Origin of the sequence: Brevibacillus antibioticus, assembly GCF_005217615.1 — a bacterium.
In the GTDB taxonomy this organism is placed as follows: Bacteria; Bacillota; Bacilli; order Brevibacillales; family Brevibacillaceae; genus Brevibacillus; species Brevibacillus antibioticus.
The window spans coordinates 3796327-3909190 of sequence record NZ_SZNK01000001.1; the positions used below are offsets into that span (position 1 = coordinate 3796327).

A 112864-nucleotide genomic window follows, 5' to 3' on the forward strand; every position below is an offset into this window, starting at 1 on the left:
CTCACTGAATACAGGCAATCCGACTGCACCGAGCAAAACGTAAATAACCAAAGCCAGTGTCCCGTATCGTTTTCCCAAAATGGTCGCCGTCAGCCCTACTGCTAACGTCTGCGCGGTAATCGGAATCAACGGCAAAGGAATAGTCACCTGCGACAATACCGCAGTCATTGCAGCAAAGATGGCAGAGAGCAATAGCCATCTCAAGCGTTCGTTTCTCATGCGTACTAGCCTCCGTTTTGTTAACTAAAGATGTTATAAGGTTAACAAAATAATAATACGCATCTGCCCTTTTGTAAATCCCCGTTCTGTCCGCCTATCTTTTTGCTTGTTGATCCATGTATAGCTGCAGCTTTTGAAGGGACTGAACCGTATAATCGATTAATTCGTTCAGGTCATCGATGTTGCCTTCATCAATTTTCCGATGAAAGTCCAGCGTCACCTGGTTGGTTATTTGCTTCGGTGGCCAATCGATTCGATGCTCTTCTAGCTTAGCCGATACTTTCTGTGTAATATACGGTCGCTGCCCCCAGATGTCATTGAGAATCGAAGTAATTTCTCTCGCTTCTGCGGGTACATCTCTGTAATTTTCCATCTGCAAGTAAAAATGGATGCAAATCGTACATCCGATATGATCTGTCAACGGCTGTTCTAGCTGCTCGGCTGCAATATCAGCTAACTGGGTACGAAGCTGCATCTCAGCACGGACAGCTGCAGTATGATCATGTTGATCAGCCAGCTTGAACTGGATCTGAAATTGTCGATGGAATGTAGCCATATCCATGACATCCGAACGGTTCGTAATCGTGATTGCCCCTTCGAAGTCCCGGTCGTATACTGCACCTTCCAACACAACCCTGATATTGTCAAAAACAAGCGGATGAAACATATCGAACCCTCCTTTTCCCAAGCAATCGGGCCCTTTCTATTTACAGTATATAGCATGCCTGCTTTCTCCTTGTTTTGCAAGCAGACCGACTTCCCCATAGCGGGGCCTCCAGGAGAGTGGTACCATGAGAGTGATCCAACCTTCGAGGTGACAGCCATGTTTTTAATCGGAATTCTAATCGTTGTTGCAATCCTTGGTGAAATTATTCATCGTTTGAATCCATGGAAAAAGCCAGAACCTGCCTATGATGATCTCCTCGCCCAAATCAAACAGACAGACTGGTACCAGGAGTTGTCTCGTGATCAGGCGTGTCGTTTCGTTCTGGACAACGATCCGCATGTCCAAGCCTACTATGCGAGTACGTACGAAGCCAAACGTCTCCTTACACAGGAAGGCTTTCAATTGGGACTGATTGATTACGTCAAGCAGGAAGCTGCAAAGCACGCCGAAAAATCACGCTGACAGGCGAAAAAGCCGTTGTTATGGAACAGCGGCTTTTTCTTTGAATCAAAAAAAAGGTATACCTGCCATGGCTCATGCCCTGTGGTACACCTGTTTTATCCAGTATTCATGTTCGAATTAGCGTTTTTGATGATAGTACTTGTAAGCGTCAAAGGATGCGTGCTCTTGGCATGGCGTGCATTCTGTTGCATACGATTCTGCTTGTTCGTGGATCATCTGGCCGCAAGCAGCACAGCATTTTGCTTCGAGATTGCGAAAGAAAGTAGTGATCGGCGTCATGATTAAAACCCCCCGTGTGTTATTATCTGTATTGTATTACAACAGCACCTGTTTTATAAAAGTTTGTTATAATACATTACGCCGATTTATCTTTCTCTCGCGCTCATTCTCTCTTTATTGCTCCTTTTTTCGCTGTATTCATACATTTTTGCAAATTCTGCATCTGTTGTAACACAAGGGCCTAAATCAGCAAATTAAATAAATACGGATCATGCGTAATCTCTACATAGCGGATACCGTGCTGCTTCATCCGACTGACTAGCGGCTGATAGTCGTCTTTGCATTTCATTTCAATCCCAACCAGCGCTGGGCCATTTTCTTTGTTGTTCTTTTTCGTATACTCAAAGCGTGTGATATCATCATGTGGTCCCAGTACTTTTTCCATAAACTCTCGCAAGGCTCCGGCACGCTGTGGGAAATTGATGACAAAATAGTGCTTCAAGCCCTCATGCAGCAGGGAGCGTTCCTTGATCTCTTGCATCCGGTCAATGTCGTTGTTTCCACCGCTGATGACACACACTACGTTTTTCCCGGCGATTTGATCCCGGTAGTAATCGAGAGCAGCAATCGACAGGGCACCTGCAGGTTCTACGACGATGGCATTGCTGTTATACAACTCCAGAATGGTTGTGCATACCTTGCCTTCCGGGACCAGCACGATGTCATCCAGCAGCTCCTGACAAATACTCATCGTTAGCTGCCCCACTTGCTTGACGGCTGCACCATCGACAAACTTGTCAATTTCATCTAAGGTGACAACATCATTTTGCTCCAGAGCGGCTTGCATCGAAGCTGCTCCTGCTGGCTCCACCCCAATGATCTGTGTGTTCGGGCTGATGCCTTTTACGTACGTTCCCACACCCGCTGCCAATCCACCTCCGCCGATACTCATAAAGACGAAATCAGCTGGTTCTTCCAAATCATTCATAATCTCCAATCCGACTGTTCCTTGTCCAGCTACCACCAATGGATCGTCAAATGGATGGACAAAGGTCCGATCTTCCTGAATGCAATACTTCATCGCCTCTGCGAAAGAATCATCGAAGGTGTCACCGATCAATACAACTTCTACATAGGAGCCGCCAAACAGCTTGACTTGCGATATTTTTTGACGTGGGGTCGTCGCTGGCATAAAGATCGTTCCCTTGATTTGCAAATGGTTACACGAGTAGGCTACACCCTGCGCATGATTGCCCGCACTTGCACAAACGACACCACGCTCCCGCTCCATTGTCGAAAGATTCCGCATGAAATGATAAGCACCGCGGATTTTGAAGGAACGAACGATCTGCAAGTCTTCCCTTTTCAAATACACGTTGCAGCCGTAGCGCTCAGACAGTCCTTTGTTTTTTTGCAATGGCGTCTTCTCCACCACGTCTTTCAATGCGTGATTGGCTACTACGATGTCTTCCACTCTGACCGTATGCATATATATGTTCCTCCTAAGTATCTTCTCTGTTGTTGTAAGGACCAGCCCAAATCAAAAAGCCCCCGCCCCAAACCAGCTACGCACAATTTGCGCACGGCTGGCTGAGGCGAGGGCATCGCGGTACCACTCAGCTTTTCTGTTTCCTCACGAAAAACAGACTTAGGAAGTTCACTATGAAACTCCCGTCCGATAACGAGGACGAATTCGTTGTCCTATACTCACTGGCTAGACAAGCTGATTTTCCAGGACAATGCTCCAAGGTGATTTTCAAAACAGGCTGGCGGCCATTCTTTCAGCACAGGGAACGGCTCTCTGCACGCTGCTTACTGTTTCTACTCTTCCTTTTCAACGCTCATACATACGAACTATTCGAATTAGTTAAACATTCTACGCCGAAACCCACAACTTGTCAATCTTCTTGTTATTTGGCAGGAAAGCAATGACAAAAAAACGGGTTCCTTTTCGAGCGTTTGCACTCAAAACGGTACCCGTTTTTCTATTCGCTACATCTTATACTGCTTCGTAAATCGCTTCGTAACGCTTGCCGATTTCTTCATCCGTCAAACCAGCTTCACGCAGACGGCCGATCAGTGCATTTGCCCAAATCTCAGTGCGCTGCGCCATTTTTGCGTATTTTTTCGCTTCCTTGATTTTGCGCTTGGAACGATCTTCACCGTTCGACTTGAGGTTGTCGAGGATGAACAGCATGAGCATAGTATCTTCCTCGTTCAACGTTTCCCAGCTATCGTTTAGAAACGCGGTTACCTTTTTGTAGTAGCCATCAAACTCGTCAAAAGAAATCTCAGTATCCATGTTGAGATATTCTTTCATTTTTTCAAATAGATCCTGCATGTAATGTCACAACTCCCTCATTATTCTCCGCACTATTATAACAAAAACAACGCTGGACAGGAAGTTTCCATTATCTGTGGGACTTTCAGAGACACCTGAGACCCTGTCGCAAGCATGCAACCTCTCTCGTAATACTCTATAATAGGGAAATACTGAATTGCTTGAGGAGAACGGAACAGATGACAACATATAAAAAAGAACAAGACGCCAGCATCCGTGTCGGCCAGCAAATGACGCTCACGATCAAGAGCTTGGGCATTAATGGCGAAGGGATCGGCTATTTTAAAAGAAAAATCGTTTTCGTAGAGGGTGCTCTCCCAGGCGAGGTCGTCCATGCGGAGGTGACTGAGGCAAGAGAAAAATACGCGACCGCGCGACTTTTACGAGTCGTTGAAAAATCAGCATCTCGCACGAATCCCCCCTGCCCGGTCTATGCGGAGTGTGGCGGATGCAGCTTGCAGCACATGGATTATGCCGCACAGCTCGCGAGTAAGCAGGAAATCGTCATCGAGTCACTGCGCAAGTATGCTCGACTGAATCAGCCACCAGTCTCCCCTACGATTGGTATGGATAATCCGTGGTCGTATCGCAATAAAGCACAGTTTCAGGTGGGTAAGGAAAATGGTAAGCTCATCGCTGGACTGTATCAAACAGGCAGCCACCAGCTCGTCAACTTGGAAGGCTGTCAGGTGCAGCATGAAGCGACAACGAAAATCGTCCAAACAGCGAAGCAAATTATCGAAGAGCTCGGGATTCCGGTCTACGACGAGAAAAAACGGACGGGCGTTATCCGCACGATCGTCGCTCGTGTCGCTTTTGCTACGGGTGAAACGCAATTAACACTTGTAACGGCTACCCCAGAAATTCCACGGGTGAAAGAACTGATTTTGGAGCTCCGTACGAAACTGCCCGAGCTGGTAGGAATCGCGCAAAACGTAAACAACCAAAAAACGTCACTCGTTTTTGGTGACAAGACCATATCCTTATGGGGCAAAGCTTCCATCGCTGAAAAGCTAGGTGAGCTGTCCTTCGACTTGTCGGCTCGTGCCTTCTTCCAATTGAATCCCGAGCAGACGCAAAAGCTGTACAATCAAGTGAAAACGGCTGCTGGACTGACCGGAAAAGAGCTCGTGCTCGATTTGTATTGTGGTACCGGAACGATTGGCTTGTGGCTCGCTCCTTATGCCCGCGAGGTTCGCGGGATCGAGCTGATTCCTGAGGCTGTCGAGGATGCCCATCGTAATGCACAGCGTAACCAAGCGTCGAATGCCAGCTTTCACGTGGGTCGTGCCGAGGTCTTGATGCCGAAATGGGCCAAGCAAGGGACTCGACCGGATGTCGTCGTAGTCGACCCGCCGCGGACTGGGCTGGATGATGCGCTGATTCGTTCTTTGTTGGATGTGCAGCCGAAGAAGATTGTGTATGTGTCTTGTAATCCTTCTACGCTGGCGAAGGATGTTGGGAAGCTGATGCAGCGGTATGAATTGAAGAGTGTGCAGCCGGTGGATATGTTTCCGCATACGGCGCATGTGGAGAGTGTGACGCTTTTAACGTTGAAATAGTTGAAAGAGAAAAGGCTAAAATCCCTTGGTAGAACGGGAGTTTAGCCTTCTTCATTTGACGTTAGATGATGATCTTTTTAGGAAGAAAACAGGCGCTGACCACATTTTGACCACATTCGATTCCAAAATGACCTTTTTTGCTCACGGACTTCGCTAATCATTTTCTCCCTTTGCTTCTTTCTTTTGCTTTTGGCATTGCCTTCTTTAGATCGTCTGACTTGTTCCAAGTAGTCTACTGTAAGAGTCAAACCGGGTACCTTCTGTAGTGCTAAATCGTATGATTGCTTGGCAGAAAGGTAACGTCTGAAATACATATAGTAATGAATGAAGCTTTGTTTTTGTGGATTAGCCATTCGAGGTCAGCCCCTTTGTAGATATAAAAAAATCTATATTAGCGTAATTAGTTCAACCCTCATAACACGATTCGTATCAAAAAATCGTATAGCTGCCCACATTGGATTTCCAATATTATCACGAATAAATTCTTCAATAGTTCCCTCTCTAAATTGACTCTCTGATTCCGCCCTTTTGCTTGTTTCCATTTTGCAAATCGTTCCCACTTTGAGTGTCACACTCTGCGTTTTTACCCCATGTTCGAATTTTTGGACTTCGCATTCTGTTATCTGTCCATTTCTTTCTTTAAAGTTCGTGTTATAAAAAATATCCATCTATTGTTCTTCCTTTCATTGGTTGATGTGGACAACATATGATTCTTAGCCTATAAACTCTATTCATCACTCTAATGCGTCCCTGCCGACGCCTAGGGCCTCGGCAGGGAACCCCATTAAGAAGCCTTTTAAAAAGTAATACGCGAGCTAGCATTCTCATTCACGGGATGAATAGATTTTATTACTCTACTCCAATACCTAAATGGGGATCATATTCTTTATCGAATACTGTTACTGGGCGAATATGTACAATTTCTTCCTTATTTACAATTGTAACTCTGTTCAATCGAGTTCTTAGAATAAACACTGCATCAAATGCACCCATCCTCATTTTTCTCTGAATTTCCAAGATTTCTTCTATCTGAGCATCCGTTGGTTGAGTAGATACCCCAATGAGCCTATGTCCTTCACTTGTTTCAAATAACATCTCTCTCATATAAAGACTCCCTTCTCTTCGTCTAAATCTAAATACTCCCATTCCGCATCATCTAAATCTAATTTCTCTAAAATTGCCCACCTGGTATCGTACAGGTCGACACCCTTTCCCAATGCTTCGTAATGCTTTATTAGATGCTTTGCCCTGCTATGTACGTCTTTGTCGCTATGTGAAGAAAAATCAAGACGTGAAAAATCATGGTAGGCTAAAATAAGCAGTTCAAGCTCAAAATCATAATTTAGATCCAACATTGTTTCGAAAAAAACTGCTTGCTCCCTCGATAAGTGAATAATAATTTTCAATCCTCCATTCTATTATGAGTGTTGTTCATCTCATGGAAAGTTTTGCAAACCACACACCAAATCAGATTGTGTTCCTCTTTCATATGCTTTTGGCGGATAGCTTCCAAAATTAGCGTTTCATCCGACCACCCTTTTGCAGTAGATGGATTAACATCAAATGGTATTCCATTTTTCGGAAAACCATTTGATTGTAAAAGATCACCGATTGCGTAATAGTCTAAGGCTGAATCAAAAGGAATATTAAGTACTCTAAGCAATCTGGTTTGTGATTGAGAGCGCGGGATATCTCTCTTTTTCTTAGCCATCTGTTCCCTCCAAATCACCACTATTGATTTTTAACGCTGTCTCAAATTTCCTTGCTGCCTCTTTTTGCATGTCACTTGTCACATGACTATACACATTCATCGTCATCGCTGCGTTTGAATGCCCCAAACGTTCTGAAACGATTTTGACATGCTCCCCGAGCTTCAAGAGAATCGTTGCGTGAGTATGCCTAGTATCATGGAAACGAATTTTTGGAACACTCGCCTTTTGTATCATTCGCCGAAAATGTCCTGTTAGACTTCGTGGATTAATTGGTTGACCAATTTCATTTGCAGCTATCAAGTCGTAATCTTCGTATGCACTCCCCATTTCTCTTTTGTGTATCTCCTGTTGTAAACGATAAGACTTTAATACCCCGACCACAGTGTCAGGTATGGACACCAGTCGATTTGAACGGCTCGTTTTAGGCTCTAAGAAATGAAATTGCTGGTTAGAGTAATACAGCGTGTGGCAAACGCTAATTTTCCCCTGATTCAGATCGCAATCCTTCCAACGTAGTGATAATATCTCTCCCCTTCTAAGCCCTGTATACAAAGCTAATAGATACACAATGTAGTAGGTCTGGTTATCCTCTTTAGCCACTTCTAAAAAACGGACGGCTTCTTTAATTGACCACGTCCTTTGTTCTTTACGTCCGATCCTCGGTGGAACAGCAAGTGCGACTGCATTTTTCGTAATGTTCTGTAATCTGACTTGATACGTAAAAAAACTCTTTAATATGGAATGCAGATACCGAATATATTCTGGAGACAGTCCTTCTTTCACCAACGTCAAATAGAAAGATTGAATATGATCAGCATGAACGTCTTTTAGTTTCAAATTTCCCAAAGCAGGGATTATTCGTTTCAATATTGCCTTAGAGTAATTCTCATAGGTTGAGATACGCAAAGTTGACTGTAATATAGTCTGTAGCCATGCTTCCATAGCTTCCTGTACCGTCTTTTTACTAGGTTCCAGATAATCTCCCTTAGTTAGCTGCGTGATCAATTCAGCACACGCTTGTTCAGCCTCTCTCTTGGTTTTGAAACCGCCTTTTGTCTTCTGGTATCTTGAACCATCCGGCTTTCTTCCAATGTCCACTGTAAACGACCAAAGACTACCGCGCTTACGAAAGTAACCTTTCATGTCCTTCTCCTTCTAGGTGTACTGCTCATTTAACCACTTGAACAATGCTTCTCTCGTAACACGCTTGCAACGTCCTATACGTATCAATGGAAAACCCGATTTCTCCATAACTTCATAAGCCACTCTTTTCGAAACACCGATAATTTCAGCAATATGATTTGCGGTTAACACCAATGGATATTCTTCTATGTTTGTCGCTTTATTGATCATTGATTTTTCCTCCAAATCTGTATAAGCTAATCATTGAATAAGTATTTTTTTCTTCTACGTTCTTTCTCTTCTTGGAAAGACGTATTTTTTTTGTTTAAACCGATCTCAGCCCAGGATTGAAATAACTTGGCTGTATCTTCAATTGAATCATGGTTCCCTACAGCAGCAATTGAAAGTAGTATACCTGCCCCCTGATCTAATAACTGCTTCATACTGCCTTGTTTAACTAGTTCTCTGGTTAATGGTGATGCCTCATACTCCATACCTGCTTTTTGAATAACAGCCCACTTCCGTTTTATTTTCCAACGGGAGACGTTGTCTCGTGTCGGTTGCCTAATTGTCAGCCATTCACGAGTCAGGTATGCCCACAAACCATTCTCCTTCTCCAACAAGTCATCTATCGTGTGAATAGAGAATTCCTTTAAGACCTCGCGGCGAAGTTGAAATTCAATTCGCCATACATCTTTATCTTCATCCCATCCATGCTCTCGCCAAATTTGTTTAAACCAGTCCTTCCCAGACTTTTGAATCTCCATCGTTTTATTATAGATTCGTGCTAGTAATGGACCACCTATACCAACTCGGAATCCGCTGAACCTTCTTCCGTTACTGTATTCCCCACTAACAAAACAATCTTCCTTTTTTCTCGCCCTTGTTATCACCCCCTTGGTATCGATTTGTTTAAATGTTACCAAATCACTATCAGTGCATATATCCGCACGTGAGACTTGATTTCGATAGTAGGAATCCGTAAAACATTTAAACCATTCAGTAAAATTTTGATAAGCACCAGCTAAGCCAAATGACCAAATGTATCCTGATAAAAAGTGTACAAAAACCGGAGGATTCGTTTTCAATTCCTTATCAGCGAAAAAAATGATAAAGTCATCACATGACAATCTGTAAGGATAGAATCGTTTACCAGTACGATGAACGGTTAATGAAACGTTGTTCAAAATTATAGTCCTTTCTACTCCTGTCTCTTGAGCCTCCTCCTTAGATTTTTTGAAGATGTCTAAATGCGGTCTGAGACTAGTTTCATATCTTTCAATGTTTAAACCAAATTCAAGAGTGTCAAAACCTTTTAAGATCAAGCCTTCTACCACCTTTGGGTTGTAATTTGAGGGGCGCATGTTATAGGGGCGGCGCCCTAGCGAGGGACTAACGCCTCAGTCTTGACAGGGAGCCTCTACGAGTGTGCAGGACAAGGCTTATCGGCCAAGCCAAGTTCGGGCTTGTCCGCTAAACCAGCCTGGCACATCTCGCCTCTCCCTATCAAGACCGAAGCCACCATTCCGCTTCGCTCCATGCTGGTATCGGCTGCGCTACTTCGTTGCTTGCCGGGCTAAAGCAATCTTTTCTATTAGCTTTTTTTCAATACCCATTTGTATTGCTCTTGTTTTAGCTTGCGTCTGTAAATACTTCTCAATATCCGTGAGTAACGAATTTAGTAATTTAATATCCAGTATGAACACCTCTATTTCCTTTTTAGTTAACGCCTATTAACTTAATTGTATATTTTAATACCAGATTAAGTCAATGTATATTTTGGTGTATTGTTTTATTTGACCGTTTTTTCTATCAAAATTAATATAAGAAATGGGAGGGCCGATGCAATGAGCTATAGTGAAACACTTGCTCTTATGGTGAAAAAAAGCGGACTAACATTAAAAGAGATTGTAGAAAAATGTGAAGAGCATGGTGTAAAAATCACACCAGCTTATATCAGTAGATTGCAAACAGGGAAGCAGGCTCCTGCCTCCGAAGAAGTTAATACAGCTCTGGCAAAAGTATGTGGAGGCGATGTGGAACGCCTTCTATATGAGGGATATTTAGAGAAAGCACCAGAATTCATTAAAGAACTAATAGGAACAAGTATTAAATATCTAAAAGATGTAGCTTTATCAATTGCTAGGAATCAATACACCGATTTTAGATTACAAATGCATGAGCAAATGCTTAATGGCTTATCAGATATAGAATTCTTAAAATCTCATTCAAATCTGTTTGAAAATTGGTCTGACATTAGCAGTTCACACATTATGCTAGACCCTTCGAATAAAGATGAACGCTTTTTTACAAATCCCTATTCAGGCATTAAAATGCAAGATAATTCAATGGAACCGACGATACCTGAAGGTGCAAATATCCACATTTCTGAGAATGATAAAATAAACAGCGGAGATATTGTTCTTATAGTATTTAAAGATAACTCATCTCTAGTAAGGAGGTATTTTCTCATTCGAGATGAAGACGGCCATGAAGTTACTAGCATAGTTTTTACATGTGATAACCCTGCATTCTCTCCAATTATCGAACACAATCCTGCTCAAATTAAAATGTTTAAAGCTACTTCGATTGATTTCCCCTAGATACCCTAAATTGAATAGTATTATTCGAATAAAGCTATACCAAAAAGGGTAACAGGCCGGGGCCTTAAAGCCCCAACCTGCTACCCTTTTTGGCGTTGTTCCACTCCGATTCACAAGGAAACCCTTTCTATGCCTGCTCGGCTTTTCTAACATCATCTATCTCAACATTTCTATAAGGAACGGAAACTTACGCAAGGTGCCAGCGACTTTTGATCTCGGAAAAACTATAACAAAAAATAAAAGCAGTATCCTATTTGTGAATTCATCACAAGAAGAATACTACTTTATTAGAACATCATTTAATCAATAGAGTCACGCTCTAATTACCAACCTTTTCCTTTTCTTTTTTAATTAGTTCAGTAATAGCCTCATGGTATAAATGTTCAAGAAACAGTTTTTCTTCAATTTCAACTGAAAAATCAGTAATTTTACTAAAAATTTGAATTAGTGATTGTGTGTTTTCTACAAAATCACGCTCATAATATTCTTTGACCTTAGTTCTTGTCCCCGATTGAAGTTTACTCTTTGCATTTATCACTTTCGTGTATAGTGGGTATAATTCAGCTTTTGATATTTTTTCTAATTTGCTAAATTGCTTGATGTAAGAGAGCATAACATCCTGCAATTCTCTCATTTTATAAATTTTCTCTACGTTCGTTTCCATTGTATGAATACTACTGGTATGTTTAATATTGAAAATTGCGTCTCGTAAGGTGGGAATTCCTGAAAAACTATCATTACCATTTACTACAGTGTATCTAAATTCTAATGAGAAGGTGCTATCTCTAATTTCATTATTTTTCAATACTGCACCAAAATAGACTTCTCCTACACCTTTTATTGTTATAGGTTTTAATTGTCTGAATAAAATTGATATTGCAGAATCGCTAAGATATGCTTTCTCGATATAAAATGATACGTCCATTTCAGCTGCAAATTTATGCAATGCTAAAAAGCCAATATAAATAGCTAGATTATTGTCGTAGTTTTTATATACAGTAGAGGTAATTCCTCTTAAGAAGTATTCCTCACCCAAATTGAGTAATCTATATTGCATTTCTTTTTCATTGAATTTTTCGAATAACCACTCGACATTTAATTTTGTTAAATCTAATAACATATTTTCTCTGCAAAATTTCGAGTATTTACCCATATCAAACAGGTCTTCAAAGAAATCGTAAGTGAAATCATAAACTGCTGTTGCAGTTATATCATCATCTTTGAAGTTAAGAACAATTTCACCATCATCAAATCCAAGGTGATCGATGTTTTTTATTTTATCTTTTATGTCTACTTTTTTTGCATCAATACTTTTAAAACATTCCATAACATCTTTAGAGCCCTCAATTAACAATGTATCTGAAGGTTTTCCAAAAAGTTCGATTGGGAATTTTTCACGGATTGCCTTGTCAATTTCAAATTCCTCTCGAATTAAAAATTTTAATTCATTCAGTGTCTCTGCTTCAACGCTTAAGTTTGATTCCTGGAGCGGTCGATAGAACATATGATTTCTCATTTTAATCTCGCACCTTCCATAAAAAGAGTACACTCTATATACATAGTAATACATTTTCCATATTTACACAAATTTTGACAAGTTTCTACCATCCATTCAAGCCAATAGTAATTGACCACATCCTGACCACACAATTAGATTTTATTAATACCATTAAAATGCAATAGAATAACTACATTGATTTGAAAACCGCAGTATTATGCACTTTTGATCACAGTTGTACGTTATAATAAGTACTTACTTGAAACGGCGCATGTGGAGAGTGTGACGCTTTTGACGTTGAAATAGGTGTTAAAGAAAAGGCTAAATTCCCTTGATGCAATGGGAGTTTAGCCTTTCTCATTTGAAATAGTAGGTTTCTTTTTTGTCGCTTTTCGGAGGTTTTGGAAATAATTTGGCGAAATAAGGTATTTTGAACTAATTGGATACAAAATAGTTTCGTTTTTCGGGAGGTAAAAATGGGTAATCAGAAATACATCTCTACAACTGCACTATCAAAATTGTTGCATGTTTCTACCAGTGATCTTTTTTCATACTTACAAGAAATTGGATGGATGGAAAGAGTTGAAAATGCTTGGACACTAACAAATATTGGTACGGATAAAGGTGGACAATATAAATCAGATTCATTACGGGGAACTTGGGTTGTATGGCCTGACACTATAATTCGAGAACTTGAATCGATGAGAAGCTCAAAAACTACAGATACTAAATATCTAAATGCAACTGTATTGAGTCAGATTCTTAAGGTATCAAAGTTGCGTATAAATCCAATCCTTTCCGAGCTAGGCTGGTTAAAGAGAGATAGAAAAGGGTGGATATTGACTAATTTAGGTGAAAGCATTGGTGGAAAACAATTAGAGTATGAAAAAACTGGTATTCCTTATGTAACTTGGCCTGAAAGCATTCTAAACAATAAAAGCCTTATCGAGACGTTTAAACAAATAAATGGAGAATTCCTCGATGAGAGAGACGAAACGACCAATGAGGTCGATACAAGTTTTCGAGATAAATTTCCAGCAAAGCATAGAGCCGCAGATGGGCATGTCGTAAGATCAAAAGCCGAAATGCTTATTGATAATTGGCTCTATATGTCGGAAATAGTCCATGCCTATGAGAGAAAGTTACCCATTGAAGAAGATGTTTATTGTGATTTTTATCTTCCTGTAGGAAAAGTCTACATTGAATACTGGGGACTTGAAAATGATTCAAAGTATATTGAGAGAAAAAAATCTAAACTAGAAATATACCAGAAATATGGATTTAACCTTATTGAGCTAACTGATATAGACATCCAAAACCTAGATGATGTACTTCCTAGAAAGTTGCTTAAATTTGGAATTCAGGCGTATTAGGTACAAGAAGATTTTTTAGGAGGATATAAATGCTGTATATTTTTATATTTTTAGTATTAATTATCTTGACCTTCATTATTTTATTACTGAAGAAAAAAGTAATATTCTCAAAGAACGTTCCATTAGATACTCAAGATTTCGATCCTTTAAGTATTGACATTCATCATATTGACAAAATGGAAGATGGGTCCGAATTTGAAATGTATCTCTATCGCCTGTTTTTAGCACTAGGCTATTCAGGTGTATACAAAACCGTTGGGAGTAGAGATTTCGGTGCCGATCTAGTTTTTAATGATCGTTCTGGAACAAGGACTGTCATCCAAGCTAAACGTTATAGTGAAAATAATCCAATTGGGATTAGTGCCATTCAAGAAGTTTATTCCTCCATGAGATTTTACAAAGCTAAAAAGTCTATCGTAATAGGGACTTCAAGCTTCACTACGTCTTGTGAGACTTTGGCAGGAATAAATCACGTTAAATTGCTAGATCGTCAAGATTTGATCGAAATAATAACTTCATTTATGGAAGGAAATATAAGTAAAGCTAAAGATATAATTGAAGCAGAGCCAAGAATAATCCTAGATTCTTGGTCAGAATACACTGATCAAAATCGTGAAGTTAAAAAAGATAAAAAGGCTGAAAAGTTAATCCTAAAATAATTTTCTTCCTTTACAAAATGAACAGAACTTTTTATATAACAAAAAGAAGTGGGGCTATCACCACTAAAAAAAGATGGTAATAGCCCACGTACTTGAATAAAAAAACGATCCAAATTATTTACCACGATGCTTAGCTTTCGCTTTTTGAAGTCTTAATTCTCTTTTTCGTTCCTTCATTTCGTCTCTTTGCTGACGAGTGTATACTTGTTTCTCTTTTTTTCTCTTCTCATTCTCCAATTTCAAAGCCTCTTGAGCATAAGAAGAGATTCCTTTCATGCTTAGTTCGCGAGCCACTTGTCTGGCTAAACGTTTTGGATTAATCCTTCGGTCACAAGAGGTATTCATATCCACCTCTTGTGATAATTTGTTTGTGACTTCATGAATATTTTTCTGGATGAACTCCAGAATTTCATTATCCTTCGGTTCAGAACCAAATATATATCTGCCTGCTTTTAACCTACCGTATTCATTTTCCTCTACAACACCTACCCAAAATTGACCATCAAAGTAGACAGTCAGTTTCATAAATATTCCCCCTTTAAAAGTATACGAGTAACGATGGACATCCCAAGGGGGGAAGGTTACTGACATGGACAAAATTATGACCATGCGTTCGGACTACCAACCGAACCGTGTTTTTTCGTTCCCGTTGCAATATTACTGGCTTATATTGTATCATTCTTTTCCTAAAATTCCCACGAAAACGCCGCCCTAATGCACGACTTATAATATCGGGCTTGCGTGCTTTCCTATCAGACCAAACTGTTAGGAGGGAAAGTAGCCCTTTTTAAACAATCCGTACCATTGATTCAATTCCTCGCCTTCAAAAACGCCCAACCTCTCCAAAATATGCTTTGAAAACTCCAATGCACCGCTTCCATTCGCAGTGATGAGATTCTCGTCACGGACAGACTGACCCTCTACATAATGTTGATCTCCTCTGTAGTTCGGAGCTCCTTCCTTCAAATAAGCTAACGTATTGCCCGTATGTCTATGATTGTCCAAAAATCCGTGATTCCCCAAAAAAGTCGTAGCATCACAGATGGCAGCGACAGGAATATCCTTGCTCACACAATACTCAACCACTACTTTTGCTTGCTGATTCTTTTCTTCTCTCCATCCCGTTCCACCAGGTATGATTAACATGGCGATATCCACATTTGGATTGAATTCGTTTACGCTATAATCTGGAAGGATCGTTAACCCCCCCATCGAAACTTTCGGTTCCGGATCAATGGCGATTGTCTTTACACGATATCCTGTTCCCGGCTTGTTCAGCTCGGAACTGACGTAACTTGCCTCCCAATCAGCAAAACCATCCGTAATAAAAATGAACACTTCTTTCAAAGTGATTCCCTCCCTGTAACGTCATGTACAAATGAATTGTAAAACAACTTCACTGACAGTTATGGTCAGGAAAGAAAGCGATCAAGATGAAAACAAAAAACGTAAAACCATCGAAGAAATAATGCCTACGAGTACAGATGCCAATAAACTACGTGTTATAATCGCAATGAGAAAGGTTGGTATGGCTGCTAAAAGTTCAACGTTATTAGTAGAAAAAGAAATCTCTTCACCATGTTTAAATATCTCTTGAGCTACTAGAGCAGCCATAACAGATATGGGGACATAGCTTAACCATCGTGTTGCCCACTCTGGTAATTGAAAACGACTCAGTACCATAAGAGGAAGGACTCTAGGGATGAATGTAACAATAGCTGTTCCTACAATGACCAAAAAAACATCCCATCTTACTTCCATTTCTCCATCACCATCCCTATCGTTGAAGCAAAAATTGTAGCAACAATAACTCCCATACTGCCAGACATCACTGAACTGGTTCCCACAGCAATAACAACTGCTATTATCGCAACAACCACATCACGTGCAATTTTCCTTCGACTTAACATCGAAAGTACCAGAAGGCCAATAAACATCGCCGTCAAGGCAAAATCCAAACCGAATTTTTCAGGATTTGAAATCCATTGTCCGAAGAATGCTCCCGCTATATTGGCTACGCACCAGTTTAGATAAGCCGTTATATTTAGACCGTGCATCCATTTTTCACTAATGTAATTCTTTTTGGCAGCTTCGTTCATAGCAACACCAAATGACTCATCGGTAAGTAGAGACCCTACCAGCATGTTCCTAAGCGGAGAAAGATGCCGAAAATAGGGTGCTAGGGCTGCACTAAGTAAAAGATGCCGAAGATTAACAAAGAAAATCGTAATAATAATGGTGGTAATCGAACTGCTTGCTACCATCATTCCAGCAGCGATAAATTGGGCGGAGCCAGCATAAAGAATTAAACTCATCAGGGCTATTTCAGCTATACTGAGACCCGCTGTCTTTTCGATAACACCAGCAGCAAATCCAATACTTAAATAACCCAGCAACGTAGGGACACAATCCTTTATACCTTGGCGAAAAGTATCCTTATCGCTTGAATCTGCTACCGTTTCGATTTGGTCATTTGCCAGACCCATTTTACCCCTCCTTCGTCTTATTCACATTCAGGGAGTTATTATCATAACTACTATGAAAAACTGAAAGAAAATACGGTTCAAATTACTTGAACCGTCTTCCTGTAACCACATGGAACAGGTCAGGATGGTTAATCCAGACAGCTTCGGCTTTCTCGGGACCAATTTCCTTAACTAATTGTGCAAACATAATGTCGTGCCTGATGTACTCCATTGCTACTAATACAAGTGCTGGGTCTTGTGTTTTTATAGCCCATGCAGCGGTATTCGGAGCGAAATTTGCTATTAATACTTCTTCATTGTCCCGGGAGACAATGGTTAAACGACCACTCATACGTTCCTCTGCTACTTTAGGAGACATGTAATCATGATGAGTGGTTGCACCTATCTCGGTATCGGGTGCTCCAAACAAAATGGAAAATACAGGGACACCCTCTTTTACCCGCTTATCTGCATCCTGTTTTATAAAAGCAACTTGTGGTTGCCAAATTGATAACCACAGTTCTTCTCGGGCTTTGTTTATCATGTCGACCATTTCTGTGATAACCAGTTCATCACTACTAATGCGTCGAACCACGTCTACTTGCTGTTCACTTTCTAATGCAGATAGATTTTTTTCAAGATAATCAAAAGACTGCTCGAAGGAATTACGTAATCGGGTGATTAATTCTTTAGCTGGCAAAGGAGAGTAGGTCAGAGGTTCAGAAGGTACCGTATAAACTGCTCCTTTATCTAACAATTTCCCTAATACTTCATAAATCATCGAACGAGGTACACCGGATCTCTTACTAATCTCATATCCAGTTATAGGAGACTGCTTCAAAAGTCCGATATATGCTTTGCATTCATATTGTGAGAATCCCAATTTCTGAAGTTCTTTATAAATTTCATCCAAAGAAAACCACCACCTTGAATACTTATCTTTCGTGATTATTGCAATAACCTCTAAATTCTATGGTGGTTATTATAATAATCACTAATAATATAGTCAATAGGTGCGGGCTATGGGTACCTTTTTGTATAGGAGAGAAAACAACGGAAGAATGACATGAGTCATGGATTGGATGGTTATAATCATAAGGAAAAACCCGCCAATGAAAGAAGTGATAGACGATGAATTTCGAAACGGTCATGCAAGAGCTCGAAGCTCTCGGTAAGGAACGAACCAAGAAGATTTATCTATCCAATGGCGCTCACGAACCACTTTTTGGCGTGGCTACAGGCGCTATGAAGCCCATGGCGAGAAAAATCAAGATCAATCAACCCTTAGCGAAACGCCGCCCTAATGCACGACTTATAATATCGGGCTTGCGTGCTTTCCTATCAAACCAAACTGTTAGGAGGGAAAGTACCCCTTTTTAAACAATCCGTACCATTGATTCAATTCCTCGCCTTCAAAAACGCCCAATCTCTCCAAAATATGTCTTGAAAATTCCAATGCACCGCTTCCATTCGCAGTGATGAGATTCTCGTCACGGACAGACTGACCCTCTACATAATGTTGATCTCCTCTGTAGTTCGGAGCTCCCTCTTTCAAATAAGCTAACGTATTACCCGTATGTCTATGATTGTCCAAAAATCCGTGATTCCCCAAAAAAGTCGTAGCATCACAGATGGCAGCGACAGGAATATCCTTGCTCACACAATACTCAACCACTACTTTTGCTTGCTGATTCTTTTCTTCTCTCCATCCCGTTCCGCCAGGTATGATTAACATGGCGATATCCACATTCGGATTGAATTCGTTTACACTATAATCTGGAAGGATCGTTAAACCACCCATCGAAACTTTCGGTTCCAGATCAATGGCGATTGTCTTTACACGATATCCTGTTCCCGGCTTGTTCAGCTCGGAACTGACGTAACTTGCCTCCCAATCAGCAAAACCATCCGTAATAAAAATGAACACTTCTTTCGAAGTGATTCCCTCCTTGTCATGTTTTGTATCAATGAAATGTAAAACAGCTTCACTGACAGTTATGGTCAGGGAAGAATCATTCTGTGACGTGTTTTTAATGACAGACCTTATCTCTTTACAGATGGTTTCGAGTTTTGAGTGCTTTGCGTTCCAATACTGTATTTCAGGATGGTGACACCGGAAACTTTAAAATTTCTTTTAGTACAAGGAGGAGACAAGGATATGCAGTATTTGGCAAATATCATTCTAATCTTTACTTTAACTTTCACGGTTGTGAATATTTTCAGAGCAGTAAACCAGTATAAGAAAGGAAATGTTTCTGAGAAGAAAAAACTAGTACAAACCGGGCTTATTTCTTTGGGAATAACCTTAATTGCAATTGTATTTGTAACGATGTTTATTGTTAGTTCCTCTTAGTGAGGAAGACGGCAAAGTGCGAATTTACACCAAAAATTTGCTTTCCAATATGTGGGACGTGGCGACAGTGATAACCGGGTCCCCCTATCCCGACACTAAAAAAAGGTGTCGGCTATGGGTACCTTTTTGTATAGGAGAGAAAACAACGAAAGAATGTCATGAGTCATGGATTTGATGGTTATAATCATAAGGAAAAACCCGCCACTGAAAGAAGTGATATACAATGGATTTAGAAACGATCATGCAAGAGCTCGAAGCTCTCGGCAAGGAACGAACCAAGAAAATATATCTATCCAATGGCGCTCACGAACCACTTTTTGGCGTAGCTACAGGCGCTATGAAGCCCATGGCGAGAAAAATCAAGATCAATCAACCCTTGGCTGAGCAGCTTTACGCTACCGGGAACTATGACGCCATGTACTTTGCCGGTGTGATCGCAGACCCAAAAGCAATGACCAAGGCCGATTTTGATAGGTGGATGGATTCAGCCTATTTTTATATGCTGTCGGATTATGTGGTTGCCGTAACCTTATCTGAAGCAGATATTGCCCAAGAAGTTGCCGATCAATGGATTACAAGCGGCGAAGAGCTCAGAATGTCTGCGGGCTGGAGTTGTTACTGCTGGCTTTTGGGTAATCGCCCAGATCGTGAATTTTCCGAAAGCAAAATTACCAATATGCTTGAAACTGTGAAAAATACGATTCACGATGCTCCCGAACGAACGAAATACGCTATGAATCAATTTATTTACACGGTGGGAACTTCCTATTTACCACTCCACGACAAGGCAGTCGAAATCGCAAAGGCAGTAGGGCCTGTAGAAGTCCAAAAAGACAAAGCAAAAAGCAAGTTCCTAAACGCTTTCGATCATATTCAAAAGGCAATGAGTAAAGGTCAGCTTGGCTTCAAACGAAAACATGTGAGGTGTTAATCACGGTGGTTTCTCGTGTGCGAAATCGTATGTTTCATGATTGAAACGGAGTAGTCCTGTAGAAGATGCTCCGTTTTTTTGCGAACAGGTCGAGGCCCTCCTATTTGTAATAGTAGGCAAGATTGAAGGCGATACTGGTCGTGTAGAGGATTTTTTCTGAAAAGCGAGAACAATCTCCTTCTCGAGACCGATGTCAAAATACATCGACTGCGGGATGTAACTACTTCCCGTTGGTATATGATGGTATCTAAGCTCTAAAATAAGCTACGAGGAGTTGTACTAAGTGAAGACGTTAATCGAGTTCAAAAAAGTAACGAAAGAGTACAAAATCGGAGAAGTGCCAATCAAAGCACTGAATGGTGTTGATTTTTCTATAGCAGAGGGAGAATTCGTTGTTATTTTGGGTGCGAGTGGCGCTGGTAAAAGTACGATTTTGAATTTGCTAGGTGGAATGGACACGGCTACCTCGGGTCAAGTATTTGTTGGCGACCAAGAAATCACTAGATTCAACGAGAAAAAATTAACGCAATTCCGTGGTGAGAAAGTCGGCTTTGTCTTTCAATTCTATAACCTAATTCCGAATTTAAACGCTCTCGAAAATGTTGAGTTTGCCACGGAAGTATGTAAAAACCATCTCGATGCGAAAGAGATTTTACATAAAGTTGGATTACAAAATCGCTTGAAAAACTTCCCTTCTCAGCTCTCTGGTGGTGAACAACAAAGAGTTGCAATCGCAAGAGCTGTTGCCAAAAATCCTTTGCTTTTACTTTGTGATGAACCAACCGGAGCATTGGATTATGTGACAGGGAAGTCCGTCTTAAAGCTTCTCCAGGACTTGAACAAAGAAACGAAAAAGTGCGTCGTATTGGTCACACATAATTCCGCCATTGCTCCTATGGCTGACAAAATTATTAAGGTAAAAAGCGGAATGATTGAAAGCGTTACCATTAATCATGAAAAGCAAAGTGTGGAAGGAATTGAGTGGTGATGATGAAATTATTTTTAAAATTAATAAGGGATATCAAACAATCGATCGGGCAATTTATCGCCTTTGTTTTGATTATCGCAGTAGGTGCCTTTTTCTATGGGGGGCTCGTAACTTATAGCAATAATCTTAGTGCTTATACAGAAGGTTATTTTAAAGAACATAATTTAAGCGACCTATATGTATTTTACAAGCAAATTTCCAAAAATGATGTCGCTGTTTTAAGTGAAATAGAAGGCATTAAAAAAATAGAAGGACGTTATACCTTTGATGCCACGCAAGTCTTTGAAGGTGAAAAAGCTTCGCTCGAAATTCATTCCATCCCTATCGAAAACGAAATAAACACGATTGCGATGATTGAGGGCAGAATCCCGTCAAAGAAGAATGAGATTTTATTAGATTCTCGTTATGCGAAAGAACATCTTTTTCAAGTCGGTGATGAAATCAGTATTCGTGCGAATGAAAGAAATTTTGCATTGACCATTAGCGGCTTGGGTGAGAATGTTGAGCATGCAAAGAAGAACGAAATACAAGACCATAAAGCCTACGGAGTCGCTTATATTGCCGAAGATACCATCTCTGAAATCTTAGGTGGCACCTCCTATAATGAAATCATGATCGATGCTACAGAAGGTTACGATATTGATAAATTAGGTCAATCCATTGAAGCACAATCCAAACACCTTTCTTATGTAAACCAAGTAAGTAAAGAACGGACTTTCAGCTATTCGAAAATAAATCAAACGATAAAGAATAACAAATTGATGAGTATGGTTATCCCTTTCGTTCTCTTTTTGATTGTCGCTATTATCCTGTTTCTTACCATGTCAAGAATGATTGACTCTCAAAGAAACCAAGTAGGAATTATGAAGGCTTTAGGTGTCAAAAACAGAAACATTATGCTTCACTACATGGGATACCCTGTGCTGGCAGGTATCATAGGCTCAATCATCGGCTGTACGATTGCCGCTCTCGTATTTGTTCCACTCGTTACTGCATCGAGCGCAAGAGCCTACTCTTTGCCTGGCATTACATACTCCCTTTCTTTTTATTCTTTCATTCCTCCCATTATTTTCTCCAGTGCTTTTGGAATCCTGGCGTGTTACTTAAGTGGTAGAACCATATTAAAAGAACGTGCGGCTCAGGCTATGCGACCTAAACCGCCAAAGAAAATGAAAACACTATTGATCGAAAAAATTCCGGGTATTTGGAGTCATCTTTCCTATAGCTACAAGCTCATTTTAAGAAATATTTTCCTCAATAAACATAAAGCTTTAGCGAGCTCAGTTGGTGTTGTTGTAAGCACTGTCCTATTGATCACTGCTTTTGGCACTCAATTTGCTTTGCAACAAGTAGCCAGCCAAATTGAAGATGTTTATACGTATGATTTACGAGTAGATTATACGCTGGGGACATCTACTGATACGGTAAAACTCCCCCCCGGTATAAAAAATCGATATTATTTATCCACCTTTCCTGTTGAATTCATAAAAGGTGATGGAAAAGATAATGCCACTCTCGTTGTTACGGAAAAAGAAAACACACTCATTCATTTCTTTGACGAAAATAATAATCAGATCACTTTAGAAAATAATGGTGTGCTGGTACCAAAATCCTATGCCGACAAATATCATATTTCAGCAGGAGATATCATCCATATAACGTTCAAAGCACCAGAGCTTCAAAACAAATCTGTAGATATGAAGGTTTTACATATCTCTACGCAGTATTCGAATCCTTCGTTTTATATCACACCAAACTATTTAAAGAGCTTTGGCATAGACTACAGTCCAACCGCGCTTTTCATTCAAGCAAATAGCTCTGTAGATCTTCATAGCGTTCGTAGCTTCTTTGAACAAGATCCTCAGGTAGAAACCATTGCAGATAGAAATGATCTAAAGAAAACCGCTGAATATATTTTGAAACAAAACCATTTTGTCTTTATCATGTTTATTGTTTGCGCCGTCATCCTCTCTTTTGGCGCGATCTACACAATCTCTTCCATCAACATTTATGAAAGGAATCGCGAGCTTGCAACCCTTAAGGTATTAGGCTATCAAAAGCATAAAATCAACAGACTTATCTTTTTTGAAAACATGATACTCACTACATTTGCGATCCTTGTAGCTTTACCGATAAGTGGCTATGTGTATTCCATGATTGTCAAGGCACTATCTAGTACCCACCAACAGATCCCGGATCAATTAACTATTCCCATCATGGTGGTTTCTGTTATTCTTGCCTACTTGCTTACGATTCTGTCCAACTTGCTACTTCAAAGAAAAGTAACCAACATCAATATGATTGAATCATTAAAAGGAGTAGACTAAAACGATCGACCAACTGCTTTACGCTTCAGCCGTTTCCATCCCCTCCCTGTCTTCATACGATAAACAAAAACAGGGAGGAAACGAGGAATGCCCAAAAAAGTCTCGCTTTGTGAGCAGTTCTCCAGAATTATCAGGGGGCAAGCTGGCTTTGCTGGCGGAAAGTGCGTCTCGACCATCCATCGCAATCAAATAAAAGCGACCATTTTGGGGAAAAGATTTCGCGTAACGTCTTCTTTTTCATTCGAATCCTTCAATCAAAAAACGGGTAAAGCGCTCTGTTTAGGGAGAGCGGCATTCCTACAGAAAGAGGTCAATCCGTTCATTGCAGCCATTCGGAAACAAGGCATTAAAGTCTCGTCTATCCATAATGAATGGTTATTCGATCGTCCCCGCTTGATATATGTAAATGTTGAAGCAGTTGATAAACCTCTTGCTTTCGCAAGAAAAATAAGGCGAGCATTAGATGCCATTCTTTCATGAGAATAGAAAGCAACGAGTCCTCTCTGTCACCGCAGAGAGGTTTTTTCGTCTCTAGAACATTACAACTCGATCCGCTATAATGAAAAACAACCAAAAATGGGAATTTTAGCGAAAACCAGTACGCATTCAAACCTCTAGGAAGGATTGATTCTTTTGGATACACAGATCATCGATATAGGCGTAAACCTGATGCACCGCTCCTTTCAACAAGACCGCGATGAGGTCGTTGCCAGGGCAGAGAAACAAGGAATATACCCATTAATTTTGACAGGGACAAGCTTGAGAAACAGTATGGATGCCTCACGATATGCGAGCCGCTCCAAAGGAAAGCTGTACTCTACGGCAGGTATTCATCCTCACGATGCCAAAAGCTGTGATGAATCGACGATTAAGAAATTAAGAGAACTGGCCTCTCTTCCCCATGTGGTTGCGATTGGAGAGTGCGGGTTGGATTATAACCGTGACTTCTCCCCGCGTGATATTCAAAGAAAGTGGTTCCTTGAACAAATTTCCCTGGCCACAGAACTTCAACTGCCCTTGTTTTTGCATGAACGCGATGCTCATTTTGATTTTGTCTCGATTTTGAAAGAGCATCGTCAAAATATCAATCGTGCGGTTGTACACTGTTTTACCGGAACCTCCAAGGAATTGGAAACCTATTTAGAGATGGACTTCCATATCGGGATTACAGGATGGATTTGTGATGAAAGACGTGGAAAACATCTTCGGGAGCTTGTGAAAAAGATTCCCTTGAATCGTTTAATGATTGAAACAGACGCGCCATTTTTAACCCCTCGTGATTTGAAAGAAAAGCCTGTGGATGGACGAAATGAACCAATGTACTTGAGACACATATTGGATGCAGTCGCGGGGTGTATGGGAATGAGTTCTGAAGAAGTTGCCGTTGCGACTACCAAGACTGCGAAGGAATTTTTTAACGTTTAGATCAGATCAGCACATCTCCCTCCGTTCTTCTGATTCCAGCTTAAACGAGATAAGCGGGGGGATTACTCAACCTTGTGCAGTGTATGACTTTGGCCAAAATAATCGGTATACACAACAAACGTAATCTCGCCAGATGCAGAATAAAGGAATACAAGTTGTTCATGAATCATTTCCGTTAGAAAAGTGGTTTGGGTTGAGCTGTAGCTTATGGGTACAAGCTTGAATTTATACAAAACACCGTACATTTTAGGTACCGTTAGATACAGTTCATGATTATTGAGAGATATGTCTAAAATTTTATTCGTCTCATTTTCAAAGATATACTGCCCTACTGCTGAATCTATCTTGTTCCATTGTATGGGCTCAACAGGAACCGGAAGTGGTAACGCTGCACTCCCCTCGAAAATGAGTTTTGCTATTTCTCGACTTAAATGAGTGACAGGGACCACACTCATGTTGCTTAAGAAGATGATCGTAACATCATCCTCCACGAATCGGAGAAAATCACAGAAATAACCGCTAATATCACCAAAATGATGCAAACATTTTCTGCCGTTTATTTCTGAAACCATCCATCCACATGCGTAAGAACCGAGATATGGGGTAAACATTTTCTCCAACAAATCATTCCTGAGTAATCGGGAGTTTTTTAATACCGTATCCCAAATCATCAAGTCTTCCGTGGTCGAGTATAATCCATAGGCTCCTAACGGAAATGACAGGTCCGCATAGGCTGGATGAATCGGTTCCTCATAAAAGGAATAGCCAGATGCCAATCCTGGAACTAGTTTTACACCATCATCACAGCCAGTGTGATACATACCAGACGGCAAGCAAATATGTTCCTGAATATAATCTGAATAGCGCATCCCAGTAACTTTTTCGATAATGGCTGTCAGCAACGCATAACCCGAATTTGAATACGCAAACCTGCTGCCAGGCTCGAATTCCAATTCACGTACTTTGAACGAATCAATAAGTTGATCTAATGTTGAAGGAAGTCTCATTTGAAGAGGCCAAAAATCGGGAGAACTTGTATAATTCGGAATACCTGAAGTGTTCGTTAAGCAATGGAAAATCGAAATCCGATCACCGTTTGGATAACCAGGTAAATACCTATCAACATAATCGTTGATGTTCAATCTTTTCTTTTCATGTAATTGAAATAGGCTCATCGCGGTAAAAGCCTTCGTAATGGAACCGATTCGGAACTTAGTAGTAGCAGTATTTGGCACCTGATGTTCCCAATTCGCCATACCGAAACCTTGATTTATTACAATATTGTTGTGACAAGCAATGAGTATGGATCCATGTAAATATCCATTCTGATCATAGGAATCGATCCATTTCGCTATCCTCTCCTGGAACATGCCCAACTTCCCTCCAAAAGGTAAAGTTACTTCTATCATAACATTTTTAGTACTGACCATTTGCAAGCAAATTGCGGATTGCCATGGGGCAGAGCTCCGCTTTTTATCGGAACCAGGGAAAGGGACAACAGCCAAACTGATCTTCCCCGCCTACTAGACCTATACCATAGAACAAAGACACCTGACTGATCTTCCGGGGTGTCTCATTTTTTTCATGAAAGTGAAAGATTGTCAGCAGCTATTCCGTCTATACAGTGACAAGGAGGTGGAACACCAGTGGATGATCATTCTGGGGCACGAATTGAGCAATGGTTTCTCACATACAGCCAAGATGTGTATCGGTTTCTCGTCTATTATACGGGACGAACAGACATCGACGATCTGGTTCAAGAGACCTTTATTCGTGCCCTCAAAGCTATGCAGGGGGCAGAGGTAGAGAATCCCAAAACGTGGCTGTTTGCCATAGCACGAAACGTAGCCATTGATGAAAGACGCAAGACAAAGCTAATTAGTTGGTTGCCAGATATCTTTTTGCAGCATCTCGTATCGAACGACAAAACACCGGAAGAGTCGCTGATGTTAAGTGAAAACAAGCGTCTGCTCTATGAAATGATCAATCAATTAAAGTCTTCTTATCGGGACGTGTTGATACTCAGAGGGATCAAGGGATTATCGAGCAAGGAGACTGCAGAGGTTTTGGGATGGAGCGAAGCCAAAGTCAATCTCACGATGCATAGAGCTATAAAGTCGATTCAAAACAAACGAAATGTTTCGATTGCGGAGGTGATGAACGATGCCATCACGTGATGAGCAGATCATTCTGGAAGAATTGAATCAATTCCCGGAGCAAATCCTTTCCCGAGAACGAAGCCAAGCAATATTAGAGGGTGTACGAGAAGAAGGAGGTAGACTTCAAAAAGTGAATAAACGAAAAATGTACTATGGATGGATGGCAAAAGGGCTGATCACCTGCGGCCTATTGCTCGGTTTTTTCTGGATGAAACCATTTTCTGTACCAGCAGAATCAACGAGCAGTGCAGCCGTGACTCCTGAAGAACAAACGTATTTTGCCGCTGCTCAAAAAGCCGTACAAGATGCGAGTGGCATTCAGAAGACCTTCCCATTTGCAGAGATGGAGAAAGACGATGAATCCTATATGGTTCAGGCAAAGAATAAAGAAGCCAGAGAAGCCCTCGTAACTTTTAAGCCTGGTACCACAGAGGTTCTTACCGTCTTTGCGCGATTTGCGATCAACGAATTACCAAGGCCCTATCATAAATATGTAGAGACTGCACAAGAAGCATTTAAGGATACGAAACAACAGGTTACCTTCCAAAAAACCAGTTTTTTCAAGAGTAAGAAGGAAGCGTATTTTTCCTTTTGGACAGAAGATAGACAGCACGTCAAAGTAGATATCCTAACAAATAAAGTGACTGATTTCACATTGTATTACAACCTAGAAGACGTCGATCAGAAGATCATCACCATCGGGCAAACAGCCTTGATGCGTTTATCCAATGAAAAAAATCTTTCCTTTACCAAAGCTAAAAAACATGTAGACAAAAGTGAAGATAAATGGTTGCTCATTAATGAACAAAAGAAATATAAGGTAATGGTTGGGGCAAAAACAGGTCAAGTGTATGAAGTGAGCCACGAAACAGATAACTATAAAATCAAAGCACTTAATGAAGTCATTCCCGTAACCAAGCCACTTATTCAAGACATTTTTGGCATAGATATCTCTGGGTATACGGCTTACGGCGGCCGGCACTGGGGCGGCTACATTTTGAGAAGTCCGGGGAAACCAAGTTTCTCCATACATCTTGGAGATTTGGATATTGGAAGTATTTATCAAATTGAAATCGAATAAGGGGCAACGGGTTCTATATTCTATATGGAACCCGTTTTCCTTTTCCATCGTACTTTTGTTAGTCGATCTAAAAGCGCAACGCATCCTTGCCCCGCTCTCAGCTTTTTACTTGCACGTATTTCTTCTATTCGGATTCAAAATCAGCGCATCATCTTCCAGCTCAAACAATTTATCAAATAGCGCTTCCATGCCATCCTCCAATTTATAATCCATCTCTTCTTTATACAAAGGAATTAAGAAATAGGCATGAATCTTGTTTCCGTCCTTGGTGGGAATGACACTGATTTCCTCTGATAGCTGAAACAGAACGACTCCATTTAGACCCGTGCCATCCGCATATGGTTCATAGTCCTGATAATTCGGTATGGTATGTCCGTATCCCAACCACGTATTGTACTGGTGAGGAAACCGCGCCAGCATCTTCATCAGTCTGATTGGCCAGTAATTATTTTCATCCTCCAGTGACTCTTGTGTCAGCTCCCAGGAAGCTGGCAAGAATATCATCAGTTCTGCTCGATCAAACTTCTCTTCCATCTGCTCCTGTATTTCATCCGGGATCGTCATTGGTAAATCACTCATCCCAGTCGTATACAGAACCCAAAATGGTTCTTCTTCTGTAGGACTCATGACATTCACATCAATATGGATCGTATCGGAAATAATTTCGTGAAAAACACTACTTTCTCTTCCCGCAAATACCGTTTCAAAGTGGGCAACAATATCTTCTACATATTCCATCGGGGCTGGGGGTTTAGAATCAGCTTGTTCGTCATACGTGTAAATCGTGGTGCCGTCCTTTGACTTTTCTCCGTTGTTCGTACCACCGAATACCTTTTTAAAAAAGTTCATTGCAGTTCCTTCCCTTCTTATCATTCAGGCGCTTGGTCCTCTCTATTGTATCGGCATGAGATACATCCAAGTTTTACCTTACCTTTGTAATTCTTGCAAGAGAATTCCGAATCAACTTGCGAGAAAATCAAAAACCAAGTAAACTTTATCTCATTTACTGGAGTAAGAAAATTATGGAAATGATTAATTTTGCAGGTGAGTTCGAAAAAGTTGGAGAGAAGGAGTTTCCTTATGGACACGAGAATCCCGGAAAGCGTTAGGTCTTTATTACACGACTATACCCAACGACTCATAGCAGAACTGCCTGATGTCATTTACGGTGTTTATTTGTATGGTTCGATTGCTCTGTCTGGCTTCGAGGAAGATAACAGCGATATTGATTTTGTAACACTTTTGCTTAGAGGGTTAACGAATGCAGAAATAGAAACGCTCAAGAACATTCATCATGCTCTCCATAACGCCAACCCACTCGCGAAAAGAATGGACGGCATGTATATCCAGCTGGATGACATCGGAAAAACCAATCCATCCTTGGAGCCTTATCCTTACGTTGACAATGGGACATTCAAATCATCCGGCCACTATGATGTCAATCATGTGACGTGGTGGACCCTCAAGCAACAGGGCATTACCGTTATGGGGAAAAGTGTTGAAGCATTGCACATCCCTACCCAGTGGTTTGATGTCGGGGAAACGATGAAATACAATGTACATGATTATTGGTCGCCAAAAGGAAAAAGCATGCTGAAATTCTTGCATGATGAGTGGGTAGAATTCGCTGTTTTCACCTTATGCCGAATCTATTACGCGCTCCTTCATGAGAGCATTATTCCGAAGAGAAAAGCCGTAGAACAGGCTCAGCAAGAACTTCCTAGTGAATGGCATCTTTTACTGAAAGAATCCTTGCGAATACGCTACCAACCAAAAGAACCATCTTTGTTTTCAAACAGAATCAAGCGGGCAAAGGAAACCCAGAGATTTATTCGCTATATTTGCGAGCTGTCGCCTAGTAAGACGGAATAACACCACAAGAAAAAGAGGGAAGAACATGCAGGAGGGACGCTGTCACTCGTTGGCAGAAAGGCTGAACGGGAAGGAAACACACTTGATCTATTGGAGAGGACCATCCAGCGGGAAATTTTTGAAGAAGCCGGAATTGAAGTAAAAGCAGAAATGCATTACGTATATAATTCTTCGTTTGTTACAGATGACAATATTCACGTCCTGAATGTCGTCTTCCTCTGTCACTACGAAAATGGCGTGGCCTTCTGGAAGAGTCCCGATGAGGTAGAAGCCGTACATTGAATGACGCTGGAGGAGATCATGGAGTATCCCAAAACACCTCCTTGGATCAAAGAAAGCGTTCAGCGAGCCGAAGCTCTACGGCAACGCCGCTTTGCGTAAAGAAGGAGATTTGCTTATGAAGATCATGGAGCGTTTGCACCTTGAGCATTTTAGACAGATGGCACAACTCGAGCTTCAATACTACGATGCGGAATTTATTACACCTTATGAAGAGAGCTACAATTGGTATTTGTTTCGTCCCGATTCAGTCGTTGCGATCGAAGAGAATGGGCGTATCATCGCTTTTATGAACCTGCTTCCCATCAAGCCGCATATCTACCTGCAAATTGCGCAAGGGACGTTTAAAGACAGCCTGATGACGACTGCGGATATCGAAGATTTAACTACTTCTCCCGAGCAAGTCTATTATTTTCTGTCCTGTGTCGTTGTCGATCAATCTTATCGGAAAAGCCCTGCCTTGCGCATGATGCTGCATCATTATCTTAATGTACTGGCTCATGTTGAGCAGAGTGGCTACCGCATCCAATCGATCATCATGGATAATATCACAGAAGCAGGCAATCGATTCGCTCAGCGCCTTGGCATGAATCATGTATGTATAAGCGACCACGACTCTCATATACATGCCTCAGACTATGAGAGCTTCAAACAGCATGTGCACGCGAGTTATCCCATGCTTTCCCGCTAAAGGCTTCGCATCGACTTGGTGCGAAGCCTTTTGTCGTATGCTACGTATAAAGTGCCATCATTTCTCGCAGACTCGCTTTTGCAAAAGCCCTTAATTCCGCTGGCTCTACTACCTCCATATGTCCGATCATATCCAAAATATCGCGACATGCTCTTTCATAACTGTACAAATTAACCGTCAATTGTTCGTACTCTCCCTGCTGCACAGCGGAAATCACCTCCAGCCGCTCTCGCATGGCCAGCTTTTCAGTATGCAATCTGATCACTACAGGAAAATATTCGACTTCACGACAAGCCTGTTTGAACGCCGCCTCCTGATTCGTCCAATAACCTGCCAACGAAAAGATCTCCGGAATCTCGAATGCCTCCTCTAGTACATGAACAGAAGGAATCCGCTCGCACTTGAATGTTCGAATTTCCTGCGCGTTTTCACAGTAAGCAACGAGATACCACTCCGTTTTTTTCACGACGAGACCATAGGGACATACTCTACGTGACGAGCTGCTACCATCCATTTTGCGGTAGGCAATGACGACTTTGCTTGATCGCCAAACCGCTGCCCGCAAAACCTCCAGATTCGGTATGACTACTCTCTCTTCCCACCACGGCGTCTCATCGAAATAGAACCGCCTCTTCGCTTTCTCGATATCTGGCCGATAAGTCTGCGGCAATGTCTTTTCCAATTTGAGCAAAGCAGACGTTAATTTGTGTCCAGTCTCGGTATCCTGCCCGACATGAATCCCCATCCCGGTCAAATACAAGTGCACGACATCATCGACGTACAACTGTTTCAGATTGACCGTATATCCTTCCATCAAATAAATTCCCCCGCTAGGTCCCGAAGTTGCCGTGATCGGAATCCCTGCCTGGGACAGTGCGTCAATATCCCGATAAATCGAGCGAACAGACGTCTCCAGTGCTATAGCGAGTTCTTTTGCTTTCATTTTTCCCCTTGATTCGATCAGCAACAAGATCGCAATCAATCGATGCAGTCTCATCTCCAGCCTCCACGAAAAAACGACTACTCTATTTTTCAACGCAGTCAAATTGATGACACAATGCTGTCAACAATACAAAGATATCATAGAGCTATCGTTATGGGAGGGATGCAAGATGAATATCGCAGTATTAGGAACCGGATTTGGTGCGTACCATGCGCATCTACTAAAAAAAATGAATGGTGTAGATAGATTGGTAGTTTTCGGTCGAAATGAATCGAAGCTGCAAAAGCTACAGGAAGAGCTGAATGTGGAGATTACGAAGCATATGGACGAGATCATGCGCGATCCTACTATCGATGTCGTGGATATTTGCTTGCCTTCGCAGTTGCATCGGCAATTCGCAGTAGGAGCTCTCGAAAACGGGAAGCATGTATTCTGCGAAACACCGGTTTGCTATACGCCAGACGATGCACAAGCCATGAAACACGCAAGGGACCGATCGGGGAAAAAGCTGTTGGTGAATCAGTTTATCAAATTTGACCCGGCGTATGCCTACCTTCGCAGCGCTCAGACAGAAAACAAGTACGGACAGCTCCTCTCCCTCTCGCTCAAAAGAGAAACAGCACCTTTATGGGGGGATCTAGGCTTGTCCTCCATTACAACCAATCTGATGATCCACGAGCTGGACTTCGTAACATGGCTGTTCGGTCGCAATACCAATATGAGCGCATGGGGGACAGAATCATCGGATAAAAAGCAGTCCATCGTCCACTCGCACTTTCATTACCCTGATGCGCATGCTGAAATAGTCTCCTCCTCGCAGATGCCGACCTCGTACCCATTCACTGTCGGTTACGAGGCGTACTTTGAGAAGGCAAAGCTCGTCTTTCAGGAAGCTGACAACCAATGTAAGACGGAATCTTTCTTAGTAGAATACACGTCCTCAGGCAAGTATGAGCTCGTTCTCGAACCCGTCAATCCGTATGAAGAGAGCCTGCGTCATGCCATTCAATGCTTTACGGACAATACACAATCGATTATTGATGTTGATCATGCAGTCGAGTCCTTAGTGCTCGCGCTTGCACTACAGAAGCAGCTTGTACGCCAGTAAAGAAACAAAACCTCCATGAAGTGTTATGCTCCTCTTCATGGAGGTTTGTTGCGTGCTCTTTAGTTGATGATCTTGCCTGTCGTGGCTTCTATTGCCCATCGCTGTTCTGAATCCCTACGGATTTGGTAAGCAAGTACTGGCTCCGTTCCTTTTTCTGCTGGCAAGTACACGAGTTCTATTGGAGCCTGCTGCACAAATTGATCAAGTGCCGCTTCCTTGGAGAGCGTCTTTGCTGTCTGATCCGCCTGTATCCATGATAAATCCGAAAAGTTACCCGTAAGCTCGGTAACAAGCCCGCTAGCCAGCTCAACCGACACTTGATAAGGATGATCTATGACGGGAATCCCGTTGATCTTCGGTGCAAAGGTAAACTGAATGGTGCTAGGTGACTCTTGTGACGCTTCCAATGACAGCTCACGAACATCGGTGGAGAGGAATTTCTCCAGGTGGGCTATCGCCAATGTTTGTGCCTGCTCGTAGGTCGTTTCCCGTTGGTTCTTACGTCCATAGGCAGCCATCTGTGAAAACCCGAGGAATGCTCCGTCATCTGTCGTCTCAACGGAAACGCCGTTGCCCTGCCCATCGTTCCAAGAGTATGAAATACGATGCGGATTTACACCGATGAATGCTTTTTGTTCCACCTTTATGCCCAACTTGTTCTCAAGCAGCTTTGCCACCTCATCAGAAGTTTTCAGCACGAGTGGTTTTCCTTGTCCCGAAACAGCAACCGACTTTTTGTCTGCTCTCGCTTGGCTGATCAGCTTGCCTGTCTTCGCGTTCACATAAACATCTGATGCTGCTACATATTGAAGCCCTGGTTGTTTCTTTCCTGCATAAACGAGGCGAAGCGTACTCCCCAGCTGTTGGGCTGCTTTCTCCTTGTCGATCGTCCCGACACGATTGGCAGGCTGTGATGCTACGCCACTATCTTCGAGATCTGGGTAAAGAAGCAAGGTCATTTCCCCCGTTCTTGGGGAGATACGGACCGTCGCACTTTTCTCCTGAAGAGGAATGCCATTGATGATTTTGCGAAAAGCCACTTCTCCTTGGGCCAAATTCGAGTGAACATAATCCACTTCAAACTGTGTGCTCTGTGCTCCCAGCTTCTTTTGTAAATAGGCCTCTGCCTGTACTTCCACTGGTGATTTCTCACGTGTTGGTGTGGGTCGGCTCGTATCTGTTGAGTTCGTTGCAGGCTCCTCGGCTACGGACTGCAGCTTTGTAGCATCACGTGGAACCGTTTGGTTTTGAACGATTTTGTTTCCTACTTTTGGGGTGACTTCCTGCTCCAGCTGTGGCTTAGCCTTGCTTTCAACTGGAAGAGAAGGCATAGCAAGCGGTGGCGCGGCTGTTATGGCGGCTGGAGGTGAGCTGGTGGTTTGCGTATCAACAGATGGCTTCAGCGGTGAATCATAGCTCAGCCAAACACCCATGAATACGGCCGCTGCAAGGGAACCCGCTCCGGCGACAACTCGCTTGATCTTCGCTGCTTGCTGCATGCGATACGCCTCACGAATGAGCCTTTCCTTGCCCGTCTGCTTCCACACTTGACGAGGTGGGCTGCTCTCCTGCCTGGCTTGCTTCAGTAATTCGATTACGTGGTTTTCATCTGGCAAACTCATTGGCAATCCTCTCCTCGCAAGCGTTACCGAGTATTTTCTGCAACGCCTTTAGTCCCCTGTGACAGTCCACTCTTACTTTTGTCTCGGGAATGGCCAAAATCTCGGCTGTTTCCTTAACGCTGTACTCCTTTATGTAGCGCAAAATCACAATGATCCGCTGATCAGGCTTCAGCTTTTGCAGCGCACGCTGAATACTGTGCATTTCTTCCTTTGTCTCCAGCTCTGTTTCTGGCAGGCCCTCCGTAGACTTCATGAGGGCCAACCAGTTGTCTGAGAACAGTCGTTGCCACTTTTGCTTGCGGTAATGATCAATTGCGACATGCTTGGCGATGGAAAACAACCATGTCTTCATCGCTACCCTTCCGTCATACCGCGGCAGTATTTTTAATAGTCGTGAAAATACCTCCTGCACCATGTCTTCGGCATCTTCTTGTCTGCCCGTAAAGTAAAGCAAGAAATAATAGATGTCATCATAGTGGGCTTCGTAAATAAGCCCTATACGTTCTGCCAAATCCTCAGGCAACAGGCTCCCTCCTTTCTTCTTGCTTCATCACACGATACTTCATTGTCTTTACTCGGTTTCTTCCTCTTCTCCAAAGGAGTAGAACTCACCAGTCAGGGCATCAATTTCATCATCATGAAAGATTGGAGAAACATAAACGAGCTCCGCTACGTTTTTATTTTTCTCATCCAAGGAGTAATACAGCTTGAGTGGATACTTTTTCAGCACCTTCTTGGCTGCCTCCTCTTTTGTCATGGCGTTCTTAATATCCGGCAGCTTGTTATTTTGAGAGACTCTCCAATCAAGAAGAGTGGCTTTTCCCGTGGCGGCATCCACGTGCGCCTGTCTTAGCGTACCATCTACCGGATACCCCTGATGAAGCATGGTGAAGTCAAATTCGTACAAATTCTTATCGGACTTATACCGATTGGCAGTTATCGCCATCTCCTTATCTGTGAGTGGCAGGAACTCTGACAGGGCATCCACGGCAGCTTTTATCGCCTGCTCTTCGCTCAGCTTTTTATCCGTTTCACTTTTTTGCTTTGTATCCAACACTTGATAAGTCGTGACCTTGCCCGTCTTGGTTTCGAAGAAGATATTGGCGATTACCTCGTCTTCCATCGTCCACAAATAATTACTGATTCCGGTTTTCGGATCGCTCTCTTCCTGAAAACTCGCTCGCCCTTTTGTAGGATTGTATCCTGTCTTGTCAGCCAGGAAAGCAGCTGCCTCCTCTTTTGACTTGATGATTGTTTGCTTTGCCTTCGGTTGGAACTGGATGATTTTATAACTCGTTGCTGGCGGCTCTTTTCCGACGCTTGCATGGATCTCGCCGAGATAAGGGGCGTACAGAAACTTCGTGCTTTTCCCATCTGCACTCTGTTGGTAGTAAGGCGTCATAGCAGCAGCAAACATCGCTTCTACCTTTTCTTTTGCATGCACCTTATTTGGATCAGCGAATTGGATCTGACCCATGTCTTGTTCCAATTCGATGGGTTTCGTCAGCCCATCCCCTTTTGCAACAGCCTCGACCTGTCCTTGACTGTTCACGGAAATATGAAGAGTGTCATTGCGAAATGGAATTCCATTTACCATTTTGCGAAAAAGGATCGAATTACTGTCTTGCTCTGTATCCTGATCCAGTTGATAGCCACCCATGTCCTCGCCATACCATTGCTTCAAAAATGAAGTCGCTGTTTTCCTTGCATCTTCCACCGGATATGTAGACAACGCCTTCCCGTTGCCAGTGATCAAGTTAAACAGTTTGACCTCGCCTGTTTTTTGATTGACTTGAAGGCTCACATATGGAGTTTTTTGCTCCTTCGTTTGATACTTATGGACGACCACACGGCCTGACTCATGATTAACCTGATACTCGTTAATCGGATAGTCCTTAAAAAATGGTACGATTTTGCTCATCTTTTTAATAGAATGTTCTATTCTCTCGATCAGCTTCTCATCGATCACACCGTTAGCCTTGCTCTCTTCCTGAACCGCTGCACTTGATCCCTTTGCAGCCCCAGCACTAATCGGTGCTGTTACCGTCAGACTGGCTACCATGAGTACAAATACGCTTTTCGTCCATTTGTTCATGCTTCATCCCTCACTCACTCTATTTTTTCACTCTGTCCATTATTCGAATGAGATCCACTTTTGTTTCATCTCAAAAGAAAATTTTCCCATAAAAAAACCGACTCCCCTAAGGGAATCGGTTTTCATCTACCTGTTGCTTATATTTTGCACGATCCGTCTGTGCAATTGTCGCCGGATTGCTCGTCTTTTTTCTCATCGTTCTGCACGAATTTCAGAGCAGGAGCTGCGCTTTCTTCTTCCCATACCTGGTTCAATGCTCCCAAAAAAACTTCACCTGGTTGCGCTCCAGAGACTGCATATTTGTTATTAATGACAAAGAACGGTACACCCGTGACACCCAAATCGTTGCCCCTTTGTTTGTCCTCTTGTACTTGCTCTCTGTATTCGTTTCCTGCCAGCATGGTGAGCGTCGCTTCCTTGTCCAAGCCTACCTCAGAAGCAAGCTGTGCCAGCACCTCGTGGTCGCCGAGATGGAGCGATTCCGTAAAGTACGCCTTCAGCAGTCGCTCCTTCAATTCCTTCATTTTTCCATGGGCATGAGCGAAGTGCGTCAAGCGATGCGCATCGAATGTGTTGGTCGGGATCATCGTGTCAAAATGATAATCGAGACCGACACCTTTTGCCATTTGGGTTACTTGGTCATTCATCCCCTTCGCCTGTTCGAGCGGAATGCTATACTTGGCTGCTAGTACTTCATGCATGTCCATATCAGTATCGCGTTCCATCTGCGGGTCGAGCTGGAAGCTGCGATATACGACCTCGACTTGATCCTTATGCGGAAATTGAGAAAGCGCTCCTTCCAGACGGCGCTTTCCGATATAGCAAAACGGGCAGGCAAAATCAGACCAGATTTCAATTTTCATGTTCCATCCTCCTCTATTTGAACGGAGCTGACCAAAAGACAGCAGACCGCACACTGCAAAATTCGTCGTATGCACATTATACAACAACGTATGGTACGACTATGCACTTTGGAGGCTGAAATCTACACTTTGCCCTTAGCAAGTCATCCGAATGATGCGATCACAAATCGTTTGCGCATCAGCTCGGCATCCAGATTACTGAACGGCTATCAAGTGAAGCCATGTACTTTTTCCACAACCGCTATTCCCAAGCAGCCCGACTACTTCCCCCTGCTCCATCTGCAAGGAAAAATCCCGGATAACGCTGCCGTTCCCGCTTGATTAGGGGCAAATCCACTTTGAAAAAGTGACGGGGAATTCCACCTGAAAATAAATATCACCGTCAATGTTCACGCGGGAAAAGGAACTGCCTCCCCATTTGGTAAATACTTACTTATACTCATGTAGAACTTTTTAAAAGGAAGTGGATTCACGTGTACCTCGTAAAAGGAAACCAACAGTTAGCAAGGCAGCTTCTCCATGATAAAAGTGACGTGATGTTTGCAGGAGTTGTCACAGGCAATCATCCCGGGTTACTTTGGGTAGATCATCCTGACAAGCCTACCTGTGCACTCGTATGGTCAACCGGTTTAAGCGGCTTCGCTTTCCTTGGAGTACCGAGCAAAAGCATTCACCCCGTTGCTTTCACTGCTTTTTTTCAAACACAAATTGGCCCTATTTTACTGCAAAAGGACCTTAGTTTTTTTGAATTCTCACGGGAATCAAAAGAGTGGGATTCACTTCTCACGCCTATTATGGACAGCAGCGGTTGGGAGACGAGTACCCAATTCGTCTATCGGTCTTCTCATGATCAGGGAGAGGAGCCATCTCTAGTTATTCCTGCCCCCTACTATTCTATTGAGCTGGGGGAAAGCTTTTTACGCGGGCGCGATACCGTAATTCCTCCCAACCTCGATTTTGTGACCGACTACATCCACGAGTATTGGTACTCAATCGATGACTTTTTGGAAAATGGCTACGGATATGCTGCCCTTACGACTGATCACGAAGTGGCGAGCATTTGTATGTCCACAGCGGTCTATCAGTCGACTCATGCTATCGGTGTAGAAACACTAGAGCCTTATCGTCAAAAAGGCTTGTCTAGTACACTTGCTTATCAATTGCAAAATAGGCTTCATCAGGAAGCCGCAACTGTGTGGTGGGACTGTATGGTTTCGAATATCGCTTCGCAAAAAACGGCTGAAAAAGCTGGACTGCATCTCTCGCATCGTTATGAAATCGCCTGGTTTTCCTACCCAGCCCAGTAACCATCCGCCCACCACTTACATAAGATATGTCAAACTGGTTCATGAAGTAAGGTGGTGTATAACATGTACGGATATCAGCCTTATGAGTACCCATATGAATATGACTTGCGAGCCGTGTCCTCACAACATGGACGGAGAATAGGACAATCTTTTGCCGAAATTCAGGGTGGTCCACTGGCACCAAACCTACACGGCTACGTTGTGTTTACCGATGTCCCCTACGGCACCGAAGTGTTCGTGGAAGTCAGCGGTCTCCCCGCTTTCCAGCCAGCCGCTGGCAATCAGCCGCAAATCGGGCCGTTTGGTTTTCATTTGCATGAGCATGGCGTCTGTACGGTAGGAAATCCGAATGATCCCTTTACCGCAGCAGGCAGTCACTGGAACCCCACGCACCAGCCACATGGCAACCACGTAGGCGACTTCCCCGTACTGTTTTCCAATGACGGCTATGCACGAATGACTTTTTTCACAAACAAAATCAGTGCAGCAGATGTGGTCGGTAGAAGCTTGATCATCCATCAAAGTCCCGATGACTTCCATTCGCAGCCGGCCGGAAATAGCGGAAAACGACTGGCATGTGGATTGATCTACGCTGGATAACGCTTCACTCGAACAAGAAAAAGGGGCAACTCTACTCTGTGAGCTGCCCCCTCGCATTATTGAATTAGCTAGCGCCGTAATGTCGACAAATCAAATGCGGGTACAAGCCCTTCCTCGGCTGCACGACCGAGCAACGCCTCAACAGCTGCATAACCATCGTTACCCAAATTTCTCGTAAACTCATTCACGTACAAATTAATATGCGCTTGCGCTACCTCCAGGGACAGCTCTTGGGCATGGGACATGACATATTCTTGTGACGCAGTCGGATTCGCCCATGCATACTCCACAGAGGAGCGCGTCCAATTGGTCAGTGCCTCGATGTCCATTGTTTTTTTCGCAATGATGGCACCCAGCGGAATCGGTAAATTGGTATCAGACTCCCACCAGTTGCCCAAGTCAGTCATGAGAGATAACCCGTAGTTTTGATACGTAAAACGCGCCTCGTGGATCACGAGTCCTGCATCGATCTTGCCGTCACGTACAGCCGGCATAATCTCATGAAACGGCATGACGACGATCTCCCCTACACCACCTGGGACATTTTGTGCAGCCCAGAGCCGGAACAGTAAATAGGCTGTGGAGCGCTCACTCGGAACGGCTACACGTTTGTTGGACAGGCGTGCTGGATCGTTCGCACTCTCGCCAGAATTTCCTTGCGTTAAAACGAGTGGCCCGCATCCTCTGCCCAGTGCCCCCCCGCATGGGAGCAACGAATAGTTGTCCATCACCCAAGGCAATGCCGCATAGGAGATTTTCATTACTTCAGGCCCTTCCCCCTGTGCAGCAAGTGTATTTGTAATATCGATATCTGCGTACATAATATCGAGCTTTGGCGCTCCCGGAATCAAATCATGTGCCCAGGCATGAAAAACAAAAGTGTCATTTGGACATGGTGAAAATGCAATTTTCATGATAGTACCTCCCGTAGTACAGAGCTTCCCTTTTCCAGAGATTCCAACGCATCTTTTATCCGCCAAGCGGATTTATCCCGCGGTCCAATTGCATTCGATACCGTGCGAATTTCCAGAACAGGTCGTCTGGCAGCCTGGGCAGCAGTAGCGACCCCATACCCCTCCATCGCTTCAGCTAACGCGTCTGGCATCCGCTGTGCCAAAGCAGCCGCAGTTTCCGCTGTTCCCGTCACGGTGGATAGTGTAAGTACAAGGCCTTTTTTGGCTGCCAATCCTGCCTCTTTCATCGAATTTGTCAGCTGTTCGACCATCTCTTGATCGACACTTACCCGAGCTGATCCAAATCCCAGCTCATCCACACTGCAAAAGCCCTCAGGCGTTTCTGCCCCCAAATCCGCACAAATAATATCTGTCGCGACAACCAGCGACCCAATCTCTGCTTGTCCCACAAATCCACCGCATATTCCTGCACAAATGACCAGATCGTAGTCCGCGCAAGCAAGCGCTCTGGCTGTACTGGCTGCGGCTGCCGCAGGTCCTACTCCCCCTATGATGACTGTGAAACGCTCATCCCCTTGAATGCCGCGCATCACTGCATCCCGTTCTGCGTCAACGGAGGTCACGATCAGAATGCTTCTATATTGTTGTGATGAAATCATTTGCTCTGGCTCCTTTCAACCGCTTTCCCTCTTCCACGTTATCGCTACTTTTCATTCGTGTAAAGCCGTTTAAAGAGTTTGTCAAAAGACAGGGAAATTATTACAATGTAACCTGTTGCGCATTTTCGTTAGATGAGAGGTGACCGATTATGCTTCATCCACCGAATCCGAACACCCATCCCGACTGGCTCGCCCCCCACTCTTTGGCCTGGTACACTCAGCTGGGCAAAATGACTGGTGAATACGTATACCCGTGGCGCTCTACTATTACAGAACCGAATGGCGAGTCCCTTTTTATGGAAGAAGTTAGTCGCATGGTTCCGAATCAATCTGTTCTCGACATCGGCTGCGGGCACGGCGCATTCACACTGCACTGGGGCCGTTCTGCCAAAGAAGTCGTCGGCTTGGATGTGACAGAAAACTTTGTGCAAAAGGCCAGTAGGCAAACACCCGAAAACGTCTCCTTCGTTGTCACCAATACGAAATATACCCTCCCTTTCCATGACGATACGTTCGATTGCGCCTACAATCGGAAGGGACCTACCTCCGCCTATCCAGATATAGCACGCGTCGTTAAAAGAGGAGGCTCATTCATCGGATTACATCCGGGCGATCAGTTGTCCACCGAATTATTTGAATGGTTTCCTCATTTATTTGGTTCACGTCCAGCTAACACCCCAATCCTGCAAAATCTGCAGGAGAGACTCAAACAAGCTGCTTTCCAGCGAGTAGATATTCAGACAGTGATCGCCACCGAGTATTTTCAGACCCCTCTCGATGTCATTCGCATGCGTTGCTTCGGACAAAGTCCCACTATTCTCACGTCCGCCATCGAATTACACATGGAGAGTGTTATGCCGATCTTTGACCACTATGCGACTTCTGACGGTCTGCCCACTACGCATATGTATTACCTCGTTCGTGCGATTGTTTGATTCGTCCTAATTAAAAACCTCCAGCCGCATTTGGCCAGAGGTCGTCACTACTCTTATCCTTTTAGTAAATAGCTGTTCCCGTCTTCATCCTGAAAAGTCGCATAGGTCCCCCACTGCATCTTGTTCAGTTCTCCTTGAAATACAACACCATTCGCGCGCATCGTTTCGTACGTCTCTTCAATTTCTGTACATTCAAAAACGATCGAGGCTTTTTGTTCCTGCCAGTTGCTCATCATATTTTTCGGATAAAGTACCAAAGCAGTCTGGGCACCTGCTGGTCCTACCTCCAGCCAACTACTGTTTGGTCCCATCGGATGCTCTTGCTTGACTTCAAATCCAACCTTCTCTGTCCAGAATACTTTTGCGCGTTGCTGATCTTCTACGTAAACAGCTACCGTTGCCATTTTAGTAATCATAGATACCCTCCTTACTAACTCGAATCTTATCAACCCATTGTAACCGAAAAAAAGTTTACTTATCATATCAGCATACCATTGAATAAGCTTCTCCCTTTCAATGCATCATGTTAATGTAAAAACAAGTTGCAGGAGGAATGTAGAGTGGGTAAGGATTTTATTGCAGCCGTAAAAGACAGAAGAACATACTATGGGATCAGTAAGGAAAATGTCGTATCCGATGAACGCATTAAAGAAGTCGTGCAGGAAGCAGTAAAATACACACCATCCGCATTCAACTCCCAAAGCGCTCGCGTTGTTGTCCTCTTGGGCGCGGAGCACGATAAGCTATGGAACATTACCAAAGAAACGCTGCGTAAAATCGTTCCCGCTGAAAATTTCGGAGCCACAGAAGAAAAAATGAATGCCTTTGGTAGCGGCTACGGCACTGTTCTTTTCTTTGAAGACCAAAGCGTCGTCGAAAACCTCATGCAGCAATTCGCCGCGTACAAAGATAATTTCCCGATTTGGTCCGAGCAATCTTCCGGAATGCTTCAGTATGTTGTGTGGACTGCTTTGGAAATCGAGGGCTTCGGTGCTTCCTTGCAGCATTACAATCCACTCATTGATGAAGAAGTCCAACAAACGTGGAAGCTCCCTAGTGGCTGGAAGCTGAGAGCACAGATGCCTTTTGGCAAACCTACCGCTCAACCAGGCGAAAAACAATTCCAACCTTTGGATGAGAGAGTGAAGTTCTTTTCCTAAATAACATTTTGTTCCATGCTTGTAATGGACGGCTCAAAAATTTCCAATTTGGGCCGTCCTTTCGATTATTGAGCGATTGCTTTCCTCTTTCTTCTGTGATAATATTAGCTTAAACAAAAGATTCCTATTTAAAGCGTTCACATATTGTAAAGGGTTTACACTTATGTCTGAACCTTTTACAATGTGTGAATTTTATTTTATCCATAAATAAAAGTTACATATTCATTTTATTTTGTTGGAGGTAACACCCATGCAAACAGGTACAGTTAAATGGTTTAACGCAGAAAAAGGTTATGGCTTCATCGCGGTTGAAGGCGGAAACGATGTATTCGTTCACTTCAGCGCAATCCAAGGCGACGGTTTCAAAACCCTCGAAGAAGGCCAACGCGTTGAATTCAACGTGGTTGAAGGCAACCGTGGACCACAAGCTGAGAACGTAACAAAACTGTAAATTACACATAAAGCTGCCCTTGCGAATAACAAGGGTGGCTTTTTTTCAGCTCTTTTTCCTCACATAATTCGTTCTTTGTTCCTAATGGACAGTTGACATTAGCCATGCCTCCCCATATAATCTCTTTATAATGCAGAGTAAAGCAACGGCGCTTTCTAGCATAAAATATTCAGAATGTACACAATCGAATAAACGCGACATGTATTTTTCGTTTATTTTTACCGTGCTATGAAAGCGGTTGCAGTTGACTGTTATTACCATTACCTCTAAACAAGTTCATACAAAGTAAGCAAAGGCGCTTAGGATATATCTCATTCAAAAATGAGGTCCTAAGTGCTTTTATTGTTTACATCCGCAAAAAGGTGGGATATCCATGGAGCACATTGGAAGCGTCATTATTTACATCATCATGTTATGTGCAGTAATTGGTGCCATTGCCGCGATCCGCAACAGCGATGAGGGTCTCGGTAAGGAGTTCATGGAAGGGATTCACTCAACAGGTTACATCTTCGTTCCTGCTGCCGGTATTATGGCGTCTCTCCCTTACATCTCTTGGTTTGTAGAAAAAGCGGTATCACCCATCTTCAACAAAATTGGAGCAGATCCTGCGATTGCGGCAACTGCCATTCTCGCATCTGACATGGGTGGCTATCAGTTGGCAAACCTCCTGAAGACCAGCACAGAAGGTTGGATTATGGCGATGATCGTCGGTCTGATGGCCGGTGCTACAATCGTGTTCTCTATCCCAATGGGACTTGCTATGTTGGACAAACGCGACCATAAATACATGGCGCTTGGCGTAATGTCCGGTATTTTGACTGTTCCGATTGGTGCTTTTATCTCCAGTGCCGTTCTTGTTTTGACAAATGCACAGGTTCGCAATGAAATCTCGACGAACGCTGAATCGACTTATGCTTTTGCCATTGGCTTCGGACAGGTACTTCTGAACCTTTCACCAATTTTGTTCTTCGTACTTGCGATTGCTACTGGTCTGCGCTTCCTGCCAGACTTGATGATTCGTGGCTTTATGATCTTCGGAAAAACGATGGACGCTGGTATCAAGCTCGTTCTCGTATTCTCGATCGTGCAACACTTTACTGGCATCTTTACAAAGATTTTCGGAGCATGGGGCTTCGATCCGATCATCGCGGATCCAACCGACCAATACCGTGCGTTGGAGACCGCTGGTTACATCGGTATCATGCTCGCAGGTGCGTTCCCAATGGTTTACATGCTGCGTAAATATGCAGCGAAGCCACTCGAAGTATTGGGTAATAAGCTGGGCATGAGCCCTTCTGGTAGTGCAGGCTTGCTCGCAACGAGCGCGAACATCCTGGCGATGTTCCGTCTCATTCGTTCCATGCCACCGAAAGACAAGGTTATCAATATTTCCTTCGGGGTTTGTTCCGCTTTCTTGCTGGGTGACCACTTGTCATTCTCGGCTAACTTCCAACCAAACATTATTTTGCCGGTCATGCTCGGTAAATTTGGTGCAGGTATTATCGGGATTGCTTTTGCTTACTGGCTCTCCGTACCAAAAGCACTTGAACTGGAAAAACAAGATCGTGCTGCGGGAATTATCGGTCCAGATGAGTACTTGGATCATCACAGCTCTCGAGCTGAAGTTGCAGCAACCAAACAATAAAAGCAAAAGAGCGGTCCTTCGTGGGCCGCTCTTTTTTTCTTTACACAACTGTCTTGCTCATCTCCCAAATTTCCGATGCAGGTACCGGCTTTTTTGAGCACCCATCCATCGTTAATTCACGAGCTTCTTTTGACCACAAAAAAGGATAGATTGCGAACATTTCATCGCCTTTTAGCTTGGAAACGTCCTTCTCCCAATCCTTCCAAAAAAATGTCTCATAAAACGTATGGATATCCCCCGTCATTGCCCAGTGTAAAAAGTCGGTATAGCCAATTTCAAGATCCTCCCACACAAGGCTGTCCGGAGCGAAATACCATATACCGCCTACTGAATCCGCAAACATTCCACCATTGATTGCAAAGAATCCCCCTATGACATCGTCTGCTACCAGCAGCATCCCGTTCAAGGCACACTGCTGATTCCAAGAAGTGATGGAACGAGGTAAATGAGGATGACCAGACCCTAGAATCCTTAGCCATCCTTGGTGAATCAGAATCCCGCCTGTTTCAAAAGCAACAGCACCTAGAGTTGACCTCGTCGTCACTTGTAAATCAACAAGCTGTTTTTTCCCTTTCTCCTGTTCGGATGGAAGAAGGGTAATTTTTCGCTCTGATGCCGACTGCCATTTTATTATTTCTTCCATCGCTGAATCCTTTTCGCAGTACAATTCCTCGAAGTCTTTCATTTCAGCCTCCACTTCCACGTTATTGGCGCGGCGCCCATAAGATGACACTTACTCCGACCAAGCAAATGCTAGCGCCCACCCAGTCATATAAATCGGGTGTTTTTTTATCTACCAGCCATCCCCAAAAAACCGCAAGAATGATAAAAACCCCTCCATAGGCGGCATATACCCGCCCGAAGGAAGGGAAGCTTTGAAGCGTAGGAATGATTCCGTACAACACCAGGATCAGCGCCCCGACGATACCGTACCAGTATGGCTTGGACTCCTTTAGCCACAGCCATACCAAATATCCCCCGCCGATTTCCGCCAATCCCGCCAAAATAAACAATAGTATTGATGCTGTCATTCATGTCTCCTCTTTTCCTATCAAAACGAGTACGTACAAAGATCACGTCTATTCTCTGATTGTCTCTCATAGTCTGTATATGTGATCATCACATTGGCTCGCCATGACGGACGAATCCTCAAAATCTATCCTTGATGGGCAGCCTGTGGAGAGCAGCACAGATCTCCTTTGCCCGATTCCAGTGCAGATTTCAGGCTCCCTAGAACATGAGACCAAGCTATTTCGTGCCAGCCCCGAGCCTTTTCCCACTCCTCTCCCTCTTTCCAACCGAAATGCTCGACCACTACTTGCGTTTTCCCCTCTGCTTCAGACAAGGTGACAAGCACATAAGTCAAAGCATCCTCGTGATTCATGGTATCTGCGAATTCATCCGGTCCCTTCCATGTAAAGCCCAGGCGCTCCTTCGGTTCAAAATGGGTAATGATGCACCCTTTCGTCCCCATCTGGTCGCGACTGGCTGGATTGAAGTACAATTCGTACGCTCCACCTAGGTAGGGCTCAATCGTTGCATCATGCGCAAACCATTGAACAAGCCGTTCCCCTCGTGTCCATGCCCACCAAACCAGCTCTATAGATGATGATACTTCTATCTCCGCTTTCAAAAAACCCATTAGGCTTCCCCCTAACTATTTTCCTAACAGTTTGAAAATAGCAATTTCTGTATAACCAGTCAATACAGAACACTCGCTACCCCCACTTTCACGTCCAAGCGAGATTTCGAGTGTATAAAGGAGTCTGAACAAGTCTGAATGGAATATTTTTTATAAAAAGTGTAATTGTGCAGTAATCGCATAAGAATGAATGCTATAATAGCTGAGTAAGTAAAAAATTTCACAATGGGGAGAGGAACGATGGAACAACCACATGCAAAATCGGCTCATCAGAAATTACCCATTGGAAAATTGCTCAAGAGGGTCTTCGGTATCCTGATTGGTGCTTCCCTGTTCTCGGTAGCACTCGAAATTTTTCTCGTACCGAACAATATTATCGACGGTGGAATCGTAGGTATCTCGATTATTACCTCGCATCTGTCTGGAATCCCTCTTGGCGTTTTCCTGTTTGTGCTTAACCTGCCCTTCTTGATCATAGGGTACAAGCAAATCGGAAAAACGTTTGCACTATCAACCCTCTTCGGGGTTACGATCATGTCAATTGGAACTTCACTCCTTCACCCTGTCCATGGGCTAACGGATGATCCCCTGCTTGCAGCTGTTTTTGGCGGCATACTTCTCGGGATTGGTGTAGGCCTGGTGCTTCGCTATGGAGGCTCTCTGGACGGTACAGAGATCGTCGCTGTACTGCTTAACAAGAAATCTCCGTTCTCCGTTGGTGAGATCGTAATGTTCATGAACTTATTCATTTTGAGCAGTGCCGGATTTGTATTCGGTTGGGATCGCGCGATGTACTCGCTGATCGCCTATTACATTGCATTCAAAATGATCGATCTGACCATCGAAGGCTTCCAGGAGTCGAAAGCCGTATGGATTATTAGCGACAATCACAAGAATTTGGGAGATGCGATTGTTGCTCGTCTGGGCCGTGGCGTTACCTATTTGAATGGGGAAGGCGGCTATACCGGAGACGACAAGAAAGTGATTTTCTGCATCATTACGCGTTTGGAAGAAGCCAAGCTGAAGCTGATCGTGGAAGAAGTGGACCCGCATGCCTTCCTGGCTGTCGGCAATATTCACGACGTGCGCGGTGGGCAGTTTAAGAAGAACGCGATTCATTAATGGGAAAAAAGTGTACCCTATAGAGTGGACGTTTGGGAACGTCTGTCTATAGGGTATTTTTGGTATGTTAATAATTTATCGTAATATTTTCTAAGACTTTCTTCTATCTAACTTCTCTCTCAATTATTTCAACTTCTATTACGATGAAACTTTGCATATACGCACGGTGAAAGTTTAATTATATTTATCAACACATAATTCAGTTAATAAGGTTTCACTAATATTGTCGATTTGTTTATCTAAATCACCTACAATAAACCCACACAAAGCATTATTCTTATTTTCGATGTAAAAGCTAATGCCGTCTTTAAAACCTATGTGATGAGTCAAGTCACTAAACCATGCTCTTTGAAAATCATATGTTTTTGAAAATTTATCAATTATGCTAAAAACATCCGATTCATTGTGCCTCTGTAATGCTTCTTTAAGCATGCTAGATGATCCATTAAACATTATACACTTATCATAATTTAAACCTTCATATTTACTAAATGCACATTGAAATAACAATTTTTCAAAGTTATCTGCAAAATAACTTTTAAACTGGCTATCCTCATCAGTCATAACAATCTGAGGATTATCAGTTTGGGTAAAATCAAATGATAATTGACCATCAAATAATTCTTTTTGAAAAAAATGTACATATTTATCACTTAAAGTATCTGGTTCTTCCTCATGTATCGCTTCATAAGAATCAATTATCTCAGAAATTGAAGCATATCCTGGAAGTTGAGTTTTAAGTAACCCCTTATCATCCTGCCCCATATAATTTAAATAAATCTCATATTCTTTAGGATAATGATAGTTGTATTTATTCATTTGTGCTAAGTTCTTTAGCGTATCTATGCTCTCTTTTTTTGCTGGTTCTATTTCATTTACCCATTTCTCATCAAATCTTGATATATATTTTGATAATCGTTCAAAAAGATTTGTATAATCTCCTGTGGATGGGATGTGATTACTTTTTATTTGCATATTTCATGTACTCCTCAATATTTATATTGTTATTACACGTTAAACATGGATTCGTTTGATTTGAATTTTCTGCATATGGGTAAGGATTTTCTTTTTTAGATGCGCGCCAAACAGTATCCATGCCTGTTATTTTACTTGGGTTATCATGTGCAGCGTTTACTACCTGCATTATTACTACTATCTATTGTATATATATTTTCTGTTGGCATCCGTTCAGCCTTTACAGTGTATTTATCTCCATGTTTTTTATTTTACGCGTTTTATAATTGTCTTGCTGTTTCAATATTTTAGGACTTGCTTCACCTGAAATCCTAACTGAAACCGTTCCATTTTCGTGCGTTATTGGTATTCGTCTTTTTCGTTAGATAACTAGTCGAAGTCGAAGTCTGTTCTAATAACTTTTTTACTTCTGTCACTATGTGCGGATCGATACTACTTGAAACGTCTTAGTTCGTCTGCCTGGTCTCGTAACTCTCATGCTTGTTGACCATAGCTTCTTACTTCTTGCTTCCATGTGCGTACAGTCAAAATGAAGAAACCTTTATATGGGTATTAAATGGGTTATATTTGTTATTGGCTGAATGATGGGTTCTTTCGGCACTGGGTGGGGTCAATTTCATCACCCCCCGCCATCCATATCAGAGAATGAAAGAGGCACAAAACGGGCGGCTAGCTCGCATTGCGGCATTACTGGTTGCATTGAACGCCATTTTTGGGTTTACAAGCTTTTATTTCCATAAAAATATAGATATGATAACAATGCAACTCCGACAATATCTAACAGTTTCTCTGACTCCAGTTAAATGTGAGGTCGGGTTTCAAGAACATCCATGCCATTAAATAGAATGTCAAAATACGCATCATTACTGGTTGCATATTTTCCTGATTTTATAGCTGCTTCAATTTTGTCATCTTCATCATAGAAATAATTAATTGCATAGTTCAACATTCTATTTGCCCAATAAGAGTAGGGATAAACAGCAGCAGGGTCTATTTTTTTAAATGCCTCAATCATTTCCCTAGCACATTCATAACCTTCTAATTCATCATCATCAACATTTGGGTATCTTGAAGAAATCATTGACTTCACTGTTTCAAACTCTACATAGTCCTGGATTTTTGTATTACAGAAATCTTTAATTAATTTATTATTCTCTTTTGAATAATCGATATAATATACATGATCCTCTCCGTTCTTTATATACAATCCTCTTGAGCCTAGAAATGTTGAAGCAATTCTAATATACTTCTCACCATCGATTTTCTCTTCTTTAAAATCAGCTAAAAAACTAAATGCAAAATAACTTCGATCTTTAAAGCGTTTCCCTGCCATCAAACCGACTGTGCCTAAAAACTCAACCGTGTCTTCGTGGAATCCATATTTATTCAATTCAGTTTTCTCATAATGAATAAATTCATTATCCCAATACTTTTTGATATCTTCCACAACTAAAGCCCCCTATTTTTTTCTTTTTTTGGTAAGTTGATCTATATTTCCAACATACTGCTCTATAAGCTCCTTCATCTCTTCCTTTGCTCGTTTACCAAGTTCTTTTGTTTCACCATAGTCAATGCTGTACTCAACTTTGACATTAGGAAATGCATTTTTAATTTCTTCCGCACAATTTCCACGATTAGTTTCTGTTAAGATACATGGTTCTCTTTCCGAGTATATTCTTTTTACTGCTTCATTCCGAATATTATTTTCCTTTAAAAATTTCATACCTACAATTTCCGAGTGATCATCAGCATTACTTGCAAATGCTTTTCTAACCAAATTTCCATTCTCATCTAAGTATTCAAATACAGCAATATTTCTTTGAGGACTTGTCATTTTGTTAGCTTTCCTGAAATCAATTGCTATTTTGGATAAATCACTTTCTCCATAAACTACTTTTTCAATATTCGAAAGCAAATCTTTCCCGGATCTTGGTTTAGGAACTTCTCCCGTCCCCTCAGCATCTGGCTTGTTTTTCCCTTGAAGATCATCTTTCTTTGTAGTATCAGGCTTACCCTTAGGAGGTATAGATTGATTCGAATGCCCTGAATCGCTGTTCGCTACCTTAGGTGAAGCATTTTTATCAGGAATGTCGTTTTCAGCATGTCCCGTTTGGGTTCCCGAGGCACGAGATCCACCATTCCCTGTGCCCTCGCTCTTCGGCGCAGCTCCACCTTTGCCCATTCCCTTAATCTTGCTAAGTCCTTGCGATAGCCAGGACGCTCCAAGCGTGAAGGCACCTCCGAACATAACCCCAACTGCAAAAGATTCTAAAGCTTTGCCCGCATTCGGCGTGCGCCCATCCCACAGTGCTCGTATCGTGTAGTCAATATAACCCGATGACCCACCAATAAACATACCGGAACCGAGACTCAATGCCGTTTGACCACCTGTCATGGGGATGACCGCTCCTCCACCTATCCCTGCGGCTGGACCAAATATGGCTCCGCATATCGCACCAATCACGGCTCCCTGTGTGGCGCTTATTAAATAGTCGTAAGCGCTACTCATCTTCCCGTTGGCAATATCGGATGAGGCGGTCGTGACAACTCCTCCAATCGCTCCGAGGGCTGCCCCTACCGCTGCTGCTCCAATAACTGCACCGGCACCAAACGTGGCTACCGACAATGCCACAAACCCTACTATCGCTACAGCAGCTACCACGCCGACTAACAGCTTCCCCCAGTTAAACGGCGGATCAGGCGGTGGTGGCGTTCCCTTCTGCGGTTCATCGTTATAGGGCGGAAACGTCGTTCTGTCTCGTCCTACTGCCTGAACCACAGCCCCGAGAAAGTGGTATTCACTCTCGATTGTAAACCCGCTCTTTGCACTGGTTTTCTTGGCGAGAAACTGGCTTTGCGCATGGATCACGATTCGCTTCGGCGTATACAACAAAATCTCTTCCTTGGCGTTGAGCACCAGCTTTTTATGGCTGGTCATGGTAATTCCGACGTTGTCGTCAATGGTCAGCTTCAACGGCTCCTTGTTGCCGCTAACGATGTTAATCGCAGTAGGCGACAGCTCCAGCTCGCTTCCGTGCTCCGTGCCAAAGTACCGAATGTTCGGGTTGCTTGTTTTCGCACAGCTGTCCCCGTTTTTGCGCACGCTGCCCAGCACCATTGCATGTTTGCCCGTCGCATCGGGAAAGTACAGGCTGGCCTGTGTGCCCACCGTGACATGCAAAAAAAGCTCATTCCTCCTCAGCGTTCAAGTTGGAATCAGCCTTTGACAGCTTATTAATTAGTTGTTAAGTTGGAGTGTTTAGTTTATTGGTTTTATTCCATGAACTTTATTTAACCTACTTATTACTCTTGTTTCGCTTTGTTAAACCTAACCTATCTAATATATCATTTCTATTAATATTTAGCCGAACATGATAATCTCCGGTCGGACATATAATACTAGGATGCATACCACTTTCTGCTCTTTGATAAACTAGGATTTGCCCACAATTAGGACAAGGAACATTTTCACCTTTCAAAACCTTTCTATCAATATCGTCATTATCTTTATTATTCATATGCCCCTCCTTAGTTTCAACGATACGGTAAATTAGGATAAAGTTCTTTCACTTCATTGAGGATAAACCGAATCTCACTAAACGAAAGATTTTCTTTTATGTGCTTGGCTTCTCTTATAAAAGCAATAACCTCTTCACGTTGAGTATAAATAGGATTTTTTAATGAATTATGAGTAACCTCATGGATAATTGTTTGGGTAGTCCTAGTAACAGATTCTGTCCCTCTTACATATATTCTCACAGTGTTTGTATTAACGTTTGCTAATCCCAGGATTTTATTACCAAATATATCTGAAGGAACTTCACTGTAATCCAATCTGATTTTTATATTATTCTGTTTTATTAAGTCTAATGTCTCTTTGCCTACATTTGACTTGATCATTTCTCTAAACAAATTCTTAGGTGCGATTCTTTGCCCATTTGGTGCAAAGGTGTCCTCCTTTTTGAATGGGGAAGGCGGCTATACCGGAGACGACAAGAAAGTGATTTTCTGCATCATTACGCGTTTGGAAGAAGCCAAGCTGAAGCTGATCGTGGAAGAAGTGGACCCGCATGCCTTCCTGGCTGTCGGCAATATTCACGACGTGCGCGGTGGGCAGTTTAAGAAGAACGCGATTCATTAATGGGAAAAAGTTTACCCTATAGAGTGGACGTTTGGAAACGTCTGTCTATAGGGTATTTTTTGTATGTTAATAAGATATGGTAATATTTTCGAAGACTTTCTTTTTTCTATCTGAATTATTGTTTTGTACATTGATTTCATAACTATGGGATTTATAATAATCGTATTTTTTATACTGTTTATCGCTGGGAACTTCTTTCTCAATTATTTCAACTTCTATTGCACCAATAAAGCAGGTAATAATCTCAGCAAATAAAGTTAACATCTCAGCATGGGTAAGATTACGTAATGTTCCCTCATATACAACATTTCCAAAAGTATCACTCGTTGTATAACTACCTTTTGTGCTTTCATCGATAAACATTAATTCTTCATCTTTTACAAAAATCGATGTTTGATTTCCGTTGAAACTAATAAACAAATCTTGTATATCTCCGTCAAAGCATATAAATTGAATTGGTATATTTGACGTTATTTCAACCTCTTGATCATCTTCAGATAAAGTTTTTATCAAGACATCCACATTACTTTCAAATTTAGTGATGAGATATTCATAAAGCTCCTCATTAGAAAATTGCATGCACCATTCCGGACCATAATGTATTGTTTTTTCTTGCATTAATTGCACACCTTCTCTTTTATTAATTGATTTAGGCCAAATATGGCTCCGCATATCGCACCAATCACGGCACCTTGTGTGGCGCTTTTATAATTGTTGAAAGGACTGTTCGGATTGCTGTACAGCCCGTCACTTTCGCCTGCTATCCCGCTGCATCGGGAATGTACAGGATAACTTACATGCTCACCTGAGGCAGTAAAAAGGCTCATTCCTCCTTATAATTTTAGTTGGAATAAACCTTTGAAATTTTATCAATCGTGTGTGGTTATGATGAACTATAGATTTTCCCACTCGTTAATACTTGGAAAAGTTGGTACACAACTGGGCTATCTGTGTTATTGAGTATTACTTTACTGAATATCCCCACCAAGTTTGTATTAACCGATCACTTCTAACTAATATGGCCAGTCCGGTCTAATATTGTATATCAACTGGTTAGTGTCTAGGAGTTCTTTTATTTCTGATACTTGCGTTGCTTTTCCTATAAAAATAAGTGGTTCAGCTTGCATCAAAGTAGCTCTTGTACTCAAAAAGTTCTTCCCAGAAATTTTTGAAACAACCTTTATATGCTTTGAATCTTTAGGATTTCCGTTCTTTAAATAAACATGAAAATCCGTTTCATCTAGTAAAATTGGAGAAATCCTCGTTGATACTACTGACCAAAAACAGTTTGGGCAAATCATACCAATAGTACTATCACCCTGTAGTTTTTGAAGAACAGCACCACATTTCTCACAGGTAAACATGCTTCTCAATCACTCCCAACTAATTATTTGTATCCTGGTTTAAATGTCGTGAACTTCCCTGTCTTACTCAAATCCGGCAAGTTGGGGTTTAATACCATTCTAGGAGCAACAACTATCATTCCATCTGGATATGCCCAAATTATATTATTAGGAGCTTTTACTTCTACATTAAGTTTATTTGCGAGATTCTGTATTACATCAAAGAAGCCATCTGGATCAATATCCTTTCTATTTGACACGTTATTAAAATACCTAAAATCAGGACTCTCAAATATTGCATCTCCGGCAGATACACCACGAGCATCACTCGGCACCTCGCCCTTCGGCGCAGCTCCACCTTTGCCCATTCCCTTAATCTTGCTAAGTCCTTGCGATAGCCAGGATGCTCCAAGCATGAAGCCGCCTCCCAGCACAGCTCCAAACGCAAAAGATTCTAAAGCTTTGCCCGCATTCGGCGTGCGCCCATCCCACAGTTCTCGTATCGTGTAGTCAACATAACCCGATGACCCACCAATAAACATACCGGAACCGAGACTCAATGCCGTTTGACCACCCGTCATGGGGATAACCGCTCCTCCACCGATCCCCGCGGCTGGACCAAATATGGCTCCGCATATCGCACCAATCACGGCTCCCTGTGTGGCGCTTTTTAAGTAGTCGTGGGACTGTTTGTCCTCCTGGGGTATACAAAAAAGGCCAATTCCTCATTATTTGAGTTGGAATTAGCCATTGAAAGTTTATCAAGCGTTTTGTCAAGTTTTTTAGTGTTTGATTTGTAGGTTGTACTCTACTCGCTTGTTATTGAATTTGGAAGTTGGTTTACACAAAATTTTTGACACACATTCTCATGGCCGCCCCATTAATTTTTAAAACAAGCCCTTATTTCTGGAGACTCTAAAATATCTTTTAATCTCAAAAAATTCAACTCCGATAAATATACAGTAAATAACTTCGATTCAATCTTTATTTTACTATCTTTTAAAACATAGATCGTTTGCGTTCTACTACTTATGGATTCAGTTGGTGTTAGTAGGATAATTTTTTCTAAGCTAGTAACAGGAAAACTCATTTCAATAAAATCCTCAAAATTAAGAATTTCTATTGCTTTTTCATCCAATCTCCCCCTCACAACAATATTTCCACTTCTATGTAGAAATGGCTCAAACTTAGACTTGAGGGCTAAATCTTGAACAATATCAGCTAATGTTTTGCCTATTTCATGTTTATCATCAATTGACTTAACACAATCAATGTGTAATATAGAGCTGCTCCACTTTGATAAGTTATGCCATTGTGGAAGTTTTGGAAAATAGAATCTTGGTACTTGACTGTCTATCTTATTACCACAAATTTTACACATAGCTATTTCACTCTTCATCATCAATTTCCTCCTGGTAACCAATTCGATAAATCCTCGTATTGAGTAAAAGGTTTTTCTTCACCAGATATAGCACTTTTAATTACTGATTGTTCCTGTTGGAATGCCCTAAGTACTACCCTATCATTCGGGCTTGGCGTTACACTGTACGGATGAGAATGTCCAGACCATTTCCAACCATTACCAACATACTTTATAGGTATCATTATTTGGGTTGGATCACCTTGTATTAATACTCGATTCCCATTAGGTCCTCTAACCAATGAGAATTCATTACCTGTAACAGCTTGTAGTTTGCCAAGATCACTAACTTTTACTTGACGTTTACTAACACCTTCAATAACTTGAATCAAAGACGAATTTCCTCTTTCATCCATAACTTCAACAACTTTAGCATCTTTAAACATATCAAGGATATTTTGTGTTCTCTTAGAAATTGGTGTGACAAACGGATCTAAACTAGATGCTTCAGAACTTCCAGCTAATATACCTTTACTCGGTACCTCGCTCTTCGGCGCAGCTCCACCTTTGCCCATTCCCTTAATCTTGCTAAGTCCTTGCGATAGCCAGGATGCTCCAAGCATGAAGCCGCCTCCCAGCACAGCTCCAACTGCAAAAGACTCTAAAGCTTTGCCCGCATCCGGCGTGCGCCCATCCCACAGTTCTCGTATCGTGTAGTCAATATAACCCGATGACCCACCAATAAACATACCGGAACCGAGACTCAATGCCGTTTGACCACCCGTCATGGGGATAACGGCTCCTCCACCTATCCCCGCAGCTGGACCAAATATGGCTCCGCATATCGCACCAATCACGGCTCCCTGTGTGGCGCTTTTTAAATAGTCGTACGCACTGCTCATCTTTCCGTTTGCAATATCGGATGAGGCGGTCGTGACAACTCCTCCAATCGCTCCGAGGGCTGCCCCTACCGCTGCTGCTCCAATAACTGCACCGGCACCAAACGTGGCTACCGACAATGCCACAAACCCTACTATCGCTACAGCAGCTACCACGCCTACTAACAATTTCCCCCAGTTAAACGGCGGATCAGGCGCTGGTGGCGTTCCCTTCTGCGGTTCATCGTTATAGGGCGGAAACGTCGTTCTGTCTCGTCCTTCCGCCTGAACCACAGCCCCGAGAAAGTGGTATTCACTCTCGATTGTAAACCCGCTCTTTGCACTGGTTTTCTTGGCGAAAAACTGGCTTTGCGCATGGATCACGATTCGCTTCGGCGTATACAGTGAAATCTCTTCCTTGGCGTTGAGCACCAGCTTTTTATGGCTGGTCATGGTAATCCCGACGTTGTCGTCAATGCTCAGCTTCAACGGCTCCTTGCTGCCACTGACGATGTTAATCGCGGTAGGCGACAGCTCCAGCTCGCTTCCGTGCTCCGTGCCAAAATACCGAATGTTCGGGTTGCCAGTCTTCGCACAGCTGTCCCCGTTCTTGCGTACGCTGCCCAGCACCATTGCCTGTGTGCCCGTCGCATCGGGAAAGTACAGGCTGGCTTGCGTTCCCACCTGTGGCATGCAGTACATCATATTACCTGTGGGCGGGGCGAAAGGGACCCAACATGCCGTTGCCTTTGACTGTTCTTTGTCAATGTCTAGATGAAGCTTGACCTGTTCTCCCTTTACCGCAAGCACCTTGCCTTCCAGGGATACTCCGGAGAGCTTCGAATTATGGATTCTCTCCTGCCGAATGCCATCCAGCCGGGAAAGGCGATAGGTATAGCGAAACAGTCCCTGCTGCATACGGGCCCTCACTGCACTGACAACCATCCGCTTGTTGCGGAACTGGATTTCATCCCCGATCGCGTACCGCTCGCCAGACTCGATTTCATAGGTAAAAAAATCCGTATCGTGCAAGCCTGCTGCATCACCGCCCGCTTTTTGGTAGGCCAGCAAATCCTTGCTCGCCGTATACGCCACATCGTCCGGCAGGGTATAGCTCTTTCCATATGTCAGTCCGAAAGAAAAGCGCGGTGCTGCCTCCATGATATCACTGACGAGAACACCGTGAAAATGGCTAGCCAACCGCTTAAGCAGTTCCCAATCCGTCTCATCGTACTGGATGATCACTTCTCCGATCTTGCCCCCATCGCCAATGCTGTTGATCATGTTGTGACCCGGATAGCTCTTGATCACCTCTTGCACCAGCTTGGGATATGTCATGTCGATCTGCTGGAAGGAACGGCGCTTTTTCTTGATGTCCAACTGAAAACTGCCGGACAGCCCTTCCAGCTCTATGGTGTACACCCCCTGGGTGTTCGTGATCTGAACAGAGGTCACCAAGCCTTTGAAGATAGTGGCTTCGGTCTCGCCGTCGCTTTCATACAGATGAATCTCATCTTCTGAGGCAGCCTGTAGCACTGCGTTTACCTTTTCGCTGTCGTCCACAATGCCGCGTAGGTGCAAGCACGCATGTTCATTCGGCCTCCATTCCAGCCGTACGTCTTCGATTTGTTTGATCCGGTAAGGCGCTGTTACCCGGATCCGCTCATACCCTGTCATAGCTCGTCCGCCTCCATGTGGATTTACTCGTCATGCTGTCCGTCTGAGAAGAACCTGATGACGCCATCGTATCCGCAGATTAGGAGGGATTCGGTTGTCAGAGCTGCCTTGCCTGCCACTTTTGTATCGTCTTTCACCTTGATCCAAGGAGCGCAGATCGTTGGGGTGCAGGGCTTGCCGGATATGTTCTGCCCGTCTTCTGCAATCAGATAGATGATGGAATTATTTTGATTGGTTGGACTCTGACAAATGCCAAAATGCGCGATGTTCTCTACCGGTTTGTAATCCTCTAGGTTCATCATTGGTTTTTCGTTTACGTACGAGCCGTGGCTGACAGGTAGGTTAATCCTTCTCTGATGGCTGCCGCAATTGCAACGTATTTTTGCCCCTCTTACCACATAACGCGGTCCTTCCTGCATCATCGACCCTCCTCTATTCAACCGACACTCGTTCCAGCCGGATTCCAGTCAAATCCCGCCGCAGGATGCTCTCGGCCACATCCAGGCGCACAACGATCAGCGGTTTTTCGCTCTCTTTGATCCGGACGATCTTTTTCCCGTGCATGTTTTCTTCCTTCAGCACCAGCTTTTTAAGCTGGCTGTTTCCTCGATGAAACTCGCTGTGGGTGCTGACCACTTCTACTTCATTAAAAATGGGGAGGTAATAGTTTTTTTGCAGATGGCGGGAGAGATCAATCAGTGGAGTCAACTTAAACAGGGTGTCTGGTTCATACGCTTCTACCAATCGCTTCAGCTTGTCCGACAGCAGAAACAGCGGGTATTCAAGAATGTCGAGAAAGCTGCTCTCCGCTTCCGACTTGATCTGAAGAATCAGCGGGTCCGCGATTTTATGGGAGCGCTCGCGGTGGATATCACGAGTGTCTATTTTCTTGCGTACATCCAGCAACATCGGGACATCCGTATATCGTTCATCTTGTTTCAGCAAAAAGTAATCCATGTTTAGGCACCTACTCCACTGGTTTCCTCGTTCGCCGAGTCAGGATTCGGGTACAGAACTTCGCATTGATCCCGATATTCTCCGGCCAACAGGCAAATCTTCGGGGATTTGGTCATCTTGCGGTATCCTGGGCTTTCCAAGAGCACAGGCACTATACTTCTCATAAATTCCACAGCCAGCAAGTGATACTTGATAGCTTCCATCTGCTTGATCCGCTCGATATCCATCGATGTTATCTTCCTGGCATAAGCAGACTTTATCTTCTCAAGCTCCTCCATCCGCCGGAACAACGGGGCAAAGATGAAGTCAGCGTCCCACAGCACGGAGCATTCCGTTCGATCCAAAAACCAGTTTTCATCATATGCGTCTATGCGGTACGTGGCGCGGTTCTCCATGATACTTGTCCGCAGATAGGAAACGTAAATGGTGTGAATCTCCCCCTTGCTCCCCTGTTGCTGCTGCATGAATGCCTGCGTCCACAGCTCATCAAACGCGTAGCAAAAGCTACTCTCGATGTAATCCTTCTTCGCGTTGTACCGCTGGTCAATCTCGATCAAATCGTACTGCCAACGATCCAACACATGATTTTGCAAAAAATCCCGCATAGCCGCCTGCTTGTCCATCAGCGTGCTCATTTGATATGTACCTTCGCTCCGCTCAAGATCACATCGTCTATGATGCTCAGGGTGGCATCGGCCTGCTTCATGTCTACGCCTGCTTCTCCATGTATGACCACCTTGTCGCCCCCTGTGATTTCAATATCCTCCTTGGCCGTCAAAATGATTTTCTTGTCGCTGTTGATCTCAATGCCGCCATCATCTGTCAGGCGCATCAACAGCTTACCGTTACCGATAATCTCGATCGCTCCTGGCTGGAAGATAATTTGCTTGCCGTATTTGGTGCTGATGCTCTTAACAGAGGGGTCGCTCCGCTTTTGAGGATCAGAGGATTGCAGATTCACCGAGCTTGCGGCAAAAGCATTCCTCTCCTTTGCATCGGGAAAATACAGGCGAACCTCATCCCCGATCTCCGGCATGCAATACCAGCCGCTTCCGTCAGGGGACGAGTACACAGTGGAATAAGGAAACCAAATCGCCTCACCAACAGGTTGTTTTTCGTCGACAGACAGATGTACTTTTACTGTGTCTTTAGAGACATCCAAAATCTTTCCGAATAGAGAGGAGCCAGCCAACTCTGTGGGAAAAAGAGTGAGACATCCTAACCCTTTTTGATCGCGCAAGACGTAGTGGGTGACCAAAATCCCCTGTTCGATTCGAGTCTCGGCTCTATAGACGTAAAGCGTATGCCTCTGAAACGTAAGCGGACTACACAAATCCAGTATTTTGTTACTCGTAACTTCATAACTAATCGTGTTTTGCTCACTGATGCCTTGCTTGTCGTTTTCCGATTTCAGCTTGTATTCCATCAGGTTCTTTTTGATGGTGTAATTGTATTCCTCAAGCCTTAGCGGTTCACCCAAATCAGGGACTCCAACAAAATACCTCAGTCCTTTTTGTGTGCAGACCGGCACTAGTGGAGCGTGAAAATGAGAAGCCAGTCGCTTCGCAAACTCCCAATCGGTTTCCTTGTATTGAACGAGCAATCCCCCGATCTGCTTGCCGCCTGAAGCTTCATCGACCACATCGCCCCCGGTATACTCTCCGGTGATATGTGCAAACATGTCGCGATAAGCCAGCTGCTTGTTTTGGAAGGAACGGGTTTTCTTCGCAACATCCATTTGTAAGGTTGCGCTATATGCCTCAATGGTGATACTTCTGACATCTCTGGCCGCATGAACAAACAGTTTCGTCACAATACCTTGGAACAAAATGCGTTTCCAACTGCCGTCTTGAACAAACACTTCGATTCTTTCATTCTCATCCGCTCGCTCGACGTACTGATCTACCTTTTCTTCGGGCACGATTCCACTGAGAGTCAGTTTGATATGATCGTTCATCTGTTTGATCAGATTCAAATGGGTTATCTTTTCGAATTGATAGGGCGAAATATAAATGTTTGCATACGTAAGGACAGATTGGCTCATCCTTGCTACTCTCCTTTCTCCTCTTCTGAGACGCTTAGTGTCCGTATGACTTGAAAGGCAATCTCCCGCCACTCTTCGTATTTGGCATAAGGGCAGCAAAAAGTGCCCATGGCCATCTTTCCTTCTAATGCAAAGAAAAACATGAGGTGATAGAGAAAACCATCTAGTGCGGGACTTTTAAATTCGAAGTAACCGACCTGTTTTTCCGCTACGACTTCTACCCCGTCTGTATAGAAGACATTTGCCGGATTCGCCTGTTTAATCATGGCTTTCATCCCGTCCGTCAGCTGCTTAACCCACTGGTCCTGCAAATCTTGATCGACCCGGTTCAACGTGAAATTGACGCTGCCAGTCTCATCGCTTTTGATGATCTGCGGCCGCTGTTCGTAAGGATATTTGAGCGCTCGTTGTTGCTCGGGCATGTCCTCAAAATCTTTGGGAATAAACAAATGTACTTTATTCTCCCAAAATGCCTGCTGCTCAAACTCGTAAAAGCGGTTCCCTACTCTGACTGGACCCGCGCTAATGTTATTGGGAACATTCGCTTTTTCTGCTTGATTCAATACTGCTAGTATTTTTTCATCCATATATTCCATTGATCGTTCCGCCTTTATCTCCGTAGTTTTGCCATATTATACCAACAATCCCTTTATTTATATCGGGATATTTAATAGGGATTTTTACAAAAAATAGTAAAAAGTGATGGACACTCCTAAAAAAACAAAAAGACCCAAACGAGCGTAGACTGCTCAATTGGGGTCGTCATAGAAAGTTTTCTAACAATAGGGTGGTATTGGAAAAGCAGCCTCTCATCAAATCTTCAAAATGTTCCCGGGTTCCTGGGAAGTCTTTCAATTGAAAAACAACGTGCCTGCCATCGGGTTTTGGCGTGCTAGTGTCCGCAATTATACAGCCAATCACTATCATGAGCCTCAAGCGGATGGCAAAGTCATACAAACATTCCTTTCGAGACCATAACAGAAAAAAGCCAAGGGACAGCACAAAGTCCCTTGGCTTTTATAAAAAAACAACTAGCTGATAACCGCAGGAAAGGTCATCACGACAACAGTTCCGCTACCTAGCTTACTGTCCACCGTAATTTCTCCCCCGTGCGCCAAAACGAGCTGCTTGGCTATCGCCATGCCAAGCCCTGTCCCACTGGTATCCTCTCCTGTATGCCCACCTCGGTAGTATCTTTCGAACAGATTGGCCAGTGTCGTCTCGTCCATGCCCGGACCATTGTCCGCGATTTTGACCACAAACTGATCGGTTGCAACCGACTGTATTTCTACGAGCACGTGTGTACCTGCCGGTGAATACTTGACCGCGTTTGTCAAAATGTTGACGATGATGCGGCGAAACCAGATTGGATCGACCTCGGTCGTTATCGATTGGACATTCGCCGAAAATTCGATGTCATGCAAGGACGAGCTCGGATCGTTCACCATATCCACCACAATCCTGCGAATCGTTTCTACGATCGCGACAGGTTGTTTGACCATCGGCAAAGCTTGGTTCTTGAGTCGATAGGTCAAATTCAAATCTTCAATCAGCCCGTTCATGTAATCTGACTTTTCCCGTATCGTTTTCCCAAATTCGCTGACTTCTTTTCTTTCCCACTCATACTGTTCCGATTCCAAAAAGGTAGCATAACCGTAAATCGAGCTCAGCGGTGTCTTGAGATCATGGGAGAGCCCGGTAATCCATTCCTCTCGCGTCTGCTCGATCTCTTGCTGAAGCTTTTCATTGGAGCGCAAAGTTTCACTCAGATGCCGGAGAGCGTCAAACACCTCCTTGAAAACACGAAATGACTTCTTTTCTTTCCCTCGCCAATTCCTTCCAATCGGCTTCCCTTTTTTCCCGATGGGCTCCTCATAGCGGCCTTGGGCCAATCGTTCCAACCAATTCACCATGTGCAAGAGCGGCTTTCCTACCCGCCACGCATACCAGCTGCCTGCGAATAAAACGACCAGGATCAAAAGAATACCGATCTGAAGGAACGTTTCCTTAACCATCGCATCCTCAGACGTTTCTTGGACACCAGACTGATAGTTTGGATTCGGAGTGCCCACTATGTACGTCAAGTCGCTCTTCGTGTCATATCGACTAGTGATACGAACAGGAACATTTTTTTCTGTCTCACCGTTCTGAAGAGCTTCCGTCATGTCTAACCGGGCTGAAGCATCCGGGTGATTCCATTGATGGATGAGTTTCCCCGTACGATCATATACCAAGTACCATGCCTTTTCTTGGGAAAAGCTTTTGTTCAACTCGTCCCATGTCTCCTTGCTCGTTCCCGTTTTTGCTGCGATCAGGCGCTGCATCATTTCTTTTTCTGGAGCAGGTATTCCATAGAGGATGATCAGATTTTCTTCAGATTGGTTTATAACCCAGTGCGTGACGTGATAGTGAGAAGCATCACGGTCTTCTACATAACTAATCCACTCTCCTGGCCCAAATTGACTGGGAACGTCAGCAGGTGTCCGATAGTTGTACAGAATTTTTCCGTGCTTGTCGATAATCTGCAACCAGCCTTGATGTCTCGCCACGCTCTTCTCGATTTCCGGCTCGACGCGAATACGCTCCCCCTCGTAGTCAATCTTCAATGTCAAATCAGACGCATCCAGCCTGGACAAATCGATGGACAATTGCATGTTCATGATCCGCCAGCCTAACCCCATCATCGCGATAATCAGAAATAGCAGCAAGACGAGGAGAAATCCGAACAGTTGCCGGACATATTGAAAAATCAGCTTGTTCCGCAAATTCATGACTGTCTTGCTGGACTAACCAGCTTGTAGCCCAGACCTCTCACTGTGACCAGAAGCTTTGGCTGACCTGGATTTTCTTCTATGCGCTGACGCAGCTTGTGAATGTGAACCATGACTGTATTTTCATCAAACATCCCGTACTCGTCTTTCCATACATGATCGTAAAGTTGTTCTTTCGTAAATACCCGGTTCGGATTCTGGCAGAAAAAGACGAGCAGCGAAAATACTTGCGCCGGGCAGTCCACTCGTTCTCCGTTCACGAACAGCTCGGCTGCCTCCACATTTACTTGAAAACGCCCAAAATCAAAGCGCTTTTCTTCCTGCGATGGAGCAGCTCCCCCCAAGGTTCTACGCAGATGAGCCTTCATCCGGGCAACGACCTCTAATGGATGAAACGGCTTCGTTATGTAATCATCCGCCCCATAAGCAAACCCGCTTAATTTATCAAAATCCGTGCCCTTTGCTGTCAGAAAAAAGATCGGTGCCTTCGTTCGCTGGCGCACTGCTCCGCACAGCTCAAATCCATTTTTATCAGGTAGCATGACATCCAGTATCAACAAGTCGTATGTCTTTTCCTCTACGAGACGAATCGCCTCTGCCGCTGTCGTACATGTGTCGATCTGGACAAAGCCTTCCTTTTTCAGCACTGTTTGGAGCATCTGCAATATCGCTTCTTCATCATCTACCAGTAAGATTCTTGCTTCTTTCTCCATGTCCGTTCCCTCCCTTGCTGTCATTTATTCTACCATGAGAAACGACGCCAACAAAAAAGATAAGGAAATGGTAAGGTAGCGTTTTAGTAGGGGAAAGGTCTGGCCTTTATGATGAAGGAGAAAGGAGCGGATTCACCTATGTGGGCTATTTGCCAACACGAATTTTTTCGGTTGTTTAAAAGTATCAAATCGTTAATTACCGTTGCCTTTATCGTCGGCATCTCGTACTTGGTTTCTGACCTCGTCAATCAGGCAGCAGACTTACTGCCACAAAAGGAGCTGGCGCAGGGACACGCGCTTGGTATCTTTGCACTCATCATGCTGTTCGGGCCCTTGTTTGTATTCAGCCTGTCTCATGATGTCATAAATCGTGAGCTAGCGGGCAGGACGATTCGCTTTCTCGTCACCCGGACTTCACGTAATCAGATCATTTTAGGGAAATTTCTCGGAGTGGCGTTCTTTTGGCTAACCTGCATGATTATTACGTTTGGCGTAGTTTTCGCCACCGTACAAACGTTTGACGCCAAGACCTTTTACCTCTGCGTATCCCTGCTTATCTATTGCATCTCGCTGGCACTGCTGCTCTCCCTCGTGATACCTCGGCCCAGCTACACGATGTTTTTGGGAATTGTGATCGCACTGATCATGCCAGGTCTCGGACTGTGGAGCACCTTCTCCAGTCACCCAGCAGCACCATGGATTAAATATTTGACACCCTTTTCATTTATGGAAAAAGGCGGCGCTTGGACCGGCTTCATTTGGCTCTATGCAGCAGCTTTCCTGATCGCTTCAATGTACTTATTCCGACGGAGGGATTGTTAATGGCAATGATCGAGACTATACAGTTGAACAAACGCTTTGGCAATCGCACGGTCGTGAATGACGTCAGTCTTACTGTGCACAGCGGGGAGATTTTCGGTTTCCTCGGTCGAAACGGCGCGGGAAAATCGACCTTTATTAATATGCTGACAGGCATTCTAATTCCGACAGCGGGCACCATTCGCATGTTTGGAGAGGATGCCCCTACAGAGGGATGGAAAAAACGAATCGGCGTACTGCCGGATTACTCCACCTTCTACGACCATTTATCTCCTGCGGAGCACCTGCACTATTTCGCTCGGGTAAAAGGCGTCACACTCACAAAGGAAGAATGTATGCGCATCCTGACAGACGTTGAGCTTGAGGAGCATGCATCCCGCAAAGCCAAAACCTTTTCCTTTGGGATGAAAAAGAAGCTGGGCATTGCCCAAGCCTTAGTCGGAGACCCGGAGCTCGTCTTCCTAGATGAACCTACTTCTGGCGTAGACGTCGAATCAGCCCTGCATATTCAAAATTTGCTGCACAAGCTCCACCAACGAGGAAAAACGATTTTCATGACCTCACACAATTTGAATGAAGTCGAGAAAATCTGTACCCGCATCGCCATCATGAAAAGTGGAAAAATCAGTTCACTCGGCACTCTCGATGAGCTGCAAGCTGCCCATCAGACATGGCGATCTGTGAACGTACGCCACTCGGCTTTCACCACGGAGGATTCTGGAAACCTTCGCACCTTTATCGAGTCCCTCGGGCGCAATACGATTTGGGAAGGCAGTCGTCTCTCGATCCAGGTCGATGACGATCAAAAAGTGGCAACCCTCGTTCGTGCTCTTGTTCAGGCACGCGTGGATATTTATGGCGTGAATGTTGAAGTACCTTCTCTCGAACGAATTTTTATGGGGGAAGAGTCTCATGATGCTTAATCTCGCTTTTGCCCTGCTCCTATCCGGGATGCTGCTTTTCAACATCTCGATAGGAAAAAGCATGACCACCGGAAGTATGTCAATCACAATTGGTCTGATTGTCCTCAATCTCATCTTTTTCATCACAAAATACAGAAAGAGTCAGCATGAAAAAATGAAAGATCAGGTTAGTAGGTTCCATCGATAATCAGGCTCAAGTAAATGGGGGAAGATTCTCATGGCCAGTAGATATCTGGGATTTGCCGTTATCCTGACAGGGATGTTACTGTATAAAATCTTTTGGGGAGAGCTTACACCGGGAACTATCGGGATTTCAATTGGGCTGATTATTGTTATGCTCATCCTTTTTATGAGAAAGCAGTACGCAAAAAATGAGGAACAAAAGAAGCAAGAAAATCGTTAGAAAAAAAGCAGCTTAATTGCCACCGAAATCAGCCTGCAAGTCATGCGGCTATGGGGCAATGGGCTGCTTTTTTCTACAAGATTGCGAGAAGTTGATCCAGTCGTTCAATGACAGCGAGTGGCTGATGCTCGGAAGTAGGCTTCTTCCCTCGTGGATTGATCCAGATTGCTGAGAAGCCTGCGTCCATCGCGCCTGCTACATCTGCCTCCCACGTATCTCCAACAAACAGCACCTGCTTGCTCTCAACGCCGAGCTTTTCACGCACATGTTCATATATACGTAGATCAGGCTTATGATGTCCGATGATTTCGGAGAGAAACACCCGCTCCCGAGGAAAATACGCAGACAATCCCAACCGTTCCAGCTTGATAAAAGCCATATCGACAGGTCCATTGGTGACAATCCCTAGTGTATGCTCTTCTGCCAGCTTCGCAATAGTGGACTGAACAATGCCATCTGGCTGGACTGCATCCATACATGCCGCTTGATAGGCGCGTTGAAAATCGTCGACCTGCTCTGCTTCAATTTGTCGGTTACAATCAGCCATGGCTCTCTGAAAACGCAGCCTTCTGTATTGCGTAAAATCGTAGCGTTTGGCAATCACATCGACCCACAAATCATCTCCATGGCGCCGCAGAGCCTCAAGGAATTTCGCTTGGTCTAGTTCTACTGTAAGTGCATGGGTTGCAATCGTTTGCTGCATCCCTTTCTCCCAGCAAGCTGAAAAATCGAAGAGAGTATCGTCGAGATCAAATAGGATTGTTGTAAATTTGGACATGGCGGGATTGCTTCCCCTTCCTTTTTTTGCTGTTTTCATTGTGCATATGACTCTGTCTTTTGTTATGATCATTGTAACGGAAAAAGGAGGTGGAAACATGTCTAACGAAAAACTGGATATTTTGGTAGAGGGTATGAATGAGTTGCGTCTGCTTGCTCATGCTCTCATAGATCGGCAGGACGAATTGGATGCCAAGGTGGACGCTTTGACCATGGAAGTTCACCAGTTAAAAGCCGATGTTGCCGAATTAAAGCAGGATGTCGCCATGTTGAAGCAAGATGTTGCTGAATTAAAGGAAGGTCAGGACCGCCATGAGCGTATCTTGGAGACATTGGCGCTACGTGCTCTCGAATGGAATAACTTCCGCCTCGACTTCATTCGTAAATCATCCTGAAGCCTTTAGCTTTTAGGCAATTCCACTAGCAGTGTCTCTTTCAACTCAACTGGCAAAGAAATAGATTGGCGTGTGTTCGCATCGATCATGACCATTGTCACATCGGCGTCCGCCACTAATACATCTGCTGCGTTGTACAGCTCCTGGCGGATGACGAAGCTTTTTTCACCTACCTTGACCACCGTTGTAACCGCTGTTACCTCTTCACGCATCTTCAACTCTCTGCGGTAGTTAATGTTTATATTGACCACTACCGGCATGATGGCCCGTCGCCTCAATTCATCCAGCGTAAATCCTTGCTCCCATATCCATTCAAAACGCGCCCACTCCATGTACTCTAAATACTTGGCATTGTTCACATGTCCGATTACATCAATATCAGTAGAGCGCACAGTTAGATAATAGCGATGAGCCATCGTTCTCACTCCTTGTTTTTCTTTAGTATAACGAATTCAGGTAGCTGAGTGAACATTCATTCAAAATATTCCGAATGGTCCTGCTGTTCTTTCCTGATCTTTTTCCTATAATAAAAATAAACACCAGAAAGGAAGATTGGATGTTCAAACAAGAACTATTGCCGACCCTGCAAACAGCTCGCTCCCGGTATCAGGATGCACTCGTTCATTTGGATGAAGCTGAGCTTGGCTGGAAGCTGGCTCCGGGCTCCAATTCCATCGGATTTTTGATTCATCACATCGCGGAAGTCGAATATCGATTCTGTATGATGTTTTTCGGCAGAGCAATCCCGCCCGAAATCACCCTCACTACAATTGGGCCTGTAAAGGATGAAGGAAACTTTACCGACTTGTCTGCCTTGCTTGCTTTTAAAGATGCTGCCTACCTTCACTTGCTGGATTCTCTGGCTGCCCTGCCAAAAGACGCGTTGGACATCCCCTGTGAAGCACCGATTGCCACGTTGACTCCCCGTCAGGCACTTGGTCGACTGATCTATCATATGGGCTACCACGGCGGGCAGATTGGACTAATCCGCAAGTACGGAGGGCCTCAATGAGTCTCATTCTGACAGGTGAGCGGCTCATTATTCGCGAATTGCTGCGCGAAAACTTGCCCGACTTACTCGCCACCTACAACAGTAATCCAAAGTACAATCAGCTACGAAACGGCACGAGCACAGTAAATCTCGGTGAACTGGAAGCCGAATATGACACCACCATAAGCATACCTTCCGGGCATTGGCTCGCTATTACTCGTGAAGGTACAATCATCGGAGTCATCCATATCGTCCTCTCCAGTGAAAACGATTCAAAAAGCTGGATTAGTCTCTTGCTTCTTCATGCCGATCACCAACAGCAGGGCTTTGGAAAAGAGGCAGTGGCACTCATAGAAGACTACTGCATCCAACATGGCAGTCAGCATGTTCATCACGGTATCATTGCGCATAATGAACCCGCTCTTCTTTTCTGGGGGAAGCTTGGCTATGAGCAGTATCGTCAGGTGGAGGCTCCAGTCGGTCTTCTGACACAACCGGTGCTGCTGGTAGCCAAGTGGCTAACCCCTACAAAGTAAGGAGGTGAAATACATGAACCGTCGCCTTTTTGAAAATGATGTGCCCACCCTCCTCTCCTAGTCGGTGAGGAAGCGGTTCTCTTACAGCCTCCCGGCTACGGAATAACGCTCGAATAATTGAATCATTATTCCGGGAGGGACTTGTTATGTCACAATTACAATGGAAGCAAATGTTTTTAGGGGCTGTCTGCCTGACTCTCGCCGCAGCGATCTGGGGCGGTGTTTATGTCGTCAGCAAGGCCGTGTTGGAAGTGATTCCTCCGTTCACGCTATTGATTTTGCGTTTTTGCATTGCTTTAGTCGTGTTGGGGGCATTTACCGTTTCTCGCAAGGAGCGTGTCGCGAAAAAAGATTATCCTCTGCTGATGGCCATCTCCTTTGTTGGGGTCACGATCTCCATCGCCGCACAATTTCTCGGTACCAAGCTGTCTACTGCCCATATGGGTGCTTTGATTACCTCCGCATCGCCTGCCTTTATTGCCATTTTTGCGGTTTGGCTATTAAAGGAGCGTATCCATCTGAAGCAGGCAGCGGGTATTTTGTTAGCGACGATTGGTGTCATTATCGTCATCGGTGTTCCAGATCAAGCTGACGCCCAGTCGTCCCTGGCAGGCAACCTGATTTTGTTCGTAGCAGCGATTAGCTGGGGATTGTATACCGTTCTCAGCAAAAAGGCAACGCAGCGCTATTCGTCCCTACTCGTCACTACCTACGTAGCATTGTTTGGCATTATCTTTACGAGTCCGCTCATGTTTTGGGAGCTGTCTGTCACGCCTGTCTCCTGGCAATTTGGCTGGGACATCTGGGCAGGCGTCCTCTATATCGGGATGATTTCTACAGCAGGTGCTTTTTATTTGTGGAACAAAGGCTTCGAGCTGATGCCCGCAGGGAGTGGGGCCGGGTTCTTTTTTGTTCAGCCCATTGTCGGTGCATTTTTAAGCTGGCTGTTGCTACATGAACATTTGGGTGTTGGCTTTTTCGCTGGAGGCGCATTTATTTTCCTCGGTGTCGCCTTGTCCACTCTGCGTACACGTAAAGCGATGGAGGAGCATTCTCTACCCCATTACAACGAGTAGCAAGGCTAAAAATCAAGTTTGCTTACATGCTACGAGGACTTCCCCATCCGATGGGAAGCCCTCGTTTTTTATGCTTATGGACGAAAATATTGCCGGACGCTTCCTTTTTCGAAAGACAGCTCCACTTCAGCAAATGCTCCATTAATAAACGTGATTTGCGGCGGCATATGCCCACAATCCACATCGTAGAGGACAGGGACTTCCAGCTCAGCAGCCAGCTCCTGATAGACGTCTTCCACGGTATAGCCCTCGACCGCTTGATTCGCCGGACTGCGCCCAAACATGATCCCCGCACAATGATCGAACCATCCGGCTAGCTTCATTTGTACCAATGATCTGCGCAGATCAGTCGCAGAAAGTTCGCAGTTTTCCAAATACCAGATGATCGCTTCGTTTTCGATCTTTTCTTTTTGAAAGGTTTGCACGTCCCCATACGGTGTGCCGATCACATGCCGAATGCTATCAATACAGCCGCCAAGTAGGCGTCCCTGCATATTTATGTGGGGAGTAGTCGCTGTGGTTTTCCATACAGTCGGTTCCGTCAGGTGAAAGATATGCGGCGAAGGATTCGTATGCTGCCATTGCTTTTGATACATCGGGGAAGAATACTGCAGGACCGACTCGCCCTTTTGCGTTGACAGAACTGTTTCCCACATGGCTGTTGTCTCATCCATATCTGCTCCGCGCAAATCTATCAGATTCGTCCCATGGGCCGTAGCCATCCCCGTTTTTAATGTAATCGCAAGCAACAACACACTCACATCCGAATAGCCTAACACCCATTTTGGATGCATGGACTGAAAATCGAGCTTGTCTAAAATCTCAATCAGCAGCTCGCCACCCCAGGGAGGGATGATGATATCGACGTCTTCATCTTGCATCAGGGAGTTGAATTCGGCTGCGCGGTTTATGGCAGGAGCTGACTTGGCTTTTTCCTGTGTCCAGACTGTATCTTTGCAAACGATGGAATACCCCCTGCTCTCCATACGACTGCATGCCAGCCTGATGTGTTCATGCAAATACTCCGGTACACCTGATGATGGCGCAGTTACCCCAATAGTAGCGCCCTTTTTCAACGATGGATACGTGATCATGCTTCTCCCTCCGCCCGCTATGTATGATTTTGGATAATCATACCACATGCCACCAAAAGATTTTCAGGCTTCCTGTATCACTATTGATAAAAATACGGGTTACAGTCACACCCTCAGTAGGGCGTAGGCCGAAGCGTAGACTTGAAATGTGCTTCTCCTCCTCACTACGGCTACTTTTCTGAGACAAAAAAAAGACGGCCTATAGCCGTCATCAAGGTATATAAAACGGGAGGGAAGTAGAGGAGTTCAAACGAACGTGTTTCCAGTTCGTGAATGATTACTTCTTGCTGGCGTCAGTCGTTGTAGACTGTCCAGTGGAACCACTGCTTTCGGTTCCCGCAGCACCAGGCGATCCAGTGCTGGTACCTGCATCAGAATTGGCATCTGTCGCAGGTGCTTCCGTAGACAAACCTTTGTCCGTCGATGCATCAGAGCTGTTCGCAGAAGCATCCGGAGTAGACTGATCTTGCGAAACCGAGCTATCAGAACTGGAGGATCCCGGAGCGGTTTCGCTAGTCGTGCCCTCTGGTTGTGTCGCCGGTTCAGGTGTTCCTGTTGTGTTAGAGCAGGCAACCAAGCTGCCAGACAGGAGTAATGCGACAGTGGCAATCGAGAACCACTTTTTGTTCATGTTCATTCCCCTTTCATTCCTTGGCTTCGTGACCTTCTCGCTGTCACACCTATATCGTAACGGGCAAAGATAACCATTCTGTAAGGAAAGTGGGAAAAAACAATGATCAAAATATGAAAAAAGTATGACCATGATCATTTTGAGTGGATCATGATTTAGTTCTCCGACTTAATCCTTGGAAGCCAGATCGTAAAAGTGCTGCCCTTCCCAGGCGTGCTCTCTACTCTACATTTGCCATCATGCAGCTCTACCAGCTCTTTTACAATGGCGAGTCCTAGTCCTGTTCCTTTATTGTTCTTAGAACGTCCCCGATCCACTTTAAAAAAACGTTCCCAGATGCGGTCCAGGTCATCTGCTGCAATTCCCATCCCTGTATCGATCACTTGAATCTGGACGTATTCCTCTTCCAGCGAAGCACGCATGCGAATTTCACCAGTAGTCGTAAACTTGAGTGCATTCTTCACCAGATTTTTCAAAATTTGCGCGATCCTGTCCTTGTCGGCATATATTCGCGGCAGTTCTTCCTCCACCTCTACCTCCAAACAAAGCCCTTTTTCCTCGGCTTCCTGATGGAAGGAAAAAGCAACCCGATTCATGACATCTGCCACATCGACAGGGAATTTGGCCAGATTTACTTCGTTGTTCTCCAGCTTCATTAAGTCCATTAGGTCATCCACCAAGCGATTCACTTGCATCGTTTCGGTGTACATCACAGCGTAATACTTCTGTCGCGCCTCTTCTTCTTCTACCAAACCATCCTGCAACGCCTCGAGAAAACCTTGGATCGCGGTGAGAGGCGTACGCAATTCATGGGAGACATTCGCTAAAAAATCATTGCGCACTTGCTCCAGATGATGACGCTCCTGCTCTACCTTCTCCAGCTTCTGCGCCATCGTATTGATCGTTTGCGCCAAATCACTGATCTCGTCAGACGTATCGACCTGGACGCGCTCTGCATAATTCCCTCGACCAATCTCAGCCGCTGTTCTCTCAATCGTTCGCAACGGGCGAGAGATTGACCAAGACAAATACGAAACCATGATCGTAGAAAGAAGCACCCCAAACAATGTCGCCCACAGAATCGACTCGCGCATTTGACCAAAGGTTTTCTCAATTCCTTCAATCGGCGCGTGCAATATAATTCCGCCATAGACGTTTTCGCCCTCTCCCCACGGGACGGAGACCGACAACATCGGGTCATCCAGACCTTCGATTTTCAATTCGGTTACTGCGCTTTTTCCGTTCAGCACATTACCCGCGATGGAAACTGCGACGGACTTGCCCGTGAGCATCTCATCCTTCATCGAAGTCGCGACAATTTTACCTTCCGTATCAAATAACCAGATGCGGGTATCAAATGACTCGTCCAGCATTGCCAGCTTGTCCAAGAGCTGTTTGTTTACTTCATTGCTGTTATGGATCGCGGCATTCACTTTTTTCGCCATCCGCAAAAGCTCTTCTTCTTTGGCGTTGTAAATATACTCCTTCGTAAAAAAGGAGAGAACGATCCCTGTAATCCCCAACCCTACCAAAACGGTAGCCAAAAAGCTGACCAGCAGTCTGCGGTAGATACTTTTCGACATGCCTAGCATCAGTTATCCACCCCAAACTTGTAGCCGATCCCCCAAACCGTTTGAATACATTCATACGGGAGCTTATCTAACCGCTGTCTGATCTTTTTGATATGAACATCGATCGTTCGAACATCGCCAAAATAATCAAAGCCCCACACTTGTTCCAGCAATTGCTCCCGCGACCATACACTTCCCGGCGATTTGACGAGTTGAACAAGCAGATCAAACTCCTTCGGGCGAAAGCTCACTTTTTCCCCGGCAACGATCACTTCCCGTTTATCCAGATCAATCGTCAATTGCTCAAAAACAAAGGTCCGAAGCACTGCCTCATCTTCTACTTTTAGCTTTGGCTGCAATCTGCGCATAATCGCGCGGATACGAGCAACGATTTCACGTGGACTAAACGGCTTCGTCACGTAATCATCGGCTCCGAGCTCCAAGCCGAGAACACGGTCAAACTCCTCATCCTTTGCCGTCAGCATAATGATCGGCGTATCCCACTTCTTGCGGATTTCCCGGCAAGCTTCAAAGCCATCCAACTGCGGCATCATGACATCGAGAATGACCACATCCGGCTGTTCCTTTTCCATCATCTCAAGAGCTTCTCGTCCATCTGTTGCTGCGATGAGCTCGATTTGTTGTTTTTCAAAATATAGGCGAATAATTTCTCGTACGTTTGGATCGTCATCGGCAACCAAGACTTTCATCGTGGACATAGCCAATAACCTCCCTTCTTTCAAAACGACATAAAATGAAGCATGTCGTTCAGGCAATTTACGTTTTTCCATGGTAACATACATCACCCAGGTTGTGGACGGATAGAAGTCCTATCCTGCTGGTAAAAGCAGGACAAAAGTTGTTTGCGACATAAAAAAAAGCGAGTGGACCGAAAGCCCACCCGCTCTTCATTCTTTACTTCGTTTCTTTTACAATCGGAACACTACGTGTGAGGCTAGCCCACAGCAAACCTAACAGTGCGCCTGCAAAGGCTGGCACCAGCCAACCAATTCCTACTTTGTACAGTGGCAATTGTTCCAAGATTGGCGTCAGCGAGTCGATAGACAATCCAAGCTGGGAAGCTCCATCCAACAGACTGATAATAGCCGTTGCCGTGATCGCGCCTACGTATACGGCACGATGTCCATTGAACATCCGATCACAAAACGTCAGCAGCATCAGCACGATCGCCAGCGGATAAATCGCCATCAAGACAGGCACGGAGAAGGTAATCAGTTGCGTCAAGCCTACGTTAGCTACCGCAGCGCTGAACACACACAGGATTACAGCCATTTTTTTGTAGGAGATGCCAGGAATACGACTCGAGAAAAATTGACTGCATGCTGTGACGAGCCCAACCGAAGTGGTGAGGCAAGCAAGCGTAACAGCAGCTCCCAGCAGAAGCGAGCCTAACGGACCGAACAGTTGATGCACGACCCCGGTCAAAATTTGTCCACCATTTTCCGATTTCGCAAACGATACACTTGTGGCTCCCAAATAGCTGAGGGCAAGGTATACGAGTCCGAGTCCTGTAGCGGCGAGGATTCCGGCTTTGATCGTGGACCACATCACTTTTTTGCGATCGATGATGCCTCTATCCTGAACAGCCGTTGTTACTACCAGACCAAATACCATCGCGGCCAACGCATCTAGCGTCAGATAGCCTTCGATAAAGCCTTTGAAAAATGCTGTATCCTGATAGGCGCCTGTCGGTTGTCCCACCTCACCCAAAGGCGAAATGAGTGATTTGGCAAACATCAGACCAATGATGATCAAAAGAGCAGGTGTCAAGATTTTACCGATTCGATCCACCAGCTTGCTCGGGCTCAGACTCAACCAGAAGGTGATGGCAAAATAGACGATCGTGGTCATAAAAAGCGGTACCCAACTGCCTTTCATGGATTCAGGCAAATACGGAAACACGCCCATCTCAAAGGTTACTGTACCTGTCCGCGGAATCGCCATGAATGGCCCAATCGACAGATACACAATAAAGGTGAACACGACTGCAAACATCGGATGGACTCTCGACGCCATTGTCTGCAAATTACCGCCAGCCAAGCCTACCGCAATAATTCCCAGTAAAGGCAGACCTACACCCGTAATCAAAAAACCGGCCATCGCGATCCAAACATTATCTCCTGCAGCTTGTCCTAGCGCTGGCGGAAAAATCATGTTCCCTGCTCCAAAGAATAGGGCAAACAGCATCAAACCAATTGTAATTGTTTCTTTCATGGAAAGTTCTTTCATATGAATCCTCTCAATATTGTTTAATAAAATAAAATTTTCATTAGTATAACTTAAAATTAACTCACTATTCAAGCTTTAATTTTTTAAAATTATTGAACTTTTGTTAAAAATGAAAGTTTTTACAGGTCAAATACCTCTTTTCTCTTGATCGCCCCCACTGCTTCCCATACGTACAGACAATAGATACTGCGCCATGGAGCCCACTTTTCCCCTAGCTTACGAATATCGTTTTCATTTGGCTTCGAGTTCATTCCATAGAGGTGAATAATTCCATTTCGCAAACCGATGTCAGCAGCTGGCAACAAGTCTGGATGCCCCATCCCAAACATGAGCAGGCACTCTACTGTCCACCGTCCAATTCCTCGCAGCGAAGTGAGGTAAGTAATGATTTCCTCGTCACTCATTGTCCATAGTCTCTCCAAATCTACTGTTCCATTCACAATGGCACGGGCGAAATCGATAATATACTCCGCTTTTCGTTGACTAAATTGCAGCGTACGCAAATCCTCTACAGTCAACCTCGCTACAGCATCAGGCGTTGGAAAAGCGATGATGCCCCCGCCGTTTTGGTTTTCTACTGGGTCACCTGCCAGTGTCACCAGCCTCTCGGTCAAATTGGCTGCAAAGGTCAGATTGATTTGCTGCCCGATAATCGTCTTGACCATGCATTGAAACAAATCGGCATCCAGCATAAGACGAAGACCGCGAAACCGCTCGGTCAGAATGGCGAGCTCACTCTCCTCCCTCATCTGCTCGTAAATAACGGATAGATCCAAATCGGCACAAAATGTACGGCGGATCATTTTTTCTAGCAGCTGCTGGTCTGTCGCGGACAAAATCGCCTGTGTCTCGTAGTGTAATGCAGGTTCTTCCAAGCTGCCCATAAATTTCATATGGACCAGAACAGGCCGTAAGCCGATACGAAAGACGCGCTCTAGGCTATTTTTTTCTTTATTCACTCGTATCTGCGTATCTGGATGTGTCTCAAGACGCCGAAGCAGCCGGTCAAAAGAATACGGAGGAGTAAGCGGAATAATCCGATAATTCACGAGACTCTCACCTTTCCAGATAAAATAAAAACCTCCGGAGAATCCTCCGAAGGTGTCAAGTATACTTCGCCAAACTTATTTCGTAAACATCCCTTTGAGAACAAATTTTACGTTTGCTGGACTTTCTGCCAAACGGCGCATGAAATATCCGTACCAGTCGTTTCCATACGGTACATAAACACGCATTTTATAGCCTTCGCGAGCCAAATCAATTTGGGACTGCGTACGAATACCATACAACATTTGGAATTCAAACTGTGTACGCGGGATGCTGTGTTCCTTTTCCAGCTTTTTCACAAAATCAATGATGTTGTCATCATGAGTTGCCACAGCAGCGTACCCGCCGTTCAACAGATGCTGCTTAATGATTTTTTTGTAGTTCTCATCTACATCTGGCTTGTTCGGGTAAGCGACTTCAGGAGACTCCTTGTATGCTCCTTTTACGAGACGGAAGTTCACTTTTTTGTCCTTCAAGCTGTCGATATCGTCCGATGCTTTGTAGAGATACGCCTGAATAACGGTTCCGACGTTGTCGTACTCTTGCAGTAATTCGTTCAAAATCTCCATGGTCACCTGATTGTGTGCGTAGTCCTCCATGTCGATACGAACGAAAATGTTTCCGTTATTCTTAGCCGAATCCAAAATGCGTCTCATGTTGTCCATGCAGAGCTCACGGCTGATGTCCAGACCGAGGGAAGTCATTTTCAACGAAAGATTGCAATCGACACCGGATTGATGGATCGCTTCCAGTGTTTTAATGCAATAGTCAGCAGACTCGTTTGCTTCTTCTACGCTGAACACGAATTCGCCCAGATGATCCAGTGTGCACACGAGACCTTGCTGGTTCAGCTTGCGTACGGCGTTGATTGCCTCCGCGATTGTTTGACCAGATACAAAGCGGCTCGCTCCAAAGCGCAGACCCCACTTTTTTGCGGCAGAATTTAAGGTTTTGTTTTTGGATAAAAATAGAAAGAAATCCTTCATCGCTTGTTCCATCGTTGACTGTCTCCTCCTCAACGTACTCTGTCCACTTCTACAAGCATGAATCGTGCCAACTATTTCACGTAAGCGCTATCGTGATGTCCATCCGACACATTTAACACATATGTACATTGCGTGTCTATTCTTGTACACTTTTGATTAGATGTACAACAGGGACGATCCTTTTTCCTGTTAGTTTGGATAAGAGGTGACAATTTGAAACCGTTATTTTCGTTGGACAGTACGCTCTCTTCCTTTGCGATTCCGATTCCACCTGATATTGTCAAAATACGCACAGGAGAAACTGTGGGTGAATGGGTGGATAAAGAACGAAAGGGCAGAGTAGTCGTCGTCGCTTCTACAACTACGCTCGAACAATCTATCTGCCACATTCTCGCTGGCCTGGGCGTTTCTGATCTGCCGACACTCGTCATCGTGGATGAACAAGGGACTCCGACGGGAATGGTCGAGCCCTACCAGCTCATGACTGCCTTTGTCGTGTTGACCCAAAACCAGTCTGCCCTGCTCCGTACCTTGATGGATACGATGAGTGAGGCTGTCACAATCGTGGACTCCCGCAATGTCGTCCAACACTGGAATCGGGCAGCAGAAACAATTTATGAAATCGATCACGCCAGGGTCGTCGGAACCTCGCTCGATGAGCACTTCGCGAGTGAATCGATTCGCCTGCTCGATGCGCTGCGCCAAGGGACATCTGTTCAACGTGTGTATCACATTCCTCGGCCTGATAGTCATGTACTCATTAATGCGGCACCGATTCGCCGTGAGGGTGAGATTATCGGTGCGATTTCCATCGAACAGGATATTACCGAGCTGGTTCGTCTTAATGAAGAATTAGCACATACGACGGCGCATCTCCATAATTTGCAGCAAGAGATGAGTCGGTTTCAGGCAGCAGACGATCCTTTTTACGCAATCAAAGGTCATTCCGCCTCGATTCAATCCGCTATTGGTTCCGCTAAAAAAGTGGCGCAGACGGATGCGACTGTGCTGATTTATGGAGAAAGCGGCGTTGGGAAAGAGCTGTTTGCCCAAGCCATTCATCAGGCAAGTCGCCGACATGAGAAGCCTTTTATTGCGATCAACTGCGGTGCCATTCCTGCTGCACTGTTCGAAAGTGAGCTGTTTGGTTATCAAGGCGGCGCTTTTACCGGAGCCGAGAAAAAAGGCAAGCCTGGCAAGCTGGAGCTGGCACATGGCGGGACGCTTTTCCTCGATGAAATAGGAGAACTGCCACTAGAACTACAGGTCAAGCTACTTCGCGCCTTACAGGAACGACAGTTTTACCGTGTAGGCGGAACAGAACCAATCACCGTCAATACACGGATCGTAGCGGCGACAAACAGACAACTGGAGCAAATGGTTGCAGACGGTCGTTTTCGCGAGGACCTGTATTATCGGCTGAACGTTTTTTCTCTGGAAATCCCGCCACTGCGCGAACGACGTGAGGATTTGCCAGAGCTCGTGCAAATTTTCATTCATGAGTATTCCGTGGCCCATGACCAATCCGTACCACGCATCTCTCCCGAAGTCATGCAAGCGTTGTTCGAATACACTTGGCCGGGCAACATCCGACAGCTTCGCAACGTCATTGAACGTCTGTCGATCCTGCAAGAAAACGGCGTCATTTTGTCTGAGCATCTGCCATCTGTCATTCGCAGTCACACAGAACCCTCACATGTCTCTCTGCACACGCCGATGGGGGGAACGTATGCACCGCCGACTACGACACCGCCGTCCATCATCCGTCCGTCGATTGCGTACCCTTCTCCACCTGCGAACGAAAAAGAGCGCATTCTGGCAGCGTTGGAGCGCACATACGGCAACAAAAAAGCAGCAGCCGAGCTGCTCGGCGTATCTCGCGGCACCCTTTACAATAAAATGAAGAAGTTCAATATAAACGAGGAGTCTTTCAAATGGGATTGATCACATGGTCGGATGATACGTATCAAATCCATTATGCCGGGGAAACGATTGTCCTTTTGCCGAAGGAATACGCCTTGTTTCAATTTCTGTATACGTGGAAAAACCGTGCCTTTTCACGGAGTGATTTGCTAGATCGCGTCTGGCCGCTGGAAGAGCCTACTGACCGTACTGTCGACGATCACATTTACCGCTTGCGGAAAAAACTACAAAAGTGGTCGCATCTGTTCACGATTGATACGGTCCGAGGAGTAGGCTATCGGCTTACACTAAAAGAGCAGCCATCGCCTAGTCCATCCGTTTTAACCAGTGATTTCTCAGAGAACATCCAGAGGATGCTAACCACCTACCACGGCATGGGTATGGGGGCCGCTTTGCAGACACTCTATGCGAATCAGCAAGTGCTTGGCTTCCAGATGGACTCTTTTTATGCTACCTATTTGCGGTTTGTTGGCGGTGCCTTCGGCTGGTTTGTCGAGGATAAAACTACCCCCATATCGGACAAGCTGTTTTATTTGTTCCATTTATACCTTATGACAGAAATTGACTCGCAAAAAACATTAGAAATTTTACAATGGGCTCTGAAAAACGCGAAAAATATGCCTGAAAATTATCAGGATGAGATGCAGATCACCGCAATCAGTGTCTACGCCCAAGCCAAAGAATGGGAGCGAGCAAAAAAACAGTTGCTTCCAGCCAGAGAGGTTGTTGAGCGAGTCAATTCACCCGGCTTTCAACTCTTTTTTCAAGCGCAAGAAGCCCTCTTGTATCTGCTCATCGGTGAGGTTGACGAGGCTGAGAAAGTCATTCAACGCTCTGAGGATATCTTGCAAGAACTCCCTATGCAGCGTGAACTCGGCAGCTTTACTATTACGCGCGGTCTTTGTCTGTACCATCGACAGGAGCTTGCCAAGGCGCGACGCTTGGTCGATGAAGGTCTGGAGGTCTTACGAAGCACCAAGTTCGTCCCCCACCTCATTTATGGCACACAAATGATCTTGTTGTTCTTGAAAGACTTCGGCTACGATGCAGAATGGGAGCGCAAATACCAGAAAATCTGGACAGAATTATCCGAAGAGTACAAGTTCGACTACTTGCAAAAAAAGATTCGTGCCATCATCTCATCCACTATCTGATATTCCTCTGACAAATCCCTTTTATCATCGAGTTAACAGATCGATGGAGGGATTTTTTTGTTAAAGGAAAATAGAACGTTTCGCACGCTGTTCATCTCTTACGGACTGTCTACGCTGGGCGATTGGTTTGATTTTATTGCGGTATCCATCCTATTGGGGTTTGTGTGGAAAGTTGATCCGATGACGATGGCCCTCCTGCCCGTTGCTTATGCAGCTCCAAGCATTTTGCTCGGTCAGTTTGCCGGGGTGCTTGCAGATCGGGTGAACAAGGTACGTATGATCATGGCCATGAATATCATTCAGGCTACTCTCACTCTGCTCCTGCTTGCCATGCCCACTCCGCTCTGGTTCCTGGTGGTCGTTGCCCTGCGTTCGGGTGCCTCTGTTTTCAATGATCCGGCGCAACAGACCTTGACGCGTCAGATCGTACCTGAGAAGCAATTGTTACAAGCCTCTGCTTTGAATGGAGCCGTATACCAGATGGGGAAATTGATTGGTCCACTTGCCGGAGGATTGGTAGCGGCGGTTTTTGCCCCCGCCATTTGTCTGATGGTTAATGCTTCGACATTCCTTCTCTCTACTGGATTTCTGTTCACGATTCGTAAAGTGGAGAATACGTTGTCTCGTACATCCGTAGAAGAGCAGCCTCTCCCTTATCGTCAAGCATGGCAAGAAGGCTGGCGCATCTTTTTGCAAAACCGTGTCCTGTTGTTCAGCACGATCTTCGCAACCATTACCTCCTTGGCGATTCAGTTGGCGGATACACAGTTTCCCGTGATCTTCCGCGAGAAGCTGCCCGACCATCCGGAAATGCTCGGGTTTACGGTCAGTGTCATTGGATTAGGCGCACTTGTCACCGTCACCTGTCTCCATCGCTTAAAAGAGATTCGTTCCTATGGCTGGGTGCTGGGCGGTGGCGTTTTGCTCATCGGAATTAGTTTTTCGTGGATTGGTTTTTTTCAGCCAGGTAATGGCATGTATTGGTTGCTGATTCCTGCTATATTGGCTGGAGTCGGAACAGGTTTGACTTCGATCGGCGCCAATTATCTGGTACAAAAAGAAAGTCCCCCGCAAGCACTAGGCCGCGTGAGGGGAATTATCGATTCATTGACGAGCGCCACTTTCATTATTGCTCCGTTGCTCGGTGGCGTCATTATGACCATCTGGGGTCCAAACACCGCTTTTTTATGGGTCGGAATGTTAATCGCTACGATTGGCGGAGGCGCTGTCCTCTTACAGCGCTGGATTTGGGGGAAACGAACAAAAGACGTGACTGTCTCGACAGCTACAGCTGGATCGGAACGAGCCGGATAATTTTATCGTCCCCTTCTCTGTTGAGTAGCATCTAGGTGCCAATGTCGTATTACCGCTTTGCAGGAGGGGGTTTTCATCCCCTCTTTTTGCTGTTCACCAGAAATGACCGGCCTGTCATAACATAGGGATAATGAGTCGGACCGATTTGATTTACCAGAGAGGCCTTTCCGTTTTTCTTTATCTTTCTTCTTTTGATGCCTTTCAAATGTTGACTGAAGCCGCGTAGGAAGAAGCGGATTTCCAGTCCAAGCGCCTCTGGAGCCCTACCCAGCGAAGGAATGAATGTCGGGGGTTTTCAGCTTCAACCTCTGAAAATTCATCCTCGAACCTCTACTTTTGAAGCGCTCCCGACATTCATTCCGTAGCGAACAGTCCCCGCCTCCCTGCAGGGCGTAGGCCGAAGCGTAGACTGGAAATCCGCTTCTTCCCTCCACCACAGCCCTTCCCTATTCACCAAAAATGGCAAAAAAAAAAATTGGTCCCCATTGAACCAATTAACGAAAAGACCTACTCGATTTTCACTTGTCTTCGTTCCTCGATTTGTCGATGCAAAATGTACTTTCGCAGATTGTGAAAATGACGTGCATTGATTCCTTTGATCGTACAGCCGTAAAAATAGTTCGGACCCTCTATTCGTTCATGAATGATAACCAGGTCCGTTTTTACTACCCCATCCGGGCGATTGCGACCATACAATTCAAAGGAAAAGACGATTTGCTGATCCGCAGGAATCTGTTTGTCTGAGCGGAATGCCAAGCCCCCCAAGCTCAAATTCACCAAGTACACCATTTGACTATAGACGGAAAAAAAGGAGTCTGGCTCCTGCGTCGGATACTGGATCCAGCCCTTAACCTCCATGTCAAAACGGGGATAGCGTCTGCGCTGCTCCCGAAACTCAGTAGCTGTTGGAGAGTGGAACAAAAACACTCGATTTTTGTCTTTAGCCACGACTACGGCTTCAAACGTATTGATCGTTTCATAGTCAGCCGTCAATAGACAAGGGATCTGATCCCCTACTGTGACATCCAATGGGCTGGGAAATACGGCTTCGATCAAGTCCCCTTCTTCATAGGTAACAAGACCTTCTATCACTCGATTCCCTTTTCTAATTTGTATTATGCTTTCCATCTGCGTTCTCCACCACTTCGCACAATTATATTACCGGGATTTCCGAAATCTTTACCTGGATGCTTTTCGCGGAAAATAAGGTATAATGGGAACATTGACAGATAGGAGGTTACAGACCGATGAATCGTTATCAATTGGTAACACTGGCTTTGGCATTTTTGGTAACCGCCTGTCTCATCGGAGTTGGCATTGCCATTGGGGAAAAAAGCCCCCTCGGCATCCTTGGCTGTATCGTTGTTGCCTTCTCGTTGATGGGATTTGGCTTTTCGTACAAGCGCAAGCATATGCGCTAACCTCTTCTCCGTTATCGCCGTACAAGCAAACTGTTCACATAAAACAGGACAGAGGGCAAGCCCTTCGCCTGCTTCAGTAGTTGTCTAGCGATAGTATAAATGTGTGGCTGGCTCCGATTTACCTTGCGATCCGCGAGATAAAACGCGACTAGCCCGTCCACGATCATACGGTGAAATGCAGGATTTGGCAAGCGTTTAACGCTTGCCTTTGCTTGTTTTATGAAAAGCTTCAAGCGTTCAATCGCTATTCGTTCCGAATCGTAGTAGCTCACGAAGTTTAAATCTCCACCCATTTTATCTTCTTCCAGGTCAATTAAATAGTCCAATAAAATATGTAACCCGCACAGCCACGGAAAGTAAGCTTCACTTACCGTTTGAATTTGCTCTTCCCCTACATCTGGATCAGTCGCCAAACAAAAAAGAGCGAATATCCCGATCGTCGAGCCTGTGACAGCCGCAAATTCTTGCCAGTGCAAATCGTGATAGCGTTCCTTATACTGATCCCACCACGTCAACAAGTGATCCTCGCGCAAATGGGGAGCAATGTGCTTATATACTTGCAAATCGCTATACAAACAAGAAAACTCGAGTATCTTTGCCTGGATTTTTTCATAGGCTGGCAATTGTGCGACATGCTTTTGACAGGTCTGAACCAGCCCAGCCAAAAAGCCGCCGTCGTCCTTATCCTCGCGGTACATATAATAGTCTCGCAAGGGTGCACCTGGTGTCAGTGCATCCTGCATCGACACGTGAAGCTGACGGAAGTCTTGCGGATCTAGTGACGTGCTGCGATCACACAGATTATCCAAGTAGTCACTGATTGTTTGGTAGGCGACAATCAGCGGAACAATCGTCTCTACATGTGGGATGACCTGTGCTGCATACACACATCCCCCTTGGCAGTGAAACTTTTTGGAGTTCATGCTGTCTTGTGCCTGTTTTCTCAGCTCGGGATTGGGAATCGCCTCTGCCCTTTTGTACCAGGCCGCAAACTCTCGCTCCAGAACAGGTTGCACATGACGATAAACTCGGTAAAGTAGCTGCCATGGATTACGTAGTTCGCTCACTTACTTCCCTCCCAAAACAAATGTAAAACGGAGGCATTCCCAAGCTTTTACCAGCTTATATCGAAGCCCTCGCTCATGACCAATAGAAATATCTTATCACATTTGGATGCCCACTCCAAAAGTCAGCCCTGAAATACACCAATTCGCCTTTTTGACTCCATATAGAGTACAAAAATAAACTTTTTGGTATTGATACGCGTAGAGGAGATCGTCATTTCCATCGATTCTCCAGCTCCAGCATGCGTTTTCGCACCTATGTAAAATCGAAAGTAACGCGTTAGGCGTCACCCTTTCTGAATCAGAGTTGTGATTGGCAGGCGAATGCAAAATTGTGTCGTTTGTCCGCTTGAGTCATCGGATAAATCAATTATTCCTTGGAGACTGTCTGTCACTTCCTTTACGTATGATAGCCCAATCCCCGTGGAAGGCCTGCCTGATACGTCGTATTTGGTCGTGAACCCAGGCATGAACAAGAGCTCCTTGTCCTCCACCACAATACCTGGCCCATCATCGATCACATCAAAATGAATCCACTCCTGACTCTCGTCAATCGAGGCAACGATCGAGACTATCCCCCGGTCGCGGATGGCTTCAACACTGTTGCCGACCAGATTGTTGATGAGTGAGAGTGTCGTGTAAATGTGGCAAGCGAGATAGGGCACCTCCACATTCGTTTCAAACTGAATGTCCTTCTCCAACAGTCTCGCGTACTTTCGTTGCGCTTGAACTATGATGGTAATCAATTCCCCCAGTGGCATGTAGTCTCGTTCATTCTCGTCAGAAATCAGCTTGGAGAGACCTGCATATATGCGTTGATTGTCCTTTTTCACTTCATGTACTTGTCCGGCAAGGGACAGCAGCCGCTTCGCGTATCGCTTACTCGTCCCATTCTTTTGTTCCATCTCGTTCATCTCACGATACAGCTCATAGCAGTTGCGCGTAATTTCCTCTACCTGATGCAATGTCTTTTTTAGATGAACAGATTCCTCGTACAAATTGGAAATGAGCATCAACATCTGCTCGTTTCGATTGCGCTGTTGCTTTTCCATCCATTTCGCCTGACGTAGCTGAATCATATTGAAAAAACTAAGGACAAAAAAACTGCGTATCAATGCAATGACGGCAATCGGCCCTACGACCTCCAACTGAAAGACTCCCTCCCAGGACACAGCACGGAAGGACAGCTCTACCATATTAGCTGCTATTTCTGCGACTGTCCCCAACAGTCCCACCCAAAGCGGTCGATGATGTAGCGTATTAACGCGAAAGAGTGAGAATAGACAAGCAAAGGCAGCATAATAGCAAAATGCGGGGAAGTGCATCTGAAGAGAAGACAGCAACACAAAGACATCCCCATACATAAAATCTAAGACTATTCGAAATAGAACAACAATTAACCCAGTTACTATCCCTGCCAAGAAAGAAGGACGCATCCACAATAAAAAAAAGAAAAAAGCCGTTGTACCAAAGCTAATGCGAAAATCATCCTGAAACGGGTGAAATTTGAGTTCTCCGGCAATGGGGACAGCAATGAGCATAAGCAGCAGGATCGAAATGTTCTCTCTCATAAAATGTTGCCCGCACTTTCTCATATGAAATTGTTCAAAGAATCGTTAACGTTTATTTCTTAGTTTACTATATTTTTCTATATATTTTTGTGGTTTTTTATAGACCTCCCCTTACAATGCCGATGGCGTGCTCGAGGTCATCCCTGGAATCGAAACGGATATCGCCGGTTTTATTTTGTTGGGGCTCGTCTATTCCTTGTCATATTACAAAGCCCGCAAACAAAAACAATCTGTGCAAACGACACTATGAAACTTAACAAAAAGCCCTCCTTTGGTTCGTTCATGCAAAGGAGGGCTTTCACTGTTTATTCGTCTTTGTCGGTTCGAATGATTTTGGTCCAGCCGTTTACCTGCTCCACACGGCGTTCCTTCATCAGTTTGCCAAGTGCCCGCTTGAAGCTGGACTTGCTCATTTGGAATTTTTCTCGGATGACTTCTGCTTCTGTCGAATCGGTATAAGGCATGGCCTCGTCACGATTGATCATATAGCGCAGCAGCTTGTCCGCATCTTCACCATACTGTACTTCTTTGCGCTCTTTCATGGAACCGTTCAGACGGCCATCCTCACGTACAAAGCTAATACGGCAGCGAATAGTTTGTCCGAGGCGCAGACGCCCTACCATTTCATCCCGATGAATGAAAAGGATATGCTCGTCCTCCGTCAACAGGAATGCACCTGCTTGAATCACTTTGTAGACCGTACCCTCGACAGCCTTGTTTTTCATACTCTGATCTGCCATTGCTGCGATCTTGACGATTTCGTTTTCAGTGACCGGCTTTGCCAAAAGTCTGCCGAGCTTGTCTTGCTTTAGCGCTACCAGCATTTGATCCTTGGGACGCGGCCATTCATCGCTATGCTTTGGCAGGTCATCGATGAACAAGAGCAGATCCTTGTTAATCCCGTTGTCCAGGAATACACCCATGCGCGGGGAAATGTCCACGACTTCCAGCCAGCCGTATTCCCCCATACCGACATGAGGCATGTCCATGGTCGCAGCCAGTCGGTTCTCGTGATCATGGTACAAAAACACTTCGACCTCATCATCGTTATGTAAACGCTCGTGTGCTTCATTGACATGGAGAAACACTTCGTCTTTGCCATCGCTCAAAAAATAGCCGATTTCCGTTTTTCGCGCTACCGTCATGGTAAGCGTCATCCCTGCCGCCAAATTGCCGTTCTGGATGATTTGGGGCTCACGCTTCTCACGCATTTGTCTTTTGTACATATGTATTTTTTCCTCGCTCTCTACCATTGTGCACACTAACTATACCCATCCCCAGCAAGAAAATACCACAACTTTTTTCTAACAAAATAACGATGCCCAACGAAATAGGCAAGTCTTCCATTCACGGACATACATATGACAGTAAGACTGGCTTGGCCCTACTTTTCCAAGACTGGAGTGACTCTTGCCTATGCTGTTGTTGCTTGAACATATTTTTCTCGGCATTGTACAAGGCTTGACTGAATTCTTACCGATATCAAGCACGGGTCATCTCGTCCTGTTTCGCAAAATGTTTGGCATGCAGGAGGTAGGCCTTTTATTTGACACGATGCTTCATTTCGGTACGCTGATCGCTGTCGTTATCGTCTTTTGGCCACAGGTTCGTTTTATCATCATGAATCCGATGTGCAAGCTGACAAAGCTATTGGTCGTAGGCACGATCCCTACCGCAGTGATCGGACTTGCCTTTGAAGATTATTTTGAAGAAATCTCCCAAACAGGCATTACGATCGGGTGGGAATTTCTTGCGACAGGCGCGATCCTCTGGGCTGTGGAGTCCATGCGCCGTGGAAATCGGAGATTCGAGGAAATCAACTACATGGACGCCCTCATCATCGGGACACTGCAAGGTGCAGCGATCCTGCCTGCAATTTCCCGCTCAGGACTGACGATTGCCGGTGCTCTCCTGCGCGGAATCGACCGTGCTGACGCTGCGCGCTTTTCGTTTTTAATCTCCTTGCCCGCGATTCTGGGTGCTTGTGTCTTGCAAACAGCCAAGCTCGTAGAAACACCGCTTGAAACAGCTTTATTGATCCCGATGCTCGTGGGCACCATGTTTGCCGGACTAGCTGGATTCGTAGCCATTCGCTGGATGCTTACCATCATCAGTACAGGCTCGATGAAGGGCTTCGCTATCTACGTCTGGGTATTAGGTGGGTTAATTTTACTCATGCAGCTCTTGGACTGGTAGTGTGAAAAAAGCCGGCTACTTGCACGCCGGCTTTCATCTGCTTTCTTCCTTGTCTGGATAACGGCTGGCAATTAATTTGCCTACCAATAAAATAATGCCGTAGAACGCTGTTGCCAAAAGCGAGGTAGCCAGCCATGTCGCCGTCCCCAGCACCAGATAGAGTGCCGCATGAGCAACAAAGATACCTACCAGCCACACCATAATGTTCATTCGGTTAAAAAACGTCATCAAACTACGCAATTGCCTCCACCTCCACCATTCCATTTACTACTGTTATAGCCGATGAAACGGTGTTTTATCCCCTTACTGCTCTCCAAGATCAGGATGAGGCACAAGAACCGCAAAGCCTGCTCGCTCCAAAATTTCTGCCAGTACCGAAAGAGGCGTGTCGGCAACCTCTCTGTACATTTTGGGCGTATGCAGATGGATCGCATCAGGAAAATCTTCACTTAAATGCGTTCGCAATTTTTTCCCGCTGTCGTCTTCATCAGTAAATAGGTATATTTCATCTGCATCTGCTGCTTCCGTTTGGGCGAGCAGCTTCTCCCCTTTTTCCAAGCTGTAGGAACCGTACGTACAAAGAATCGTGACAGGCTCAGCCAGCACCCGAAGCAAACGTTCTTTGTCTGTCTTCCCCTCCACGATCATGACACACCCTGCCATCCGCTCCCATCCTCCCTGACGCACCCTTTTTATTTAGTATACCTCAACTGCCCTCTAGGAAAATGAGGATGACTACTGCCCCGTAAAACAAGACATCTTAAGTAAGCATCCATTAGTAAATAGGGGGTAGTCATATGTCCAAATTCAAAAGCGCCAAAAACTTGAATCAAAAAGGATTAGCCGTAGCAGGACTAACCAGCAGCACAGTTGCAGATGATACACATACCGAAGACAACCAAGGATCTTCCTATCAGCATCAACACAACAACGAAAATAGGAAGAATCAAAAATAAAAGGAATGAAATGGTTGCCTGGATAGCATTTCCTTAGTAAGATAGTTTTATGAATATTGAACAACTTGAACTCACCGAAAAACGAATCAAGATTTTTAAAGCGTTAGCAGATGAGACAAGGCTATCCATTTTAAAGGCCTTATATCATTCCAGCAACGAGCTAAGTTGTACAGAAGTGGGCTTTACCTGCGACACTTCCAAGTCCAATGCCTCCTATCATTTCAAGACACTTCGAGAGGCGGGATTGATCAAAGTCAGGAAGGAGGGGCAAACACGGTACATGCGCATCTATAAAGAGACATTTGATGAAATACTGCCTGGCTTTTTAGATACCTTATGATTGGTATCCTTTTTTTGCTCATTAGTTCAAAAGTTATTTAACTATAGAATCATAAAACAAAGAGGAGAGTTTTTATGGAGCGCCTATTTTTGATGATCTTTTTCTTCACCATGTTTTTGATCGGTACAAATACCTTTATCATTAGCCCACTACTTCCAACCTTGCGCGAGTTATATCACGTATCCACTAACCAGGCAGCCTGGCTGATTGGAACATATGCTCTCGGATTTGCTTTGGCTGCTTTAGTCGCCGGTCCGCTATCTGATCATCGAAATAGGAAACATGTGATGGCAGTCGGTATACTCGGATTTGCACTTTCCACACTTGCATGCGCCTTTGCGCCTGGTTTCACCACGATGCTTTTCTTTCGCTTTCTTGCCGGGATCTTCTCTGCCTTTATCGGTCCTCAAGTGTGGGCTGCCATTCCTGTTTTGTTTCCCCCAGCTCGTATTGGAAAAGCGATGGGGATTGTCATGGCAGGTCTTTCAGTTTCCCAAGTCATCGGTGTACCTATAGGCAGTTTTTTGTCAGCTTATCATTGGTCATTTCCTTTTTTGGCGGTAGGAATTGCTTCTCTCGGGGCTTTTGTACTCATCATCCGAAAACTTCCTGATTTATTACCTCCTACCTCCATAACCAAGCTTGGCACAAATAATGCCCGAGTAGCTATTTTTGCACGTTACATGGATCTGTTGCGACTACCTCAAGCTTCACGCAGCTTTATCGGTTATTTCGTTTTCATGACGGGTGTCTATGCAGTCTTTTCCTTCTATGGCGTATGGCTTTCCGATCAATATCAGCAATCCGTTACCGAAATTGGCTTGATCACTTTAGTTATTGGGCTTGGCAACACCGCTGGCAGCTTACTCAGCGGTTGGTTACTCGAGCGTTGGAAAAGAAGTACGATTTTGACCGTTGGTTTTTTGGGCAGCGCCCTGCTCTATCTTGTTTTGCCTTACATACCAGGAGTCGGCTTTTTGCAGGTTGTCCTCTTCTTCATTTACTGCTTCGGCGGTGTACTGGTGCCTGTCCTGATGGGGTACTTGCAATCATTGTCCGTCACCTCGCGCGGTACCATATCGAGCTTGACCAACGCTTGCATGTACATAGGGACTTTCATTGCCTCTTCTTTCGCAGGCAGCTTGTATTCTAATTTTGGTTTTGTGGGGATCAGCACCTTCGCCACCTTCACTTTTCTTATCGCCTATTTTCTCTTTGTTTGGAGGACAGGTAAATTAACTGTAACCTCACAAGCTTGAGTCCTTTACTTTCCCTCTTCGCCTTGCTACGCTATGGTCAAATTCATTCTATCGCAGTCAGCAGGACGGAGAGGGTTAGATGGATTCTCCTTCATCTTTATGGAAAAATGGGTCGTTTCTCAAGCTATGGCTAGCACAATTGATGGCCAACATTGGAGATCAGTGCTACAGCTTTGCCTTGCTCTGGTATTTGCTTCAAGCAACGAAATCAGGGACGGTGCTCAGTCTCCTCGCCATTCCGGAGATGGTTGCTGGCCTGCTGTTTTTCCTCATTAGTGGCGTACTTGCGGACCGATACAGTCCACGCCTGCTTATGGTTGTAGCTGTCCTCTCACGAATTGCCGTGGTGATCGTCGTTGGCTTCCTTACAGTGATGGGAATCGAGCAGTTTTCGTATTTTCTTATAGCCCAATTTGGGTTAGGATTGTTCTCCAGTCTGTTCCAACCAGCCCGGACTGTGGCGATCAAATCAGCAGTTCCCGTGGATCAGCTAGGACAGGCAAACGCCATTCTGGATACAACCATGCGAACAGTTCGAATTATTGCGCCAATGACAATCGGGCTTGTCGCCTCTTTCTTGCCACTTTCCACCTTGTTTTTTATCAACGCAGGCAGCTATCTCATCTCGGTATTCTTTCTTCAAGCACTTCGCCTCTCTATGACTGATCATTTCCCTGTCAAAATGACACCTCGCCAGTACATCCGAGATATTACCTCAGGGGTACAAGAATTGAAACGAAATCGAACATTGCTGTTGGTTCTACTCTTTGGCAACATGGGCTTTCTCATTTGGCAGGTCACGTATACGGTGGGCTACCCCTTTTTAGCCGAACGCATGCAACAAGGCAACGGAAGTATATTAGCCATCCTGTTTGGTTTTTATGGAATCGGAAATTTGCTGGGGAGTCTGTACATGACCGGGACGAATTCTACTCGCTATTTGTTTCTCATTTTAATCGGATGGTCTTTTCAGGCATGCGGGTCCTTTTTACTTATGATGGGAGGGAGTGCTTCCTGGACTGCTTTCCTCGGAGCTGCCGTCTCAGGAATAGGGGGACCGCTCATCGGCATTCCTACCGTGACGGCGATTCAAATGAAAGCATCCAGCAACAGTACAGGCAAGATATTCGCAATCAATTTGCTTGTGCTCACCTTCTTTTCGACGTTGTCCAGCAGCCTCGGTGCACTGTGGATGGGCAAATGGCCCGTCGAGCAGCTTTTCCTCGTCAGTGGACTATTCCTCGCTGCCATGAGCTTCGCAGGCTTCCTGATTGAAAAACGAAAAGCAACGGAACATCACCAATCCTCATCTGTATAAGTAGCTTTTTTCATACCAAAAAATCCGGTTTTTCCTCCTTCAAGGAATCACCGGATTTTTGTTTTACTGCATTTCAACTGGCTGTTGTTGTGTCACACAATGAATCATCCCACCATGTTTATAAAGCTCTCTGACATCAATGCCAATCACTTTACGATCAGGGTATAGCTTTTGGATGATCTCGTTTGCGATTTTGTCATTCGGATCATGATAATTCGGCACTAGGACAACGGTATTCCCAATATAGAAATTCACATAGGAGCCTTTGTATCCCAAGTCCTTTCCATTCTCTAAAATGACATTGTGCTTACTGATTGGTAAATTCACGTACTTATACGGCTTGCCCAAGGCATTCTTCGCCTTCAGCAAAGTTTGGATATCCTTATTCGGGACACCCCATTCCTCTAGATCCTCTTCCTTCATCGTAATAATTGTTGATTGATCATAAAATTTGGCAAAGCCGTCAATATGAAAATCTGTAATATCCAAGCCTGGTACACCATCTAGCCAAATAAAATTCGTCGCCCCAAGATTTTCTTTCATATACTTCTCAACATCTGCTTCTGAAAATTTGGGATTTCTATTTTTATTCGTGACAGCACTGCGTGTCGATAAAAAAGTACCATTCCCGTCCAGTTCAAACGCTCCACCTTCAAGTACAAGCGCATTCAAATCAATTCGTTCGATTCCTGATTGCTTGCTTAGCTTGCTTGAAAGTAATGCATCTTTATTATACGGTGTTTTCTTTCCCCATCCATTAAATCCCCAGTCCATCATTTTCAAGTTCTTATCCTTGTCGTATACAAAGATCGGTGCAGTGTCTCTTGACCATACATCGTCCGTAGGAGCAATATAGAAGTCGATTTTATCCATATGGATACCTTCATCGTACAGAAGATCATAAATATAGTCCTTTTCGTATTTATCATAAGCGACAATATGGACATTTTCCCCTTCACTTAAGGCAGCTGTCATCTCGATCCAAATGGACTCAACCTCTTCTTGATAACCTTTCCCATAGGTAAAGTTATGCGGCCATACTAACCACGTACCTTCATGTTTGCTTTTTTCATCCGGCATGGTGTATTTACCTACGTATTGTTTTTTCATATTTTGACTCTCCTCTGCCTTACTTGGCATACAACCCATTAAGATCCCAGCTGTTAAGACAACCCCTGAGCACAGTACCATTATCTTCTTCATTTCATAATCTCCTTATGTTCTGGTAGCGTTCCCGCAGAAGTAGAATAAGCCTTGACATAGTGTCAAGGTCAAGCAATTATTGTCTAGCTTTTTTCATGATAGGAACACTAATCTGTGTCACATACTCTTCCATAGGGCAATCACATTCTGTGCCTTTCAAGTAGGTTTCGTAAGGCAGACCATCCAGACGGTAGCCGTTGTTATCTGCCCACTCTTCAAGCGCCATATGCGCGTATCCGATATCGTCATAACTTCCGAAATGCAAAGTAGTAGCAACAAACTGCTCGGGGAGCTGTTTGATTTGCCATTCGATTGATGTATCGCAGCCGTCCTCATGAATGATCGGGATCATCAACTCAATATTACTGTTTTCAGGGTTGAATTCTTCATCTAAAAACAAGACAGACGGAGCACCAAGTAACTGAATATGATTTTCTTCCGCCTTCTCGTATAGAGAATCAATGTACTTGTCCATGTCCGCAATATGAATTTGCAAGCTTTGACTGATGATACTTACTTCATTTCTCATTCCGAGCAATATATCGTACATTCTTCTCTTTCCTCGAATGATATCTTCCTTTTTTTCAATCATCTCCTGCATTTCTGCAATGATTTGTCTATAACGATTCACCTCATTGGACAATTCATTTATTTTCGAGTGGATGAATTCGATAAAAAATTTCCTGTCTGATGTCTGAAGAATCGTCTTAATCTCCGGCAGAGAAAATCTATATTCTTTCAGCTTATTAATGAGTAATGCGGTTTCTAATTGACTTTTTTCATAGTATCTGTACCCATTCGTTTCATCGACATGCAAGGGCTTCAAAAGTTCTTCCTTGTCATAGTGTCGCAACATGCGCGGACTCATTTTACAAAGCTGAGAAAATCTGCTAATTGTGTACATATGTCTCCTTTCGTTTGTGTAAGGTAAATGATTCGATCGTATATCCGCTTCATCAGAAGCTATTGTATCATTCCGTATCGAAGCGCTGCTGATGCATGCACTCGATATTTTCTCGTTATTTTAAACGATCATCGTCGCAGAATACGAAGGGAACGTGATCGGATATTGCAAAAGGTGTCGGCACTACCTTGATGAGTGTAATTCTGGAGTGTGCCAGACAGCTCGAATACCACACGATCGTGAGCGGAATCGTAGGCGGAAATGACGCCAGCGTGGAAGCTGCACGAGAAGTTCGATTTTATATTGGCAGGGAAGTTTCAAGAGGTGGGATTTAAATTCCGAGAGTGGCACGACGTTCATTTTTATCAATGGATGGTCAAATAACAGTATGCGAAAAGCCGACACCCCTTTTCACAAGGAAGTGTCGGCTTATTTGTTGTGTTAGAAGCGAATACCTAAAAGTGGCACATCTTAAGCCAGGGTCTAATCCCTTAGCCCTTATGATATTAGTGTAACCGACGGATGATTATAAGTCTATATCTTTTTGAAAATTTGCACTAAAGTAGGTGTACCTGGCCAGGGAATCAAAAACAGGAGGTAAACCTGCTGTGCAATGGCTGTCATGGGATCTGAACCTGAAGACCAGATTGATCGGCGAGACGCTTTTCAACCTATTGTTTTGGATGTACTTTCCCTTTCTTACCCTCCACTTTAGTGATACCTTTGGCAAAAATGTTGCCGGGTTACTCATGACAGTGCCACCGATTATGAGTATGGTCGGCAATCTTTTTGGCGGCTATTTGGCTGATCGATTTGGTCGTCGATATGTCATGCTGTCAGGAGCGTTTTTGCAGGCAGGCATGTTTGTGCTGTTTGCCTTCTCCCTCTCTTCTTGGATCGATTATCTTGCGTTTATTGGAATCGGGCTTGGCAAAGCGGTATACAGCCCGGCGAGTTCTGCGATGGTTGCTGATCTGACCTCCGAAAAAGACAGACGCAGAATCTTCGCTACCTTCGTTACAGCCATGAACATTGGCGCCGTATTGGGACCCGCTCTGGGGGCCATCTTTTTCTTTCAATACCGCAGTGGGCTGCTGTGGACGTGTGCGCTTGTCACTCTTTTGTATTCGATTGCAATCTGGAGCAATGTGAGAGAGACACTGCCACAGTCCGTAAAAAGCTCTGTCGCCTCCATCCATTTCCCTTCCGTTATAAAGGAGCAATGGCAGAGCTACACCGTCATTCTACGCGACAAAGCCTTCGCCATCTATATTTTCGCAGGCATGCTGATAACGATCGCAATCGTGCAGCTCGATTTATTTTTGGCGGTCTATGTAAAAGAGTTCGTCCCAGCGCAGACGCTGCTTTCGTGGAATGTCTGGTCGCTCTCGCTTAGCAATACGGAGATTTTCGGATGGATGCTGGGAATAAGCGGCCTTCTGTTTGTTCTGTGCGCCCTACCTGTTACCAAATGGTTTGAGAGCTGGAGCGACCGGAATGTCTTCCTCTTGTCCTCTTTGCTATTTGGTATGGGCATGTTTTTGGTGGGATTCACGACGAATGCCTGGTTGTTGTTCGGTTGCGTGGTCGTCTTTACAGTAGGGGAAGTGATGCGAACTCCGGTCGAGCAGAGCTTCGTTAGCAAATACGCACCAGAACATGCACGCGGACAGTACATGGGTGCCGCTAACCTGCAGTACTCGCTCGGCCGCTTCCTCGCTCCCGTAACCGTCATTCTTTCCGAGTGGATCATGCCTATTGGTGTTTTCACGTTCATCTTGCTATGCTCTCTGTTGAGTGCCGTTCTTTACATGAAGCTATTCCAAATCGTGCAGAAACGCGAGTCAGTTCATTACGGATAAGCTATAGCTGAAAACAAAAAGTGGTTGAGCAGCGATACCCTCCTGCCAACCACTATTTTCGTTCAAGATTATAATTTTTTCGGAGCTTCTAATTTCACGGGGTCAACCATTACTTTTATTTGTGCTGGCGTTCCTTCGATCGTTACTTTCACACCGGAAACAACCAGTTCTTTTGGCGTTTTTGCAACGTTGGTAACTGCAATGAACTGCTCCAACTCCGGAGTCCAGGTAAGTCCAGTAGCTTGGATCATCGCCTTCACTGTATGAACGTCTGGGACCCCTTCATACATGATCCCATCGATTGTTTTTTGATCACTGCTCAGCATAACGCTTACCCATATCGCTTTTTCGTTTGCCGAATTTTCTTTTTTTGGATAATAAAAGCGGTAGTAATTCGTTTGCTTGTCTAGCTCCAGCTGAAAAGGAAGGGTATGTATTCCTTTCACAGCTAAATCTTCTTTGATTTTGTTGTAATGACTCAGGTAGGTGTCTGTTGTCATCTCTTTAAACGAGGTAGCAGAATGAGAGATGTTGTTATCAATTGCAGTCGTCTGGTTAGACATTCCGAGTATGGCAAGACCAGCGGCTACGACTATGGCTACTACTGCGATGGAAGCTACAAACTTTTTCAAGATACATCCCCTTCTGGTGAAGCCGCATTGATTTCCTTCGCTCCTGTCATCTCCAACAAGGCCTCATAAGTGACTGGCAAAAGTGATTCCGCAATGCCAGCAGCCGTATAAACGACCGAGAAACGCTTCAAGGAGCGATCCACATAGACAGGCACTTCCTCCTGCAAAGCAAACGGACAAACTGCTCCGACACGGAAGCCTGTCATTTTTTCTACCTCTTCCGGCGTTGCCATCTTTGGCTTTCCTTGTCCAAATGCTGCCTTCACTTGCTTGGGATGGACACGTACATCGCCTGCTGCAACAAACAAGGCGAACTGCTCATCCACCCGAAACAAGATCGACTTTGCGATTTGGCCGATCTCGACACCTAATGCCTGTGCAGCGACCTCGGACGTAGGCAACGGCTGTTCAAACAAAATCGGCTCGATGCTCGAATCATAGCGTTGTACGTAGCTGCGAACCTTTTCCAAAGGGCTTGCGATCATTCCCCGTCACTCTCCCTCTCCACTAAAAAAACGTCATCGCCTTGTGACACACTGCCCGTCGTGACAACTGAAGCATAAACACCGAAGTGATTGTTGTGACGCTTGACGCATGCCTTCAATACAGCAGGAGTCATCGCCAACGTTTCTGGGTCGATATTGACATATACACAGCGCTCGCAGTGCTTGTTGACTTGCAAGGTCACATCATTGATTTTGATCTGTTTGCCCAGCCATTTGTCTTCCGCAAACGGCTCATCATCTTCCAGGACAACGACCAAATTCCCCCGAAAGCGTCGTGGATCTACCTGTTCTGCGCCAATCTGCCGCGCGATCTCTTTAAGAGATGCATCCGTGACCAACAGAATGTGGTCTTCCCAGTTCACGCCGCCTTCTTGCGGACTACTAATCATCGGTGTAATGGAGCGTTTCGCAGTCTCCGCGACATGGGCAAATAAAGCTTCATCCCACGTATGTACACTGCCATCTCGGGCTTCTATCCGAATTGGCGGATACGCTTCTTTTCCTGTCCCTTCGCTCATGCTGGCGTGATACCCGATAAGAGCGGGTACAACATCCGCACTCAGATACTTCCCTTGACGAGCATTATCCCTAAAATAATAGGCACGGTCTCCATACAAGCCAAATTCATCGATCGTACTTGATGATAGCTCTTCCCCCCGCATTCCTTTGACAGGATGACGGAAAATGGTCTGTAGTGTTCCTACTTTTTTCATTTGGTGCCCCTCCCCAACGCTTTCTCTATCCGGATATAAACGAATTGCGAACCCGCCCCCAAAACGTCAGTCGCTTGTAGCGAGCGAATTTCACTTTGTCAGGTCCCACTCGGCAACGAATGGAACACACATCTTTCCATACTGCCTGCTCGCGGTCCAAGCCGATCATAATCTCAGGATTCATGACAATCAGCTCTATTTCATGGTGCTTCGGCAATACAAGTGAGCTGTTGATCGTCCGATACGCTTGGTTATTGATCGAAGCGATCTCGGACAACTGAATCGCCTCAATGGACGGATGAACAATCGCTCCATCCACCGCCTTGTTGTAGGCTGTACTTCCTGACGGTGATGAAACGATCAAGCCGTCACCGCGAAACGTCTCCAGCTCTTCGCCATTTATATAGACGCATGACACCAAGGTAGACAAATTCGCGTTACGCAAAACCATTTCATTCAACGCCCACTTTTCGTACTGCTTTCCATCTCTTGTACTGATCCTGCATTGAACCGTCGGGTATTCAGCGATCAGAGGCTCATCGTTCATCAAACGCTCAACGAATTCGTCCAGCTCCTCGGGTCGCCAGTCCGCATAGAAGCCGAGATGGCCCGTATGAATCCCCACATAGGACGGCTCGATCCCGTATTGATGTACGGCCTCCAAAAGTGTCCCATCTCCCCCGATGGACAACACCATATCCGGTTGTTCAGCCGGTCCCTTGACGAAGGTAAACGGGCTATTGGCTGCTTGCAGCTTTTCTTTCAAGGCTTGTTCCACTTCTCGTGTATAATCATCATTTCGCAGTACAGTCGCAATCTTCATGCTGGTCTGCCCTCACTTTTATCCTTACAAGCGGTCTTGCACGCTCTATTGTTTGTCTTCACTATACCATAGGAAAAATCGACTTGCATAAAATCCCACTTGTCACCAGCGGTCACTATGAAAGGACTGCTTGCGAAATTGAGATAAACGCCTCTCTGTAGCTGGTGATATTTCCTGAGGAAGCTCATCCCAAGCAAAAAAGCGCATTTCCGCTACTTCTTTGTCATCCTTATGCAAATCTTGGTCAGGTGTGAGGTCGACATGATACAAGGCAATGTGGTCTCGTTTCCCTTCCCGCTCACTGTAAAAAAGATGGCAGAGGGTAAGTCCGTCCGCTCGTATTCCACACTCCTCCCACAACTCCCTGCGAGCAGCATCCCCAAACGACTCTCCTCGCTCCACTCCTCCTCCCGGCAAATACCAGCCATGGACATACGTATGCCGAATTAACAAGACTCCCTTTTCTTCATTCGTAACAATGACACGCACACCCAAGGTGAGAGGCTTGCGGATTTTCCAATACCATTTCGCCACTGCATGGTACCAAGCCATATTTCCACCTCACTTTTTCCATGTGCTACCATTCTTTGGCCACCTATATTTTCCCTGCCATGAATAAGAAAAAAACAGGCCTATCTACGGCCTGTCTCACGCGAGGCGATTCTCCAGCTCTTTTACAATTGCCTCTGCTTTTCGAATCCATCTCGAATCAATCTGCGCGTCCTTGTCTACCGGCTCTTGAAACTGATTCATCAAGCCCGAAGCGAGCGCCTCCGTGTAGCCGATATCTTCTTCTACCCCAGTCTGGTACACATGCCTGATCACAAACGGTCGCCCCAGTTCCAGCCATGCATCCGGGCTATCGAGCTCGCCTTGCAATACTTTTACAGGCAAGCGCAAATAGACCATGTTTTTATCATCCAGCGCCCGGTCGAAGTACCCTTGCTCATAATCCCAGTTGGATAATGTAAAATGCGGCTGAAGCGATTCACGAAAATAGCCAAATGTCGCCCGGGTGCCTGGCAAGCTACTGTTTATTTGTTTCATCGTTAATCCCTGCCTTTCTTATCCTGCGAGAAACGTCCACCGTTTTGTTCGTAGTGTGTGACAAAAGGCGAGGTTGTACTCTCACATCTACAAAAAGCAGCAAGCCTCCTAAGCCTTAATGGCCTTGAGAGGCTTGTAACTTCCCCACCATTAAATCAAGACAATGGTCAGGAGCGTAAAGAGCGCCAATGGAATGATTTTACGTCCGTTCCGGCATCTTTTCCGTCTTCTTCCTTGAACTTTTGGCAAAACATAGGGTGGTGGGGGTGGGGGTGGCGGACAAAAAAATGGCGGATACGGCGGGAACGGTGGAAATGGCGAAATATTTTGCTCCCAAGGACTCACCTGTGGCTTCTGCTCACTATAAGGACTGACTTGGGGTGGACGATTGCTGCTGCTATACGGGCTGACTTGGGGGGCGGGACGATTACTGCTGCTATATGGGCTGACCCGTGAGTTGTTGGAGCTGCCAAAAGGACTGACCTGACCGTATGGATTGTACTCATCGCCGTAGGGACTTGCCTGCGAAAAGTATGGATTGCCTCCATAAGGACTGAGATCGCCATAGGGAGGATAACCTGCATACGGATTATAGCTCACATACTGAAAGTAATAATCAGGATATTGCCCCCATCCTCCATACGGCTGCCGATTGGCCACTTCCATTACTTGATAAGGGTTGTAGTCCTCATAGTTCTCATCGTTTTCATAATCATACTCTTCGAAAACTTCTTCTTCCTCCGCATCCTGGTCTACGACTTCTACGTATACGTTCTGATCGTCATAATCGACAATGACGCCTTCAAACACTTGCCCGTCAATCGCTTCGATGCGCACTTTTTTCTCCACGTGCTCCTTGCAAATGTTGTGCACATTTTCTCGCATATCCTTTAACAGGCTGACAAACTGAATGTCAGCCTGATAAAGGTTTTTTTCAGAATCAGACTGCATGGAAACTCCTCCCCTTCTGGTGTTTCTTTATTACCATATACAAGTGCCCATGGGGAGGTTACCGGAATCTAGGCGAGACTAGCCCAATTTACAGAAAGCGGGCAGGTAAAAATGGCAAGAGGCGCTCCGTCTCCCCTTTTTCCACAAAGTCCGCCATCGATTTAGCCGTGACGGGGGAAAGCAAGATACCATTGCGAAAATGTCCCCCTGCGATCGACAGTCCTTCCCAGCCAGGAACGGGGCCCAAGAGTGGTTTGCCATCTTGGGTCGCAGGTCGAAGTCCACCCCAAGCCTCCAAAAAGGTAGCGGAGTGTAGCGCAGGAACATACGGCATTGTCCCTTGGAGGATACTGGCTAGACCCGCCATTGTAACGTCACGCTGGAAGCCACTCTCATCCTCAGTCGCACCAAGGACAATTTTCCCATCTTTTTTCGGAGTGATGTAGCCTGTCGTTCCGAAAATAACTGTTCGTAATGGAATGCCCACGGACGAGACGGCCGCAATCTGCCCGCGTACAGGGCGAATCGGCACGGAAACACCAAGCATCGAAAGCATCATTCCAACCCACGCTCCCGAGGAAATCACTGTCTGTGAGGCACGCAGTGACCCTGTAGAGGTCTCGATTCCGATCACTTTTCCGCCTTTTACCGCAATGCCGCTGACCACGCAGCCAGATAACATCTTCACTCCTTGCAATTGGCAAGCAGTCGCCAAGGCGCGAAGAAGCATTCGATTGTTGATGTGTCCTTCGTACGGCGAATAGATGGCCGCTTGCACTTGATCGGTCAGAAGCGGCTCTACCTCTTTCACTTGCGCTGTATTCGAGAGCCAGTGCACAGCATGTCCCGCTTCTTTTTGCCAACGGTACTTGTCGGCGAGCTGTTGGACTTCCTCCTCATTTAACGCGACGGTCAGTAACCCATCCAGGCTTAGCTGTACGTCTCCACCAGTCAATTCCGCAAGCTCCGCTACCCACTCAGGGTATAGGGCAAGTGACTCCATGCCCAAATCGAGCATCGGTCCAGGTGCCGTGAATTCCTTCAAAGGAGCAAGCATTCCGGCCGCAGCAGAAGACGCCTGCCCTCCCCATTCGCCTTGCTCAACCAAAGTCACGCTTACCCCGCGCCGTGACAGCTCGTATGCCAAGCTCAATCCGATAATTCCTCCACCCACTACCAGACAATCACTCATCTTTTTCTCTCCTCACCATGTTGACTAAGAACGTCTTGTACGTTGCTGTTGTGGCGTGGAGGAAACAGGAGAAAACGCTCAGATTCTAGGGCCACCCGCTGTAGGACCCTCTGCCCGACTCCATGCAAAAAGCGAAACTGCGTCCAAAGTGGACTCTTCAGGATGTGTATCAGAGGTGGACGCTTAAGAACGTGTTTCGCTTTTTGCATGGAGTCTCGGTCGGTGTCCCTAAGATCTTCGCTTTTTTCTCCTGTTTCCTCTACGAGCCTTTCGTGTTATCCGATTCCTAAAGATTTTTCATTAATGAAGAACGCACTCAGTTACGCCAGAGAAGAATATTTCCAGACGTAGCGACTTGTGGAGTCCTACCGAGCGGAGAAGGGATTCGCGGGCAACAGAAACGCAACCGTGCCCGGGCTACGAAGCGGCTACCACTTTTGCGTTTCCCCGCGAATCCCTTCGGAGCGGGCAGTCCCAGCCCCCAGCAGGACGGAGCCTGGAGCCTAGACTGGAAATATTCTTCTCTCCACTACAGCCACATGCCCACTTCTTCATAACAAAAAGCCCACCATTTCCCGAGCAGGAAAAGGTGGGCTACATGCGCATAGGTAACAATCAAGGCGAAAAGCGCTGTCTGCCGGCAACCGTATCCCTGCGCCGGCATGATCCGGATCAGGTGCAATGGGTCGATGGTCGAGCTTCCATCCTCTCAGCCCCGCAAGAAGGACTCCCCAAGTTGCTTGTTCATTATGATATTCCTTTGTAAGTATAGTCCTGTTTGCAGCTCTCTGACAAGCACGTCCGCTGGTTAATCCTCATCCTTCACATCGTAGCTCTCTGGAATCGGCTCATGACGTGCGGCATCCTCGAACTCCTGGAGCTTGCGAATTTCTTCCAGATGATGATTGAATTGCTCTTTATTAATGATGTACTCATTGCCGTCATGAACAGCACGGATGCGTCCCTGCTTGATTTTTTCCATAATAAACGTCTCAGGAAGCTCCAAATAGGCAGCTGTCTCCTCAACGGTCAAATACGTCTTATTCTCGCGCAATCTAGCCTCCAGTTCCGCTTTCTGCCGCTCATAGCCCGGCTTGCCCAGCAAGGCAAACATATTGGCTTTGTACGCCTCCACCCCTGGCTGATCAAACGGATTGACGCCCAGCAAATAGCCGCTGATTCCGCATGCCTTTTCAAAAAAGTAAATCAGTCCACCAAGATAGTAAGCTGACGCCTCCGGTATTTCCACAAGCAGATTCGGTACGCCGCCGTCCACATGGGCCAGCACCGTTCCCTCGAAAGCTTTTTTATTGACATATCCCATTCGTTTGCCAGTTAAAAAATTCAATCCATCGACGTCAGCAGGGTCCTCCTGGACAGTCAAATCCACAGCGGGCTTCGTCACAGAAACAACGGTCTCAAACAAATGCCTCATGCCGTCCTGTATGTATTGGCCCAACGAATGCAAGTCCGTTGAAAACTCGGCAGAGGCTGGAAAAATTCCTTTGCCATCCTTGCCCTCCGATTCCCCGAAGAGCTGCTTCCACCATTCCGCAAAGTAGCGAAACTGCGGCTCATAGCTGACCAACAGCTCCACTGTCTTGCCTTTTCGATAGAGTGCATTGCGAATCGCCGCATACAGATAGCACGGATTGTCACGCAGATCCATGACCATATAGCGTTCGCGTGCATCCTTGGCACCTCGCATGAGTGCATCCATGTTCGCCCCGCTTACAGCGATCGGCAACAGCCCAACCGCGGTCAGGACTGAATATCGCCCACCGATATCATCCGGAATGACAAAGCACTCATAGCCCTCGTCATCCGCCAGTTTTTTCAAGGCTCCCCGTTGTTTATCCGTCGTAATGTAAATTCGCTTTTTGGCCTCTTCACGTCCATACTTCTTTTCCAGCCATTCCCGAAATAGTCGAAACGCGATAGCGGGCTCAGTCGTCGTGCCCGATTTTGAGATGACGTTGACGGACACATTTTTTCCTTCTAATACGTCCATTAGATGAGAGATATAAATCGGACTAATATTGTTGCCCACAAAATAAATCTCCGGGAAACGTCGCTTGGACTTCGGCAGCAAATTGTAGAAGCTGTGGCCCAAAATGTCAAGCACCGCTTTTGCCCCTAGATACGAGCCTCCGATGCCAATCACCAGAAGCACATCCGAATCGGATTGAATCCGTGCTGACGCTTGGCGAATTCGCTCATACTCGTCCCGGTCGTATTGTTCCGGCCAATCGACCCAACCAAGATAATCATTGCCGGGTCCAGTCCTTGAATGAAGCATGTGATGCGCAATTTCGATCGCTGGAGATAGCTGCTCCCACTCATGCTGTTTGACAAAGGCTCGAGCGTTGGCGTAATCAAAGCGAATCGTTTTGTTCATAGCTCCCCTCCGAGGAACGTCATCCCATCTCTTTCTATGATATCACGGCAATTGGCGGCAAAGAACTTTCCGACAAAACGTATTAACATGCGCTCAATTATGTCCAAAATGTGAACATTCGTCATTTCATGTTACCTTTTTCCAGTACTAGCGTAAAACCCTTTCGAGCAATGAAATAATATGGTTCTTACCAAAGCAAGGAGAATGAACATGAAAAAACGATGGTGGATCATCGGTTCCGTCGTAGTCCTCCTCGGCATCGGGGGCGTTGCGCTTTCCATGTTAGGATCGCAACAAGCTATGGGAATGCCTGTCAACATCGGCGCACCAACGAAATCAGCTTTGGAAAGCAAGGTTTTGACATCAGGTCTCGTCACCGTAGAAGACAAGCTCAAACAGTACGCCAACGTCACTGGAACCTTACGTGAGTTTGTCGTCAAAGAAGGCGACAAGGTGAAAAAGGGACAAGTGATCGCAAAAATCGACACGTCCGATGTCAATAGCCGAATCCTCGAGATGGAAGCACAAATGGAATTGGCCAAAGCCAACCTCGCCAAGGCACAAATCGGCAACGAGCCGGAGGAAGTCGCACAGGACCAAGAACGTGTCTCCCAAGCCCAACGTGAATACGATGCAGCCAAGCGGGAATATGATCGCATGAATCAATTATTCACTTCTGGCGCTTCTACCCAGCAAGAGCTGGACAAGGTGAAATCACAAATGGATAGTGCTCTATCTACGTTGAATGTCGCCAAGCAACAGCTCGCTCTCAAGCAAAAGGGGCCACGCAAGGAGGACATTGCCGCACAGCAGGCCCAAATCAACAAGCTGAATGTAGAAAAAGCACAGCTGAATAAAGAACGAGTCCAAAGCGTCGTCGTAGCACCTATGGATGGAACTGTCATTGGCGTTGCTGCTGATAACGGTCAATACGTCAACAAGGGAACGGAAATCTTGACCCTTGCCAATCTGAACAATCTGTTGATTGAAGCAGACATCAACGAATCCGATGTCAACAAGCTCAAAATCGGACAGTCTGCCACGATTGAAGGTGTGACACTCGGAAAGAAAAAGCTGAATGCGGAAGTAGCTCGCATCTCCCCAACCGCGACCACTACTGCCACCAAGTCGGGGCAAGGTGAAAAAACACGCGTCAAAGTCACCCTCAAGCCATCTGGAGATCTATCTGCTTTGAAGCCTGGCTTCCATGTGGACATCAACATCTCCGTCGAAAAAATCGATAATGCCTTGCAAGTACCAATCGAAGCTGTGCAGCAAGATGCTGACGGCAGCACCTTTGTCTGGGTATCTGCTGATGGTGTTGCGAAAAAGCAGAAGGTCGAAACCGGTATGGAAAATGAGTTGTTCACCCACGTCAAGTCTGGACTTAACGGTGATGAGCAAGTGATCTTAGGCCCTGTCGAATCCCTGACTGAAGGAGCACCTGTCATGCCGATGAGTGGCGGCGGCGCACCAATGGGTATGTAACACGTAAAGAAGGAGGTCAGCCGACGATGCTTCATGTAGAAGGCTTGACGAAAGCATACAAGACGGGTGATTCCGTACTGCCCATCTTAAAAGGTGTCTCCCTACTGGTGGAACAAGGCGAATTCGTTGCCATCATGGGGCCATCGGGATCAGGGAAGTCGACGTTTATGAACATGTTGGGTTGTCTGGATCGTCCAGATTCGGGTTCGTACATGCTAGACGGCATTGAGGTCAGCAGCCTGAAGGATACGGAGCTCGCCGTTGTTCGCAACCAAAAGATCGGCTTTGTGTTCCAATCATTTAATCTGCTCGCCCGCTCTAGCTCCTTACACAATGTAGAGCTGCCGATGATGTACGCGAATGTCAGCCGCTCAGAACGGCGCAAACGGGCTACAGAAGCACTCAAACGCGTGGGACTGGCTGAACGCATGGACCATAAACCAACGCAACTATCCGGTGGTCAAAAACAGCGTGTAGCGATTGCCAGAGCACTGGTCAATAAGCCAGCCATCCTGCTGGCAGACGAACCGACGGGAAATCTGGACAGCCGCTCCGGGGTCGAAATCATGGCCATGTTTCAGGAGCTGCATGCGCAGGGCGTTACGATCATTCTCGTTACCCACGAATTAGACATCGCCCAGCACGCTGAGCGAATTGTGACATTCAAGGATGGTGTGATCATTCGCGATGAAAAGGTTACGGAGCGGATATTCTCCAAGCCGTCTGACGAGGTGATTGTCACATGAATTTTATGGAAAGCTTTAACACCGCCGTGGAGGGCATCTGGGCGAATAAAATGCGCTCGATCTTGACCATGCTCGGGATCATCATCGGGATTACCTCCGTCATTGTCGTTACGGCACTCGGTGAAGGTGGACAGAAAGCCATCAACGAAGAGATGGAAAAGTTCGGGCAAAATACGTTTAACGTCTTCATCAATTGGGAGACAAAACAAGAGATAGCCTCAGAAGATATGACCGTGGAAGATACCGAGGTACTCGGCAGGATTAGTCCTGCCATCGAATACATCGTGCCTTCCAACTCCAGTACGATTGATTTGAAGGGTCCGAAAAAAGAAGAGCGCGTCAACCTCACTGCCTCCACTGCTGATTATTTTTCGATGCAATCAACATTGAAGGTGGCAAAAGGGCGACTTTTCAACGAGGTAGATGACAAAGAGCAACGTGCTGTCATCGTCCTGGAGGAACCTCTTGCTCAAAAGCTGTTCGGTCAAATGAGCCCGATTGGTCAGCGTGTTCGCTGGGGGAATCAATCTCTCGTCGTAATCGGGACGTACACGGAAGAGAAATTCAAGTTCGATATGGCAACGAGCTATGGAGCGATTATTCCCATCCGTTACGAAATGAGCCTGCAGGAAGAGCCTTCCGTCCAAATGATCATGGGAAAAGCGATCGACAAAGCCTCTGTCGAACCAGCCATGCAGCAGGTCAAACAGTACTTGAGCCGCAAGCATCAAAAGGAAGACCATTACAGAGTTCGCAGTATGCAAGAATCCATGGATCAATTTAATCAAATGACGGGCACCTTGACGCTGATCTTCAGTATCATCGCAGGCATCTCGCTTGTGGTTGGCGGCGTCGGCGTTATGAACATCATGCTCGTATCCGTGACAGAGCGTACTCGCGAAATCGGGATTCGCAAAGCATTAGGGGCACGCCGACGAGATATTTTGATTCAGTTTTTGATTGAATCGGTCATCGTCTGCTTGATCGGTGGATTGATCGGGGTGTTGTTCGGCCTTGGTATCGCTTCGATCATCGCCTATTTTGCAAAGTTGCCACCACTTATGTCCTGGAACAGCGTGTTTATCGCATTCGGCTTCTCCAGTGCCATCGGTATTTTCTTCGGCCTCTATCCGGCCAACAAGGCAGCGAAGCTCGATCCAATCGAAGCACTGCGTTACGAATAATGAAAAATGGCTAGCCATTTTTTCTTTCCTTGAAAAAAAACAAGCACCTGTAAGCTCTCTGGCTACAGGTGCTTGTTTATGTTGGCAACGTATCTGTTACCAGCTTCAAAAGAAAAAAAAGCGCAATCCCCACGCTCGCGACTGTCCACCAGAGCGGCTTGCTGTCAGCCTTTTCTGCCTTGTAGATCCCGATTAACTTCCAGGTCCCTACTGCCACACACAAAAGGCTAAACAGGAGCAGGATTGTCCCCATGATCTCCCTCCCCTCACTCCTAGCTATATGGGAATGAGAGAGAAAAAATCACTTCTTCGGGTCCTTTTTGCCCAATCGACCGAGGACCATCCGGCCCCGTTCCTTGATGGACTCGTCCTTGATATCTTGTTGACGCTTTTTCATCAAACCGTTTTTCGAAGTATCCGGTCGGTCCGTTTGCCGTCCATCTCGCATTAGCTGTACTTGCCTCCGCCTTTTTTCTCGTAATCGTTTAAAAGCTCACCAAAGCTCTTGTTGCGCTCGCGTTCTTCTTGCTCACGGCGCTTTTGTTCAGCTGCTTCCTTTTCTTTGCGCTCGCCTTCTGTCTTCATGTCTTTTTCAAGCTGCTTGAGTGCTCCGAGCGCATCTGCATTCAGCATATCCTTCAAACTGTTCAATCCGCTTTTCGCGTCTGTCGTAGTTGTTGTCTCTGGTTGACGCTGTGGTTTTCGTTGTTTTTTTGCCATTTGAATTGCCACCCTTTCCCTATCCTCATTCTGTCCTCATTCTCTGGCCCCATCCGGGTCATACTATCTTCATCTTTCACAAAGAGGAGGACATCACATGGTTCGCAACAAAGAAAAAGATTTTGGAAAAACCGCTGAAATCCGAGGACCCAAAGCCCAATCCGAGGCTGTCCGTTCTGACGGCTCCATTAATAGTGAACCACAAGAAAGGCTAAAAGAAAACCGCTAACAAAAAAACCGCCGGGCAGCCATTATGCTCGGCGATTTTTACTCTTTATAAAGTGTCCGGGGAATATGACTTTGTTAATGCCGGATCACTATGATTTTGGTCCGAAGATCAGCGCTGCTTGCTTTAAAATATCGTTTTCCATCTTCAATCGTTGATTTTCCTTACGTAGCCCCATCAGTTCCGTTTGTTCTGCTGTTCGGTTGTCCTTTTCTTTAAAGACCCTGAAGTTCTACTTTATTTGACCCAACGGCCAAACGCAGATGCACCCAGATCATATTCTTTTAAAATATCTGCACGAGGTTTGCCATTCTCATAAAGCTGAACCATCTGCTGTTTGAACTCGTCTGTAAATGACCGACACTCACCTAATTCAGTGTAGCCATCCAATTAGGATCACATTTTTTTGGGGGACGGGTTGTTATTTTACTCCGAAATTTTCCTTGTTAAGTGAAGAGGCAAACAAAACTTTTGTCTCAACTACTTTTAGGGAGGTTTTATGTATGGGTGTATCAGATTGTAATTTGTTTGGAAATTTTAAAATGGAGCCTCAAGGACGGGCAATAATCAAGAACAAAAACACCGGAAAGACAATCAATGCGCATTGGACTTATTACAAATGTAAATGCAGAGACTTTTTTGCTTGCAGTGGCGCTCCTCAGCTTGGTGAACCAATTTTCGATTATTTAACCAACCATTATTTAAATGCAGCTGCAATGAGTGGGATTGTAACAGTCCACGTTGATCCAAGTAACAATTCGGATACATCAAAATCAACAATCCCAGGACATCGTTTTATGTGGTAATTTAGGAATCAAAAAATAAACAACTTTAATTTTCTTTACTACTCATAAATTGCTTTGTCCTGATATCATCCCAATATCTATCAATTTTAAGTGTCCCATCTTCTAGTAATAAAGTTACTTGAGCTGCTCCTTGTATAACCTCATTTTTTGATGAGTCTTTCAAGAGAATTGTGTAACTAACGTCAATCTCCCCAGAAACCGTATCTCTTTTGAATTCAGTAATTTCTACATTTTCTACAGTTAAAAAGATGTCATTATAAGCTAAATACGCAGCGGTAAAACCCATATTTGCTTTGATGATATTTTCTGCTTCCTTCTTAGTTAAATAAGGTGTTGCCTTGTCTTGTATTACTGTTATATAAGCGGTAAAGTCATTGGTTTGTTTTGTATATCCCTCTTTTTTAACTTCGTAATTTATTTTACTAAAATCAATTAATTGCTGTTTAACTTGTTCTTTCAGTTCTGTATCGGAAATGTCTGATGAACATGCAGTGAGACTAAACAATAACAAAATGGCTGTAAGTATAATCTTCAAATTGCATCCCTCCACAAGGTAAATATAACCAATTATACCAATTTAACTTATTGATTAGAAATGAAACAAGATAATTAAGCCTGCGTTGTATCGATGATGATGAATTTTGGTCCTTTTCAGAGAGCTTACACAACACAATCGTTAACGTCGTTTTTCCGCTTCTTCTTTTACCTTTTTTATAAAAAACAGTTGTTTTTTTACCATTTTTACCTATAAGGTAGGAGGGTGAAAAGCATGCATATCTCAACAAGGCGTAAACAAATACAAATGGAAATATTTAGGGATACTTCGAAAAAAATTAGAGTCTAACCCGCAATCAGTTAAGTCGTAGGCCCTCCAAAATAGAGGTTTTTTTGCATTCTTGAGCCGGACGGTCGCGTAAAAAACCTGCATTATGTTGGCTGTCTCCCTAATTGGACGAGGGTATTGGAAAAATAAGGAGAAACATATTGGAGAAAAATGAGTCTAATATATAAAGCAAGCATCGCGTGGGGGAGGGATTTTTATGCCAATGTGGGCGTTCTTATTAACCATTGTTGGTGGCTTGATTGTATTTGGTGTAATTTATGACCAGATCAACAAAAGAAAAATGAGAAAGACTCCCAAGAACTTGAGCAGTTCCCAAATGGTGTACACAGAGAACTATCTAAACGAAGTACGTAATGATATTAGCGGACCACAATAAAAAATGCAGCCCACTCTCTCTTGGGAGTTTTTTAGCATATGCAGTTGGGTCTCTTTTGGGCTCGGCGCAAGCTCTCTTCCAAAACCGAATAAGGGGTCAGTGACTGATGCATGCTATGGGATAAAAGGAGGTCCAGATGATGGATAACGAGAAGCAAAGGAACGACAAGACGAAGGATATTTCCCTCGATGGGACGCTGCCGCATCAAATCAGTGCTCCTGACTTCAAAAACTCGTCCCGTACGATTCAAAAGCCATTCGTCAATGAGTTCGGAGTCGTCATCGGTGACAGCTTGTACGAGTCCAAGGAATCTCCCTTACACAACTGGAGCACAGAAACCGATCCCTCCATCATGTCAGGGGATGAGTGGGTACATCCGACCAATGACATTGGCTGGAACTCGATAGAAAACCGTGAGCTGCTAGAGGATCAAGAAAAACCAGATGGAGCGCGTTTTATGCATCCTACCCTCGACGTGAGCAAAGGCAGGGACTAATACCAGCTTTTTCATGCAAGCCCGTTCGGCAGAGGCCCTTCTGACCGGACGGGTGTTTTTGGATTGCACTTGCACCTCGAGACTCGGGGCACTACTCTGACTTGTGTTACAATAGAGGACAAGTAGCAGAAAGGAGCTAGTCCATGAGTATCACACTTTCGATAGAGCCAGCGTTTTCCCATGCCTATCAACGTTATGCCGGGTTTTTACCGGGAGATACGCTTCGATTATATGTACGAACAAGCGGCCCCGGGACCGGTGGCATGTTTTATGCGATTGAAAAAGATGAGGCCCTCATCGATGATGCTGTGTTTGAAGTAGAGGGGTTGCGATTTGTCATTCGTCCAACTGATTTCTGGTATTTCGACGGAGGACATCTGAGCTACAATCCGCTCTATGGCGAGTACGGCTTTCACTTCACCAACCCTCGTCTGGATGACAACTAGAATAGAAACTTCTCTTGGCTTGATTCGTAAGAAGGAATATCTGCCTATATCTTCTGGGAGGAAAAACGATGAAAAAAAGCCGTTCAGTCCTTTTGGCGATCGGTGCTTTCTTACTTGCCAATGTAAAATGGATATTTAGCATACTGAAGTTTTCGAAATTCGGAACCACCATTCTATCCATGGGGATTACCTTATGGGCGTATGCCATGTTTTACGGATGGAAATTCGCCGTGGCTCTCGTCTATCTGATCTTCGTCCACGAAATGGGGCATGTGATTGCCGCCAAACGAAAAGGAATCGCGACTTCACCCGCTGTCTTTATTCCTTTTGCCGGAGCCTTCATCGCCATGAAA

131 protein-coding genes, 4 pseudogenes, 1 riboswitch and 1 other annotated feature (2 of these 137 running past the window's edge) are annotated in these 112864 nt (G+C 44.9%); of the genes and pseudogenes, 53 read left to right on the forward strand and 82 right to left on the reverse strand.

Annotation, left to right across the window (positions count from 1 at the left end):
* A protein-coding gene (locus E8L90_RS17955; protein WP_137030622.1) for a biotin transporter BioY crosses the window boundary here: on the reverse strand, nt 1-219 show its 5' portion. It extends 345 nt beyond the left edge of the window; only the first 219 of its 564 coding nucleotides appear in the window; it begins with the start codon at nt 217-219; its stop codon lies off the left edge, out of view.
* 94 nt (nt 220-313) lie between these two features.
* The gene (locus E8L90_RS17960) at nt 314-886 is read right to left on the reverse strand and encodes a hypothetical protein (protein ID WP_017250114.1); all 573 of its coding nucleotides are present in this window, start codon (nt 884-886) and stop codon (nt 314-316) included.
* A 156-nt stretch (nt 887-1042) separates the two neighbouring features.
* Here E8L90_RS17960 and E8L90_RS17965 point away from each other — a divergent pair, with 156 nt between their 5' ends.
* Nucleotides 1043-1348, forward strand: coding sequence for a hypothetical protein (locus E8L90_RS17965; protein WP_244297277.1), 306 nt, complete (start codon nt 1043-1045; stop codon nt 1346-1348).
* A 117-nt stretch (nt 1349-1465) separates the two neighbouring features.
* Here E8L90_RS17965 and yhfH read toward each other — a convergent pair whose 3' ends face one another.
* From yhfH to E8L90_RS17980, 3 genes are all read right to left on the reverse strand, one after another.
* Nucleotides 1466-1627: a protein YhfH gene (gene yhfH / locus E8L90_RS17970; protein WP_137030623.1), complete on the reverse strand. Its 162-nt coding sequence runs from the start codon at nt 1625-1627 to the stop codon at nt 1466-1468.
* Between the two features lie 181 nt (nt 1628-1808).
* On the reverse strand, nt 1809-3056 hold the full coding sequence (gene ilvA / locus E8L90_RS17975) for a threonine ammonia-lyase IlvA (RefSeq protein WP_137030624.1): 1248 nt from the start codon (nt 3054-3056) through the stop codon (nt 1809-1811).
* Nucleotides 3057-3155: 99 nt separating this feature from the next.
* Nucleotides 3156-3414, reverse strand: a binding site (T-box leader).
* 152 nt (nt 3415-3566) lie between these two features.
* A complete protein-coding gene (locus E8L90_RS17980; protein WP_137030625.1) occupies nt 3567-3908 on the reverse strand; it encodes a hypothetical protein in 342 nt (113 codons plus the stop codon).
* A gap of 179 nt (nt 3909-4087) precedes the next feature.
* On the opposite strand from E8L90_RS17980, the gene rlmD reads away from it, so the two are divergent.
* Nucleotides 4088-5470 carry a 23S rRNA (uracil(1939)-C(5))-methyltransferase RlmD gene (gene rlmD / locus E8L90_RS17985; RefSeq protein ID WP_137030626.1) on the forward strand — a complete coding sequence of 461 codons (1383 nt, stop codon included), beginning with the start codon at nt 4088-4090 and terminating at the stop codon, nt 5468-5470.
* Nucleotides 5471-5547: 77 nt separating this feature from the next.
* Here the strand turns inward: rlmD and E8L90_RS17990 are convergent, their stop codons facing one another.
* The 8 genes from E8L90_RS17990 to E8L90_RS18025 all read right to left on the reverse strand — a co-directional run bounded on the left by E8L90_RS17990 (nt 5548) and on the right by E8L90_RS18025 (nt 9629).
* A complete protein-coding gene (locus tag E8L90_RS17990; RefSeq protein WP_137030627.1) occupies nt 5548-5823 on the reverse strand; it encodes a hypothetical protein in 276 nt (91 codons plus the stop codon).
* Nucleotides 5824-5856: 33 nt separating this feature from the next.
* Nucleotides 5857-6138, reverse strand: coding sequence for a hypothetical protein (locus E8L90_RS17995; RefSeq protein ID WP_137030628.1), 282 nt, complete (start codon nt 6136-6138; stop codon nt 5857-5859).
* Nucleotides 6139-6319: 181 nt separating this feature from the next.
* Nucleotides 6320-6574 (reverse strand): hypothetical protein, encoded by a 255-nt coding sequence (locus tag E8L90_RS18000; protein WP_137030629.1) that lies wholly within the window; start codon nt 6572-6574, stop codon nt 6320-6322.
* A complete protein-coding gene (locus E8L90_RS18005) occupies nt 6571-6876 on the reverse strand; it encodes a hypothetical protein (RefSeq protein WP_137030630.1) in 306 nt (101 codons plus the stop codon). Before E8L90_RS18005 ends, E8L90_RS18000 begins: the two co-directional genes overlap by 4 nt.
* The gene (locus E8L90_RS18010; RefSeq protein ID WP_137030631.1) at nt 6873-7181 is read right to left on the reverse strand and encodes a hypothetical protein; all 309 of its coding nucleotides are present in this window, start codon (nt 7179-7181) and stop codon (nt 6873-6875) included. The genes E8L90_RS18005 and E8L90_RS18010 overlap by 4 nt, the downstream gene beginning before the upstream one ends.
* Nucleotides 7174-8325, reverse strand: coding sequence for a site-specific integrase (locus E8L90_RS18015; protein WP_137030632.1), 1152 nt, complete (start codon nt 8323-8325; stop codon nt 7174-7176). The genes E8L90_RS18010 and E8L90_RS18015 overlap by 8 nt, the downstream gene beginning before the upstream one ends.
* Before the next feature lie 12 nt (nt 8326-8337).
* Nucleotides 8338-8535 carry a helix-turn-helix domain-containing protein gene (locus tag E8L90_RS18020; RefSeq protein ID WP_137030633.1) on the reverse strand — a complete coding sequence of 66 codons (198 nt, stop codon included), beginning with the start codon at nt 8533-8535 and terminating at the stop codon, nt 8338-8340.
* Nucleotides 8536-8561: 26 nt separating this feature from the next.
* Nucleotides 8562-9629, reverse strand: a complete 1068-nt coding sequence (locus E8L90_RS18025; protein WP_137030634.1) for a replication initiation factor — start codon at nt 9627-9629, stop codon at nt 8562-8564.
* A gap of 522 nt (nt 9630-10151) precedes the next feature.
* Here E8L90_RS18025 and E8L90_RS18030 point away from each other — a divergent pair.
* Entirely contained in the window at nt 10152-10907 is a 756-nt protein-coding gene (locus E8L90_RS18030; protein ID WP_137030635.1) for a S24 family peptidase, read from the forward strand.
* Nucleotides 10908-11226: 319 nt separating this feature from the next.
* Here the strand turns inward: E8L90_RS18030 and E8L90_RS18035 are convergent, their stop codons facing one another.
* The gene (locus E8L90_RS18035; RefSeq protein WP_137030636.1) at nt 11227-12423 is read right to left on the reverse strand and encodes a hypothetical protein; all 1197 of its coding nucleotides are present in this window, start codon (nt 12421-12423) and stop codon (nt 11227-11229) included.
* 458 nt (nt 12424-12881) lie between these two features.
* Here E8L90_RS18035 and E8L90_RS18040 point away from each other — a divergent pair, with 458 nt between their 5' ends.
* Both E8L90_RS18040 and E8L90_RS18045 read left to right on the forward strand, forming a co-directional pair.
* Nucleotides 12882-13778 (forward strand): glycerol kinase, encoded by an 897-nt coding sequence (locus E8L90_RS18040; protein WP_137030637.1) that lies wholly within the window; start codon nt 12882-12884, stop codon nt 13776-13778.
* A gap of 29 nt (nt 13779-13807) precedes the next feature.
* Nucleotides 13808-14437, forward strand: coding sequence for a restriction endonuclease (locus tag E8L90_RS18045; protein WP_137030638.1), 630 nt, complete (start codon nt 13808-13810; stop codon nt 14435-14437).
* A 114-nt stretch (nt 14438-14551) separates the two neighbouring features.
* Here the strand turns inward: E8L90_RS18045 and E8L90_RS18050 are convergent, their stop codons facing one another.
* The 5 genes from E8L90_RS18050 to E8L90_RS18070 form a co-directional block, all read right to left on the reverse strand.
* On the reverse strand, nt 14552-14962 hold the full coding sequence (locus E8L90_RS18050; RefSeq protein ID WP_137030639.1) for a YjdF family protein: 411 nt from the start codon (nt 14960-14962) through the stop codon (nt 14552-14554).
* 240 nt (nt 14963-15202) lie between these two features.
* A complete protein-coding gene (locus E8L90_RS18055; RefSeq protein WP_137030640.1) occupies nt 15203-15784 on the reverse strand; it encodes a type 1 glutamine amidotransferase family protein in 582 nt (193 codons plus the stop codon).
* 81 nt (nt 15785-15865) lie between these two features.
* Complete coding sequence (locus E8L90_RS18060) at nt 15866-16198, reverse strand: AzlD domain-containing protein (RefSeq protein WP_137030641.1); 333 nt, start codon at nt 16196-16198, stop codon at nt 15866-15868.
* Nucleotides 16189-16923, reverse strand: a complete 735-nt coding sequence (locus tag E8L90_RS18065; RefSeq protein ID WP_137030642.1) for an AzlC family ABC transporter permease — start codon at nt 16921-16923, stop codon at nt 16189-16191. Before E8L90_RS18065 ends, E8L90_RS18060 begins: the two co-directional genes overlap by 10 nt.
* Nucleotides 16924-17005: 82 nt before the next feature.
* Nucleotides 17006-17815 (reverse strand): TrmB family transcriptional regulator, encoded by an 810-nt coding sequence (locus E8L90_RS18070; protein ID WP_137030643.1) that lies wholly within the window; start codon nt 17813-17815, stop codon nt 17006-17008.
* A gap of 218 nt (nt 17816-18033) precedes the next feature.
* On the opposite strand from E8L90_RS18070, the pseudogene E8L90_RS30875 reads away from it, so the two are divergent.
* Nucleotides 18034-18195: pseudogene (locus tag E8L90_RS30875) on the forward strand (DNA alkylation repair protein); the annotation flags it as partial.
* A 61-nt stretch (nt 18196-18256) separates the two neighbouring features.
* Here E8L90_RS30875 and E8L90_RS18080 read toward each other — a convergent pair.
* Nucleotides 18257-18829 carry a type 1 glutamine amidotransferase family protein gene (locus E8L90_RS18080; RefSeq protein WP_244297278.1) on the reverse strand — a complete coding sequence of 191 codons (573 nt, stop codon included), beginning with the start codon at nt 18827-18829 and terminating at the stop codon, nt 18257-18259.
* A gap of 649 nt (nt 18830-19478) precedes the next feature.
* Here E8L90_RS18080 and E8L90_RS18090 point away from each other — a divergent pair.
* The 5 genes from E8L90_RS18090 to E8L90_RS18110 all read left to right on the forward strand — a co-directional run bounded on the left by E8L90_RS18090 (nt 19479) and on the right by E8L90_RS18110 (nt 24926).
* Nucleotides 19479-20186, forward strand: coding sequence for a DNA alkylation repair protein (locus E8L90_RS18090; protein WP_137030646.1), 708 nt, complete (start codon nt 19479-19481; stop codon nt 20184-20186).
* A gap of 283 nt (nt 20187-20469) precedes the next feature.
* Nucleotides 20470-21174 carry an ABC transporter ATP-binding protein gene (locus tag E8L90_RS18095; RefSeq protein WP_137030647.1) on the forward strand — a complete coding sequence of 235 codons (705 nt, stop codon included), beginning with the start codon at nt 20470-20472 and terminating at the stop codon, nt 21172-21174.
* Between the two features lie 2 nt (nt 21175-21176).
* A complete protein-coding gene (locus E8L90_RS18100; RefSeq protein ID WP_208759475.1) occupies nt 21177-23501 on the forward strand; it encodes an ABC transporter permease in 2325 nt (774 codons plus the stop codon).
* A gap of 87 nt (nt 23502-23588) precedes the next feature.
* Complete coding sequence (locus E8L90_RS18105) at nt 23589-23981, forward strand: DUF1259 domain-containing protein (protein ID WP_137030649.1); 393 nt, start codon at nt 23589-23591, stop codon at nt 23979-23981.
* A 144-nt stretch (nt 23982-24125) separates the two neighbouring features.
* On the forward strand, nt 24126-24926 hold the full coding sequence (locus tag E8L90_RS18110) for a TatD family hydrolase (RefSeq protein ID WP_137030650.1): 801 nt from the start codon (nt 24126-24128) through the stop codon (nt 24924-24926).
* A gap of 62 nt (nt 24927-24988) precedes the next feature.
* Here E8L90_RS18110 and E8L90_RS18115 read toward each other — a convergent pair whose 3' ends face one another.
* The gene (locus tag E8L90_RS18115) at nt 24989-26431 is read right to left on the reverse strand and encodes a serine hydrolase domain-containing protein (RefSeq protein ID WP_244297279.1); all 1443 of its coding nucleotides are present in this window, start codon (nt 26429-26431) and stop codon (nt 24989-24991) included.
* 141 nt (nt 26432-26572) lie between these two features.
* Here E8L90_RS18115 and E8L90_RS18125 point away from each other — a divergent pair, with 141 nt between their 5' ends.
* Entirely contained in the window at nt 26573-27103 is a 531-nt protein-coding gene (locus E8L90_RS18125) for an RNA polymerase sigma factor (protein WP_137030652.1), read from the forward strand.
* A gap of 112 nt (nt 27104-27215) precedes the next feature.
* Nucleotides 27216-28166 carry a hypothetical protein gene (locus E8L90_RS18130; protein ID WP_244297280.1) on the forward strand — a complete coding sequence of 317 codons (951 nt, stop codon included), beginning with the start codon at nt 27216-27218 and terminating at the stop codon, nt 28164-28166.
* A gap of 105 nt (nt 28167-28271) precedes the next feature.
* Here E8L90_RS18130 and E8L90_RS18135 read toward each other — a convergent pair whose 3' ends face one another.
* Nucleotides 28272-29015, reverse strand: coding sequence for a suppressor of fused domain protein (locus tag E8L90_RS18135; protein WP_137030654.1), 744 nt, complete (start codon nt 29013-29015; stop codon nt 28272-28274).
* A gap of 231 nt (nt 29016-29246) precedes the next feature.
* Between E8L90_RS18135 and E8L90_RS18140 the strand changes: the two genes are divergently transcribed.
* The 3 genes from E8L90_RS18140 to E8L90_RS18150 all read left to right on the forward strand — a co-directional run bounded on the left by E8L90_RS18140 (nt 29247) and on the right by E8L90_RS18150 (nt 31008).
* Nucleotides 29247-30038 (forward strand): aminoglycoside adenylyltransferase domain-containing protein, encoded by a 792-nt coding sequence (locus E8L90_RS18140; protein WP_137030655.1) that lies wholly within the window; start codon nt 29247-29249, stop codon nt 30036-30038.
* Between the two features lie 90 nt (nt 30039-30128).
* Nucleotides 30129-30320, forward strand: coding sequence for an NUDIX hydrolase (locus E8L90_RS31245; protein WP_341870812.1), 192 nt, complete (start codon nt 30129-30131; stop codon nt 30318-30320).
* A 115-nt stretch (nt 30321-30435) separates the two neighbouring features.
* Nucleotides 30436-31008: a GNAT family N-acetyltransferase gene (locus E8L90_RS18150; protein ID WP_137030656.1), complete on the forward strand. Its 573-nt coding sequence runs from the start codon at nt 30436-30438 to the stop codon at nt 31006-31008.
* A gap of 40 nt (nt 31009-31048) precedes the next feature.
* Here E8L90_RS18150 and E8L90_RS18155 read toward each other — a convergent pair whose 3' ends face one another.
* The gene (locus E8L90_RS18155) at nt 31049-32005 is read right to left on the reverse strand and encodes a helix-turn-helix transcriptional regulator (RefSeq protein WP_137030657.1); all 957 of its coding nucleotides are present in this window, start codon (nt 32003-32005) and stop codon (nt 31049-31051) included.
* A gap of 115 nt (nt 32006-32120) precedes the next feature.
* Between E8L90_RS18155 and E8L90_RS18160 the strand changes: the two genes are divergently transcribed.
* Complete coding sequence (locus E8L90_RS18160) at nt 32121-33059, forward strand: Gfo/Idh/MocA family protein (protein WP_137030658.1); 939 nt, start codon at nt 32121-32123, stop codon at nt 33057-33059.
* Between the two features lie 59 nt (nt 33060-33118).
* On the opposite strand, the gene E8L90_RS18165 is transcribed toward E8L90_RS18160, so the two are convergent.
* The 4 genes from E8L90_RS18165 to E8L90_RS18180 form a co-directional block, all read right to left on the reverse strand.
* A complete protein-coding gene (locus E8L90_RS18165; RefSeq protein ID WP_137030659.1) occupies nt 33119-34681 on the reverse strand; it encodes a YcdB/YcdC domain-containing protein in 1563 nt (520 codons plus the stop codon).
* A complete protein-coding gene (locus E8L90_RS18170; RefSeq protein WP_137030660.1) occupies nt 34665-35204 on the reverse strand; it encodes an RNA polymerase sigma factor in 540 nt (179 codons plus the stop codon). Before E8L90_RS18170 ends, E8L90_RS18165 begins: the two co-directional genes overlap by 17 nt.
* Nucleotides 35205-35252: 48 nt before the next feature.
* Nucleotides 35253-36776 (reverse strand): YcdB/YcdC domain-containing protein, encoded by a 1524-nt coding sequence (locus tag E8L90_RS18175; protein ID WP_137030661.1) that lies wholly within the window; start codon nt 36774-36776, stop codon nt 35253-35255.
* Nucleotides 36777-36913: 137 nt separating this feature from the next.
* A complete protein-coding gene (locus tag E8L90_RS18180; protein WP_137030662.1) occupies nt 36914-37639 on the reverse strand; it encodes a DsbA family oxidoreductase in 726 nt (241 codons plus the stop codon).
* A gap of 129 nt (nt 37640-37768) precedes the next feature.
* Here E8L90_RS18180 and E8L90_RS30880 point away from each other — a divergent pair, with 129 nt between their 5' ends.
* From E8L90_RS30880 to E8L90_RS18195, 3 genes are all read left to right on the forward strand, one after another.
* Nucleotides 37769-37960: a hypothetical protein gene (locus E8L90_RS30880; RefSeq protein ID WP_244297282.1), complete on the forward strand. Its 192-nt coding sequence runs from the start codon at nt 37769-37771 to the stop codon at nt 37958-37960.
* A gap of 152 nt (nt 37961-38112) precedes the next feature.
* Complete coding sequence (locus E8L90_RS18190) at nt 38113-38946, forward strand: GNAT family N-acetyltransferase (RefSeq protein WP_137030663.1); 834 nt, start codon at nt 38113-38115, stop codon at nt 38944-38946.
* A gap of 63 nt (nt 38947-39009) precedes the next feature.
* Nucleotides 39010-39546, forward strand: a complete 537-nt coding sequence (locus tag E8L90_RS18195; protein ID WP_137030664.1) for a superoxide dismutase family protein — start codon at nt 39010-39012, stop codon at nt 39544-39546.
* A gap of 68 nt (nt 39547-39614) precedes the next feature.
* Here the strand turns inward: E8L90_RS18195 and E8L90_RS18200 are convergent, their stop codons facing one another.
* Together E8L90_RS18200 and E8L90_RS18205 are read right to left on the reverse strand one after the other, a co-directional pair.
* Nucleotides 39615-40460, reverse strand: a complete 846-nt coding sequence (locus tag E8L90_RS18200) for a 1,4-dihydroxy-6-naphtoate synthase (RefSeq protein ID WP_137030665.1) — start codon at nt 40458-40460, stop codon at nt 39615-39617.
* A complete protein-coding gene (locus E8L90_RS18205) occupies nt 40457-41119 on the reverse strand; it encodes a futalosine hydrolase (RefSeq protein WP_137030666.1) in 663 nt (220 codons plus the stop codon). The genes E8L90_RS18200 and E8L90_RS18205 overlap by 4 nt, the downstream gene beginning before the upstream one ends.
* Nucleotides 41120-41268: 149 nt before the next feature.
* Between E8L90_RS18205 and E8L90_RS18210 the strand changes: the two genes are divergently transcribed.
* On the forward strand, nt 41269-42054 hold the full coding sequence (locus tag E8L90_RS18210; RefSeq protein WP_137030667.1) for a class I SAM-dependent methyltransferase: 786 nt from the start codon (nt 41269-41271) through the stop codon (nt 42052-42054).
* 53 nt (nt 42055-42107) lie between these two features.
* Here E8L90_RS18210 and E8L90_RS18215 read toward each other — a convergent pair whose 3' ends face one another.
* A complete protein-coding gene (locus tag E8L90_RS18215) occupies nt 42108-42470 on the reverse strand; it encodes a VOC family protein (RefSeq protein WP_137030668.1) in 363 nt (120 codons plus the stop codon).
* A gap of 144 nt (nt 42471-42614) precedes the next feature.
* On the opposite strand from E8L90_RS18215, the gene E8L90_RS18220 reads away from it, so the two are divergent.
* From E8L90_RS18220 to eutH, 3 genes are all read left to right on the forward strand, one after another.
* On the forward strand, nt 42615-43214 hold the full coding sequence (locus E8L90_RS18220) for a nitroreductase family protein (protein WP_137030669.1): 600 nt from the start codon (nt 42615-42617) through the stop codon (nt 43212-43214).
* Between the two features lie 250 nt (nt 43215-43464).
* Nucleotides 43465-43665 carry a cold-shock protein gene (locus tag E8L90_RS18225; RefSeq protein ID WP_007725380.1) on the forward strand — a complete coding sequence of 67 codons (201 nt, stop codon included), beginning with the start codon at nt 43465-43467 and terminating at the stop codon, nt 43663-43665.
* Nucleotides 43666-44038: 373 nt separating this feature from the next.
* Nucleotides 44039-45310, forward strand: a complete 1272-nt coding sequence (eutH, locus tag E8L90_RS18230) for an ethanolamine utilization protein EutH (protein ID WP_137030670.1) — start codon at nt 44039-44041, stop codon at nt 45308-45310.
* A 40-nt stretch (nt 45311-45350) separates the two neighbouring features.
* On the opposite strand, the gene E8L90_RS18235 is transcribed toward eutH, so the two are convergent.
* The 3 genes from E8L90_RS18235 to E8L90_RS18245 all read right to left on the reverse strand — a co-directional run bounded on the left by E8L90_RS18235 (nt 45351) and on the right by E8L90_RS18245 (nt 46952).
* The gene (locus E8L90_RS18235; RefSeq protein ID WP_137030671.1) at nt 45351-45995 is read right to left on the reverse strand and encodes a DUF2625 domain-containing protein; all 645 of its coding nucleotides are present in this window, start codon (nt 45993-45995) and stop codon (nt 45351-45353) included.
* Between the two features lie 19 nt (nt 45996-46014).
* Nucleotides 46015-46341 (reverse strand): YnfA family protein, encoded by a 327-nt coding sequence (locus E8L90_RS18240; protein ID WP_137030672.1) that lies wholly within the window; start codon nt 46339-46341, stop codon nt 46015-46017.
* Nucleotides 46342-46466: 125 nt separating this feature from the next.
* Entirely contained in the window at nt 46467-46952 is a 486-nt protein-coding gene (locus E8L90_RS18245) for an SRPBCC family protein (protein WP_137030673.1), read from the reverse strand.
* Nucleotides 46953-47192: 240 nt separating this feature from the next.
* On the opposite strand from E8L90_RS18245, the gene E8L90_RS18250 reads away from it, so the two are divergent.
* Nucleotides 47193-48074: a YitT family protein gene (locus E8L90_RS18250; protein ID WP_137030674.1), complete on the forward strand. Its 882-nt coding sequence runs from the start codon at nt 47193-47195 to the stop codon at nt 48072-48074.
* 174 nt (nt 48075-48248) lie between these two features.
* On the opposite strand, the gene E8L90_RS18255 is transcribed toward E8L90_RS18250, so the two are convergent.
* From E8L90_RS18255 to E8L90_RS18275, 5 genes are all read right to left on the reverse strand, one after another.
* Nucleotides 48249-49049, reverse strand: coding sequence for an SMI1/KNR4 family protein (locus tag E8L90_RS18255; protein ID WP_137030675.1), 801 nt, complete (start codon nt 49047-49049; stop codon nt 48249-48251).
* A gap of 799 nt (nt 49050-49848) precedes the next feature.
* Nucleotides 49849-50496 (reverse strand): SUKH-4 family immunity protein, encoded by a 648-nt coding sequence (locus E8L90_RS18260; RefSeq protein WP_137030676.1) that lies wholly within the window; start codon nt 50494-50496, stop codon nt 49849-49851.
* A 12-nt stretch (nt 50497-50508) separates the two neighbouring features.
* Nucleotides 50509-52230 carry a nucleic acid/nucleotide deaminase domain-containing protein gene (locus E8L90_RS18265; protein WP_137030677.1) on the reverse strand — a complete coding sequence of 574 codons (1722 nt, stop codon included), beginning with the start codon at nt 52228-52230 and terminating at the stop codon, nt 50509-50511.
* A 115-nt stretch (nt 52231-52345) separates the two neighbouring features.
* The gene (locus tag E8L90_RS18270) at nt 52346-52567 is read right to left on the reverse strand and encodes a hypothetical protein (RefSeq protein WP_137030678.1); all 222 of its coding nucleotides are present in this window, start codon (nt 52565-52567) and stop codon (nt 52346-52348) included.
* A gap of 16 nt (nt 52568-52583) precedes the next feature.
* A complete protein-coding gene (locus E8L90_RS18275) occupies nt 52584-52949 on the reverse strand; it encodes a hypothetical protein (RefSeq protein WP_137030679.1) in 366 nt (121 codons plus the stop codon).
* On the opposite strand from E8L90_RS18275, the pseudogene E8L90_RS18280 reads away from it, so the two are divergent.
* Nucleotides 52945-53190, forward strand: a pseudogene (locus E8L90_RS18280) (YitT family protein); the annotation flags it as partial. The gene E8L90_RS18275 and the pseudogene E8L90_RS18280 overlap by 5 nt on opposite strands.
* A gap of 66 nt (nt 53191-53256) precedes the next feature.
* Here E8L90_RS18280 and E8L90_RS18285 read toward each other — a convergent pair.
* The 12 genes from E8L90_RS18285 to E8L90_RS18345 all read right to left on the reverse strand — a co-directional run bounded on the left by E8L90_RS18285 (nt 53257) and on the right by E8L90_RS18345 (nt 64933).
* Nucleotides 53257-53808, reverse strand: coding sequence for a hypothetical protein (locus E8L90_RS18285; RefSeq protein ID WP_137030680.1), 552 nt, complete (start codon nt 53806-53808; stop codon nt 53257-53259).
* Between the two features lie 395 nt (nt 53809-54203).
* Entirely contained in the window at nt 54204-54554 is a 351-nt protein-coding gene (locus tag E8L90_RS18290) for a hypothetical protein (RefSeq protein ID WP_137030681.1), read from the reverse strand.
* Nucleotides 54555-54577: 23 nt separating this feature from the next.
* Complete coding sequence (locus E8L90_RS18295) at nt 54578-55114, reverse strand: hypothetical protein (protein ID WP_137030682.1); 537 nt, start codon at nt 55112-55114, stop codon at nt 54578-54580.
* 299 nt (nt 55115-55413) lie between these two features.
* Nucleotides 55414-55935, reverse strand: a complete 522-nt coding sequence (locus E8L90_RS18300) for a hypothetical protein (RefSeq protein WP_162309100.1) — start codon at nt 55933-55935, stop codon at nt 55414-55416.
* Nucleotides 55935-58448 (reverse strand): hypothetical protein, encoded by a 2514-nt coding sequence (locus E8L90_RS18305; protein ID WP_137030684.1) that lies wholly within the window; start codon nt 58446-58448, stop codon nt 55935-55937. Before E8L90_RS18305 ends, E8L90_RS18300 begins: the two co-directional genes overlap by 1 nt.
* A 23-nt stretch (nt 58449-58471) precedes the next feature.
* Complete coding sequence (locus tag E8L90_RS18310; protein WP_137030685.1) at nt 58472-58867, reverse strand: DUF4280 domain-containing protein; 396 nt, start codon at nt 58865-58867, stop codon at nt 58472-58474.
* A 13-nt stretch (nt 58868-58880) separates the two neighbouring features.
* Entirely contained in the window at nt 58881-59405 is a 525-nt protein-coding gene (locus tag E8L90_RS18315) for a hypothetical protein (RefSeq protein WP_137030686.1), read from the reverse strand.
* Nucleotides 59406-59407: 2 nt separating this feature from the next.
* Complete coding sequence (locus E8L90_RS18320) at nt 59408-60040, reverse strand: hypothetical protein (protein ID WP_137030687.1); 633 nt, start codon at nt 60038-60040, stop codon at nt 59408-59410.
* The gene (locus tag E8L90_RS18325) at nt 60037-61449 is read right to left on the reverse strand and encodes a phage tail protein (RefSeq protein WP_137030688.1); all 1413 of its coding nucleotides are present in this window, start codon (nt 61447-61449) and stop codon (nt 60037-60039) included. The genes E8L90_RS18320 and E8L90_RS18325 overlap by 4 nt, the downstream gene beginning before the upstream one ends.
* Before the next feature lie 5 nt (nt 61450-61454).
* The gene (locus E8L90_RS18330; RefSeq protein ID WP_137030689.1) at nt 61455-62045 is read right to left on the reverse strand and encodes a hypothetical protein; all 591 of its coding nucleotides are present in this window, start codon (nt 62043-62045) and stop codon (nt 61455-61457) included.
* 435 nt (nt 62046-62480) lie between these two features.
* A complete protein-coding gene (locus E8L90_RS18340; RefSeq protein ID WP_137030690.1) occupies nt 62481-64220 on the reverse strand; it encodes a sensor histidine kinase in 1740 nt (579 codons plus the stop codon).
* Nucleotides 64217-64933 carry a response regulator transcription factor gene (locus E8L90_RS18345; RefSeq protein WP_137030691.1) on the reverse strand — a complete coding sequence of 239 codons (717 nt, stop codon included), beginning with the start codon at nt 64931-64933 and terminating at the stop codon, nt 64217-64219. The genes E8L90_RS18340 and E8L90_RS18345 overlap by 4 nt, the downstream gene beginning before the upstream one ends.
* Nucleotides 64934-65041: 108 nt before the next feature.
* Between E8L90_RS18345 and E8L90_RS18350 the strand changes: the two genes are divergently transcribed.
* The 3 genes from E8L90_RS18350 (at nt 65042) to E8L90_RS18365 (ending at nt 67078) form a co-directional block, all read left to right on the forward strand.
* Complete coding sequence (locus E8L90_RS18350) at nt 65042-65755, forward strand: ABC transporter permease (protein WP_137030692.1); 714 nt, start codon at nt 65042-65044, stop codon at nt 65753-65755.
* Nucleotides 65755-66675: an ABC transporter ATP-binding protein gene (locus E8L90_RS18355; protein ID WP_137030693.1), complete on the forward strand. Its 921-nt coding sequence runs from the start codon at nt 65755-65757 to the stop codon at nt 66673-66675. Before E8L90_RS18350 ends, E8L90_RS18355 begins: the two co-directional genes overlap by 1 nt.
* Nucleotides 66676-66892: 217 nt before the next feature.
* The gene (locus E8L90_RS18365) at nt 66893-67078 is read left to right on the forward strand and encodes a hypothetical protein (protein WP_137030695.1); all 186 of its coding nucleotides are present in this window, start codon (nt 66893-66895) and stop codon (nt 67076-67078) included.
* A gap of 73 nt (nt 67079-67151) precedes the next feature.
* Here E8L90_RS18365 and E8L90_RS18370 read toward each other — a convergent pair whose 3' ends face one another.
* Nucleotides 67152-67856 (reverse strand): HAD family hydrolase, encoded by a 705-nt coding sequence (locus E8L90_RS18370; RefSeq protein WP_137030696.1) that lies wholly within the window; start codon nt 67854-67856, stop codon nt 67152-67154.
* Between the two features lie 97 nt (nt 67857-67953).
* Here E8L90_RS18370 and E8L90_RS18375 point away from each other — a divergent pair, with 97 nt between their 5' ends.
* Complete coding sequence (locus E8L90_RS18375; protein ID WP_137030697.1) at nt 67954-68250, forward strand: hypothetical protein; 297 nt, start codon at nt 67954-67956, stop codon at nt 68248-68250.
* Nucleotides 68251-68255: 5 nt separating this feature from the next.
* Here the strand turns inward: E8L90_RS18375 and E8L90_RS18380 are convergent, their stop codons facing one another.
* Complete coding sequence (locus tag E8L90_RS18380; RefSeq protein ID WP_137030698.1) at nt 68256-68666, reverse strand: acyl-CoA thioesterase; 411 nt, start codon at nt 68664-68666, stop codon at nt 68256-68258.
* Nucleotides 68667-68806: 140 nt separating this feature from the next.
* Here E8L90_RS18380 and E8L90_RS18385 point away from each other — a divergent pair, with 140 nt between their 5' ends.
* From E8L90_RS18385 to E8L90_RS18395, 3 genes are all read left to right on the forward strand, one after another.
* Nucleotides 68807-69262, forward strand: coding sequence for a DinB family protein (locus tag E8L90_RS18385; RefSeq protein WP_137030699.1), 456 nt, complete (start codon nt 68807-68809; stop codon nt 69260-69262).
* Nucleotides 69259-69777, forward strand: a complete 519-nt coding sequence (locus tag E8L90_RS18390; protein WP_137030700.1) for a GNAT family N-acetyltransferase — start codon at nt 69259-69261, stop codon at nt 69775-69777. Before E8L90_RS18385 ends, E8L90_RS18390 begins: the two co-directional genes overlap by 4 nt.
* Before the next feature lie 146 nt (nt 69778-69923).
* Nucleotides 69924-70853, forward strand: coding sequence for a DMT family transporter (locus E8L90_RS18395; RefSeq protein ID WP_137030701.1), 930 nt, complete (start codon nt 69924-69926; stop codon nt 70851-70853).
* 74 nt (nt 70854-70927) lie between these two features.
* On the opposite strand, the gene E8L90_RS18400 is transcribed toward E8L90_RS18395, so the two are convergent.
* From E8L90_RS18400 to E8L90_RS18430, 7 genes are all read right to left on the reverse strand, one after another.
* On the reverse strand, nt 70928-71947 hold the full coding sequence (locus E8L90_RS18400) for a S66 family peptidase (protein WP_137030702.1): 1020 nt from the start codon (nt 71945-71947) through the stop codon (nt 70928-70930).
* Between the two features lie 277 nt (nt 71948-72224).
* The gene (locus E8L90_RS18405) at nt 72225-72578 is read right to left on the reverse strand and encodes a hypothetical protein (protein WP_137030703.1); all 354 of its coding nucleotides are present in this window, start codon (nt 72576-72578) and stop codon (nt 72225-72227) included.
* Between the two features lie 155 nt (nt 72579-72733).
* Complete coding sequence (locus E8L90_RS18410; RefSeq protein WP_137030704.1) at nt 72734-74170, reverse strand: sensor histidine kinase; 1437 nt, start codon at nt 74168-74170, stop codon at nt 72734-72736.
* Entirely contained in the window at nt 74170-74868 is a 699-nt protein-coding gene (locus E8L90_RS18415; protein ID WP_137030705.1) for a response regulator transcription factor, read from the reverse strand. The genes E8L90_RS18410 and E8L90_RS18415 overlap by 1 nt, the downstream gene beginning before the upstream one ends.
* Nucleotides 74869-75064: 196 nt before the next feature.
* The gene (brnQ, locus tag E8L90_RS18420; protein WP_137030706.1) at nt 75065-76399 is read right to left on the reverse strand and encodes a branched-chain amino acid transport system II carrier protein; all 1335 of its coding nucleotides are present in this window, start codon (nt 76397-76399) and stop codon (nt 75065-75067) included.
* Between the two features lie 119 nt (nt 76400-76518).
* Complete coding sequence (locus E8L90_RS18425) at nt 76519-77448, reverse strand: DNA-3-methyladenine glycosylase family protein (protein ID WP_137030707.1); 930 nt, start codon at nt 77446-77448, stop codon at nt 76519-76521.
* A gap of 75 nt (nt 77449-77523) precedes the next feature.
* Nucleotides 77524-78444 (reverse strand): proline dehydrogenase family protein, encoded by a 921-nt coding sequence (locus E8L90_RS18430; RefSeq protein WP_137030708.1) that lies wholly within the window; start codon nt 78442-78444, stop codon nt 77524-77526.
* 201 nt (nt 78445-78645) lie between these two features.
* On the opposite strand from E8L90_RS18430, the gene E8L90_RS18435 reads away from it, so the two are divergent.
* Genes E8L90_RS18435 through E8L90_RS18445 form a run of 3 tightly spaced genes read left to right on the forward strand, consistent with a single transcriptional unit; the run spans nt 78646 to nt 82823 of the window.
* Nucleotides 78646-80376, forward strand: a complete 1731-nt coding sequence (locus E8L90_RS18435) for a sigma-54 interaction domain-containing protein (protein WP_137030709.1) — start codon at nt 78646-78648, stop codon at nt 80374-80376.
* Complete coding sequence (locus E8L90_RS18440; RefSeq protein ID WP_137030710.1) at nt 80367-81509, forward strand: winged helix-turn-helix domain-containing protein; 1143 nt, start codon at nt 80367-80369, stop codon at nt 81507-81509. Before E8L90_RS18435 ends, E8L90_RS18440 begins: the two co-directional genes overlap by 10 nt.
* A 57-nt stretch (nt 81510-81566) precedes the next feature.
* Nucleotides 81567-82823: an MFS transporter gene (locus E8L90_RS18445; protein ID WP_137030711.1), complete on the forward strand. Its 1257-nt coding sequence runs from the start codon at nt 81567-81569 to the stop codon at nt 82821-82823.
* Nucleotides 82824-83330: 507 nt separating this feature from the next.
* On the opposite strand, the gene E8L90_RS18455 is transcribed toward E8L90_RS18445, so the two are convergent.
* On the reverse strand, nt 83331-83951 hold the full coding sequence (locus E8L90_RS18455; RefSeq protein WP_137030712.1) for a PilZ domain-containing protein: 621 nt from the start codon (nt 83949-83951) through the stop codon (nt 83331-83333).
* A 119-nt stretch (nt 83952-84070) separates the two neighbouring features.
* On the opposite strand from E8L90_RS18455, the gene E8L90_RS29960 reads away from it, so the two are divergent.
* A complete protein-coding gene (locus E8L90_RS29960) occupies nt 84071-84244 on the forward strand; it encodes a YlaF family protein (protein ID WP_007722723.1) in 174 nt (57 codons plus the stop codon).
* A gap of 11 nt (nt 84245-84255) precedes the next feature.
* Here E8L90_RS29960 and E8L90_RS18460 read toward each other — a convergent pair whose 3' ends face one another.
* The 3 genes from E8L90_RS18460 to E8L90_RS18475 all read right to left on the reverse strand — a co-directional run bounded on the left by E8L90_RS18460 (nt 84256) and on the right by E8L90_RS18475 (nt 88105).
* Entirely contained in the window at nt 84256-85311 is a 1056-nt protein-coding gene (locus E8L90_RS18460) for a tetraprenyl-beta-curcumene synthase family protein (protein WP_137030713.1), read from the reverse strand.
* A 284-nt stretch (nt 85312-85595) separates the two neighbouring features.
* Nucleotides 85596-86879 (reverse strand): sensor histidine kinase, encoded by a 1284-nt coding sequence (locus E8L90_RS18470; protein ID WP_137030714.1) that lies wholly within the window; start codon nt 86877-86879, stop codon nt 85596-85598.
* 305 nt (nt 86880-87184) lie between these two features.
* Nucleotides 87185-88105, reverse strand: coding sequence for a CvfB family protein (locus tag E8L90_RS18475; RefSeq protein ID WP_137030715.1), 921 nt, complete (start codon nt 88103-88105; stop codon nt 87185-87187).
* Nucleotides 88106-88295: 190 nt separating this feature from the next.
* Here E8L90_RS18475 and E8L90_RS18480 point away from each other — a divergent pair, with 190 nt between their 5' ends.
* Entirely contained in the window at nt 88296-89075 is a 780-nt protein-coding gene (locus tag E8L90_RS18480; protein WP_167497610.1) for an undecaprenyl-diphosphate phosphatase, read from the forward strand.
* 33 nt (nt 89076-89108) lie between these two features.
* On the opposite strand, the gene E8L90_RS18485 is transcribed toward E8L90_RS18480, so the two are convergent.
* Together E8L90_RS18485 and E8L90_RS18490 are read right to left on the reverse strand one after the other, a co-directional pair.
* Nucleotides 89109-89315 carry a hypothetical protein gene (locus tag E8L90_RS18485; protein WP_017250027.1) on the reverse strand — a complete coding sequence of 69 codons (207 nt, stop codon included), beginning with the start codon at nt 89313-89315 and terminating at the stop codon, nt 89109-89111.
* Between the two features lie 63 nt (nt 89316-89378).
* Nucleotides 89379-89738, reverse strand: a complete 360-nt coding sequence (locus tag E8L90_RS18490) for a toprim domain-containing protein (protein WP_137030717.1) — start codon at nt 89736-89738, stop codon at nt 89379-89381.
* 134 nt (nt 89739-89872) lie between these two features.
* Here E8L90_RS18490 and E8L90_RS30335 point away from each other — a divergent pair, with 134 nt between their 5' ends.
* From E8L90_RS30335 to E8L90_RS18505, 4 genes are all read left to right on the forward strand, one after another.
* Nucleotides 89873-90031, forward strand: a complete 159-nt coding sequence (locus E8L90_RS30335; RefSeq protein ID WP_017250025.1) for a hypothetical protein — start codon at nt 89873-89875, stop codon at nt 90029-90031.
* Nucleotides 90032-90080: 49 nt separating this feature from the next.
* A complete protein-coding gene (locus E8L90_RS18495; RefSeq protein ID WP_137030718.1) occupies nt 90081-90371 on the forward strand; it encodes an ArsR/SmtB family transcription factor in 291 nt (96 codons plus the stop codon).
* A 74-nt stretch (nt 90372-90445) separates the two neighbouring features.
* Nucleotides 90446-91630: an MFS transporter gene (locus E8L90_RS18500; RefSeq protein ID WP_137030719.1), complete on the forward strand. Its 1185-nt coding sequence runs from the start codon at nt 90446-90448 to the stop codon at nt 91628-91630.
* Between the two features lie 79 nt (nt 91631-91709).
* Nucleotides 91710-92948 carry an MFS transporter gene (locus E8L90_RS18505; protein WP_137030720.1) on the forward strand — a complete coding sequence of 413 codons (1239 nt, stop codon included), beginning with the start codon at nt 91710-91712 and terminating at the stop codon, nt 92946-92948.
* 63 nt (nt 92949-93011) lie between these two features.
* On the opposite strand, the gene E8L90_RS18510 is transcribed toward E8L90_RS18505, so the two are convergent.
* Nucleotides 93012-94151, reverse strand: a complete 1140-nt coding sequence (locus E8L90_RS18510; RefSeq protein WP_137030721.1) for an agmatine deiminase family protein — start codon at nt 94149-94151, stop codon at nt 93012-93014.
* 76 nt (nt 94152-94227) lie between these two features.
* Nucleotides 94228-95055, reverse strand: a complete 828-nt coding sequence (locus E8L90_RS18515) for a MerR family transcriptional regulator (RefSeq protein ID WP_137030722.1) — start codon at nt 95053-95055, stop codon at nt 94228-94230.
* Nucleotides 95056-95243: 188 nt separating this feature from the next.
* Between E8L90_RS18515 and E8L90_RS30885 the strand changes: the two genes are divergently transcribed.
* Nucleotides 95244-95390, forward strand: a complete 147-nt coding sequence (locus E8L90_RS30885; protein ID WP_244297283.1) for a hypothetical protein — start codon at nt 95244-95246, stop codon at nt 95388-95390.
* Nucleotides 95391-95663: 273 nt separating this feature from the next.
* Entirely contained in the window at nt 95664-96917 is a 1254-nt protein-coding gene (locus E8L90_RS18525; protein WP_137030723.1) for an MDR family MFS transporter, read from the forward strand.
* 68 nt (nt 96918-96985) lie between these two features.
* Here the strand turns inward: E8L90_RS18525 and E8L90_RS18530 are convergent, their stop codons facing one another.
* The 10 genes and pseudogenes from E8L90_RS18530 to E8L90_RS18575 all read right to left on the reverse strand — a co-directional run.
* The gene (locus E8L90_RS18530) at nt 96986-97549 is read right to left on the reverse strand and encodes a hypothetical protein (RefSeq protein ID WP_137030724.1); all 564 of its coding nucleotides are present in this window, start codon (nt 97547-97549) and stop codon (nt 96986-96988) included.
* Nucleotides 97546-98034: a YbaK/EbsC family protein gene (locus tag E8L90_RS18535; RefSeq protein WP_137030725.1), complete on the reverse strand. Its 489-nt coding sequence runs from the start codon at nt 98032-98034 to the stop codon at nt 97546-97548. Before E8L90_RS18535 ends, E8L90_RS18530 begins: the two co-directional genes overlap by 4 nt.
* The gene (locus E8L90_RS18540) at nt 98031-98768 is read right to left on the reverse strand and encodes an MOSC domain-containing protein (protein WP_137030726.1); all 738 of its coding nucleotides are present in this window, start codon (nt 98766-98768) and stop codon (nt 98031-98033) included. The genes E8L90_RS18535 and E8L90_RS18540 overlap by 4 nt, the downstream gene beginning before the upstream one ends.
* Nucleotides 98769-98793: 25 nt before the next feature.
* A complete protein-coding gene (locus tag E8L90_RS18545; RefSeq protein ID WP_137030727.1) occupies nt 98794-99591 on the reverse strand; it encodes an NAD kinase in 798 nt (265 codons plus the stop codon).
* 102 nt (nt 99592-99693) lie between these two features.
* Nucleotides 99694-100143, reverse strand: a complete 450-nt coding sequence (locus E8L90_RS18550; RefSeq protein ID WP_137030728.1) for an NUDIX domain-containing protein — start codon at nt 100141-100143, stop codon at nt 99694-99696.
* A gap of 96 nt (nt 100144-100239) precedes the next feature.
* The gene (locus E8L90_RS18555) at nt 100240-100638 is read right to left on the reverse strand and encodes a YugN-like family protein (protein WP_137030729.1); all 399 of its coding nucleotides are present in this window, start codon (nt 100636-100638) and stop codon (nt 100240-100242) included.
* Nucleotides 100639-100788: 150 nt separating this feature from the next.
* Nucleotides 100789-101589: an LSm family protein gene (locus E8L90_RS18560; RefSeq protein WP_137030730.1), complete on the reverse strand. Its 801-nt coding sequence runs from the start codon at nt 101587-101589 to the stop codon at nt 100789-100791.
* Between the two features lie 88 nt (nt 101590-101677).
* Entirely contained in the window at nt 101678-102781 is a 1104-nt protein-coding gene (gene thiO / locus E8L90_RS18565) for a glycine oxidase ThiO (RefSeq protein ID WP_137030731.1), read from the reverse strand.
* A gap of 629 nt (nt 102782-103410) precedes the next feature.
* A riboswitch (TPP riboswitch) is annotated at nt 103411-103525 on the reverse strand.
* A gap of 64 nt (nt 103526-103589) precedes the next feature.
* Nucleotides 103590-103835, reverse strand: a complete 246-nt coding sequence (locus E8L90_RS31250; RefSeq protein ID WP_309139218.1) for an excisionase family DNA-binding protein — start codon at nt 103833-103835, stop codon at nt 103590-103592.
* Nucleotides 103830-105179, reverse strand: a pseudogene (locus E8L90_RS18575) (glucose-6-phosphate isomerase); the annotation flags it as partial. The pseudogene E8L90_RS18575 and the gene E8L90_RS31250, both read right to left, overlap by 6 nt.
* A 210-nt stretch (nt 105180-105389) precedes the next feature.
* On the opposite strand from E8L90_RS18575, the gene E8L90_RS18580 reads away from it, so the two are divergent.
* Genes E8L90_RS18580 through E8L90_RS18590 form a run of 3 tightly spaced genes read left to right on the forward strand, consistent with a single transcriptional unit; the run spans nt 105390 to nt 108597 of the window.
* A complete protein-coding gene (locus E8L90_RS18580; RefSeq protein WP_137030734.1) occupies nt 105390-106667 on the forward strand; it encodes an efflux RND transporter periplasmic adaptor subunit in 1278 nt (425 codons plus the stop codon).
* Nucleotides 106668-106693: 26 nt separating this feature from the next.
* Entirely contained in the window at nt 106694-107413 is a 720-nt protein-coding gene (locus tag E8L90_RS18585; protein WP_137030735.1) for an ABC transporter ATP-binding protein, read from the forward strand.
* On the forward strand, nt 107410-108597 hold the full coding sequence (locus E8L90_RS18590) for an ABC transporter permease (protein WP_137030736.1): 1188 nt from the start codon (nt 107410-107412) through the stop codon (nt 108595-108597). The genes E8L90_RS18585 and E8L90_RS18590 overlap by 4 nt, the downstream gene beginning before the upstream one ends.
* Before the next feature lie 76 nt (nt 108598-108673).
* Here the strand turns inward: E8L90_RS18590 and E8L90_RS30340 are convergent, their stop codons facing one another.
* The 3 genes from E8L90_RS30340 to E8L90_RS18595 are packed head-to-tail and all read right to left on the reverse strand — an operon-like array spanning nt 108674 to nt 109317.
* Nucleotides 108674-108850, reverse strand: coding sequence for a hypothetical protein (locus E8L90_RS30340; protein WP_007724726.1), 177 nt, complete (start codon nt 108848-108850; stop codon nt 108674-108676).
* Between the two features lie 48 nt (nt 108851-108898).
* Nucleotides 108899-109045: a hypothetical protein gene (locus E8L90_RS30345; RefSeq protein WP_007724729.1), complete on the reverse strand. Its 147-nt coding sequence runs from the start codon at nt 109043-109045 to the stop codon at nt 108899-108901.
* A complete protein-coding gene (locus E8L90_RS18595) occupies nt 109045-109317 on the reverse strand; it encodes a DUF3886 domain-containing protein (protein WP_137030737.1) in 273 nt (90 codons plus the stop codon). Before E8L90_RS18595 ends, E8L90_RS30345 begins: the two co-directional genes overlap by 1 nt.
* A 97-nt stretch (nt 109318-109414) precedes the next feature.
* Here E8L90_RS18595 and sspK point away from each other — a divergent pair, with 97 nt between their 5' ends.
* On the forward strand, nt 109415-109546 hold the full coding sequence (gene sspK / locus E8L90_RS18600; RefSeq protein ID WP_007724732.1) for a small acid-soluble spore protein K: 132 nt from the start codon (nt 109415-109417) through the stop codon (nt 109544-109546).
* A gap of 83 nt (nt 109547-109629) precedes the next feature.
* Here sspK and E8L90_RS30890 read toward each other — a convergent pair.
* A pseudogene (locus E8L90_RS30890) lies at nt 109630-109873 on the reverse strand (transposase); the annotation flags it as partial.
* 173 nt (nt 109874-110046) lie between these two features.
* Here E8L90_RS30890 and E8L90_RS18610 point away from each other — a divergent pair.
* Nucleotides 110047-110349: a hypothetical protein gene (locus E8L90_RS18610; RefSeq protein ID WP_137030739.1), complete on the forward strand. Its 303-nt coding sequence runs from the start codon at nt 110047-110049 to the stop codon at nt 110347-110349.
* Between the two features lie 25 nt (nt 110350-110374).
* Here the strand turns inward: E8L90_RS18610 and E8L90_RS18615 are convergent, their stop codons facing one another.
* Complete coding sequence (locus tag E8L90_RS18615) at nt 110375-110884, reverse strand: hypothetical protein (RefSeq protein ID WP_137030740.1); 510 nt, start codon at nt 110882-110884, stop codon at nt 110375-110377.
* Nucleotides 110885-111389: 505 nt separating this feature from the next.
* Between E8L90_RS18615 and E8L90_RS18625 the strand changes: the two genes are divergently transcribed.
* The 4 genes from E8L90_RS18625 to E8L90_RS18640 form a co-directional block, all read left to right on the forward strand.
* Nucleotides 111390-111569 carry a hypothetical protein gene (locus E8L90_RS18625; protein ID WP_007724737.1) on the forward strand — a complete coding sequence of 60 codons (180 nt, stop codon included), beginning with the start codon at nt 111390-111392 and terminating at the stop codon, nt 111567-111569.
* Nucleotides 111570-111708: 139 nt separating this feature from the next.
* The gene (locus E8L90_RS18630) at nt 111709-112065 is read left to right on the forward strand and encodes a DUF3905 domain-containing protein (protein WP_137030741.1); all 357 of its coding nucleotides are present in this window, start codon (nt 111709-111711) and stop codon (nt 112063-112065) included.
* Between the two features lie 143 nt (nt 112066-112208).
* A complete protein-coding gene (locus E8L90_RS18635; protein ID WP_137030742.1) occupies nt 112209-112511 on the forward strand; it encodes an iron-sulfur cluster biosynthesis family protein in 303 nt (100 codons plus the stop codon).
* A 68-nt stretch (nt 112512-112579) separates the two neighbouring features.
* Nucleotides 112580-112864, forward strand: partial view of a site-2 protease family protein gene (locus E8L90_RS18640; protein ID WP_137030743.1) — the 5' end (the start) only. Its footprint extends 828 nt past the window's final position; only the first 285 of its 1113 coding nucleotides appear in the window; it begins with the start codon at nt 112580-112582; the stop codon falls past the right edge of the window.

Bases quoted from the DNA above. Each gene is read 5' to 3' on its own strand.
- E8L90_RS17960 (WP_017250114.1), bottom strand. From the start codon at position 886: ATGTTTCATCCGCTTGTTTTTGACAATATCAGGGTTGTGTTGGAAGGT.
- E8L90_RS17965 (WP_244297277.1), top strand. From the start codon at position 1,043: ATGTTTTTAATCGGAATTCTAATCGTTGTTGCAATCCTTGGTGAAATT.
- yhfH (WP_137030623.1), bottom strand. From the start codon at position 1,627: ATGACGCCGATCACTACTTTCTTTCGCAATCTCGAAGCAAAATGCTGT.
- ilvA (WP_137030624.1), bottom strand. From the start codon at position 3,056: ATGCATACGGTCAGAGTGGAAGACATCGTAGTAGCCAATCACGCATTG.
- E8L90_RS17980 (WP_137030625.1), bottom strand. From the start codon at position 3,908: ATGCAGGATCTATTTGAAAAAATGAAAGAATATCTCAACATGGATACT.
- rlmD (WP_137030626.1), top strand. From the start codon at position 4,088: ATGACAACATATAAAAAAGAACAAGACGCCAGCATCCGTGTCGGCCAG.
- E8L90_RS17990 (WP_137030627.1), bottom strand. From the start codon at position 5,823: ATGGCTAATCCACAAAAACAAAGCTTCATTCATTACTATATGTATTTC.
- E8L90_RS17995 (WP_137030628.1), bottom strand. From the start codon at position 6,138: ATGGATATTTTTTATAACACGAACTTTAAAGAAAGAAATGGACAGATA.
- E8L90_RS18000 (WP_137030629.1), bottom strand. From the start codon at position 6,574: ATGAGAGAGATGTTATTTGAAACAAGTGAAGGACATAGGCTCATTGGG.
- E8L90_RS18010 (WP_137030631.1), bottom strand. From the start codon at position 7,181: ATGGCTAAGAAAAAGAGAGATATCCCGCGCTCTCAATCACAAACCAGA.
- E8L90_RS18015 (WP_137030632.1), bottom strand. From the start codon at position 8,325: ATGAAAGGTTACTTTCGTAAGCGCGGTAGTCTTTGGTCGTTTACAGTG.
- E8L90_RS18020 (WP_137030633.1), bottom strand. From the start codon at position 8,535: ATGATCAATAAAGCGACAAACATAGAAGAATATCCATTGGTGTTAACC.
- E8L90_RS18030 (WP_137030635.1), top strand. From the start codon at position 10,152: ATGAGCTATAGTGAAACACTTGCTCTTATGGTGAAAAAAAGCGGACTA.
- E8L90_RS18035 (WP_137030636.1), bottom strand. From the start codon at position 12,423: ATGAGAAATCATATGTTCTATCGACCGCTCCAGGAATCAAACTTAAGC.
- E8L90_RS18040 (WP_137030637.1), top strand. From the start codon at position 12,882: ATGGGTAATCAGAAATACATCTCTACAACTGCACTATCAAAATTGTTG.
- E8L90_RS18045 (WP_137030638.1), top strand. From the start codon at position 13,808: ATGCTGTATATTTTTATATTTTTAGTATTAATTATCTTGACCTTCATT.
- E8L90_RS18050 (WP_137030639.1), bottom strand. From the start codon at position 14,962: ATGAAACTGACTGTCTACTTTGATGGTCAATTTTGGGTAGGTGTTGTA.
- E8L90_RS18060 (WP_137030641.1), bottom strand. From the start codon at position 16,198: ATGGAAGTAAGATGGGATGTTTTTTTGGTCATTGTAGGAACAGCTATT.
- E8L90_RS18065 (WP_137030642.1), bottom strand. From the start codon at position 16,923: ATGGGTCTGGCAAATGACCAAATCGAAACGGTAGCAGATTCAAGCGAT.
- E8L90_RS18090 (WP_137030646.1), top strand. From the start codon at position 19,479: ATGGATTTAGAAACGATCATGCAAGAGCTCGAAGCTCTCGGCAAGGAA.
- E8L90_RS18100 (WP_208759475.1), top strand. From the start codon at position 21,177: ATGAAATTATTTTTAAAATTAATAAGGGATATCAAACAATCGATCGGG.
- E8L90_RS18105 (WP_137030649.1), top strand. From the start codon at position 23,589: ATGCCCAAAAAAGTCTCGCTTTGTGAGCAGTTCTCCAGAATTATCAGG.
- E8L90_RS18135 (WP_137030654.1), bottom strand. From the start codon at position 29,015: ATGAACTTTTTTAAAAAGGTATTCGGTGGTACGAACAACGGAGAAAAG.
- E8L90_RS18140 (WP_137030655.1), top strand. From the start codon at position 29,247: ATGGACACGAGAATCCCGGAAAGCGTTAGGTCTTTATTACACGACTAT.
- E8L90_RS18150 (WP_137030656.1), top strand. From the start codon at position 30,436: ATGAAGATCATGGAGCGTTTGCACCTTGAGCATTTTAGACAGATGGCA.
- E8L90_RS18155 (WP_137030657.1), bottom strand. From the start codon at position 32,005: ATGAGACTGCATCGATTGATTGCGATCTTGTTGCTGATCGAATCAAGG.
- E8L90_RS18160 (WP_137030658.1), top strand. From the start codon at position 32,121: ATGAATATCGCAGTATTAGGAACCGGATTTGGTGCGTACCATGCGCAT.
- E8L90_RS18165 (WP_137030659.1), bottom strand. From the start codon at position 34,681: ATGAGTTTGCCAGATGAAAACCACGTAATCGAATTACTGAAGCAAGCC.
- E8L90_RS18175 (WP_137030661.1), bottom strand. From the start codon at position 36,776: ATGAACAAATGGACGAAAAGCGTATTTGTACTCATGGTAGCCAGTCTG.
- E8L90_RS18180 (WP_137030662.1), bottom strand. From the start codon at position 37,639: ATGAAAATTGAAATCTGGTCTGATTTTGCCTGCCCGTTTTGCTATATC.
- E8L90_RS18195 (WP_137030664.1), top strand. From the start codon at position 39,010: ATGTACGGATATCAGCCTTATGAGTACCCATATGAATATGACTTGCGA.
- E8L90_RS18200 (WP_137030665.1), bottom strand. From the start codon at position 40,460: ATGAAAATTGCATTTTCACCATGTCCAAATGACACTTTTGTTTTTCAT.
- E8L90_RS18205 (WP_137030666.1), bottom strand. From the start codon at position 41,119: ATGATTTCATCACAACAATATAGAAGCATTCTGATCGTGACCTCCGTT.
- E8L90_RS18210 (WP_137030667.1), top strand. From the start codon at position 41,269: ATGCTTCATCCACCGAATCCGAACACCCATCCCGACTGGCTCGCCCCC.
- E8L90_RS18215 (WP_137030668.1), bottom strand. From the start codon at position 42,470: ATGATTACTAAAATGGCAACGGTAGCTGTTTACGTAGAAGATCAGCAA.
- E8L90_RS18225 (WP_007725380.1), top strand. From the start codon at position 43,465: ATGCAAACAGGTACAGTTAAATGGTTTAACGCAGAAAAAGGTTATGGC.
- eutH (WP_137030670.1), top strand. From the start codon at position 44,039: ATGGAGCACATTGGAAGCGTCATTATTTACATCATCATGTTATGTGCA.
- E8L90_RS18235 (WP_137030671.1), bottom strand. From the start codon at position 45,995: ATGAAAGACTTCGAGGAATTGTACTGCGAAAAGGATTCAGCGATGGAA.
- E8L90_RS18240 (WP_137030672.1), bottom strand. From the start codon at position 46,341: ATGACAGCATCAATACTATTGTTTATTTTGGCGGGATTGGCGGAAATC.
- E8L90_RS18245 (WP_137030673.1), bottom strand. From the start codon at position 46,952: ATGGGTTTTTTGAAAGCGGAGATAGAAGTATCATCATCTATAGAGCTG.
- E8L90_RS18250 (WP_137030674.1), top strand. From the start codon at position 47,193: ATGGAACAACCACATGCAAAATCGGCTCATCAGAAATTACCCATTGGA.
- E8L90_RS18255 (WP_137030675.1), bottom strand. From the start codon at position 49,049: ATGCAAATAAAAAGTAATCACATCCCATCCACAGGAGATTATACAAAT.
- E8L90_RS18270 (WP_137030678.1), bottom strand. From the start codon at position 52,567: ATGAATAATAAAGATAATGACGATATTGATAGAAAGGTTTTGAAAGGT.
- E8L90_RS18275 (WP_137030679.1), bottom strand. From the start codon at position 52,949: ATGATCAAGTCAAATGTAGGCAAAGAGACATTAGACTTAATAAAACAG.
- E8L90_RS18285 (WP_137030680.1), bottom strand. From the start codon at position 53,808: ATGCAAGAAAAAACAATACATTATGGTCCGGAATGGTGCATGCAATTT.
- E8L90_RS18290 (WP_137030681.1), bottom strand. From the start codon at position 54,554: ATGTTTACCTGTGAGAAATGTGGTGCTGTTCTTCAAAAACTACAGGGT.
- E8L90_RS18295 (WP_137030682.1), bottom strand. From the start codon at position 55,114: ATGACGGGTGGTCAAACGGCATTGAGTCTCGGTTCCGGTATGTTTATT.
- E8L90_RS18300 (WP_162309100.1), bottom strand. From the start codon at position 55,935: ATGATGAAGAGTGAAATAGCTATGTGTAAAATTTGTGGTAATAAGATA.
- E8L90_RS18305 (WP_137030684.1), bottom strand. From the start codon at position 58,448: ATGACAGGGTATGAGCGGATCCGGGTAACAGCGCCTTACCGGATCAAA.
- E8L90_RS18310 (WP_137030685.1), bottom strand. From the start codon at position 58,867: ATGCAGGAAGGACCGCGTTATGTGGTAAGAGGGGCAAAAATACGTTGC.
- E8L90_RS18315 (WP_137030686.1), bottom strand. From the start codon at position 59,405: ATGGATTACTTTTTGCTGAAACAAGATGAACGATATACGGATGTCCCG.
- E8L90_RS18320 (WP_137030687.1), bottom strand. From the start codon at position 60,040: ATGAGCACGCTGATGGACAAGCAGGCGGCTATGCGGGATTTTTTGCAA.
- E8L90_RS18325 (WP_137030688.1), bottom strand. From the start codon at position 61,449: ATGAGCCAATCTGTCCTTACGTATGCAAACATTTATATTTCGCCCTAT.
- E8L90_RS18330 (WP_137030689.1), bottom strand. From the start codon at position 62,045: ATGGAATATATGGATGAAAAAATACTAGCAGTATTGAATCAAGCAGAA.
- E8L90_RS18340 (WP_137030690.1), bottom strand. From the start codon at position 64,220: ATGAATTTGCGGAACAAGCTGATTTTTCAATATGTCCGGCAACTGTTC.
- E8L90_RS18345 (WP_137030691.1), bottom strand. From the start codon at position 64,933: ATGGAGAAAGAAGCAAGAATCTTACTGGTAGATGATGAAGAAGCGATA.
- E8L90_RS18350 (WP_137030692.1), top strand. From the start codon at position 65,042: ATGATGAAGGAGAAAGGAGCGGATTCACCTATGTGGGCTATTTGCCAA.
- E8L90_RS18355 (WP_137030693.1), top strand. From the start codon at position 65,755: ATGGCAATGATCGAGACTATACAGTTGAACAAACGCTTTGGCAATCGC.
- E8L90_RS18365 (WP_137030695.1), top strand. From the start codon at position 66,893: ATGGCCAGTAGATATCTGGGATTTGCCGTTATCCTGACAGGGATGTTA.
- E8L90_RS18370 (WP_137030696.1), bottom strand. From the start codon at position 67,856: ATGTCCAAATTTACAACAATCCTATTTGATCTCGACGATACTCTCTTC.
- E8L90_RS18375 (WP_137030697.1), top strand. From the start codon at position 67,954: ATGTCTAACGAAAAACTGGATATTTTGGTAGAGGGTATGAATGAGTTG.
- E8L90_RS18380 (WP_137030698.1), bottom strand. From the start codon at position 68,666: ATGGCTCATCGCTATTATCTAACTGTGCGCTCTACTGATATTGATGTA.
- E8L90_RS18385 (WP_137030699.1), top strand. From the start codon at position 68,807: ATGTTCAAACAAGAACTATTGCCGACCCTGCAAACAGCTCGCTCCCGG.
- E8L90_RS18390 (WP_137030700.1), top strand. From the start codon at position 69,259: ATGAGTCTCATTCTGACAGGTGAGCGGCTCATTATTCGCGAATTGCTG.
- E8L90_RS18395 (WP_137030701.1), top strand. From the start codon at position 69,924: ATGTCACAATTACAATGGAAGCAAATGTTTTTAGGGGCTGTCTGCCTG.
- E8L90_RS18400 (WP_137030702.1), bottom strand. From the start codon at position 71,947: ATGATCACGTATCCATCGTTGAAAAAGGGCGCTACTATTGGGGTAACT.
- E8L90_RS18405 (WP_137030703.1), bottom strand. From the start codon at position 72,578: ATGAACAAAAAGTGGTTCTCGATTGCCACTGTCGCATTACTCCTGTCT.
- E8L90_RS18410 (WP_137030704.1), bottom strand. From the start codon at position 74,170: ATGCTAGGCATGTCGAAAAGTATCTACCGCAGACTGCTGGTCAGCTTT.
- E8L90_RS18415 (WP_137030705.1), bottom strand. From the start codon at position 74,868: ATGTCCACGATGAAAGTCTTGGTTGCCGATGACGATCCAAACGTACGA.
- brnQ (WP_137030706.1), bottom strand. From the start codon at position 76,399: ATGAAAGAACTTTCCATGAAAGAAACAATTACAATTGGTTTGATGCTG.
- E8L90_RS18430 (WP_137030708.1), bottom strand. From the start codon at position 78,444: ATGGAACAAGCGATGAAGGATTTCTTTCTATTTTTATCCAAAAACAAA.
- E8L90_RS18440 (WP_137030710.1), top strand. From the start codon at position 80,367: ATGGGATTGATCACATGGTCGGATGATACGTATCAAATCCATTATGCC.
- E8L90_RS18455 (WP_137030712.1), bottom strand. From the start codon at position 83,951: ATGGAAAGCATAATACAAATTAGAAAAGGGAATCGAGTGATAGAAGGT.
- E8L90_RS29960 (WP_007722723.1), top strand. From the start codon at position 84,071: ATGAATCGTTATCAATTGGTAACACTGGCTTTGGCATTTTTGGTAACC.
- E8L90_RS18470 (WP_137030714.1), bottom strand. From the start codon at position 86,879: ATGAGAGAGAACATTTCGATCCTGCTGCTTATGCTCATTGCTGTCCCC.
- E8L90_RS18475 (WP_137030715.1), bottom strand. From the start codon at position 88,105: ATGTACAAAAGACAAATGCGTGAGAAGCGTGAGCCCCAAATCATCCAG.
- E8L90_RS18480 (WP_167497610.1), top strand. From the start codon at position 88,296: ATGCTGTTGTTGCTTGAACATATTTTTCTCGGCATTGTACAAGGCTTG.
- E8L90_RS18490 (WP_137030717.1), bottom strand. From the start codon at position 89,738: ATGGCAGGGTGTGTCATGATCGTGGAGGGGAAGACAGACAAAGAACGT.
- E8L90_RS30335 (WP_017250025.1), top strand. From the start codon at position 89,873: ATGTCCAAATTCAAAAGCGCCAAAAACTTGAATCAAAAAGGATTAGCC.
- E8L90_RS18495 (WP_137030718.1), top strand. From the start codon at position 90,081: ATGAATATTGAACAACTTGAACTCACCGAAAAACGAATCAAGATTTTT.
- E8L90_RS18500 (WP_137030719.1), top strand. From the start codon at position 90,446: ATGGAGCGCCTATTTTTGATGATCTTTTTCTTCACCATGTTTTTGATC.
- E8L90_RS18505 (WP_137030720.1), top strand. From the start codon at position 91,710: ATGGATTCTCCTTCATCTTTATGGAAAAATGGGTCGTTTCTCAAGCTA.
- E8L90_RS18510 (WP_137030721.1), bottom strand. From the start codon at position 94,151: ATGAAGAAGATAATGGTACTGTGCTCAGGGGTTGTCTTAACAGCTGGG.
- E8L90_RS18515 (WP_137030722.1), bottom strand. From the start codon at position 95,055: ATGTACACAATTAGCAGATTTTCTCAGCTTTGTAAAATGAGTCCGCGC.
- E8L90_RS18535 (WP_137030725.1), bottom strand. From the start codon at position 98,034: ATGATCGCAAGCCCTTTGGAAAAGGTTCGCAGCTACGTACAACGCTAT.
- E8L90_RS18540 (WP_137030726.1), bottom strand. From the start codon at position 98,768: ATGAAAAAAGTAGGAACACTACAGACCATTTTCCGTCATCCTGTCAAA.
- E8L90_RS18545 (WP_137030727.1), bottom strand. From the start codon at position 99,591: ATGAAGATTGCGACTGTACTGCGAAATGATGATTATACACGAGAAGTG.
- E8L90_RS18550 (WP_137030728.1), bottom strand. From the start codon at position 100,143: ATGGCTTGGTACCATGCAGTGGCGAAATGGTATTGGAAAATCCGCAAG.
- E8L90_RS18555 (WP_137030729.1), bottom strand. From the start codon at position 100,638: ATGAAACAAATAAACAGTAGCTTGCCAGGCACCCGGGCGACATTTGGC.
- E8L90_RS18560 (WP_137030730.1), bottom strand. From the start codon at position 101,589: ATGCAGTCTGATTCTGAAAAAAACCTTTATCAGGCTGACATTCAGTTT.
- thiO (WP_137030731.1), bottom strand. From the start codon at position 102,781: ATGAGTGATTGTCTGGTAGTGGGTGGAGGAATTATCGGATTGAGCTTG.
- E8L90_RS18580 (WP_137030734.1), top strand. From the start codon at position 105,390: ATGAAAAAACGATGGTGGATCATCGGTTCCGTCGTAGTCCTCCTCGGC.
- E8L90_RS18585 (WP_137030735.1), top strand. From the start codon at position 106,694: ATGCTTCATGTAGAAGGCTTGACGAAAGCATACAAGACGGGTGATTCC.
- E8L90_RS18590 (WP_137030736.1), top strand. From the start codon at position 107,410: ATGAATTTTATGGAAAGCTTTAACACCGCCGTGGAGGGCATCTGGGCG.
- E8L90_RS30340 (WP_007724726.1), bottom strand. From the start codon at position 108,850: ATGGGGACAATCCTGCTCCTGTTTAGCCTTTTGTGTGTGGCAGTAGGG.
- E8L90_RS30345 (WP_007724729.1), bottom strand. From the start codon at position 109,045: ATGCGAGATGGACGGCAAACGGACCGACCGGATACTTCGAAAAACGGT.
- E8L90_RS18595 (WP_137030737.1), bottom strand. From the start codon at position 109,317: ATGGCAAAAAAACAACGAAAACCACAGCGTCAACCAGAGACAACAACT.
- sspK (WP_007724732.1), top strand. From the start codon at position 109,415: ATGGTTCGCAACAAAGAAAAAGATTTTGGAAAAACCGCTGAAATCCGA.
- E8L90_RS18610 (WP_137030739.1), top strand. From the start codon at position 110,047: ATGGGTGTATCAGATTGTAATTTGTTTGGAAATTTTAAAATGGAGCCT.
- E8L90_RS18625 (WP_007724737.1), top strand. From the start codon at position 111,390: ATGCCAATGTGGGCGTTCTTATTAACCATTGTTGGTGGCTTGATTGTA.
- E8L90_RS18630 (WP_137030741.1), top strand. From the start codon at position 111,709: ATGGATAACGAGAAGCAAAGGAACGACAAGACGAAGGATATTTCCCTC.
- E8L90_RS18635 (WP_137030742.1), top strand. From the start codon at position 112,209: ATGAGTATCACACTTTCGATAGAGCCAGCGTTTTCCCATGCCTATCAA.